Source organism: Methanobacterium spitsbergense (genome assembly GCF_019931065.1).
Taxonomy (GTDB): domain Archaea; phylum Methanobacteriota; class Methanobacteria; order Methanobacteriales; family Methanobacteriaceae; genus Methanobacterium_B; species Methanobacterium_B spitsbergense.
The window spans coordinates 57,672-149,423 of the sequence record NZ_JAIOUQ010000017.1; the positions used below are offsets into that span (position 1 = coordinate 57,672).

The window sequence follows — 91,752 nt, forward strand, 5'->3', positions numbered from 1 at the left end:
AATACGAAACATAATTTAATTGACAATTTAGTTATATTATATTTACCAGTAGTTTTGGGTAATTTTATTTTGAATTCTGTTTTAAATATCTTAAAATTATTAGATTAATAAAATTATTAAATAATTAAGTTCATAAATTAAAGGTAGGTTGTGATTAAAAATGGATCATAGCGATTCAAAACATGAAATGGAACGTATGGATCCTCCTTGAAATCCAATATGAAGGTTTAGTAATTGGGATGACTGGTGATGGTATCACTGATGCTTCTGGTCATGTACAGTCAGATGTGGGTATTTCTATTAGTGCAGGAATTAATATTGCAATTGAAGAAGGAAATGTTGTTCTTGTAAGAAGCAATCCTCTTGATGTTGTCTACATAATTAAACTTACATAATCCACCTATAAAATGGTCGAAAATTTAGTTTGCGGTGTAGGTTTAATATTTTTGTAATTTCCATAGCAGCAGGAATATTATTTGCATATGGAATTCTATTAACGCCTGCAGTAGGTCCTATTTTAATGTCTGCAAGCACGATTATATTTGCCTTTAATTCAAGGTTTTTAAGAATGAAAAATAAAAAATCCAGATTTAAAAAAAATTATCTGATCTAAAAAACATAAGTTAATTGGTGATTATATATGGATGTTTATTGGGTAAATATTGAATTTGAATTAGGCAAAGTAGAAGAGTATGATAGAAAATCTGATCAATCTATTGATAGAATATCAATTGGGTCTACCACAATTAAAATATTCTTTAATCAAATGTCTAAAAGGGAAGAAAATTATGTTAGGGTCATACTCATAGATAACTTACTTGGATATGAATATCCTGTTGTTAGGGGTGAATCAATATAAAAAATTAATGTTGAGACCAATTAAAATGTAATTTATTTTTTTTAATAAAAATATTGACTAGAAAACATCATGTAAATTTTTTTTAGCCCCTTAGATTTTTTTTTTATCTCCCCTTTTTTTATCAATAATACATTAAACATGAAAAAGTATGTAATAGCGTGCTTTAAAGTGCATAAGTATAAATTAAATTAAATAAATAAATAAAAAAATTATATTTTTTTAATGAACTCATAACATTCAGTGTAGACAATAATATTGTAGGTAGCGCATTTACTGATGCACTTGGAGTGGCAACACTTCCATATATAATAACCCAAAAGTGGTATTTATACTATCCTAGCTACATTCGCAGGAGATAGTACATATATGGCAAGTAGCAACACTAATAACCTAAATGTAGTAGTACCACCAACAGTTACAAGTACAAGCCCCGCAAATAATACTGTAAACATAGCTACAAACAGTATTGTCAAAATTAACTTCAATCAATCAATAAAATTAGCAACAAATTCATGGATAGAATTTAAAAATGCAAGTGGAACAACAAAACCATTTACAACAACAATAACAGGGAACACACTAAATATAACACCTACTACAGCACTACAAATGCCACCAAATATACAGTCATTATACATTCAAACGCCGTTACAGACTCAACAGGAACATCAGGACTAGCAGCACCATACACATTAAAATTCACAACTAAATAAAAATAAAAACACCTCTTATTTTATTTTTTTTTGAATTTATTTTTAAGTTTAAAATTAAATCAATTAATTATTAGTAATCATATGAACAAATTATTAACAAAATAGTATTAATTCTAAATTTGGGTAGTTGTACATCTTCTTAATTAAATAACTTGAGTAACATATTAACAGATATAAAAAGATGGATAAATAAAATGCCAATGAATAAATATCACTTAATTGTATTAACATTGATTTTTGGATTAATTCTATCATTGGTAATTCCAGATTCTGTTACAGCATCAGAAGTTAATAATAATACCCATTTAAATACTGTTAAAGAATCATTAACTGTTCATAATAATTTAACATCTGTAAAGAAGTCTAATTCTAATACAACAACTTATTCTAAATCAACTGTTTTACCTTCTTATTATGATCTTAGAAAGCTTGGAAAACTTACTCCTGTTAAGCAACAAGGTTTTTCAGGTACATGCTGGGCGTTTGCTGCTTTAGGTTCATTGGAATCCAGTCTTCTACCCAATGAGAAATGGGATTTCTCAGAAAATAACATGAAAAATCTGAATAGCTATAACTATGCATGGGGATTTGACAGAGGATACAATGATGCAGGATGTTGGGAACAGGCATTAGCTTACCTAACACGATACAGTGGTCCTGTTACATCTGCACAGGACTCTTTTAATGATTTCAGTGGCTATTCACCAATTGGATTGACAGCTGTAAAGCATGTACAAGATGCAATACTGATAAATGCTCGAAACAGTAATGGCAAAATGGATAATAATCCGATTAAAATAGCTATAATGAAATATGGTGCTGTGTACAGTTTGATGAGATATGATGATTTTTATTTTAATCCATGGACTAATGCATACTACTATAATGGTTCAAATGATGTTAATCATGCTATAGATATAGTGGGCTGGGATGATAATTACAGTAAAAACAATTTCGTTAATGGTGCACCGGGTAACGGTGCTTTTATAATAAGAAACAGTTGGGGTGCTGATTGGGGGGATAATGGATATTTTTATGTGTCCTATTATGATAAGTTACTAGGAAACAGCAACGACAATGTGGTGTTCATGGATGCAGAGCCAATTACCAATTATAATAATATATATCAGTATGATCCTCTTGGTTATGTGGGAAGTTTTGGATTTGAGAGTGATGTTGGCTGGTTCTCAAATGTTTTCACTGCCAGAAGTAACGAAAAATTGAGGGCTTCTAGTTTTTATGTTTTAACTCCAAATTCACTATACGATTTATATGTCTATTTAAATCCAAAGGGCAATAACCCAATAAGTGGCAAACTAGCATTCTTTAAAGAAGGAATTATCAGTACAGCAGGATACAAGACAATTGATTTCGGGAAGTATATTTCATTACTCAAAGGCCATAAATTTAGTATTGTTGTAAAATTGACAACCCCTAATTCCACTCTACCAATTACAATTGAATATCCTATGGAATATTATAGCAGCAAAGCAACTGCCAACCCTGGTGAAAGTTATGTGAGTATGAATGGTATTTTTTGGGAGGATATGACTAGTATCATATCAAATGCCAATGTATGTTTAAAAGCTTTTACATCAAGTATAGGTGCCGATCTTTCAGTTACAAAGGTAATGAGCAATAAAAATCCAAGTCTATATAGTAAAATTTTCTACACAATAACTGTAAAGAATAATGGCCCTGTGACAGCGGAGAATGTCTATATTTCAGATAAGTTACCTTTAGGTTTATCTTTCCTTTCATATGTTACAAAGTATGGGAAGTATAATCCAATAACTGGTGTATGGAATATAGGAACTCTTCCAAATGGTTCTGTTGCAACTATTATAATCAATTGTTTTGTTAAAAGAACAGGCAATCTTACAAATGAGGCCATTCTATTTTCATCTACATATGACCCAAACCTAACCAACAACTTTGCAATGATAAATGGAAAGGTTGTACAACAGATGAATGTAAAAAAAGTTGTTCAAAAAATAATTCCAATAAAAACATGTCAGAATCTGATTCCAATGCAAAAAACTGGCACTAATATTATCTCATTTGTGTTGGGATTAATTATGGTTTTTGGTGGAACTTCAATTTTTAGAAAAAAATAAAATTTCTGTTTCCATCTTTTTTTATTATCAATTTAAAATCTAATTTTATGAAAAATTTAAGATTGAATTTAATTTTATGAATAAAAAATTACCAATATATCATAAACTAATTTTATACAGCATGTTCAATGTTTTTGTAATAAAATGCATTAGTTTAAATTATATTAACACATTAATTTAAATAATAAATCTAATAATTAATTAAATATAAGAGGTGGTTTACAATGAATCAAAAAGCCTTAATATCGGTACTAGTTATTGCTGTTATATTTGGAGGGGTAGTTATTTCAGGATGTATAGGTAATAACAACAATTCAACCAACCTTACAAACAACAGTACAATAAATGGTAGTTCAACAACAACTGCTTCAAACAATTCAGCAGATACAAGTTCCAGTTCGCAACCATCCAGTCAAAGTTCATCTAAAAGTGACAAAAACAGTACTGGAACCAAAAACAATGGAAGCAGTAGCGGTAGCGGGCACTGGGAACCAGACCCAAACAGCCCTAATAAGGAAATCTGGGTATCAGATAAATAAATTATTTTTGAGGTGAAGTTCAGGATGCTTATAAAAAAAGTTTTACTAATAATGTTAGGAGTTCTTATGCTTTTAAGTATAGGAACATCTGCAGCAGTAACAACTCAATCAACAACTTATAATACAAGCCAAATCAGTCAAGCAGCTGTAACAGTTAAACATAATGTAGAAACCAACTATAGTCTGCAAAGTAAAGTTACTGTAGGCGGCAAAAATGTAACAAATTCACAATTTTTATATTTACTAACCTCTGCCACCAATAATGTGGCTAATGGTAAAGGAAAGAATTTAATAAACATTAAAAAGGTTTCATATCCAACAAATCCACAGGAAACTCTAACCAGTGGAACAATCAAAAAGACAGAATATGTTGGCATTGCAACTAGAATAAATTCATATATTAACAAATATGGTAAATTACCTAATTATGTGACAACAACTAAGGGAAAGATGAAGTATCAGTCAATGGTTTATATGTACAGTAAAATCATGACTTACTACAATGTGAATAAAGTGTTACCATCAACTGTTTCAGTAAAATCTTGGTATGCACAGACTCTTGGTCCAGCAGGGAAGTTGAATGCAACATTGAAAAATGGAAAAGTATTGGGCTCCAACAAATATGGATACGTTAAATTATACGGACCATATGGAAATGTTTCAAGTAAAAATAAAGTTGCAGTTATTGTAGGGGTTCATGCTCAAGAACAACAAACTCACATAGCAATGCTAAATGCCATATCAAATTTATCTTCCAGTTTAAAAAACGTGCAGATATGGGTTTACAGAGTAGTAGTGTACACTCAATACCAAAAGGATTACACTTTATCAAGAGTATACGGACAGGATTTAGCACATTACTATATTGTGCCAAATATAGGAACTTCCTATAAATTAGTTGTTGATACACATGGAAACAGGGGAACTAGTCAATATACGGGGTACCCTAACTTTGTATTCGCTCCTCTTGCCAACACAAAATCTGTGAGTTTTGCATATACATTAATTAATTCAGCATACACAAATGGAAAATTGAAGTATCATTACCTTGGTGACGGCACCAGCCCACCACGGGTGACTATACCTATAGCAAACAAAGGCATACCTACAATTGTTTATGAACAGTACGAGAATCAAGCTAACTATGCACAAGTATTGTACAAACATGCATTAGAAGTTGTTAAAGCAATAAACGGTGTATTCGCTTAAAACACAATAAAATGAGTCCCTTTATTTTTTTAGACTCAATTATATTTTTTTACTAATTTTTTTGGTGATTTGACTCCTTTTACGAATATTAATATTTGATATTTTTAGCTTTTAAATATCATATTATGATATATACAGCCCAAATTCTAAAAGAAATCATAATTTAACTGCAAAAAGGAAATATTATATACTATTAGATAAGATTATTATTCACTTTATATTCAGGGGGCGAATATTTTGAAGTGGATAAACTTGTTTTTAATAAGTATTATTTTGGTGGGAATTGTAGGACTTTCAGGATGTACTAGTTCTGGAAATGATACTAATACAACCGTTGCAAACAACACCTCTGTAAAACCAGCACCAGTTGATAGTCCTATCTTTAGTAATCAATATGTATCATTTAAGAAACCCACAGATTTAACAATAACAGATGATTCAAACAGTACACAAATTGATATAAAATTACGTAGTGGTGATAAACTTATTGTTGAAATAAATAGTGTAACTAATGACACAAAATTTGTTAATTCTGAAATAGCTCAAAGTAACAAAACAACTGTAGCAAACAGAACAGCTTATGAATTTTCAGATCCAACAACCATCCAATTGTATATTCCCTTTTCAAAAAGTAATGGAAAAACAACTGCAATTTGGATCCAAGGTACTACCGATAATTTGCCAGATTATAACTTAATAAAGGATAGTTTAATAATTAATAAAATTCCATCCTAAATAAAACTATTTTTTCTCTTTTTTAAACCTAAAACTATTGTTAGAATGGTAATGTTCTATAAATCCCATTTAATATAAAATTGGAAGTATTCCAACTTTTTATAACCCCAAAATTATTAATGTTATTACTTGCATCTGCTGCATACCAACTACCATTTGCATAAAGATTGGTCCAAACATGACTAATCCATTCATGACTTTTATAGAAGTAACATGTTCCATATTTGTATCGGGCAAAAACCCCTGAATACTTAGCCAATGAAACTATTAAACGTGAAAGATCTACACAGTTCCCCTTTAATATTTTCAATGTTCCTGATGCACCGTACCTTGTTCCATAATAATATGAGTATTCAACATAATCTCTTACCCAATTGAAAATATTCAATGCCTTATCATAATTAGATTTAGTATCAATTCTCAATGCATAAGCAAGTGATGATACGGTAGTAAAACTTGGAACAGTTAATACTATTCCTGCTCTATTGTTTTTTAGATTATAATCGTATGTATTTGGTTGATAGTTTATTATGTTCTTAAATTTCACTTTATAAGCCAATACCTTTACCTTAATTATATAACGTGTTTACAGCACCTATTTTTAATTTGTTTATGTCCAAATTCCGGTTTTCGGATTGTAATTACCATTTCCATAACATGAAATATATTTAAGTAAATCTGGGTTTAATCCAGAATTTATAGTTAAATTCTGTGCATCGTTATGTCCTTGGTTTTTGACTTTAATTTTTATATAAATATTATGGAAATTTTTTGGATTATAGTTTGATGCAGATTGAGTAATGCTAATATCTGCAGATGGAGGTATCTTTAATGTGGTTGAAGTCATATTGTTAGAGATATTTGGATCTATGTTTAATCCTGATTTGTAAATGGCATTACTGGTAATGTTGATGTTAGATGCAATTATCTGTGCAACAACATGTAGATTGATATTAGTACCATTTTCTATTGTTTGCACAGACCATATCCCAGTTATATGATTGTATGAGCCTTTACCCTCATCTGAAATCCATTTAAGATGATTGTGATTTAATAAATGACTTATAGTTACATTATTTGCAGTATTTGGTCCATTGTTATCCATTTTTAAAGTGAATATAACATATTTCAAATAATTTGGATTATAGTTTGATGCATATTGTGATAACTTAATATCTGCTGTATTTTTATCATCTGATTCGCTGGTTGAGGCTACATTATCATTTGAAGATGTTAAATATTAATCTAAAATAGGGAATATCTTGCTGAAAAGCTTGATATTTTAAGGAATGAATTTTATGAAATATGATATGTATTATGAAGTTTTAGAACAGCCTAAATCACTTGTAAATACTTTAACTGAAGAAGAATTTAATATGAAGGCGATTTCAGAGAAAATAGCAAGAAAGGATAAAATATATTTAGTTGGTAGTGGAAGTTCTCTTTCAACTTGTTACTCTGCTAGGGATGCAATTGGATTTTTATCAGATATGAATATTGAAGTCAATACAGGATATGAATTTGTGCATCATAAAAAACTCCATAAAACAAATTCAGCATTAATATTAACCTCACAATCAGGAGAAACAGCAGATACTTTAGCAGCCCTTCGAAAAGCAAAAGAAAATGGTATTTACACTATTTCAATTACAAACGAAGCTGAAAGCAGTATGATGAAGGAATCTAATGATGCAATACTTACACGATGTGGAAGAGAAACTGCAACATTAGGCACAAAAATTTACATAACACAATTATTATGTTTATACGAAATTCTGTTTTCAATTAAAGGATCTGAAGAAGCTAAAAAGATTTTGCAGGATCTGAAAGAAATTCCATTAATTATAGAACAATTGATCAAAAATACTAGAGAAGATAATAAAATTCTTGCGAAAGAATTCAAAGATGAAGACATATTTTAATGCATGGGTAGTGGCCCAAACTTTGGGTTAGCATATAAAATTGCTATGACAATGTTAATGGAAGGATCATTAAAACATGCTTGTCCACTTTACTCAGGAGAATTTAGACATGGACTAATCGAAAGAATCGAGGAGAACATTCCAATATTGTTCCTAGATGCAGGTTTTCCTGGTGATGAACTAACAAACAAATCAATAGACTTTTCCAATGAAATAGGTGCAAAAACCATAACATTCAAAATGAAAGACTACTTTAACATACATCCACTCTTAGCACCATTCATATTAGTAATACCTGTAGAATGGTTCATATACTATCTTTCCCACTACAACGGAGAAGATCCGGGAAGTACAAGACATATTGGAAAAGTAAGATACTGATTATCACTAATTAAAACATTTATTGGCAGTATTCCATTTTTATTATCTATTTATATTTTCTGGATTAACTTTTTTTCATAATCAAAGGATTATATATTTTTATGAAGTCATTTAACAATTAAAAATTTTTTTAATTAAAAAGAATTAACAGAGCATGTTGATTCATGTTTAAATTCAATAAGAATACTTAAATAACCGATATAAACATTCTAATTAGAATATCATACTCTTTAGTTAGGTAACAAAGTGATTAACTACATTCTTTCATTTTCTTCTTCCATCCCTATGTAAACCATATACTTGTAAATATATATCTGTAAAATAATTAAAAATTGAACATTTCCATCTTCTTGATTCTCATATTATTTACTCATTTCTTTTTACGATTTAAAAACTTAAATTTCTATAATAATTTAACTTATCAGAATTAATTACACTAAAAAAAAAATGTAAAAATTTTAAAAAATTATCAAGATAAATTTGATAAAATAATTATTGATATAGACTGTCTATGAAAAAAATCCTTTTAATAAAATAAGAAATTAAAACAAAAAAGAAAGAAATTAGAATAGTTTAAGCGTTACACGCTATAACTGTTCCATAACTTTGTGTGTTGTTGAACATATTTGTTGAGAAGTATGTTCTGTATGGTGCATTAACCCATGCGCCATTTGATGAATACTGTACTGATCTGTGTCTGCTTGACATGGAAGTTGAATACTGAATTATTCTGGCTTTCATACCTGCTGCAGTCATTTTCTTGTATAGGTAATCACTCATTGCCCAACAGTCACCGCTACCATGTGCAATCATACCTTCTGCTGTGTGTGCTGCACCACTGTATCGGTATTTTGAAGCTGCTTTCATTATAGAAGCCAAACTTGCAGTTGATGCAACAATTTTTGGTTTTTTAATGGTTAGTCCCTGAGTTGCTATGATCTTCTGAAATTGTGTTATTTGTATCAAAGTAGTACCGTAACGTATTGTTTTAGGTAATCTCCCGTTACTTGCATAGAATTTTTCAGCCCTGGAAATACCATCATTCATTTGAGCTACTGAAATTGGAGATACTGTAAAACTGGTTTTGTAAAGTGATACGCCGTTTCCTGACATGTCTGTTACACTGCCTGTGTGTATTATGAGGTTATATTTAACTCCTGTTGCTAGTGTTTTTGTAGGCGTGATACTGACTGTTTTGTCGCTTAAAGAATTTTTGGTAGAAATAACAGTTTTACCATTTTTAAGTTCTATCCACTTATTTCCTTCTTTGATTGCTTCATTGAATGTAACTTTAACAGTTTGACTTTTCGATATCACTGCGTGATTAGCTGGATCCACCGCTGTTACTTGGGGTGATGTATTTGCTGCTGCTGATGTACTCACATTTAAAAATAGTGCTAAACCAAATAATAGTAGCACTGATAATAATATTTTTCGCTTAATTCTATCGCCTCCGTACCCTAATAACATCACATTTGATTTCTTAATGATGTTTATTAGACTAATCACTAATCACTTGAATATCACTTATAAAGGTTTTGATATAATTTTGAAAAAAAGACGCTCTTACGGCTGTTTTATTAATTTAAGACGCGTTACACGTTTATTGAAACAAGGTATTATGGATAAGCCTACTCTGATGCTGTTTTTAACAAATAGTGTCTTCTAAAACAATATATCCCAAAAATAGGCGGATTAGTTCCTTTTATCAATTACTCACCTAGTTCATAATCATAAAAAAACCTCATAATTAGCATAAAATGATAAAAAAAGGTTTAATATAACTTATTTTAATGATTAAATGAATTTCAAGTAGTTTTAAAAAGAAATGAATATTATGAACCCAATTCAAATAATTGACTGTAATTGCTTTTTAAAAATAAAAATTATATTGAATAGTATATGTTTAACGAATCAACCGATATTTGAAACCAACGTACATTTTACACCTAATTAAGGATCTTTTTTCAACCTTAAAACTTAATAATAATATGAAATTACTGTAAAGATAGTTAATTTAAATAATAAAAGCTAAAAATAGTAAAAAGTAGATATAATGGATTATTACGGAATAAGGTACAATAAATATTAACTAAATAAAAAATTTTATTCATCAACAATACATCATATATTAAAGAAACTTTATTATAATAATTTAATAGTAAATTCAAATATTTACCAGATTATGATAATAAGTAAATAACTGGAGAAAATACATGAAACATCTATTATCCAAGGATTTGAAATTAATTTTTTTGTTATCATTAATTTATATTATTCTTATATCATTCCCAAATTTGCACTTCAATAAATCATTTTTAGAACTAGGATTTTTAGTATTATCATTCCTATTTGTAGGTTACTCTTTAATTTCATTGTTACGGCCTGAAGAAAATTATCATGAAATTCTCAATAAACCCCTCTTAATTTTAGAGTTCAGTGTCCTCATAATACTAGCAGTGAGTGTTATATTAAAATTTTCTTTAGGGCTTCATGTATTGATACTGGTCACTTTAATGTCCATAATAACAATGGTTTTATCATTGTCAGCATATATTCGTAGAATTGGATACTATAAACCAAATGGAAAAAGGATCGTATCTCATAGTCCAGATGAAACCCCGATCCAACCTGAAGATGCCACTAGTCCAACAGAACAAAAAACAAGCCAAACAATAGAGAAACCTACAACTAAACCCGGCCCAAAATCTAAATTCAGTTTATTCTATGACCTGATACTCATTGATCTGCTGTCCATATTTGCAATAACCACCTACTTTATCCCCCATATCAATATAAACCTGCTTCATGACGTTATAGGTATTATTTATATGGTTTTTATACCAGGATATATGTTTATGGCCATATTATTGCCTAAAAAAAGCAGTTTAGGAACTATCATACGTTTAGGCCTGAGTGTTGGTGTTACTTTACCCGTTACATCATTGATAGGAATGGTATTGTATTACACTAAGTATGGAATTAGTATAAATTCCTTACTAATTCCCCTTGCAATTTTAACCCTAATCTTAAGCGTATATGCAATAAAGAAAAGGATAAAGGCTTATAATCAATAAATATAGTTTATAATTTTATATTATCTTATTTATACTAACGATTCTCACAAAAAATCTGATGAAATGTATTTCCATATCAAATATTACTATATCTAACTTTTTTTAATTTTTTAAGAAATTTACTCTTGCTTTCTTAGGATATAAAAAAATTTTGATAATAATGCTTTATAAAATTAATTGAAAAAATTGAAAATAATTATTCCAACATATTAAAACTTCAAAGTGAATTCATGGGGTTAATATTATATAATATCACAAATAAAATTCTAAAATAGTATTAATACTTAAAATAGAAGTAGTTAATTAGGGGGATAACATGAATAAAGATTATAAATTGATGGGTATGTTGATACCAATAATTTTAGTTTTAAGCTTTGCTTTGTACATATTTCCCGGCTCTTCAGGTCTAATAACCGACATAGCAACTCCATTGTTAAATCAAACCAATAATTCATCTTCAAATCAGAGTTCAACCAATTCTTCATCTGTGGCAACTCCAGTGAACCCCTTAGTTAATCAAAGTTCACAAGGAACATCAGTTAGCAATTACAACAATAATTATAATTCTCCCACAAACAATGGTAATACCGGTTCAAACACAAGCACAGACACTAACAACCCAACAACCCCAACCGAGCCCACCAACACCACAGGATAAACTAATTTTTTTTAAACATCTATTCCATTCTTTTATTTTAAAAATCAGCAGGATGATAAACATCTAAATGCTCAATTGTTGAAATATTTTTTATCTTCTATTTTTCAATTACTAACTGGAAAAGTAAAAAAAATGCTTATTTACCTTTAAAATAGTTTCAAATAACCTTTAATAGCTTTATAAAACTATTTAATAACATAATATATAGAATTAAAAGTATAAACCTATAATTTTCCGTTAATTTAATAATCTAATATTTAATGGTTATGATAATGAATAAAATGTACTAATCCAAAATATTGAACATATTTAGAAGATAACATTTTTAATCAATTGATTCTATCATATTTTGAGTAAATAATATGGATAAACAAATAATAAATATGACATAAGTATAAAATAATCATAATATTAATAGAAAAGAAAAAAAGAATACAATGGGAAAATGAGTATAAAGAAAATATTATTAATAATTATATTAATATTGATAGGTTTAGTTGCCGCTTTTGTAATATATCAATATGAACAGCCAGCATCAACTAATATGATGAAAGGAAACCATACTCTTCTCTTGTTGACCGTGGATCCTTCAGAACAAAGACCTGGTATGGGAGGTGTTGACATGGCATTTGCAGTATATACTGTTGATGGTGATGTGAAAAATTTGACACCTATTTATCCTGGAGGGATGATGCATCCAACAGCAATGGAACCTGCTGGAGTGGGAACAGGTAGATTAATGCTTCATGATACATTATGGGATGCGGACCCTGCAGTTGGGGCTAAATTAGCACAAGAGACTGTTGTGGCTAATACTGGGATCAAAACAGATGGAGTTGTAATGGTAACACCTGATGCAATGATAGCTGCTGTTGGTCCAATCAATGTACCAGGTCAAGGAAAAGTTACAGGTAACTCAATTCAATTCCTAAGAGCAGAACAAAATAGTGGAGGAATGTCAAGGGGTAGTGCAGTGGAATCAATTATGAAACCAATAATGAATGCAACAAAAGATCCAAGTAAATATGCTACACTTGCACAAATAGCAGTTGATCAATATATGAAAGGGAATATTGCAGTTGTGCCTAGTTCGTTATTCACACAGTTCGCAATTTCTAAAGGAATAAATACAATAATTTGAATAAAATTTCATCTTTTTTTCTTTTTTAGAAAGTTCATTATTATCTCATAAATTGTTGTTTAATTTCTGTTTAATTTATTTTATTTAATAATATTCCAAATCTAAATACCAGTTATACTCAATGCATAAAAACTAAATATACTTCAGTTCCTGTTTCAGTTGTTACTGTGTTATAATCAAAATTCCAATCACTTTGCAAATTAAATATATTTTTTCAATAAGTATTCCATTTCAACAATTTCAATTATTACAGCTACTTTTTCATATCACCCTCTTAGTAAATTGCGGGTTATTAAAATTAATAAATTATTTCGAATATTAATAAATTTTATAAACAATTAGTGAAAATTGTCACGAAAAATTATTTTATATTATTATCATAGTGACCATATGAAAATATTTGTATGATACAAAAATGATTTTTATACTATAAAATTCACATATTGGGGAGGGTTTAAAAATTTTTTTATATAATCATAAATTGGGGAGATGGTTATGAAATCTTATAAAAATTATAAAAAATTTATATTATTTGGTATATTATTCCTGAGTTTCGCATTTACAATTTCAATAAATATTAACATTGCTGCTGCATCCCAATCAGGAATTTATGTAAATCCAACCGGACATGATACTTGGAATGGACAAAGTCCTGTTTGGAATGGTAAAGATGGGCCTAAAAGAACCATAAAAAATGCTGTTGGGACTGTGAGTAGTGGGGGAACTGTAACAGTAGCAAGTGGGATATACAAAGAAAACAACATCGTAGTTTCTAAGAGTATGAAAATTAAAGGTACAAGCCGGAAGAACACCATAATAAACGGGCGCTATTTAGGAAAGATATTAACCATTGGCAGTGGTTTAACAGTATCTATAACTAACATAAGATTCGATAGTGGAAAAAGTAAAACAGTTGGTGCGTTACACAACTCAGGAAGGACAACCTTAATCTATACTTCTTTTACCAATAATAGAGCTACCAGTAGTAGTGGAGCGATCTTCAATAAATACGGTTCACTAAACATTATCGGCTCATCATTTACAGCAAACATGGTAACTTCTGGTTTTGGAGGGGCCATCTACAATCAGGCCGCATTATCAGTTACAGGAACTAACTTCACAAGTAACACAGCAAACACTGGTGGTGGAAGTATTTTTAACACCGCTTATTTATCTGTTAACACCAGTAACTTCCTCAACAACCGTGTTACCGGTGGGGGAGGAGCTATCCGTAGCTCCAAAGGCTCAGCAAAGATAACTAATTCTAATTTTATAGGTAACAGTGCCATTGGTGGAGGAGGTGCAGTTTTCAACGAGAATGGAGTATCCTCAAATCCATACACAAGTACCATAAACATCGACAACTGTAGATTCTCAGGCAATACTGCTCATAGTGGTGGGGCAGTTGATAATAATCATGGAAAAACAACGTTATATAAATGTACATTCACAAATAACATAGGTACTAGCAAAGGAGGAGCTATAGTAAACTATCATGGTTCTTTAAATATTAATAGGTGTACTGGATCGGGTAATATTGCAACCAATCTTGGTGGAGTTCTTTACACTTATGGATTAGTCCAATTAGCAAACAGTAAATTCACGAGTAACAAGGTTTTGAATGGTAGTGGTGGAGTTATCTACAACTACGGCGATTATGTCACAATAAGTTATTGTGATTTTGAAAAGAATTCGGCAGGAGGAGCGTATGGTAATGGTTACAGTGGAGTTATCCACAGTTATTTAGGTAAAGTTAAATTGCTTAGTTGCTCATTTATCAATAACTGGGCAACCAATGGTGGTGGTGCCATAGTTAACGATGATGGTTCTAATTTAGCTATACAAAATAGTATTTTCACCAATAATCGAGCAATAGGTAACGGTCCTGGTAAGTATGGTAATGGTGGAGCAATCTTCACATTAAACGCGCTTCTCTCGGTTTATAATACAACCTTTACAAGTAACGCTGCAAATTATGGTGTTCGTGGTGGAGGGGCAATAGATGCACTTGAATATGTTAGACACAGTATTGTAAGCGTAAATCGCTGTAAATTCATTAACAACACATCTAGGGAAGGTGGTGCAATACACAATGCTTACGGATCTTTTACTTTAATAAACAGCTCAATAATCGGCAATTGTGCATCAGGAGATGGAGGAGCAATATACAATGGAAACGGTAAATTCACAGTAACAGGAACTACAATCAGTGACAATTCTGCATCTCACGATGGAGGAGCAATATACAATCCATTCGGTACTTTCAAAATAACCACATGTACAATAAACGACAATACCGCAGCACATGATGGTGGAGCTTTCTATAATCTGCGTAGTGTATTAACTGTTGAATATAACAATATCAGCAGAAACTCTGCAGATCATTATGGTGCAGCAATTTTCAACTCAGGATCTAACATAACTGTACATCACAATAACATCATAGCAAACCAGGGAATAAATGAGATTTACAGTCCAAATAACGATTACAATCCAGATTTCTATGTGTATGCTCAGGACAACTGGTGGGGATCAGATGATGATCCATCAGATAAAGTATCCATAGCAGGGAATTCTGTGTTCGTAAGTCCATGGCTACACAAACCACAGACCTAAAAAATAATAATATATTTTAAAGTGGGAATCATTAATTAAAATCCCATTTTATATCCTTTTTTTTGTTAAATTTTGAAATTATAAAAAAAATTTATTTACTAGTTGGGGAATAGTATTTCTAAACCATTTATTTTCATTTAATTATAAATCCCTGCTAAAGGGGTAACTATAAAAAAATTAATACGAATATATTTGATTTAGATTAATACTAAGAGGTGCGATTATGAAAATAATGATTATTGGTTCAGAAGGTATGTTAGGACACGACCTTGTGGATGTTTTAAGTGCTGAAAATGAAATTAGCACAACAACAATCGATACTTTGGACATTACCGATATTGATAAAACCATTAAAACCGTAAAAAACAATAATCCTGACGTGCTGGTACATGCCGCTGCTTTTACAGATGTTGACGGGGCTGAATCAAATCCAGACCTTGCATATAAAGTTAACGCTATTGGTACCAGAAATGTGGCTGTTGCCTGTAGAGAAGCAGATTGTGCAATGATTTACATCTGTACAGACTATGTTTTTGATGGAACAAACACCAAACCATATTATGAATATAACCAAACCAAACCATTAGGAGTTTATGGAAAAACTAAACATACTGGTGAGGTTTATATCCGCGATATACTTAACAAATTTTATATCGTTAGAACTTCTTGGTTGTACGGCTACCATGGACCTAACTTCGTTGCAACGATGTTAAATTTAGCAAAAACAAATGATACCATTTCAGTAGTCAACGATCAGATAGGATCTCCAACATACACTGTAGATCTTGCCAATGCAATTGCACATTTAATTAAAAGACCAGCTTACGGTATTTATCATGTAACCAACAGTGAACACTGCACATGGTACGATTTTGCAAAGGAAATATTCAAACAGTCTAATATAGAAGTTGATGTGAAACCAGTAAGTACTGAAGAATTTCCTCGTCCAGCTCCAAGACCGAAATATTCTGTGCTTGAAAACTATAACTGGAAGATGGAAGGATACCCAAAAATCAGGAGCTATAAAGAAGCCTTATCTGATTATCTAAAATTACTTTGAAATTATAAGTTTTAATTAAATTTATTACGATTATCTAAATCGAAAAACATTATTGGAGAGTAAAAAATGAAAGGAATAGTACTTGCAGGTGGATCAGGCACAAGACTTTACCCCATTACCAAAGCTGTGTCAAAGCAGCTGCTTCCTGTCTATGATAAACCTATGATTTATTACCCATTATCAGTTTTAATGCTAGCTGGAATAAAGGAAATACTCATCATTTCAACACCGCACGATCTTCCAAGATACAAAGAATTACTTGGAGACGGCAGTGATCTTGGTATATCATTTTCCTACTTAGTACAAGAAGAACCACGAGGACTTGCAGATGCATTCATTGTAGGAGAAGAATTTATTGGTGATGATAGCGTTGCTCTGGTACTGGGAGATAATATATTCCATGGACACAGGTTCAGTGAGATATTACAAAGGGCAGCATCATTAAAAGATGGTGCCATTATCTTTGGATACTATGTTAGAAATCCAAGACCATTTGGAGTGGTTGAATTTGATGATGAGGGTAATGTAATTTCTGTAGAGGAGAAACCAGATGATCCCAAATCAAACTATGTTGTGCCAGGTCTTTACTTCTACGATAACGATGTTATAGAAATAGCTAAAAAGGTTAAACCTTCTGATCGTGGTGAAATTGAAATTACAAGTGTTAATGATGCCTATTTAAAAGAAAAGAAATTAAAAGTTGAACTTTTAGGTAGAGGAATGGCATGGCTCGATACAGGGACCCATATAGGCCTTTTAGAAGCAAGTAATTACGTTGAAGCTATACAAAAAAGGCAGGGCTTCTATATAGCATGTCTTGAGGAAATTGCCTTCAATAATGGATGGATAGATGAATATAGGGTCTTAAAATCTTCTGAAACTCTTGAAAAAACTGAATACGGAAAATATCTTTTTGAAATTGTTAACCACAACGAATTAAAGAAATGATAATATAATCCCTGTTTAAATTGGCCATTTCAAGCCCCAATTTTTTTTATTGATTCAAAAATTGTTTAATGTTCCTATTATACTTTTTTTGGCTTCAATTACCCAAGGCCATTTATTAACATCGTTCTGACAGTGCAACTTGTTACTATATTGAAGTGTTTTCTCAATCTGATCCCAGTTATTTTTTATTCTTTTTTTAGGTCTGTGATGATAAAGATGGTACAATGTATCGTCTATTCTGTACCTTTTGAGCCGACAAATATCTGCTCTTATCACCATTTCATTATCTTCTCCACCCCAACCACTGAAATATTCATTTGCCATTCCCATAGAAATAAAAGAACATTTATTAAAAAAAACTATACCCCCATCAGCTTTCGTCCTTACTTCTGGCAATATCCCCGATTTAAAATCGTAACTTTTTCTAAATTTTTCTTTATCAACTATTTCTGTTATATATTTATCAAATGGATGAACTACATCAAAACCAATTTCCAATAAAACTAGAGCCATATTAATATTTTTCTTTTTGGCCAAACAATCTAGATCGTGTATTGTAATATATGGAGTTTTAGATTGGATTACAGCCGAATTTATTGCTTTCGCTTTATTAAACAATTGTCCGTTAGCATTAATATGAATAAATTCAAATGATTTAAATAGATGTGCATAGTTATCCATGAAAAACTTTCTATTTGATCCATCTGAATGTTCAGATACTATTATATTTTGTACCCCAACCGTTTTTAGATATCTTAAAGTTATATCCTCATTCATTTGACGGTCAGAATTATCTGTTTTTCGATATGGAATTATAATTGTTAACTTACTAAAATCCCCATCAGTATCAAACTTCTGTAATTGTATATATTTTTTAAGACTATCATTTTCAACTATCAACAGTTCATTTTCGGTCTTGTAGTTGTTAAAAGATTTTAATTTGTTTTTAAGAGCTTTGTTTTCTGTTTTTATTTGGGCTATTTCTTTTTGAACTGCTTCTCTTGATTTAAAAAAGTTCATAACACGATCATTAAGATTTTTATTTTGCCTAATCAAATCAGCTATCTCGATTTTAATTGTTTCTCTTGATTCTAAAAAATTGTTAACTTGACTTTTAAAGTTATTATTTTCTATTTGTAACTGATTAACTTTATTTGTAAGCTCTTTTTTTTCTTCTTCTAAACCTTTAACGATATCTGTTTTTTTAATCTGTTTTCTGATAAGGTTTTTGATCATAAAGATCCCCTGAAAATGTAATATGTATAATGTTGATTTTTGTACATAGATTAAAATATTTTTGTATTTTATATTGTAAAATAATAGTAAACATCTGAAAATATGATATTCTTTGTATGGTTGAATCCAATTTTTTTAAAATTTTGATAATTTATTTATCTTTAATCATTTTTTCAATATATATGAAATCACTATCATTCAAGATAAAATTTTAATTCAATTACTTAAAAATCCCATACAGGAGTATCATAACCAAGTTTAGCTGATAGTTGTGGATCCCATTGATTTTTGTGGAACATGATGTCAAAATTTGCGTCTCTGTCTTGTTTGCCCCGTAAATCATCAGTAGATTTTTGTAGTTTATGGAATACGACTGCTTTTTCAACATAATAAATCTTCAAATTCATCATGTGCCTTATGTAGTTGCAGAATATTCGATCTGAACGGTAATGACGGCCGTATTCAGGATCTAAACCAACTGATTTGTCCAATACCTCACGTTTAATATAAACACAGAAAAATGGGGCAAAACTTAGTTCTACTACTCTTCCCGAATGAAAAACAGGTACGTTGATAATATTTGCGTGGGCTGCAGATAGGTTTACATCGCATTCATATTGAGGATATGCAAAGGGAACGTGTTCATTTATTGTTTTAGTACATCCTGGTAAAACTTGTTGTGGAACGATAATCCCACAATCTGGTAATTCATATGCGGCATTATGCATGGCAGAAACAGCATTTAGTGTTAGGATTGCATCATTGTTCATTATTAAAATGTCGTTGTCATTTCCTGCAAGATCAATACCTTGGTTAACTGCATAAGTAAATCCGTAGTTAATATCATTTTTTAAAAGTTTGATTTGTCCGCTAGAGGCCATTTGGTCCAAATAATCTATAACTGGTCTGCTTGAAGAATTATCGACAACAATAATTTCCAGTTGATTATTAACATTTATCGTTAAGATAGAATCAATACACTCACGTAAATCGTCAAGTGCTTCGTAACTAGGAATAATAATGCTGATTTTACGATTATCATGGTCATTTAAGAATTTTAAATCATCGATTGATGATGCAGCATAATCCTTTAAACGCTCATTTCTTTTTTCACGTACAATTTCTAAATATTCAACATAACCGGAACTATTGGTAATTGTATTCTGTGCTTTGTCGTAATAGTAATGTGAAAGTAGCACAGGTATAGAGTACATTTGAGATGTTTCAGCCATTCTAATTATCAGATCATAGTCAACAAGTCTGATCAATGTTTCATCAAAGCATCCTATGCGTTTGTAAAGCTCATGTGTATGGCAGAGGGCATTGATATCGATATAGTTCCTATTGGTTAATAGGGATTTGTTGAAGCTTCCGAAACGTACCGCAAATGGTTTTTTTCCATTGCCTTTAAAGAGGAGTTGACCACTGTATACAACTTCAGCATTGGGTAATTGTATAAAAGCCCCGATCATTGCGGCTAAATATCTTGAATCCCAAATATTATCAGAATCAAGGTAAGCTATATATTTTCCATTTGCAGTTCTAAGTCCTTGGTTACGGGCATAAGAAACTCCTTTACATGTTTGGTTATATAGTATTATAACTCTTTCATCTTTAATTTTATCCAGTAACTCTTTGGTGCCATCATCACTACCATCGTCTATTATTATCAACTCTAGATTGGTGTAGGATTGGTGCAGAACTGAGTCAATAGCATATTTTACTGTGTCTATCCTGTTATAAACTGGCATTATCACAGACACCAAGCTCTTATTTTCTCTGTTTAATGAAAGGGATGTTAAATGTCGTGTTATATTTTCCATGGTAGCAAAACATCTTTTATCCTGTTCACGGAATGGTGCATATACCATTGGAGATATGAGTGAATTTGCAAGGAACCCCGAAAAATCCCTAAAACTTCGGTGTTGACGGTTTGATATTATCCCTTTTTCTTTAAGCTTTAGATTTATTTTATTTCTGATTTTCTTTGGATAATCCTTAAGGGGTGTTCGCCGGAGTTTTTTTATCATATGCTCATTATCTTTCATAAAATTTCACCTATCAAGGAAATTGTGAATTTAAGTTAATAGATATTAATATATCTCTTTTATTGAGGATTCAATGTTGATAAATATGTTACCAAATTTTTTTCAAGAGTCTCTGCCCTATTTGCATATGTATGTTTTTCGAGTACAAATTCTTGTAGTTCTTCAATTTTTGCTCTTCTTTCATCTTCATTGGATAAATAATATACTAATTGGTAATTTAATTCTTTATTAGAATTGAAAACTGGTAATTTTCCTTTAAAAGTTTCTAGTGCGCCTTTTTTTCCATTGGTAATTACTAATGCTCCACAAGCCAATGCATCGTATACCCGACTATTTACAGATCCATATTTTTTTGTTGCTCTGTTGGCATCGTCAATTACTATCTTGGTTGATGCATATACTTCTGGGAGTTTTGAGTATGGTATGAATCCATGGTAATATTTCTTGAATTTAGGGATCTTGTCCCAGTTTTTACCGTATAAATTGAATTTGTAAGGGATATTATCGGGTTCTAACATTTCAATGATATCTCTTGGATCGTTCCAGTAGCTACCTGTGAAACAGTAATCACACAAATATTCTTGGTTTTGAGGAATATTTTCATTAAATCTGTTTGGATTGGTAGCAAGTGGTAGTAATATTGGTTTTTTGTTACTGAATTTGTTTATATATTCCTGAGCAGTTTTGCTAGGTGCAAAAACCATATCATATTTTTTGAAACTTGGATGTGAAACCCATCTATCAAACCAATTTCTAGGCCATGCTATTTTAATCAATGATTGGTTTAAAGATTTGATTCTGTTTGGATCGTATCTGTCCAAGAGTGATATAACTACATCCACATCATCTGGAATATGGTACCAGTACCCTTGGCCATGATGTGGTATGAAGCTTATATGCCAACCTAATTTCTTTAAAAATTCCCCAAATTCAATTGCTGTGAAATAATCTCCTGCAGAGGCTATTTCTCCTTCTTCAGTAACAATGAAAGCAATTTTCAAGGGTTCATTTGAAAATAATGTATTATTATCTATTTTGTCCAATATAAACTTTGTATTTATCTGTTTTGTATCAATGGAGTGTTTTGATTTGTCATCGTATATGTTTACTGAACGATATTTTATTGAATCTATATCATCTTGAATGGAATTTTTAATCTGTCTCAAACGGGTTTTTGAAACTTTAAATTTTAATTTAGACCATATACTCATCTTACAGATCCCTCTTTAAAATTAATCTTTATAACATCCAGTAATATAAACCATGTTGGGCGAATTATTAAACGTAATTAATAGATTCTTTATTCTTTTTAATTTAAAGATTGTAAATCCTTATTTATTAAGTTTTTGGGAGGTATTACATCAAATAAGTCTTTTATCAATGGATTTTAATGTTTTAAGAAGATATGCTGGATAAAAAAATTCTAGATCGTTGTGTTCTACATAATTTTCAATATTTAATTGATATTTAATATGATTCTTATCTAATTCTTGTGTAAAAGGGGTGATATGTCTCTCAAAATGGAAATCTCCCTTGCCAACATGTATGTATATGTTAGGAAAATTTTCTGGTGAATCATATATTAGATTAAAAAGTAAACTATCTAAATATTTGATATCTTCTTTTTCATGTCCTCCCGCAATATAATCAGCTACTTTTACTTTACTGAAAAAATGGATTTCTTCGCCGGGTACTATTTCAACATCATGAATTAAAAAGTCTCCCATCTTTGTTTGTGGGCCTCCAGCAATTACATGTCCAAATCTATATTTAATTCCAAAGTACAATGCCATCCATCCTCCCTTAGAAGATCCTTGCATTATAACATTTTCAATTTTTATATCATATTTTTTAACAATCGTGTTTATTAAAGACATTACAGCTGTTTCTACAGAAAAATTTCGATTTTCACCCAGTAAATAACAACCTCTTGTACCAAATTCATCAAGTAAAAATAATCTGTGAGCATTCACATCCTTTAAAGTTCTAACATATCTATATCTGAATGCACCGGTTTCAGTATTAAACCCGGGGAAGGTTACAATAAGTTTATCAGATCCCTTTTTTTCACAAAATAAATATTTAAGATCTCTACCTGCTTTATGAACATCTTCCTTACTTTTAATTATTTCAACTAATCCCATATTATCACTCTTTATTAAAATTGAATTTAAATTAATATCATTTAAAGTTAAATTTAGATGTATAAGAATATTTATATTTCTAATATTAATCCGTATAATTGATTAAATAAAATAATATACATGTTTATTAAAAGCTAAAAAATATTTATAATATTCAATTAGAATGTTTCCATATAAAAATGTTTAAATCTCAATCTAAGATTTATAACTGATTTCTTTAATTAAATGTTTACCTACAATAATTTCAATCTAAAAATTGCATGTAAAAATTTAATCATTAAATTATAAATACTATTGGAGAATAGCATATGCACTTCATTTTAATTTCTAAAAAGAAAGGGTTTAATAATGGACAAATAAATGAAAAATTATTGAAATCATCACAAGCTCCTTCTTTAATATCAAGAGAAGTAATTAAATACGAAAATTCTAAATTCCTAATCTACTTGTATCCATATGATCATATTGATCATGAAATTTACGGCTATTCGTATAGTCTAGATAAAAATGAAATAGTTTTAATAAATGGTGTAGTGAACGTAAATAACAATCTTAGAAATCCTGATATTAAAGAATTTTTCAAATTTTTAAAAGATACTGATGAGCTATCGGGTGATTATCAACTTATTTCCATAGATAAAAATGGCAATGGATCTATTATAACACCTGCTTTAAGCATAAGACAACTCTTTAGTTATGAAGATGAAAACTGTTCTGTAATTTCTTCAGAAATTAAATTAATTGTGGATGGTATACAAAAATTCAGGAAAAAGAGCTTTATTAATCATTTTGATCCTGATTTCATAGAAGATGCTATCTTCAATGAATGGACACCAAGAAATTCACCAGATAAAACAATATTCAAAGAAATAAAAAGAATATTACCTTATGATATTAAATATTTTAATGAAGGTAAACTAGTAATCGAACAAAAACATACAATTCCAATACCTGATTGGTTTAGGGATAAATTCGAAAATGATAGAAACAAATTATTTGATGAATATTATCAATTTTTATTGGATTTTACTGAAACAAATCTTATACATCTTAAACCTAACATCGACAAAATATCTTTAGGATTGACAGGAGGGTTTGATTCCAGAATAACTGCATCGATCCTTTCTAAAATTTCAAAAAAACACCAAATACCCTTTGAATGTCGTACTTCTGGCCAAATAAGTCATCCTGATATTGTAATTGCAGAAAAGGTAGCAGAAATTCTTAAGGTTAAACATATTATTGAATCCGAAGTAATTCGACCTAATACAAAGAGGTATAATGATTATCTTTCAACATTCTACATGTCTCAAGGTGATTTTAATTCAAAAGATTTTATCCCAATTTATAAAAGAAAAGTTTTACAGTTGAATGTGTTAGAACAGTTAGGAATGAGCGGTCATAAAAAAGATGAATTACATAAAATTTATACTGCTAATAGATGGATTGGAAGGAGAATACTCTTTCAAAAGAATTTTTTCTTCCCTTTATTCTTTACATGTTACGAAATATGGTTTGCCCTTATGTATGCTGAAAAGGGAGAAACCGGTGCTGATGAAATGGTATATGAAATATTAAAACGTTCCAATCCAGATTTATTGGAAATTCCATTTGTAGGAAAATCATTACCACAAACAAATGTAAAACCATATTTAACGGTTTTTGACTCTAAACATCATGAAAAAGAGCCATTTTTATGGGATTATGATTACGTTAGAAAAAATTTGAAACCAGTTTTAATCAAAAAATTCAATAATTCTCTCGGTATAAAAAGTAAAATAATCTTTTTATTAGCCGGAGTAAACGAATTAGATTACTTCCTCAATCCCAAATTTGAACGTTACATTACTTCTTACAGGAAAAATAGAATTAATCTAAAATATTGCATTAATCTGATAATAAAGGAAGGAAAATCTAATGCATATCCAAAAACTAAAACCACTATAAAAATGACCAAAGAATCTCTTAAAGATCCTTTTATACCTAAGATGCAGATATTGATGGATATTGCAACATCTGCCAATAAATATTCATTCAATGAAATGGAAAGAAATCTGACATTTCATGTTTGAAGGATAAAAAATTTTTTTAAAAGTCCCATAATGGTTTTTTATAGCCGAACTCTTCTGCTAATTCATCATGCCACTGGTTCTTCTGGAACATGATTTCAAAGTCATCCTTTGACCTTTCACGCAGTTCATCAGTCGATTTCTGTACTTTATGATACACTACAGCATCAGTGACATGATATATTTTAAGTTTCATTACATGGCGTATATAATTGCAGAATATACGATCGGAACGATAGTGACGTCCAAATTCTGCATCTAATCCTACAGAATTGTCAAGCACATCTCTTTTAATGAATACACAGAAAAAAGGTGCAAAATTAAGTTCAACAAACTTGCCTGAATAAGAGATTGGTATGTTTATCATGTTGTCAAATAACCATGAAAGATTGACATCACATTCATATTGAGGATTTGCAAATGGAACATGTTCTGTGAGTGTTTTACTACCCTTTGGCAGAACCTGCTGTGGTACAATAATGCCACAATCTGGCAATTTGTATGCTGCATTTTGCATGATCTCAATTGCACCAGGTGTTAGCATTGCATCATTATTCATTAATAGTATATCATTTCCGGGTTCTGAACTCGCTATACCCTGATTCACTGCAAAGGTAAAGCCATAATTGGTATCATTTTCTATTAGTTTAATTTTACCCTCCAATGCAAGTCCTGACAGATAATCCAAAACCGGTCTGCTCGATGCATTATCAACCACTATTATCTCAATCCATTCACTTGCATTCAATTCAAGAATTGATTCAATACATTCCGATATGTCCTCTAAAGATTCATAACTGGGTATTATAATGCTTAAATTGTTTTCAACTGGTAATGGTGAGTTAATTCTATCCAATCTTGCCTGTTCTTTGCGTTTCGCCTGTTTTTCCCGGAACATTTTTAGATACTTTCCATCTTTATCGGTTTTATCATCTGTAATACCTTTACAATAGTACTGTGAAAGTATAACTGGAACAGAATACATCTGAGCATTATTAGATATCTGTAATATCCAATCCCAATCCGTATAATGACCCAAACTTTCATCAAACCCTCCTATGGACTTGTAAAGATCAGATGTATGACAAAGAGCATTTATATCCATATAATTCCTGTTTTCCAGTAATGATCTGTTTAAACTTCCAAAACGAACAGCAAATGGATTTTTTCCATTTTCCTTAAATAAAAGTTGTCCACTGTAGATTGCATCTGCATCCGGATGTTCTTTGAAGGCTCCCATCATGGCAGCCACATATCTGTTATCCCATATGTTGTTAGGATCTAGATATGCTATGTATTTCCCATGTACTGCTGTTAGTCCCAGATTCCTTGCTTGGGAGGGTTCCTTAAATTCTGGATTTCTTATTAAGATAACATTTTCATCTTGGAATTTTTCTGTAAGTTCATAAGAACCATCATCACTTCCACAATCTATAATAATTAATTCTATGTTCTTGTAAGTCTGGTTTAAAATAGAATTAACAGCTGCCTGCAGAGTTTCAATTGAATTGTAAACCGGCATTATAACTGAAACCAGTGGTAAATCCCCATAACTTTCAGATAGGTTTGTTAGATATCTTGTGATATTTTCCATACTTGCAAAAACTCTTTTATCCTGTTCAAGGAACGGAACGTATACAATTGGAGATACCAGTGAATTTCCAAGGTATCCTGATAGATCCCTGTAACGTCGAGGTTGTGAGAATGTCCTTTTTTCACTGGCAATTAATTTTCCTGTTGCCTTATCAAAAAGTCTAAGTGTATGTTTTTCACCATCTAACAATTGTGGTGGTACATTTAATGTATAAGAGTGGTATCCATTGTTAACACCATTTTTTTCAAGGTCTGCACGATATTCATCGCACATAACACTGAATTTTTTGTTATCTATTTCTATAAGAGCTTCCCGTGGAGAATATTCTCCAATTACTGCAAGGAATCCAATGATTAAAACATTTCTAGTGAAATGTATTTCTCCCTTTATTTCTGTGGTTTTTTTCTTTACTAATCCCATTTTTTCTTGATTTTTTCTTTTTTCTTTAATTCCATAGAGTGCATAATGTACAAGTGGGTTTAAATTGGAATTTTTAACATCTTTATGTTTATTGAGGTATTCTTCACCTTCAAATGTGGGATTAGGTTTTCTTCCTTCCCTGAATCCATTGTATATGTAATGGATTATTGGGTCTTTGCCTGTTAATTTTACGTCTTGATTATTTTTGAGGTAATAACCCGTGTCAACCAGGCATTTATTTTTAATTGCATGGTATCCTTTTCTGTTTATCAAGGTGTTTCTGAATCCTGTTTTCGGCAGGTACATTAGCATGTAAAGAAAAGGGAATTTTGAAACCATTCTCTGCCTGAATGATCTATACTTATTACTTCTGTATTCAAGTTCATTTTCATGTTCAGATAGAGTATCCTCTAATAAACCCACTTTTTTAATATATTTCCTACGTTCTTCACTAGCTTCTTCCTTAGCTTCTTCCAGCTGTTTTTCAAGCAATTTGTTTTGTGATTCAGATTCTATAAGATCTTTGTTTAACCTGTCAATTTCAATTTCCAGCTGATTCAAGCGTTTTGATAGTTGAGTTCTATCTTTACTAATCTTTTCTACTTTTTTACTAAACTTGTCTACTTTGCTAAATAGTTTAGATTTTTCATCATTTAGATGCTGTATTTGTGTTCTTTGATCCGAACGTTTGATCACCATTTTGACCCTTTCTTTTTCAAGGAAATCCACCAGATCAACACTTTGAATGGTATTCTTAACAATTTTATCAATTATTTTATCCTTGGGATATAGAATTCCCAGTCCAAAAAGGGCTTTTATATTCACAAAAGAATAATTAAGATCTGATTCTTCTATAAAATCTTCAATAGCAGTTAAAACTCCATTTTTCGGAGTGTTTTCGGAAACAGCATTATTGAGGTCCGAATTTAAACCTCCTTCTTCTTGAAGGTCCGGTTTTCCCTGAAGAATACCCAACTTCTTGTAGGGCTGTCTGTAAGTTTCAGGTATATTCTCAGAATTGTAATAAAGGTCTCTTCTAGCGTAAGGCCATCCAATATCATGCAAAAATACTATTGGAAACTTTTTATTAAAAAAATTCCTTTCTATTGTCTTTAATTCGTTGTAGACTGTGTACCAGTTATGATCACCATCAACTAAAATGACATCATAGTCCTTAAGTTGTGATAATTTGTTTAAACTCAAATCCTTGAAAATTTCAAATTTTTCACCATATTCTGCTTTATATCCATTGACATCAAAACGGGGGGACGGATCTACAGCAGTCATGTGGGCATCGTGGTCTTTACAATATTCCAGGATGTTTTTCGTGTTAATACCCGTATCAGAACCTATTTCAACGATATATTTGGCATCTACCTTTTCGATAATTGGATGCATTATAATATCCCAAAAACGATTCATATTAGTCACCCTCATTGAACATTTCTTTTCATTTATTTTGCACCTTATGTGATATATATTTTGACGATTAATAGGCCTTTTTACGTTATAAAATTTGATTAAATCAAAAACTAATACTAGATATGAATTTATTAAATATAATACTTTTTTTAATAAATCATTTAATTATTTAAACTAACAAATATAATAAAACCCTTTTTAACCATCTTAAAACTGATTTAATAGTTGGTCGGTGTTTCTTTTAAGGTTTTCCAATTTTCATCCTTTTCTGACAGGACTATCTCTTCTGAACCTATCGGCCATACAATACCTATATCCGGGTCATTCCAGAGTATTCCTCCTTCATCTTCTGGGTCGTAAAAATCTGTACATTTGTAGGTAAATTCTGCTTCATCTGATAGTACCACAAATCCGTGTGCAAATCCTTCGGGTACATAGAACTGTAATTTATTGGATTCTGAAAGTCTAACCCCAACATATTTTCCATATGTGGTAGAGTTCTTTCTAAGATCGACAGCAACATCGTATACCTCTCCTTTGATAACCCTTACAAGTTTGCCCTGTGGTTTGGTGTGCTGGAAATGAAGTCCCCTTAAAACACCCTTAACTGATCTTGACTGGTTATCCTGAACAAATTCCATATCAAGGCCTGCTTCTTTAAATTCGTCCTTATGATAGGTTTCCATGAAATAACCACGTTCATCTCCAAAGACTGTTGGTTCAATGACATAAACATCTGCTATGGATGTTTCCCTAAATTTAAATTTTCCCATGCTCACCTCTCTCATTAATACTAAACATTATTTTATAGTATCATCAATTTTGATATGTGTTATAGTTCTATTATTTAAATTCCATTAAAATTCATATAGTGACTAAATTAATTTAATTATAAACATAGTACAATAAATGAAGAAACTTATATATACATTTTAGTTTAATTATAGCTTATCAAATTTTAGTATTTAAGAATTTTATGTGATAATTATGAAAATTACAATTGTTGGAACAGGTTACGTTGGATTGGTGACTGGTGCATGTTTTTCTGAGATGGGAAATACTGTTTACTGTATTGATATTGATGATGGTAAGGTTGAGGATCTGAAAAATGGTAAGATCCCAATTTTTGAACCTGGTTTGGAAGAGCTTGTATCAAAAAATATTGAATCTGGTAACCTTTTCTTTTCAACTGAACTAAGCATAGGACTTAACAATTCCAATATCTGTTTTATTGCTGTTGGAACTCCAATGGGTGAAGATGGAAGTGCAGATATGCAGTATGTGCTGGAAGCCGCCAGGGAAATTGGACAATTAATTTCACACGACCTCATAGTTGTTAATAAATCAACAGTACCTGTTGGAACTGCGGATATGGTTAAAGAGGTGATTAAAAGTGAAATGGCTGTTAGGAGTGTTGAATTTAAAGTTGAAGTGGTTTCAAATCCTGAATTTTTAAAGGAAGGAGCAGCTGTTTCTGACTTTATGAGGCCTGACAGGGTTGTTATTGGTTCAGATGATGAGGATGTTATTGAAACCATGAAGGAGCTTTACAGTCCATTCACCATCAATCATGAAAGATTTATTACCATGGACGTTAGAAGTGCTGAAATGACCAAGTACGCATCCAATGCCATGCTTGCAACCCGTATCTCATTCATGAATGAGATGGCCAATATTTGTGAGAGAGTTGGTGCTGATGTTAACTTTGTCAGGGAAGGTATTGGAAGCGACAGAAGAATAGGTTACAGTTTTTTATATCCAGGATGTGGATATGGTGGCAGCTGTTTTCCAAAGGATGTTAAAGCCCTGATTAAAACAGCCCAGGATAATGGTTATGAATCCACAATTTTAAAGGGGGTTGAATCTGTTAATGAAAAGCAAAAATTTTCCATTGTAACCAAAATAATCAAAAGGTTTGGTGAGGATCTCCAAGGAAAAACCTTTGCTCTATGGGGCCTGGCATTTAAACCAGAAACAGATGATATGAGAGAAGCTGCATCTGTTGTTATAATAAAAAGTTTAATTGAACTAGGTGCTAAAATCAAATCCTACGATCCCAAGGCCATGGATGCAGCCAAGGAATATTACTTCGCAGATAACCCCAATATCAGCTTTTATAATAACAAGTACGATGTTGTGGAGGATGTTGATGCCCTAATTCTTGTGACTGAATGGAAGGAATTCAGAAGTCCTGATTTTGATAAGATAAAGGAAATGATTGGGAAAAGAATAATTTTTGATGGAAGAAATCAGTACAACAAGAACATCCTGGAAAAAATGGGCTTTGAATATTATCAGATAGGTAACTATGGATAAAAAATTTATTATTCAAATGATTTATACAATGGGATCAAAGATTTTATTTATTTGTAATTTAGATTTAATCATGAAATGGAGATTATAATGATAAATGAACATAGATTTTTCGCTAATTTTGGAAAGTACAGATATTTACTTATCCAGCTTGTAAAAAAAGATATCCAGGTAAGATATAGAAATTCTATGTTAGGAATTTTCTGGAGTTTTTTAGAGCCATTACTAACCATGATTATAATGACAATTATATTTGCGTTCATTTTTAAACGTTCCATACCCAACTTTCCAGTTTATTATTTGATAGGAAGGGTTACATTTGGGTTATTCCAGATGGGAACCATGGGATCAATGACGTCAATAATAAGTAACGTACACATATTAAAATCAGTTTATGTTCCTAAATATCTGTATTCATTGGCAGCAGTGTTGTCCAATTTTTTTACCTTCCTCCTGTCTTTGATCATTCTCTTCGCTGTTATGATAGCAACCAATGTACAGTTCACAATTTATATAATATTCGCAAGCCTTCCAGTTATAGTTCTTTTGATAATGACATTAGGCGTTGGACTTATACTTGCAACTGTAACAGTATTTTTCAGAGATATAGAACATTTATATGGAGTTTTTGTTATGTTATTGATGTATGCATCTGCAGTCTTTTACCCTGCAAACATTATACCTCCACAATATCAGATAATCTTGACACTAAACCCTGTATATGCAATAATAGATTGTCTTAGAACTGTTTTATTGAATGGTACATTGTACAACCCTCTGACATTGTTATATGCCACTGTATTTGCACTTGTTTCACTTGTGGTTGGAATGGCTTTATTTTATAAGTATCAGAATAAATTTTTACTACATCTCTAAAATTAAATTATTATAAAGGTGAAAATATTGGGAGAAATAGCAATTAAGGTCGAAGATGTTGGAATGGAATTCACTCTTAACAAAGAAAAGGTAGACAACCTTAAAGAGTATGTTATTAAATTTTTAAAAAGGGATCTCAAATACACAAAATTTTGGGCGGTTAGACATATTTCATTTGAAGTTGAAAAGGGAGATAAATTAGGTATAATAGGGTTGAATGGAGCTGGAAAAAGTACATTACTAAAAATAATATCTGGAGTTATTAAACCTACTGAAGGCAGTATAAAAATGAAAGGAAACATTGTACCTTTATTAGAACTTGGATCAGGATTTGATCAGGAATATACTGGCCGTGAAAATATCTTTCTCAAAGGTGCATTGTTAGGATATTCAAAGAAATATTTAGAGGAAAGAATAGATGAAATAATAGACTTTTCTGAACTGGGTGACTTCATAGATGTACCCTTAAAAAATTATTCAACTGGAATGAGTGCCAGATTGGCATTTTCAATTGCTACTGTTGTTGAACCACAGATTATGATACTTGATGAAGTATTAGCAGTTGGTGATGCAAAATTCAGAGAAAAAAGCCAGGAAAGGATGAAAAATCTATTGAATGAAGATGTATCAGTATTGTTTGTTTCCCATACATTAGCCCAAGTTAGAGAATTATGTAATAAAGCAATATGGCTTGAAAATGGGGAAATGGTTATGCAAGGTTCTGTTGATGAGGTTTGTGACAGTTATGAACGCTTTACACTTTCGGATGAAGATATTATAGTTACCAGAACTGAGCCAGGAAATAATGAAGTCAATGTACCAGTTGACAATACCATCAAACTGACTTTCAGCGAAACCATTAAACAGGGCAGCAACTGGATAGAACTTTTAAGCAGTAATGGAGAACAGGTTCCCATTACGAAAACTATTGACGGTAACACCCTCCTAATAAAACCTCATATACAGTTAACCAGAGGAACTTTATATTCATTATATTTGCACACAGGCTGTGTAACAGATATGGAAGATCATAAAATAAGTACATTTTCTACAAGCTTTACAACAACAACAGGATAATTCCTTAAATTTGTATAACTTTTAATATTATATTTTGATTCATTAAAAAAAATTTAATATTTGGAAAATTTAAGTTTCCAATATTTTATTTAATAATTATCTTAGCTTTTTTGCGATAGCCTTTATTTTTCTAAGTGGTGATGTTATTTTCCAAGAAATACTGTTTTCATATCCCTTGATTTTATTTTCCAGGCGAATATTCTCTTTTTTTGCATTTACACAACTTTGAGATAACCATTCACATGCCTCCAAAAGGTTAGACATTGGATTAATCTTTTCTTTTGTATATTTCAGTTCAATATTAGTACTAAATGATAAATCCATTGGATCCTCTGAAATTATTTTTTCGGTGTTATCATTTTCACATGAAAATTCAGTTGCTATTGCCACAATATCTTCATCTTCTATATCCTCTTGTGCCTTTAACTGATTGAAAATCTTTTTCCAGTGAAAACTATCATTGGGTTTTTTCTCTACGCTACTTATTGCATTAAGCCAACCTACGGCAACTTTTGAGATTGTTTGTTCCTTAGAGCGTATAGGAAAATGTGCAATATTTAGATCTGGATTAATTACACGATTTAATACATTTTTATATATTGGATTAAAAACTAGGCTATGACTCCCCCTTGTTAACTGAACACCATAATCTATCACAAGTTCCTTGGGTATTATAACTTTATAAAGAGTATGCCCTGTTCTAGAGCTGTCATCACGTGCCATTGTAATTTTACTGGGAATAAATTTTTCATCACCATTAATATCGAAATCAGGAACATAAACTTTCCATTTAGCAACAAAGTAATCTGGAGATTTAAGCTTCTCCAAGAATTCCCTTGGACTTCCTCCCTTGGATGATAACATGAATTCATCTGCATCTAATGGAACAATTATATCTGCATTAAACTCCTCAACAGCTTTATGTAATAGTTGATTCATTTTCAATATTTTATCAAAATCTCGGGTATCATCTTCTAACACGAAAATGGGTAAACCTTCATTTTTTAGTGATTCCAGTATTTTAAGAGTACTATCGGTACTGCCATTGTCAAGGATAATCATTCCATCAAGATAATTAACATTGTATCTTACAAAAGATTCTATAATATCCATTTCATTTTTTACCATACTGATGGAAAATATTATTTTATTATACACCAAATTTAAGTCCTCCTCTAAATATCTAATGATATCATCTTGTTAAATCAAAAACATCATTTAAAAAGTTAATTCTATTTATTTGTAAATTCTATATTAGTTTCCTCTCAATAAGAATCTTAATATTTTATAACATAATAAATATGATATACTATGTATTTTAATTTTTTGAAAATATAAATTAAATATACATTTAGACATAAAATTGTAATTTGATAACTATTACACGTTAATCCAATATATTATTGGATTTTCTTTCAGGATTACATTAAAATAAATCGTTATTATGTTGTAAAACGTTTAAATATTGAAATTATAATATTAGAATAAAGATTATTTTTCAAGAATATTTATGTTATTTAATTTAAATGGTGAAACCAGATGCCTGATTTGACTATAATAATACCAAACTTCAATGGAAAAAGTTTTTTAAAGGAATGTTTTAACTCGCTGAAAAATCAAAATTATCCTTTTGAAGTAATTATCATAGACAATGCATCTACAGATGGAAGTGCGGATTATATATCAAACAATTATCCAGAATTTACATTAATAAGAAATAACACAAATAGGGGCTTTGCTGTAGCAGTTAATCAGGGAATAAAATCTACAGACACAGAATATGTTTTTTCAATGAACAATGATGTTGTACTTGAAATGAACTGTATCTCTAATCTTATTGAATGTTTAAAGAAAAATTCAAATTATTTTGCTGCAAGTTCCAAAATGATACAGTACCACAATAAAACCAAGATCGATGATGCTGGTGATGAATATACCATTTTAGGCTACACCCAAAAGGTGGGTAACGGTAAATCAACTGACTTATATCAAAGTGCAAGGGAAATATTCAGTGCATGTGCAGGAGCAGCCCTTTACAGAAGAGATATTTTTGATGTTATCGGACTCTTCGATGAAAACTTCTTTGCATATATGGAAGATGTTGATATCAGTTACCGTGCAAAAATCTATGGATACAAATGCATCTACTGCCCCAAAGCAGTTGTTTATCATGTTGGCAGTGCTACTACTGGAAGCAAATATAATAGATTTAAAATTAGGTTAGCAGCAAGAAATAACGTGTACGTACCATACAAAAACATGCCATGGCCTCAACTGGCATTTAACTTCCTATTTTTGATATTTGGATTCCTTATAAAATACCTATTTTTCCTAAAAAATGGACATGGAAACGATTACATTACAGGATTAAAGGAAGGATTAAATTCTTTAAATAAAATAGATAAAATAGAATACAAAAGAGAAAGATTAAATAATTATATTTACATAGAATGGCTTTTAATAAAGAATACTGTGAAAAATATATTTTTATAATCTATCTTTAAATTGGTTAGTAGTAAAGCTTATTCCTAAGCAAATCAAATATATTTTATCTACATATAACTTTCAATTTACAATCTTGTAATATTTATAAAACTGCTATCCCACTTTAATTTATGTTAGTCATCTACTTTGGATCTAATCCAAAATATGATATAAACATTTCCAAAGGAGAAATAAAATGGACCTATCCATCATAATAGTGAATTATGAAACTTACGATCTAACAAAACAGACTATAGAATCTGTTATTAACCATGACCAACCATTTGAATATGACATTTATTTGGTTGACAACGGATCGAAGGATGGAAGCATCGACAAATTAAAGAAACGGTTTTTAAAAGAATCTGAAGATGGCCTTATTAAATTCATCATAAACATTGAAAATAGGGGTTTTGCATTTGCAAACAATCTAGCGCTCCAAGAAATAAAATCTAAATACATTCTTTTACTCAATTCAGACACCGTTGTTGTTAACAACTGTCTTGAAGATTCTCTCAACTACATGAATTACCACAAAGACGTTGGTGCATTGGGATGTAAAGTAGTTTTACCAGATAGTACACTCGACAAAGCCTGTAGAAGAAGTTTTCCAGATTTCAATGTTTCATTCTATAGAATGACAGGGTTATCAAGGCTTTTTCCTAAAAGTGAACGTTTTGGAAGGTATAATCTCACTTATCTAAACGAAGATGAGACCTACGAAGTAGATTGTATTGTGGGTGCATTCATGCTTGTTAGATCACAAACCATCCAAGAAGTTGGTTTTTTAGATGAATCATTCTTTATGTATGGGGAAGATATTGACTGGTGCTATCGTATCAAGGCTGCAAACTGGAAAATAATCTATTACAGTGATGCAAAAATTATTCATTATAAAGGTGCAAGTAACAGTAAAAAACAAAATAAAAGACTGACATATGAATTTTATAGAGCAATGTATCTCTTCTACAATAAACATTATAAAGATGGATACCCGTGGATAACAACTGCAGCAACATATCTAGGAATTTGGGGCATTTGCAGTTTGAAAATGTTTAAAAATTACATTACAAGATAAATTATAATGATGAGTTTATAGATACAATTTTAGACAATGATATAATAGGGTGTAACAGTGATCAGAGAAAATCAAAGACTACTAAATATTCTGCAAATTATTCTTGATGCTGTTGTACTAACCATTGCATTGTACTTTGCATGGTACATGCGTGTTAAAACAGATCTTTTAGGTCCTGGTTTTGATGTTTGGGGAATATCTCAATATGCAACCTCCCTTTTATTTATTGTAGTCTCGTATACCATTTTAAATTACTTCTTAGGTTTGTATAATCCCCAGAGAACGAATAAACTCGGTTCTGAAATAAAGCAGATACTCAAAGTGAATGTTATAGGACTGTTACTCCTCATTACAGCCTTGTATATAATCGAGGTTAGTGACTATTCAAGATATTTACTTGCAATGTTTGCAGTATTCAGTACAATCCTAATGTCCATTGAAAGGGGTATTCTTAGGGGCGTGTTAAGATACATACGTGGAAAAGGGTATAATGTGCAGTTCATACTTGTAATAGGAGCCGGTGATCTTGGTGAAAAATTTGTAAACAAGATCAAGGAGAACTATTACATAGGATACAATGTAATTGGATTTTTAGACGATAACATCCCCCAAGGTCAAAAAATTGCTGATTCAAATATACTTGGCCAAATTAAAGATTTAGAACGAATAATTCTTACACATACTGTGGATATGGCAATAATAACCATATCTTCCAGACATTACATGTTAATAGAAGATATAGTAAATACACTGGAGAAATTTGGTGTGAAAGCCGAGATTGTACCTGATTTTTACAGGTACTTCCAAGCAAAACCATATATAGATATGATAGATGATATTCCAGTTATAAACATAAGATATGTTCCTCTTGATAACAATTTAAACAAGATCCTGAAGAGGATATCTGATATAATACTTGCAATCCTGGGTATAATAGCAACATCTCCTATACTTTTTATCACTGCTATTCTTGTGAAATACAGTTCACCCGGACCAGTGATATACAAACAGAAAAGGGTTGGATGTAACAGGAAAGAATTTGATATATATAAATTCCGTAGTATGATGGTACAAGATAACGAGGAGTATAAGTGGACCAAAGAAGATGACCCCCGGAAGACAAAATTCGGTTCTTTTATACGTAGAACTAATATTGATGAATTACCACAATTTTTTAATATATTAAAAGGGGATATGAGTTTAATAGGTCCCAGACCAGAACGTCCTTATTTTGTTGATAAATTCAGGGATGAAATTCCAAAGTACATGATAAAACACCATGTACGTCCCGGTATGACGGGTTATGCACAGATAAATGGTTACAGAGGCAATACATCAATTAAAAAAAGAATTGATCATGATATCTTCTATGTTGAAAACTGGAATTTCCTACTGGACGTGAAAATATTCTTCATGACATTTAAAAGCTTCTTTAAAAATGCCTATTAAATCCACTTTAAACCCTAATATCCAATAGATATTGATTTAAAAAATTGGTTAATTATCAAAACCATTTATTTTTCTTAAAGCTTATCATAGAACATTTAAATTTAAAAATAATGTAAAAATTAACCTTTTTTTTGATTATTATCAATTTATCATTGGTTTTTGTGAATACAAAGTATTTAACACGTTCATAAAAAAGAATCAATGCATCTAATTTATGATTATCTAGTTCTATATGATATTTATTGTTAAAAATAGTAAAAGAATGAGTTTATCTATTCCTTCGGCATCAATAACCCCCGCAATGGATGCTAGATCATTAAAACAGCCTCATACTCATCTTTTTTTCGAAATTATAACGAAGTCTTTATTAGTGACGTTTAAGTGATTCAGTTATAGTCATGTATGGGTTCAGTTATATTTAAATGGTAAATGGGTTAATGCCCAATGGAACCAAATTCTAGAAAATCACTTGGTGTTATAAAAATTGGAACACTTCAACTATAAATTAACAGTATATACACAACACTACCATTTTAGATAAAAATCATATCTTTTCTTCTATTTTTAAAATACCGTCTAAAATTGGAGTATTGTCTCAACTATCTACATCTTAAATAATAAAGGATTTATTTTGTTTTAATTAAGAATTAACTCGAATTATAGATTTTATTTTAATTTAAAGTCCATTATATTGGTTTTTTTTATGATGTATGTATAATTAGTATTTGTAAACGGATTAAATAAATGTGATTAAAGGATATACTGATTCAAATGACCCCATTTGTTAAAAATACCAACTGAGTAAGCTTATCCATAATTTGTTGGTTAAATAAGAATTTAGAGGGTCTTAAATTAAAAAAATAGCCCTATAACGGCCTTTTTTTGGAAAAAAAATCAAAACATTTATAAGTGATGGTCAAGTGATCCAGTTTTATGTTTGATTTAATCAAATATTTAGTTATTTGATGTTTATCAAACATGGAGGCGGTATAATTAATAGAAAATTGTTATTATCAGTGCTATTATTATTTGGATTAGCACTAATTTTAAATGTGAATACATCAGCAGCAGCAAATGCTACAACCAACTTAGCACCTCAAGTAACATCAGTAAATCCAGCAGACCATTCAATTGTATTGAAAAGTCAAACAATTAAAGTAAAATTTAACGAAGCAATAAAAACTGGATCTAACTCAATAACACTCAAAAACAGTGCAGGAAAAGTTATAAAAACTAAAAACGTTATTAGTTTCAAAACACTAAGCATTGTTCCATCAACTGCATTACCAACTGGGGTTAAATATAATCTTATATTAAATTCAGGCAGTATAAAGGACTCTGCAGGAAAGGGTAATTCCTACTACACAACCAGTTTTACAGTATCCCCAATAACATTAGCTCAAATGAAAGATGGGGTTTCAAGAGCACAGAAGTTCTATAATAGTAACTATAGACTTCCTAATTATGTGACTTATGGTTCTAAAAAGATTGATATAACCACTTTTAAGAAGATCATAGGAACACAGGGGTTAAAAATAAAAACAACTACTGCAAATGGAGTAAGTGCAAGTCAAGGTAGACCAGTTTATATTACAAGCGATAATATAATAAGCAAAACCAGTGACATTGCCAGGATAAACAGTATTGTTAAAGGATTAAGAGCTATGGGAATAAAGGCTTATAATATGGGTGTAGGACCCAATTATCATATAAGTGTTCTTCAATCAAGTAAGGTTCCTAAAAATGCATTAGTAATTGACATATATGGCGGGGCTTGTGCCGGTACATTAAAAGAAATGGGTAGTTCATGGTACAAAAGTATAAAAAGTACTAGAGAGGTCTTCTCAGTCTTCTGGCCACCATCTACAGATATAACTAATTTAACATATTTACCACGGGCACATGATGATAACTTCAGCTCAGCATCATTCAAAGGCATAGCACATCCTGATGATTACTTGAAAGCAAATGGTTACAGTTACATCTACTCGGGAAGTATTACAAGTGTTGTAAGTGCAATATTCTACGAATCAACACATTAAATCCAGTTTAAGAAATAAAAGAACCATAAATAATGGATTCTTTAATTTTTTATATTTTTTTAATTAAATTTAAATCCATAAAACTGGAAACTGACATATTTATTTTAACAATTACTCGAATATTTGAACTATTTTACAGATTACTAATTCTATAATTCACATGAAATTATATGAACAATAATTAAAGTCTTTTTTATTTTTTTAAAAGTTGTTAATCATTATAATAACATTATTTAAACTTTAGAAATTAAGGATTTTAAAACTTGAACATTAAATATTTTTGATGGTAGAAATCAGTACGATTAAGAACTACTAATAAAAATGGGCTTTGAATATTAACAAATTGATGTATCAGACCAGTTTCAATCTAAAAAAATTGAATTTTATCAAATATGATCTGAGATGATGTTTATTCTACATCGATATTCAGGCTAATAAAAAAAAATATATTTAGTAAATGAAATTATTGATAATAAAAGTTTCAATAAACTATTTTAATAAAGTCTGATATGAAATTCATATTAATAGTGTACATTTTTTATGAAACTCTTTAATTTAACATATAGCATATTGTTTACAATATATGAATTAAATTATTATCACAGTGATTAAATGATAGAAGAAAAACCTAAACAGCCACTGAAAAATATTTTTAAAAGCAGAAAGTTTATTTTAATTGGCTTAGTACTGGCATTGATTTTACTTTGTATTTACTATGAATCTAATTACCAGCAACACCAAGAATATCCCAATACAAGTATTATATTAAAAAATTATCCAATTGGACAAACAGTTTCTGTTTCAGGTGTTGTTACTGAGGTAAATAATGATAATTTTATCCTTCTAGATAAATATCAAGGTATTGAAGTGAAGTACACGGTTTATTCAACTCAAAAGATAAGTAACAGAGATCAAGTTGAGGTATTAGGAGTTCTAGGTAATTCATATCAAATATCCCCCTCGAAAATACTTGTTATATCCAGTTTTGATTATAATTTTATGCTTCTACGTTCGGGTATAGCTTTATTAATCTTTTTGTTCTTTTTCAGACGTTACTGGCGTTTCGACTTTAAGAAAATGGAATTCAAGAGGTTGAAGTAATGCCTGACTGGATCACACACATTGCAGTAGCATGGACATTATGCCGTATTTTAAGCTTTAAATTTAAGGAGTTTGACGCTTCAAACACCATGATCGTTATAGCTGGCGCGTTAATACCCGACCTTGTCAAGGTAGTGTTGGGTTTGAAACTCATTGGTGTAGATGCCTATGAATATCTGTCCCCAATACACCTACCAATGGGTTCGATCATAGTAGCGGGGATAATATCACTTTTTTTCCAAGAAAAGAAAAAGACCTTCATGTTTTTAGGACTTGGAGTTTTAACTCACTACAGTCTTGATCTAATTTTAGAACATGTTTCTGGAGGGATATACCTGTTTTATCCATTCAGCTGGTGGCAATGGCAGCTTGAAATTACAAACAGTTCAGATTATTTGATTACAACACTTGCCCTATGTATTGCAGGGTTTGTTTATTTAATAGGAAGAGAAATAGATAGAATTCCTAAAAAATCTTGCTAAAAAAAATTAAAGGATGCTTAACTCTAACAATTTCACATTATTTATCTTAATGTTGGAGAATACCCCATCCATGAGGGTGGGGATGAATCCAACCACAACATATAAATAATAATTAATACCTATTACTAATATAGTATGCGATAGCCAAGTAAACTAAACTTAATCTAATCAGTACCGTAGGAACTACGGGAATTAAAGCTTCTCTGAGAAAACCACAAAAGTGGATTCCATGAAGGAAGAAGCCCATTCCGAAAGGGAGGGGTAGTTCACCTGTTTCAAAGATGAAGAAATATTAAAATTTTGATAAATAAGTGAAATTAAATAATTCAAATTCTATATTTTCTTTGAAATGATAGGATATTTTCACACCAAAGAAATTTGACAAATCCTCAGGAAGAATTGCGTAACGATCGATATCCTGTTTTAAATAATTCAATTAATTTATTCTTAAAAATTGATTGATATCTATATCCTGGCTTAATGATTGATTTCAATGAAGTTGTGAACTTTTTTTTACAGGATTTACATAAATATATTCTCAAATATACCTTAATTGGTTCTTGATTTTCGATAATCAACTTTCTTTCTCTATATTCTTGTTTATTTACCTTTTTTGATTGACAATGGGGACAAATAGGGTTTATATAATCCATATGATAATGGTGTAAAATTATCGTCGTGTGCCCTTCGTAAAAATGAGATATCAGCAACATTTACGTTTTGTATCTATCCTGACAGTGAATACTTTCCTAGTACCCTTATAATATTTGTAAGAGTTCTGGGTCATTTCCCATATTGTACCTGCACAAACCACACCATATATATCCACTACTAAAGCGTTCTGTGGTATTGTGATATTCTTAAGAATCTGATAATGAGAATTTGGACCCCAACCATAATTAACTGCTTTTAATCCCATAGCTCTTAATTTAGAAACTATACCATCCATTCTAGCATTGTCAACTGTGCTACCATATCACCACCAAGGAATAACATCAATCCTAGGGCTTCTCCTTACCTAGTTGCTCAATCCATAACGGAATAGTCCTATCCCTTTTACATTTCCACATGCTTTGATTTCAACTTGTAATGCACTGTTAGCTTTTGGTTTTACGGTTTTATCTGACATGTAGGTTTCTAATGCTGGGTAAATCTTGTTAGGGTAGAGGGTATTGTACTTCTTGATATATGAAGCTAAATCACTTGTTGATTTCTCATAATCTCCCAAATAGCACATAGGCATAATTGCATCTACTAATGGAGCTAACAAATCCCATCTCTGGTTTCCGTCCCAGCCATCGGCTTTTGTGCATAGTATAAGGGTTTTACCTTTCGTGTCCTGTCTTAACTGTTTAACTTCTGAAATAAAATCAGCCATCTTATAAGTTTCCAAATCCATCACAGTATTATATCCCATAGCTGTTACTTCTTTTGCGTGAGTGAAACCTTGCCAAACCCAACAAAATGGACGTAATCCACTATTAACAATCTTAGAATAATATGGTTTTAAGTTTAGATAATCGGCGTTCTTAGCATGGATATAAACTTCAGTTATCCCGTCAGATTTGAGTTTATTAAAATCAATATTAGCTAACGGCGTACTCTCATGATTGATAAAGTATCCAATATTCATTGGTCGTGCATTTCTAATTTGAATCTTAGTAGTACTGTATCTAAAGTTGTTATACTCCTTAGATTCACTTACAATTTTGGTGCTGTCGGCATATACATCTATATAATAGCTTGAGCTGGTTATGTTTAAGGGTATTTTTAATTTGGTGTTATGACTGTTACTTGCTCCTGCAGCGAGCGAACTTATGTATCTTTTTCCAAGATAAATATGTGAATTACTTATTAGATAATAGCTTACGTAAAATCCACCAATAGCTGTATTACCTTGGTTTTTAACTGTGTTTGGTACGATTATTGTATCCCCTTTTACTCCTCTTATAGGGGCTGTGACTTTAGTTACTGTTAAATCCTTTATTTTGGTGTTAATTTTTAATCCCTGAGTTGCTATGATCCTCTGAAATTCTCTTATGGGTATAGTCTTTGTACTGAAACTCACGTAGCGGGGTAACCGTAAATTTGTGTTGTAGAAGTTCTGTACTCGGTAAATACCATATTTCATTTGAGCCAATGTTATAGGGGATACTGTAAAACTGGTTGAATAATAGGAATTACCCTTTCCTGCCAAGTCCTTTATACTGCCTGAATTTAGTATGATATAATATTTAACCCCTGTTGGTAATCTTGTTGATGGAACAATGCTGAGTGTTCGGTAATTAATACTTTTTTTTGTACTTATTGTAGTTCCAGCAGCATTTTTTATTCTTATTGATAGAGTTCCTGCTTTTATAGGTTCGTTAAAATAAACTTTAACTGTTTGACTTTTTAATATAATTGAATTATTGACTGGATTTACAGATGTTACTTTAGGTGCTGTGTTAGAAGTTACATTTGCAGCTGAAAGTGTACTTAAATTTAAAATTAATATTAATCCAACTAGTAATAGCAATGAAAATAATAATTTTCTATTCAATTTTTTATTAATAATACCCCCCACCCCACTTTTCTTTACGAAAAATATTATTTTAATAATTTTAAGTTTAATATACCATGAATTCTTGAATAAGATCAGTATAAATTTTGTTAATTTAATCCTTTATGGTTTAATATATGTAATACATTAACAAGAATTTATGGAATAATAAAATAATATTGAGAGTAATTTATGTTTAACTGATTTTTATTCTACTAATTTTGTATTTTGAGTCATATTGGTTTTATTGGAGTATTTCAGCCTAAAAATGACCCAAATTTTATGATGACATCTTTAAAAAAAATATAACTAGCATTTATTAAATTATTTTTTTAGATTAGAAATTTGATGTTGCCTCATTATATATACTGCTCACTATGGCTGCTATATCCCCATTTTGCTGATATAAATAGTGATATCCATTCGATAACAATAAATCCGCAGGGTAATATATTCCATCTAATTCTTGTAACTTAGTAGGATCTATTATTCCATTTACATATCCTGCTCCTGGATCAAAGTTTCCATCATTATTAGAATCATTATAAGAAGGGAATGATGATTTATCTATGGTTGTACCATATAGGGGTGTAAATTTATCGTCGTATGCTCTTCGTAAAAATGTAACATTGGCAATATCTATGTTTGTATATGTCCAAATAGAAAATACACTCCTGTTCCCTTTATAATACTTGTAAGAATCTTGTGTCATCTCCCATATTGTACCTGCACAAACTCCACCGTATATATCGACAACTAGAGCATTCTGTGGTATTGTAATATCTTTAAGAATTTGGTAATGAGAATTTGCTCCCCAACCATAATTCATGGCATATAATCCCATAGCTTTTAAACCAGAAACTATTCTATCCATTTTAGCATTATCAACATCTTCATCATAGATCCAATCACTTGTAAGGTAAATTGGTCTGCTATTTATGCTATTTATTATTTGAATTTTAGTAGTGCTGTATTTGTAATTGTTGGATTCATTGGATTCACTTACAATTTTGGAGCTGTCTGCGTATACATCTATATAATAGCTGGAGCTGGTTATATTAAGGGGTATTGATAATTTGGTGTTCTGGCTGTTGCTTGCTCCTGCAGCTAGTGAACTTATGTATCTTTGTCCAATATAGATAGATGAATTATTTATTAGATAATAGTTTATGTAAAATCCACCAGTAGCTGTATTACCTTGGTTTTTAACTGTGTTTGGCACTATTATTGTATTCCCTTTTACTCCTGTTGTAGGGGCTGTGACTTGGGTGACTGTTAAATCCTTTATTTTGGTGTTAATTTTTAATCCTTGTGTTGCTATGATCTTCTGAAATTCTGCTATGAGTATTCTTTTTGTACCGAAACTCACGTAGCTCGGTAACCGTAAATTGGTGTTGAAGAAGGTCTGTGCTCTTGAAAGCCCATCTTTCATTTGAGCTAATGTAATAGGGGATATTGTAAAACTGGTTGTGTAGTAGGAATTACCCTTTCCTGCAGAGTCCTTTATACTGCCTGAATTTAATATAAGATTATATTTAACCCCAGTTGGTAATGCAGTTGATGGAACAATGCTGAGTGTTCGGTAATTTATACTTTTTTTTGTAGAAATTGTTGTTCCTGCACTGTTTTTAAGTGTTATTGACAGAGTTCCAGCTTTTATAGGCTCGTTAAAATAAACATTAATTGTTTGACTTTTTAATATAACTGAATTATTCACAGGATTTACAGATGTTACCTTAGGTGCTGTGTTAGAAGTAACATTTATAGTAGTTGTTTTTATTTTTAAACCCTGTGTTGCTATGATCTTCTTAAAAGTGGTTATAGCTATCTTTTTAGAACCATAACTCACATAGGTTGGAAGTCTATGGTTAATATTATAGAAGGTCTGTGCTCTTGAAACCCCATCTTTCATTTGAGCTAATGTTATTGGGGATACTGTAAAACTGGTTGTGTAGTAGGAATTACCCTTTCCTGCAGAGTCCTTTATACTGCCTGAATTTAATATAAGATTATATTTAACCCCAGTTGGTAATGCAGTTGATGGAACAATGCTGAGTGTTCGGTAATTTATACTTTTTTTTGTAGAAATTGTTGTTCCTGCACTGTTTTTAAGTGTTATTGACAGAGTTCCAGCTTTTATAGGCTCGTTAAAATAAACATTAATTGTTTGACTTTTTAATATAACTGAATTATTCACAGGATTTACTGATGTTACCTTAGGTGCTGTGTTAGAAGTAACATTTGCAGCTGTAATTGTACTTAAATTTAAAACCACTACTAATCCAACTAGTAGTAATAATGATAATGCCAATTTTCTATTTAATTTTTTATTAATAATACTCGCCCCATATTTCTTAACGATAAATATTATTTTCATAATTTTTAAGTTTAAATATACGATAAATTCAGTTAAATTCATGAATATATATGAGTGTATACATTTTTTTGATTTTAATCTTTATGGTTTAATATATGTAGTTCATAAAAAAGAACATATGTGATAATATCAATTTGTTGAGGGTTCGTCAATTAATATGGAATAAATATTAATGAGCCAAAAAATTGTGTATATGAATATAAAAAAACCAAAATTTTCTATTAATATTTGTCACATTAAAGTGGGTTATGAGTTTTAAAGTTATTTTATCTATCATTATCCTATTAAAAAAAACTGAATTCTAATTATTTTTAAATTTTATCTTATATTTTGTACCATTATTATTTTTTAATTCTATTTTACCATTCATTTCATAAACCAATGTTTTTACAAGCTGTAAACCAAGGGTATATGTATTTTGAAAGTCTAATATTTCAGGTAGTCCAATTCCATCATCTGTAATGATCATTTCAATACATTCATCTTTAGGATACATCTCAATTTGTATCATACCATCTTTTCCATTAGGAAAAGCGTGTTTTAGACTGTTTAAAATCAGTTCATTTATAATGAGGCCGCATGACGTTGCTGTATCTATATCAAGGAAAACATTTTTAATTTGAATATTTTTAGATATTCTATTTAGATCAACTTCATGGGAGATGAATAGATCATCAATTAAACTTTTAACATATTCTGAAAAGTTTATTTTATCTTGACCATATGATTCCAGGAGTTTTTCATGGATTAATGTAACGGATTTTATATGGTTTTGGCTCTCTCCAAAACTTTTAACCATCTGATCCCTGATGTAATCCGATTGAAGGCTGGTTAAACTAGATATTCTTTGCATATTCTTAGTAGTATGTATGTGAACATCTTTCAATATCAATTCTTTTTCTTTTAATAGATTGCTTATTTCATTATTTTTAAATTTGAGTTCAGTTATTCCTGATTCCAATTTTTTAATAGATTTAAGATGTTTAGCTTGTTTTTCATTTAGTTGTTTTTGTAGTGTGTCCTTTGTTATACTGAATTGGTTTTCTAATTCTGTTCTCTTGGCAATTTCTTTATCCATATCTAGATTAACCCTTTTTAATGTTGATTTTTTAGTTTCAAGTTTTTTTTGAAGTTCTTCCTTCTGTTGATTAATGGATTCTTCAGTTTTGATGTGTTTGTTTATCTCCAATCTCATGTCTTTACGTGTACTTGTAAGTTCACTGGTAACTTCATCGAAGTTTATCTCGAGTATATGATATTTCTTGTTAAGATCTTCTTCTATTTTCATACGTGCTGTTAATTCGTTTTGCAGTTTTTCGATTTCTGTCTCAAATTTAATTCTTGTATCTTCAAGTTCATTTTCAAGTTTTTCTATTGTTTGATCTAGTTGATATTCTGTGATTTGGTGTTCTTCTGTAATAGTTTTCAGATCTTTTTGGGTCTTTGAAAGTTCTAAGGATGTTTCCTTAACCTTTTCTTCAAGCTCATTAGATAAATCCTTTAAATCCTTTTCATTGTTCTTTATCTTAGTTAATTCATCTTTTAAAGATTTTTCTGTCTTCATATAAAGTTGTTTTTTGTCTTTGATTTCATTTTCAAGCAGTTTTATATTTCTGTATAATTCATCTTCCAGATTCTTCTGATCTGTGATTTCATGGCTAACTGATTGGAGTTCTTTTATATTTTCTTTATCAAATATTGCTTTTGTAACAAATCTCCACCAATGTATATTTCCATCTGACATTTTAATTGGACTTTCAAGAATTTTTATGGGATTAATCTTATCAAAAGAGGTTATATATTCCTTCATTTTTTCTTGTTCTTCTTCTGGAGTTGAATATATAAAACTACCAACATCATCATTTGCAAAGTATGATTTGTAGGATTTGTTGGCATATGTCAATGTTCCTTCGGGATCAAAACGACATACCGGTTCTGTTAGATCTTCAACTACTATTCGGTATTGTTCTTCTCGTTTCTTAAGTTCATCTTCATTAAATCTACTTTCTGTAACATCTTTTAGAATAATTGAAAGCCCATTATCCATGGAATTGATATTTAATTCGAAAAAACGGTTTTGATCATCATTATGGAGTTCAAATACAGATATTGCCGATTTTTTGTTATTTATGGAATTTTTAACAGATCCCTCAATATCTTTAAGATTTTTAAAATTGGGCAGAATTTCCCATACAGATTTTTCATAAGTTTCATTAAGAGGTATGCCTATTAATTTTTCATATTCCTTGTTGGAGTATATACATTTTAAATTTTCATCTAATGCAATAAATGGATATTTTATACTGCCAAGAATGCCTTTATACAGTTCTTTACTTATTTCAAGAGATTCTTCTATGGTTTTATGTTTAGTGATATCTTGGAATTGGAGAAGATATGAGTCTATAGTGATGTTATCATAGAACTTGAGTGGTTTAAAAATAATCTCTAAATTAAGATTATCAGATTTAGTTGTTTTATAGGATTTAAATGATTTAAAATCTTTAAAATTAAATTCTATTTCAGATTTAACAGTTTTTCCTTCTTGAAGTAATTTTTTTTCATTTTTGTTAAGTCTGAAGTCTTTGAATAGGTTGAAATCGATTAGTTGGGAGATGGTTTCTACACCGAATAGTTCAAGTGCTGCAATATTTGCATCTATTATCTGCCCTTCAATATTGTATATCTCAATTCCTAATGGAAAATGTGAATAAACAGTTTTAAACCGATGTTCACTTTCAAAGAGGGATTTTTCTTCTAGAACTCGTTCACTTATGTCATTAAAAACTAATGTCAATCCTAAGAATTCTCCCTCATTTAGGATTGGTGATGCATTATATTCTATAGGAATTACCATTCCTTCACTGTGCGATAAATAAACTTCTTCCTTTATTCCATTAAATATTCCTTCATTTATAATATCTTTAATTAGATTTGAATCAGACAATTCAGTTTTCTTTCCATTAGGAATTTCTTGATTTCCATATTTGAAGTCTTTAAACTCCATATATGAGTTTCCTTTTTTGATCCTAAAAACATCATTGAGTTTCTTGTAGTTTGCTTCTTCAGTTTTGAGCCTTATAATTTTTTGAGCAGCTTCATTCAGGAACCTTACACAACCATCTTTGTCTGTTACTATTACTCCAAAAGCTCCATTCATCTTTTTGTCTATCCATTCCCCAGATTCAATTATTTTATTTTCTAATTTCTTATTCTTTATAGCTTTTTCAATACTTTCGCGGAGTAATTTTTCTTGGAATGGTTTCAAAATGTATTTAAAGGGTTTTGTAATATTAGCGCGTTTAATTGTTTCTTTATCATTGTAAGATGTGAGATAAATTATTGGTATGTCCAAATATTTCTTTATTTCTGTGACAGCGTCTACTCCATCACCATCACCTTTTAAAACTATGTCCATTAAAATAAGATCGGGTTTAATTTCCTTAGCCTTTTGTACAGCCTCTTTTTTGGAAAAAGCAAATGTAGGGACGTCATATCCCCAGAACCTTAGTTGTCGCTGTAGTCCCATAGCTGTAATGCCCTCATCCTCAACAACTAAAATCGTTTCGGCAGACAAAAAAACTCAACTCCAATGTAAATTTTGTTTCGAGTTTATTATTACAAATGTATCTACTCAGCCCCAATTTGAAGATAAAAATTTTATAAATTCACAATACTAACTGTTATATCACAATATATTTTTAATTAGATATATAATTGTTCATATATTCCCAACATAATAGTAAATTTGTGAATTATATAACAATGAATGGAAAAATAAATTAACTTCAGAAAATTGTACAATTCCATTGTTAAAAATTTTTTTTAAGACTCTATAAATTAATAAACTATACTTGTATTCCAAAAATTTAATAAACTATGAACTGCTTTCGGTAAAAATAAATGTATTCATGAGATTAATCTTAATTTCAGGTAGCTAATCTAAATTAAAATTCACTACAACAAAAAAATGAATTAATACAATGAAAAAAAATATCTACTTTAAACCATAATCGTACAAAAAAATAGAATTATCTCATTTAGAAACAAATGTAATTTAATCAAATAATTTGTATAGGTATTAAAAATATTGTGAAATTATATATACTGTGAAATTACAATATATTATGAGGGATATGATGGTCACAGAAACAAAAATTTCAAAAGGATTCCAAACAGTAGTACCTTCGAAAATAAGAAAAATGTTTAATGTAGATCCTGGGGATATCGTAGAATGGAAAACTGATAAAAATAATAGAGTTGAAGTATTTTTCCGTAAAAAAATAACAATAAACGATGTTTTAGGTATGATCGATGGTCCTAAGACTGATTCTGTAGAAATGAAGAAAAGGATTCAAAGGGGTGAAAAAATTTGATATTTGCAGATTCATCTTTTTTATAGCAACTATTGCATCTTTATAATAATTAAAAAATCGCAATGGACTAACGTTAACTGATTCTATTCAATCTATTGCTCAGTTTATTAAGTAATTAATTATAAAATTGTGGGTTAGCTTCATATCTAAACTTGTTGCTATAGATTATTGATGTCTTATAACGTTTTTATTTAATGGATAGTGTTTATTCATAATTACCTTTATTTATTTGATATTAATCGTTACATCATATCATTTAATTGAAGCATCTCTTGATTTAGATGATGGAAATTAATTAATGGCAGTTCCATTTTTATATTTACATTTGTTTATTTCAGAAGTAAAATCTGATAGTTTTAGACACCTTATCCTGTGCAGATATATAATTAAAATTTAGTATAATTAATAATTTCAAATTTCCCAAAGTTTATTTAATGTGAGTGACATAATTTATTTTATAGAACTAGTGAAAGATATACCATTTAATTGATTAATTTTAATGCATTATACCCGATTGATGTGAAGAATTATTCTTTAGATGATTATTTTCTTAAAATAGGCATTATTTGAATTTTTAAATTTTTCTGATGGAGAATATTTATATTCAAAAAAAATCTTGTTTTTTAAGTAAATCAAATATAACTTCATTAGTCAACTATAAATGTTAATACAAATGAATTGTCTCAAAAAAATTGGAAGTGTAATATATGAGTATGTTTGGAAATTACGGAAATGATAATAGAAATGATGGAGGAAATGATGCGCCTATCAAAGAAGGTGGGGAATATGATGTTAAAATTGACGATACGGGTAGGGATGGAGACGGAATTGCTCGTGTAGATGGATTTGTAGTTTTTGTTTCAGGTGCCAAACTCGGTGACGAAGTAAAAATAAGGGTCAACTCCGTAAGAAGAAACTTTGGCTTTGCGGATATAGTAGAATAAATATCTAAAAATCTTTTTTCTATTTCATCAACAGATTTTAATTGCAAAATTAATTATTAATACATTAATATTTTTTTTGAAACATTAAAACTTGTATCCCATTTTATTAGAGTAATTAATGAATTGTCTTGATGCTTCACCTATTAAATACTTTAAAGATTTAGCTAAAAGATTTCCATAATATGAAGCTACATATCAGTTTAATTCTATTTTCTATCACAATTATTAGAGAGACGATACTGTGATCAATTGGATCAGGACGCTAATGACTTTATAGGATTTGCAGTGGATGGGGCAAAACAATTTAATCTAATCAAATAATTTGTATAGGTATTAAAAATATTGTGAAATTATATATACTGTGAAATTACAATATATTATGAGGGATATGATGGTCACAGAAACAAAAATTTCAAAAGGATTCCAAACAGTAGTACCTTCGAAAATAAGAAAAATGTTTAAAGTAGGTCCTGGGGATATCGTAGAATGGAAAACTGATAAAAATAATAGAGTTGAAGTTTTTTTCCGTAAAAAAATAACTATAAACGATGTTTTAGGTATGATCGATGGTCCTAAAACTGATGCTGTAGAAATGAAGAAAAGAATTCAAAGGGGTGAAAAAATTTGATATTTGCAGATTCATCTTTTTTTATAGCCCTTATAAATAAAAAAGACCAATGGCATAAGGATATTCCTAAAGTATTATCTAAAATTGATAAAGTGAAAAAAATAACATCTATTCTTGTACTTTCTGAAACAGTAACCCTGGTAGGAAGTTTAAGCGGAGGCAAAGCAGGTGTTTTGATATATGAATACATCATAGATAACTACGAAGTTGTTTATATAGATAAAACCTTAAGTAACAATGCTATGGAAAAATTCCTTCAATATGATGGTACATTGTCTTTAGCTGATTGTGTGTCCCTAGAAATCATTGAAATGCATCAAGTTAATAGTATAGTTTCTTTTGATTCTGATTTCGATAAAGTTAAAAATCTCAACCGAATCCATTAATTTTCAATTATATTGTGTTCAACACGGCCTTATAACTAAATCTTGGAGTACAACCACATTCATTATGTAATGGGAGAATTATAAACTTCTTGTTCCATATCAAAAACAACAAACGCATCCCTATACATGCCGATAAATGCAATACACCCTAGTAACTATTTATTTAATTACTCGTTCTGTTCATTTAAGTGAATATTATCATCTTGAATGTTTTTTTATACTTGATCATACCCATCGAGTTGTTCATTTATAGTCTTCTTTTCATTTTCTAAAGTTTCAAACATACGTGAGTACCTGTTCAAAATCTTTTGATACAATATAACAACAGGTTTTAGGATTTTCATTCTCAGGACAACTTCAAGGATCCATCACTTTTTAATACTATTTTCCTTTGGAAACCTGGGATATATTCCATTTTTTTTAGGGCCGAGAATAACGCTTAATAAATCACCGTTTCATTTTGTGGTACTGTGATAGATACAATTTTCACCAGTAACAATGCAACTCAAGATGGTGGTGCTATCTGGAATGGTGATACTGATAATGTGCATTTCAACCGAATCGTTGGAAACACTGCAACTAATAATGGTGGAGCTATCTGGAATAATCAAGCAATAATAAACGCTACTTGTAACTGGTGGGGTTTTAACAGAGGACCTACAATTGGAAGTCTGTATGGCGTTCAAACTGAGGAGTACACTCCATGGCTGTATTTGACTTTCAAAGCAGTCCATTAAGTATTCCTGATGGATCGACTTCCACATTGACAGCTAGTTTCAATCAAGTCTTTGATAAATACTGTTTTTATCGAGTAATTCATAGATTAAGCATGTGATTAGTATACTAATCAAAAACGGGAAAATATTAAAGTTGAATGAAGAATGGAAGTTGTAAGTGAATATTGGTCAGAAGATATGGAAATATTAATATTATCATAGTTGAATCTGAAGTTCCCAATCTTCCAAGGAGCAGTATTATACCAAGTTTTCCAAGAATTCCTGTTTTACCTAAACTCCCCAAATTACCTAAAGAGTTCATTCATCCCTTTTTTCCAACTCATAAAGCCATCATAGTTGTTGGTATACTTCCCATAATTATTCAATCTTCCTAAGAATTTATTATTAATATTAATCACTGATTTTTCATCCTAAATTTAATATAAATACTTTTTACAATTTTTTAGAATAAATTAATTATCGAAAACAAATAAATAAATCGGTATTATAAAAAGAAGAATTTTATTTTTTTTAGTACAATTGATCATTAAATTTCTCCTATTTTACCTAGTATAATTTTTATGTTTTTAACTGATTCATAAAATTTTTCTAGATCATCATCAGAAAGGGTTGATAGGTTCATTTTAATCTCATTATTTGAATGTTTCCGCCATTCTCTTAAAAGATCGTTTCCTCTCTCAGTTAGAGCTATGTTAATAACTCTTCGATCGTTTTTATCGGGTAAACGTTCGGCTAATCCATTTTCTACGAGTTTGTCTATTAAAGAGGTCATATTTGATTTTGATATGTAAACCATTCTTCCAATTTCAGACATTGGCAGTTCGCCGCGCTTCTTAAGCACTTTTAATATATGATAATATGAATGTGGCATACTGTTCTGTTTTAACTTTTTTTTATGTTTAAACAACTTTTTTTTAAACAATGGAAAAAACAGATACAGTTCATCCACCATTTTGTTTAATCTTTCCTCGTCCATAACTTTCACCAGTTAAGTCAATATTATTTAACTATACTATAAAGAACATTTCTAATAAATAAACATACCAAAATTATGATAATATCCAAACAACTGATAAACTAAACCTATTATAAACATTAATTTTATACTTTTAAAGAATAAAAGCTTCCCAGTAATATTTCTATTACCTGTATTAGACTTATAAATCCAATAAAATAGCTAAAAAGGAGGAATATAAACTAATAAATTTTAATAATTTATCAGTCCCTCTGAATTTAGTAGATCTTATCTAAAAAAAATGAGTTATTCTTCTTTTAGCATATCACGGACCATTTTAATCATTTCAACCTTTTGTTCCGCCATGGATGCTTTCATATCTAATTTTGCAGCTACAAGTTTCTTCTTCTCTTTCATAATTTCAGCTTTCTGTTCTGCCATAGATATTTTCATATCCATTTTTTTAACTAATATTTTCTTCTTATCTGCTTCTGAAAGATGTTCCATGATTTTTTTAATGAAGATCTTCTTCATTATCAATCCTTTTTTCATATCATGGTGCATCATATGCCCATCTTTCATATGATCATGCATTTTATAGCCCATTTCTTTATTTTCAGGTCCACATTTATTTTCTTCACACATCTTATCACCAAATTTTTTTTTATAGAAGGGTGCTAAATTTTATAAAAATTCAATTCCAACACCTTTGTTATATTATATAACTATTCTTATATAAACATTTCCATGAATAACAGTTCTATATAATATTTGTTATAATACATAACTAATTTATATGGTAAATTAACTGTAATCGTGCTGGTTTTGTGTTCATGCAATTCTTATTCATTGTTTTGAAAACATAATACTTTTGATGTTCAAGATCATAAAATTTAATTATATGTATTCCAATATATTGTATTAAGGTAAAATGAGGTGCATAAGGAAAATTATTTTTTATAGAGATCTAGTTAAAAAAAAGGTTTAGACTAGAACTTCGCTTGGATCATTCAAAATATCCAATGGAAATTCTTCGTATAATCGAGTACTAAGAATATATGAAGGTGATTGAAGAGGATTAAGGTGTTTGAAATGAAAGTTTTTATTGATAAAATCAAAAACAATTCAGATTATGATGATGAAAGTAAATGGGTTGATTATGATTTATTAATGTTTTTAAAGGACCATTTAACAATAAAGAAGTAAATAAGGTGTTATTATTAAAGAAATAGCACTACTATCCCTTAAACCAAGAAAAAATAAAAATATAATTTATATCCAACGCCATCGATTCCCAAATCTAATAACTTTTTATTGTACTTTTTAGTGCTAAACATAAAATTATTCCCCCTAACCAAGAAAAACATTTAGCTAACTTCGTACAGGCCATGAGTAGGATACTTCAATTAACCAAAACAAAAAGTTCCTCCTAAACTTTAAAGTGTTTCGTTTTATTGTTTTATTCGATTTAGTTTAAAAAGAATTTTCAATAATTCATAAAAAACTGACAGGCGTATATCATAATATTTTAAAAGTTAAATTTTGTTAAATATTGTACATCATTTCATATGCCATGATCTACATATTAATATACAGAGGTGGTTTAATGACTAATATGAAGTTTGGTATTGAATTTGTTCCGAATGAACCAATAAGCAAGATTGTAAAGCTTGTAAAACTAGCAGAAGACGTAGGATTTGAATACACATGGATTACAGACCACTACAACAACAAAAACGTGTACGAAACACTAGCATTAATTGCAGATGGTACTGAAACCATTAAAATGGGTCCTGGTGTAACCAACCCCTATGTAAGAAGCCCAGCAATAACATCAGCAGCTGTTGCAACTTTAGATGAATTATCCAATGGAAGGGCTACCTTAGGTATTGGCCCTGGTGACAAAGCAACCTTCGATGCATTAGGTATCGAATGGACAAAACCAGTCAGCACAATTAAAGATGCCATCGCAATGATGACAACCCTTATGGCTGGCGAAAAAACAGAAACCGGAGCTCAGCTCGGTGGAGTTAAAGCAGTCCAGGAAAAAATACCTATCTATATGGGTGCTCAGGGACCAATGATGCTCAAAACCGCTGGTGGATTCTCAGACGGTGCATTAATTAACGCATCAAACCCAAAAGACTTTGAAGCAGCTGTACCTCTCATAAAAGAAGGAGCAGAAGAAGCAGGCAAATCATTATCTGATGTAGATGTAGCAGCATACACATGTTGTTCCATAGACGACGACGCAGGCAAAGCACTGGGTGCAGCCAAAATAGTTGTCGCATTTATCGCAGCAGGATCACCACCACCTGTATTCGCAAGACACGGCCTACCAACCGACACCGGCGCTAAATTCGGTGCAATGCTCGCTAAAGGAGACTTCGGCGGAGCAATCGGAGCCGTAACCGACGAATTAATGGAAGCATTCTCAGTAGTGGGAACACCAGCAGAATTCGTTCCAAAGATCGAAGCTCTCGGAAAAATGGGTGTAACACAGTACGTCGCAGGTTCACCAATTGGACCAGACAAAGAGAAATCCATAAAATTACTCGGAGAAGTTATAGACAGCTTCTAAACTCTCCATCTTTTTTTCTTTAATATTGATAAGATATCATTAATTTAAGTCCATTGGATATTCTTAACTAGTATATAAAGAGGTTGTTAAATGGAAACGTATTATTACTTGTTTTTTATGAGTTTATCCTTAGCAACTATTTGTTGGTGGTTTGTTACTGCTAATTTATCTGTCAAGTTATTATCACCAAGTATGTGTATTAAATCAGAAGTTAATTGTAAATCAGCCGTATAATTTCTAATGTAAAAACCTCTAAAAAAAACAGAATGATTGGGGTTCATATGATCTTCAAATAAATATTAAACAGGACGGGGATGTTACCACCTACTTGATTTTTCACCAATTTTGATCAGAAATCATTGGTCATAAAAAAAGGATGTAAACCTAAATCCCTGTCCTTCTCATCCCCCCCCCCCCCAAAAAAAAAATCAAATTGCAGATAGAACATCCACTAAATATTAAACATTGGAAGGGAAATATCAATTCTGAGTTTTTACCAAATTGATCTTAAAAATTCACCTATTGAAATGATTACTAATGCAAAAAAATTCAAAATAAACCATGATAAATCTTAAATTTTCTTCTTTTTTAAAATTTTTTTGAATCATTAAAATGTTTTTTACCAGATCTATGTATAAACCTTTAAAAGTCTGTTTTTATTATTTCCACGTTGAAATAGAATTTTTCAAAGTTCACATATGCCTGATTTACTACGTTTAGCCCAAACTAACAAATAATTTATAGTATGTATTATAGAAATATTGTGAAATTACAACATATGAGGGATATACTGGATAACAGAAACAAAAATTTCAAAAGGATTCCAAACACTCAAACAGATAAATAATTATTAAATAGTATATTTCCAATTCATGTTATCTACTACTAGTCTAACCTGGAAGATATGCAGGTAACACACCTTCATAATCTGGTTAGTATCCACTTTATTATCAATTATTATTTTTTATTTTTTAACGAGAAATTATTAGAACACGAAGCATCATCCGAGTATATTACAACAGGTATTAAACTTTAGATACTATGCTAGATGGTAAAGGATCCTATAAAGGAAGCATCACATAGTTACTGCAGCCGGAACAGGGAAAAATAGCATATCAGCACAGTTTGCACAATACTTGTAAAAATGGAGAAAATGTTTTATTTTCGCCTTTGAAGAATCTCCAATACAAATTATGCGAAATATGAAATCTATTGGAATATATCTTCAATTATGGTTAGACAAGGAGTATTAAATAAAATTAGCAATACTATTTCAAATAGTTTGGAAAATCTTCATTTTTTTGAATTGAGAATATAATAGTGAAAATGGTTACAAAAACTTTTTTTTACTTAAAAAGCTTTCTATTTGATTGTAATAATAAAACATATATTGTCATTAAACAAAAAATAAATAAATAAATAGCCTGTTAATATTTTAGGGGGAGGATAATATTAATAAGTATATAATATTTTTTACTATACTTTTTGTATCCGCATTCTTTTTATGTGGAGCTTCATCAGCCTCAACTGTGAAAACTAGTCAGATCAGTAATTCTAACACCAAAGTCGTGGGTTATACGCCTGTTGCTGTCCAGGACGAGGCAGATATAAGTGGTAACATAGTGGTCTACAGGAAAACAGTTTGGAAAAATAATTCAATCGATATCCTGATTAGTTCTCAAATATGCTGGAAACACCTTAAGACACATAAAAGTGGAATTGTATCCGGTTCTAGCTATAAACAACATGATCCTGCTATTTCAGGTACCCGGGTGGTCTGGCAGGAATACAGATCAACTAACTCATATGTTTATGTGAAAAATCTTGCAACAGGGGCAATTGGAAGAGTAGGCGGATCCAGTTCTTATAATCCTGATATTTCAGGTACCAGAGTGGTCTGGGAACAGACCATTGGAAGCCATTCTTATATTTACTATAAAAACCTTGCAACAGGATATAGTGGCAAAGTACAATCATCAAACTATGATCAAAATAATCCTGCTATTTCAGGTACCCGGGTGGTCTGGCAGGAATACAGATCAGCTAACTCCTATGTTTATGTGAAAAATATTGCAACAGGGGCAATTGGAAGGTTAGGGAGCAATCATGCAGGCCAGCCTGACATTTCTGGAAATAAAGTTGTCTGGCAAGATAATAACAGCATATACTGGAGGGACCTTGTAACACGTGCTGGAGGTAAACTATACAGAGGTAACGAGCAGTATGTGCCTAAAATCTCAGGGAGCAAAGTGGTCTGGCAAGATTACTATGGTGGAATATTAGCAGTCTATGTTAAAAATTTAGTCACTGGATCGGTTTTCAGGGTGATCTGGCAGAATGGTGATAGTCAATTTGGATATTATCCTGCTATTTCAGGCACTACAGTTGTATTTCAGAATTGGAAAACACACTATTTAGTTCCCAATCCCTTCTTAGTATACTGGAAAGAGGTATTAACCGGAGCTGGAGGTAGGGTACAAGTCTAAAACCAATAAATTATGGAAAATCATCATTTACTAAATTAAAAATGAATAAGTAAAATATAATGAGAATAGGGCTAAAAATTTCCTATTCCCCTCTTTTTTTTTGGAATATAAAATAACCAAATTTAAATCTAAAGATTTCAAGAAAAAATCGAGCGTTATTCACATTAGATGGATGATAGATATTACTAAAACAATATTTTACATTTTTTTAATTGGATATCTAACATTTAGATGGAAGTTTGACAATATTCAGCAACGATCTCAATCAATTGTTTGTATTACCTGTTGGTTATCATGATTAATGAAGTTTATACAACAATACAGGCGGGAAAATCTTGGCCGAATCTGAACTTGGAAAAGGAACAACATTCTATTTTACAATACCTATCAAATGAATTCTAGATTAATTTTTTATTTTTAAATTATTATTTTTATTGAGGGATTCTTATTGAGGGGTACTTTGATAACTCAAATTAACAGCACCTATGAGTGAATGACATAGTAATATTCTCGATGTATGAATGTATCTATGTGTAAACGAATAGCTTTATATGTTAATGCACTTATGAGATCTTTGATTTATAGGAACCTTTACGAATGTGGCCAAAACCATTAGTTTAACTTTTTTTTACTATTCTGATTGATTAAATCAAATTGTATATAGATCTAAAAATTTATCAATTGTTAAACTTAATATTAAAGGCTATGATTTGACTATATATTTATACAGTTGGGGTAGGTGTATACACAGTTTTAGAGTACTTTAGAAGTTTTTAATATCAAATTTACGTTATAATCAGTCCAATCTATCATAGTCAATTGTTTAGATTTTTTGGCAATCCCTTCATACTTAGAGAATACCATCAGAAAACAAGCTGTATTTTTAGAACTTAATCCTAAATATCCGGTTATTACATGAAAAAAATATGTGAGGATTTTTAAATCCTCTATAGATATTCGTTTATTTTATTTGTTTTTTTATGTTGTGGTTGTTGTGAATTTTGTTGTGTATGGTGTTGTTAGTCCTGCTCCGCCTGTGCTTGTAACGCTGTTTGAATGTAGTATGACTGTGTAGGTTGTTCCTCTTGCAAATGCTGCGTTGGCCGTTATATTCAGTGTACTACCATTTATGGATGTGGTGTATGGTTTTATTTGTCCGTATTGATTTTTGAGTTCTATCCAGGGGTTGGTTCCAAGTTGGATGGCTTTGCTGAAGTTGATTTGCACTACTTTGTTCACTGCTACGTTAACTGCGTTGTTCACTGGACTTGTGCTTGTAACGACTGGTGGTGCTGATGTTGTGAATCTGGTTGTGTATGGTGCTGTTAATCCATTTCCTGCCAGGTCAGTTATACTGTTTGAATGTAAAATAACAGTATATTTTCTTCCGGCATCTAAAAGACTGTTTGGTGTTATTGAGAGTATATTACCAACTATGCTACTTGTGAATGGTATTGCTGCTCCAGTTCCACTTGAAAATTTAAGTTCTATCCATGGGTTGGCTCCGAATTTAATTGCTTCATTGAAAGTTATCTGTATAACCTTATTTAAAGCCACATTAAATGAATTATTCACCGGATTTGAACTAGTAACCACTGGCGGTGTGTTATCAAGCACATCTAAGGTATTTGTGTTGCTGCTTGCTGCGTATGTATTGTCTTGTAGGAATTCTGCGAGTATTGTGTAGATTCCTTGTGTTTGTGTTATAGTGTATTGTAGGGTTGCTATTCCAAGTGCGTTGGTTGTTGCTGTTCCCACAGGGTTACCGTCTACATTGAATTGTATAGTTTGTCCTGCTAGGGGTATGTTGTTGTATGTGTCTGTTAGTGTTGCAATCAAATCAACTATGTCTCCTTTAAATCCAGTTGCAGGGTTTACAGTTATTGTTGTTGGTGTTAATGGCACATTTAGTGTTGTTGTGGTGTTTATGGTATTGAATCCTGGTTGGTTTATAGGTGGATTGTCTGTGTTATCTCCGTCGGGGTTGAATGTTCTTTGTGTTTCTGTTGCGTTGTTGGTTATGGTGGTGTTGCTTACATTGACTTGGGCAGGTATTCTGAATAATGCCATACCGTTTAGTGCTATGTCATTTGGGAACCATTCTAATTCCGAGTATGTTCCGAAATCAAGCCAGTAGGCGTTCGGGTCTGTGCCCCATGTTAATCCACCGTCGTAACTGGTTTCCATTAATGCACTGTTGTAGATTAAATTGCCTGTGAAGTCGTCGATTATTGTTATGTATTTAGCTGTGTCGGGTCCGTTGTTATAGAGTTTTATGAATGCATATAGGTTGTCTAAGTAGTATGCTGTTGTTGTGTGTGGTGATCCGTATGTGCTGTTGTTTTGGTACCATTTGGTAAGCTGTGTCTGAGCTGTTGGGACATAAGTTTCGGCAAAGCCTACGTTGTTGGTTGTATTCGGGTCGTATTGATCTGCTGTTGCTGGATCAAAGGTTGCGGTGTTGTTTACGGTTCCTGTGGTGTTTGCTATTGTAAAGAAATCTAAAACCCAGACATCTCCATTGTTCATGGTTGGTATTGTCCAGATCATGGTTAGAGGATCGAATGATGGATTGTTCTCTGGTGGGTCAAGGTCGGGATTCTGTCCAGTGTAAGTTACAAACCAGCTTCCAAATATGTCGAATGGTGCTAATTCCATGCCTGTTCCCAGTAGATCTGTTATTTTCACGTTGGTTGCTGTATCAGGACCGTTGTTGGTTACTATTACCTCGCTGAAGAACTTCCAGTAACGGTCTAATGGATTATCAGGGAATATTATTGGCCCTAAATCTTCGTAGTAGAAGTTTTTAGTCACATCAATATCTGCAGTTGGCGTGTTGATTGTAACATCTGTGTTCACCGTTTGTGCATCAACTGTGGCTGATACTGTTGAAATTCCAGGAGAATTGCCTGTAAAAGTAGTAGTTGCTTTACCGTTTAAGGTATTGGCAATTAATGGGTTTACAGTTCCTAATGCATCACTTGCGAAGTTTACAACAATTCCATCAGGAACATGACCACCTGCAGGGTCTTGGTAAACACCATTTTGATCATGTAACAGATCAGCTGTGATATTTGAGGTTTCACCAGTATTAATGGTGTCCGGATCTGATGTAGTAGTTAAAACTAACCACTTAGAAACCGTGGCCCCTACTACTCTTCCTGCAGTAACTGGATCGGATCCAACAAAATTAGACCCCCACCAATTATAATCAACATCACAAGAACTTCCATCAGAATATATATCTTGTGGAGTGTTTCCTACAATCCGACAGAAACTCACATTCACAGTACCAACATAAGAATTGTAGATAGCACCACCATAATATTGTGCGGTGTTACTGGTGAAAGTACTGTTGTTTACTGTCAAAGTACCACTATAATTGAGGATAGCACCACCAACATCTGCGGTGTTACTGGTGAAAGTACTATTGTTTACAGTCACAGTACCATAATTGAGGATAGCACCACCACCAGAATTTGCAGAGTTACTGGTGAAGGTACTGTTGTTCACTGTCACAGTACCACCACCATTGTAGATAGCACCACCATTACCATAATTTGCTGTGTTACTGGTGAGATTACAGTCTGTTACAGTCAAAGTACCACCATTGTAGATAGCACCGCCATATTCTGCGGTGTTACTGGTGAGATTACTGTCTGTTATAATCAAAGTACCACCATTATTGTAGATAGCACCACCATAATATTGTGCAGAGTTACTGGTGAAAGTACTGTTGTTTACAGTCAAAGTACCACCATAATTATTGTAGATAGCACCACCATAAGTTGTGTTTCCGTTGGTTAGTGTTAGGTTGTTGATTGTAACATATATTCCACTGTTTATTTTGAATATCCAGTTGGTGCCTGTTCCGTTTATTATTGTATCCGTTTGACTTTCTCCATTAATAGTCATGTTTTTATTAATGGTGATTTGTGTGTTGTTTATTCCTTTGTATTGTTCATGGGCTATGTATATTTGTCCGTTGGTGTTTACTGTTCCTGTTGCGTTTTTTATTGAATATTTAGGGCCGATTATGCCTGATTGATATGTTGCAGATTCACCATTCCAATCATCATTTCCCAAAGTACTATTACCATTAACATAAATAGTATCTCCCGGTGCAGCTGAAACATTACCCATACCCAAAGCAAAAATAACAGCTAATAGGGTTATTAAAACTACTAAAACCATTAAATTATGATCATTTATTGAAAATTTACATTGTCCTATAAATCTTTCCACCCCCATTACAAAAAAGGTTTTTTTTATAAAAAAAATTATTTACCATCCTTTGATATTTTTACAATATGGACTATTAATATATATTGTTAAATAACAACCAAATGAAAGACTTTTAAATAAAAAACAAAGAAGTATATGGTCCTGTTTGAATTTGTAGTTTGCCTGTATGATTTCTATTTTTGCCCCTACCCCCTCATTAATAGTCCAATTGTAACCATAGTAACAAGTTTAATAAATGTCTTCATGACCAAAGTTTAGCCTCTTGTTGACCCATACCAGATAAACTCATTAAATAAATCAAAGTACGTTCACGTGATGATGCAGCATTAGCTAAACTTCGTATATCACTCTTAGATAATAGAAAATGATTTATAAAATGATTTAATTGCTGAAATATAAAGCTTTGCTGTAGTAGGAGCTTTCCCACTTTTTTTGAGATAATCCTTATATTCTAATAAATATTCCATAACCTTCTTTTTAATTGGTCTTATTCCTTCTTCTTCTATATCCGCTTCTTTATATAATTCAGTGGGAGTCTTTCCGATTAAAGCACAATATTAGTCAAATGAGGTTTTATGAGATTCCTGGGTTCCATCATCAATATTTCGTAAAAAAACCATTTTCTACTTAACCTTTCATCATCCCACATCATCTCATAATATAATGATTAAACGACCTAAGATCTAAAATATACGAACTTCCATATACCGAATTTAACGAAATAATAATGAGTTATTTGATAATAAGATACCTTATGTCCTATTAAATGGGAGATACAATTATATTAGGGTTAAAATGATTGTTTGGCCGGATACTTGGACTTCTATCTTGTTTAGTAATATGTTTTTAGGAGTTAAATTTTATGGCATATAATAAATTTTAGGTTAAATTCCTTAATATAGCAGATTACTGGCAGATAAAAAAATTTCAAATATTTGGTATTAACATGTTGTAATAAATATAATATTGAGTGTCCTTTTTACCTAATAATCAATTCTTCCTGAATCATCTACATCCTAGCCAGTATTATCCTAGATGTTATTCTTTAATTCTTGTAAGTGCTTCAGGAGGATATATGGGGTTAAATATATACAATTTAATACGGGGATCTACATAAAGCTCTCATTCATTGTAATTTAAGGGATAAAGCTATTATTCTTTTACAATTTTCTAGTGGATTACGTGCCTCTGAAATACGGCAATTAACATATGGTCAATTTTTCATTGCAGTAAAAGAATATATCACTTTTAATAATAATGAAATATTTAATATTAATAAAATATACCATCAACTTAAAAATAAAGATAATATTATAGGAATTTGGAATTCAATAGAGTCAGAAACTGATATTGATTATTTAACATTTAATTCATCTGAGAGTAACAAAGCAATTATAGATTATCTATCAGAACGTAACAATAAAAAACCTATCACATCATTTGATGAGCCGTTATTTATTGGTAATGGAAAACAAATTGGAGAACATACATTATCAGCTATATATAGAAGAATTAATACGAGAGCAGGTTTAGGATCACGTAATGAAAAACGGAATTTTTTAACATCCAATATCCCACGTAAAATGTTCGAAAGAGCATTACTAAATAGTGATGTTGAATATTTAGTTATCAAATTAATGTTAGGCTATAAAATAGATAATATAAAATTAGCCTACTATAAAAATAACCCTGAAATACTTAAAAAGGAATATCTTAAAGGTCTCAGAAATATTACATTTGAAGAAATAAAAATAGTAACAACAGACAGATATGATAACATAATCAATGAATTAAAGATAGAAAAAGAGGAAAGAATAAAACTAGAAAATCGAATAAAAAAATTAGAAAATAATAATCTCTGAAAATTCTCTAACTTAAGTTCAACAAAAAGTGTAAAAAAAATAAATATTTAACTTTAATTGACACCATAACCTATGAAAAATTTTATCAAATTGATATTGTTACTTTCATTTCCTAGAAAATATTTTAAATAAAATTTTTTCTAGAAATTGGGATACAACAGCAGTATTCTACTGTAGATCACTAGTAATATGTCTGTTGGGATGATATTCTTGATGAATACCTAATTAGACTGTTAATGGTTACTATTAAAACCTAAAGGTTTTTGAAATTTCTTTTATTGCATTAATATGTCCTCTTGCATTTACATCACCCTCAGGCTGTATAGCTTCTTGTAATGGGTTTAAATGTACTGCAAGGGCATCTGCATTTATCATATCAACTGATTTTTGTGCCAATTCAATTTGTTGACAACCAATGTTTATCCTTTTCTTTTAAAGTAAACTTATGAACTTCAATAAAAGCTTAGTTTCAAACTCTAAGAAGGAATTAATGTATAAATCTGTTTTAGGAATAAATCTAGTATTATTCTTAAAGTATCCAGATATGACCCCCATGGCAACATTTTTAATTGTATTTTATCGATATAGGTATTTATCCAGTCAATAAGAGTCATCAATAGATTTTTAACATTGAATGAACCAGTATTCAATATTCCCTCATTAATTCCAATATTTAATATTATTCTATTTAGAGCCGCTGATAAATCATTAATAGTTGATAAATCATTAATAGACATATCAGATGCAGAATAAGATTGACCATTTAAATCTATAATATAATTACTCACCTTGTAGTTACTCACTCTGGTAGTGTCCACAATAAGATGAGTGATCATTTTAACTCCGTCTACTGTTGCTGAAATTTCCACCAGATTAGGGAATGGCAAATTACCATTAGCATGATAAGTGACAATTGCCTCACTACCAATCATTATAGTTGGTACAATACCTTCATAACTTCCCCAACTTGGATCTGCAAAAATTATAGGCACATTTGATACAAAACTAAAACTTGATCCGGTGGTTAATTTCATTATTATCCGAATAGTCTCATATTCCCCATTTCTTATTTGTTTTACTTTATCAGAAGGATCAATTGTAAGGATAAACCAAGGATCATAATATGCACTTTTTACTTTGTTTTCTTTATCTGGGTTTCCATTAGAGCCCCACCAATTATACCTTGCATCTGCAGCTCGACCAGAACAATAAATCTCAAATTGACTATTTCCTATTATTCTATTAAATAATATATCCGCATCACCATAATTTGTATATATGGCTCCCCCTTTCCCTGTGGAACCGCCAGTTCCAAATTTGTTATTAATTAATTGACTATTTGATATAATCATTGTGCCATTTTGGTGACAAATAGCACCACCTGTTCCTCCATTTCCATCATAACCACGAGAACCGTCGGATCCTCCTTTACCCGGCCAAACTCCAGATCCACCATCTCCTCCATTTCCGCCTTTACTACCGTTTCCAGCAGAATTACTGGTGAAATCATTTTGTCGTGCAGTTAATATTCTTTCATTATAAATGGCTCCCCCTGATCCGCCCTGACCACCAGCAGCTCCGGAACCTCCATTTCCTCCATATTTACCAATAAACTTTGCGTCACCTCCATCTCCACCAGAACCGCCAAACCCGCCGTTACCTGCAATATTATGGGTGAATTTAGAAGATCGTACAGTTAATGTTCCTTCATTATAAATGGCACCGCCAAGGCCACCTTCACCTCCTCGTCCGCCAGAACCAGCACCTCTGGGGTTTGCGCCACTGCCTCCACTGCCCCCATTACCCCCATTTCCACCGTTACCATCAAAATTATAGTTCAATTCACTGCTTCCCATAGTTAGCGTGCCATTGTTATATATGGCTCCTCCTAAGCCTCCTTGGCCACCATTTCCACCATCACCACCACTACCTGCATCCAAACCATTACCACCATGTCCACCAAACCCACCATAACCCCCGTTTCCGTTATGATTGCTGTTAATTTTTGAAGATTGAATTTTTAAAATACCTTGATTATAAATAACTCCTCCTGAACCACCTTGGCCACCGGGACCTCCATTTCCAGCAGTTTTTGCATTAGCACCATCACCTCCGCGGCCTGCGTTACCTCCTTTACCACCGTAACCAGCATAATTACTGTTTAATGTAGAATCCACTAAGTCTATAGTGCCAGTTAAGCTAAAAGTATCATTTTTAATAATACCATTGTATATAGCTCCTCCTAAACCACCTTGGCCTCCAGGACCTCCATTTCCACCATAACCTGAACGAGCACCATCGCCTCCACGAGCACCATCTCCACCATTGCCGCCTTTGCCAGTATAATTATTACTGATGATGGAAGATTTTATTGTTACTGTATCCTGATTATAAATGGCTCCCCCTGATCCGCCCTGACCACCAGAACCTCCAGAACCACCGCCACGGGCGTCAATACCATCACCACCATGACCTCCATTTCCTCCGTAACCTCCATTTCCAGCATTATTACCGATAAAAGAACTCATAGTCACGTCAAGGACTCCAAAATTAAAAATAGCTCCACCAGAACCACCAGCAGCTCCAGATCCTCCCTCCCCACCTATAGTGCTTATTACAATGAATAGACCACCCTTTCCATCTTTACCATCGCCACCATGTCCTGCCTGATTACTAGCAAAATTAGAGTTAGATATTGTTAGAGTTCCAAAATTATAAATAGCTCCTCCAGAACCACCTAAACCACCGTAACCACCAAAATATCCATCAATTCCTCCAGGACCTCCATGTCCTGCCTGATTCCCAGTAAAATTAGAGTTAATTATGATGAGGGCGCCATAATTGCAAATAGCCCCACCTGAACCACCGAAACCACCAAAACCTGCTAAATCTCCACTATCTCCACCGTTGCCACCCGATCCTGCATAATTATTCGTAAAGTTAGTGTTTGTTATTATAAGAGTTCCTGAATTATAAATAGCTCCACCAGAACCACCAGAACCACCCGTACCTCCAATTGTTTCTGTGCCCGTAATTTTGTTTGAGCCTCCTTTACCTCCATTTCCTGCTGTGTTATTCTGGATTATACAATTTATGATACTAAGTGTTCCTTGGTTGTAAATAGCTCCACCATCATCACCAGGCCCTCCTGCCCCACCAGGATCTGTACCTAACAATCCATCAGATACTTTTCCATTTGTAATGGTCATATTAGATATAATAATGTTCAAATCATCTATTATATTGAATATTCTATCATTATTTGTCCCATTAATTATGGTAGAAATATGACCTGATCCATTTATGGTCATATTTTTGTCAATAGTTATGTCATGCTCATTATACGTTCCATGAGCAATGTTAACAATTCCCCCATTAAGAACCGTCCCTATACCATTTTTTATAGTTGCTTTGGGTCCGCTTGTACCATCCCATACTGCAAGTTGACCATCCCAATTGTCGTTTCCATGAGTGTTAACATAAATCTTGGAATTGTTCGCAGCGGATGCAGTGTTAATTCCTAAAGAAAAGATTACAATAATTCCTAGTAAGACTAAACTAATTTTAAAAACTTTTTCATTATTTCTATAGAAAGTCATTTTTTTTCACATTCTTTTATAAATATAATATCTGTAAAATTACAAAAAATTACTATAAACTATAATTTTATTTACAATCTGATCGATTAAATATAATTTATTATTAACCTCCAAATAGCAAAGTTTTTATATAAAAACAAGGATTTTGTGACAGTTTCACTAACATTCATTATTTTAGTATAATTTTAGAGCAACTAATTAATTGTGCGATTATGCAAGCAATACTCAAACTTTTAAGGTAATAACAAATTAGTATTAAAATGATAATGAAGTTTAAATTTTGGATAGAAAGGAGGTTAATTTAATGCCTGAAAACAAAAATTTATCTTATTTAATGTGATATATCACAGTAATAAATTTCAATGAAATTATATTTTCTATTAAAGCTTTTAAAACAATTTAGCCTCATAGATTTTTTTCTTTTTTGAAGGTATTTCATCTAGTATTTTGAGTGTTTGAATAATATTTGTTTTGTAATTCTAAAAATACATTTTAATTTTTATTATATTATTGTAATAGGCCTTAATAACCGTTGAATTTAAATATTAATGCTTATTAATATTTATTTGAATTGGTTTTTGGGCATTGAATCTTGCACACATCAACAAGGCTTCTAGGAAGATGGATGATACAACAAAAAATATAATACAAATACGACATATAATAATAACTATGTAAATTGAAGATAAATATCTATTAGAACAATGGTTCAATATTTAAAATATTTTCTTCAGGCACACAAAGAAATTATAGAAAGTTTTGCCATTCCTTTCATTAAACCAAGCAAAAATAAAGGAGTTGAAAACAATGAATAAAAGACAAAATCCAAAAGAAGAAGAGATATCTGTTTTAACTAAAGAACTAGCTGAGATTAAGGAAAAAAATAAAGAAAGAGACAAATTATTAGATGAACTATTGAATAACCCAACCATTTTAAAAGAATTGTATGAAAAAAAGGATTTATGAAGAATTAATAAAAAAAAACTAATGCAAAATCTTTGTTGGAGGACTTATAAAAGCGCTTTACCATAAACATTCTTTTGACCTACCTGAGTTAAATTTAAGTCCTTATTTTTTTTATAATTATAAACAAACATTTAAAACTACCATAATGTATGCATCTCGTGCTATAAAGAAGTAAGATAATTAATTTCGTTATTCCCGAATATGGTTTACCACAAGTTCGCTATAATTTTTTAAGCCACATATCCCGTAGATTGGTGGTATCCCGGTAAAATACTTAATAAAAGTCAATAGTTTATATAATTTTGTTAGTGATTATTGATTAGGTCACCGCCTTCTCTATAAATCAAGTGAAAATACATTGTTAGTATCAATTGAATATCTTATTTTTATTTATAAGTTTATTAAAGGAGTTAGGTGAATATTTATATTCTAGAACTTCAAGCTTTTATCCGTTATCCGCCCCATACTGCTCCGCCCCGAAGAACTCCACTCCATTTTAATCCAGACATATTTCAAATCATGTAATATGACTGGTTCACCACACTTATCAAAACATACACGAAAAAAAGGGATAAAGTAGTAAAAATATGGATAAATAACCAAAAAGATATAAGAAATATAATTAATAGACAATCTCTATCTTTAGTGGTGGTTAAAATGGATTTAATAATTTTAAAAGATATTGTTATCATATTTGCTTTATCAGTTCTGGTACTGATTTTGTTTAATAAAATCAGAATTCCTACTGTTTTAGGTTTTTTTATAACAGGTATTGTAGCAGGGCCTCAAGGTTTAAGTCTCATCAGTGAAGTGCAACAGGTAGAAATTCTGGCTGAGATTGGAATTATTTTCTTACTTTTTACTATTGCCCTTGAGTTTTCTTTAGAGAAATTTTCCCAGATTAAGAGACAAGCTTTGATTGGAGGGTCTCTACAACTAATCTTCACATTTATAATAGTGTTTTTAATTACATTGAGTCTGGGGTTAGGTGTGGGTGCATCTATTTTCATCGGATTTTTAATTTCATTCAGCAGTACAGCTATTGTTTTAAGACTTTTGCAGGATAAAAATGAGCTTGACACCCCCCATGGCAGAACTTCGTTGGGCATACTTATTTTCCAGGACTTAGCTGTAATTCCCATAATTTTGTTAACTCCTATACTTGCAGGGGTTAGTGTTTCGAGTGAATCTGTACTAATTTTATTGTTAGAAGGTGGAGTATTATTAATTTTCACTATTATTGCAGCTAAATGGTTGGTACCACACTTGTTAAACCATGTTGCTCAGCTAAAAAATCGTGAGCTTTTTTTATTAACTATTATCTTAATTTGTTTTGGTATAACCTGGTTAACCACATTAATAGGTCTTTCACCAGCTTTAGGGGCATTTCTAGCAGGTCTTATAATATCCAACACTAAATACGCCCATCAGGCACTGGGTAATGTGCTCTCATTCCATGATATTTTTATGAGCTTTTTTTTCGTATCCATAGGCATGTTACTTAACATTAACTTCTTTTTCCAGAATATTGGAATTATTCTACTTTTAACATTGGGAGTTTTACTAATCAAAACGTTCACAGCAGGATTAGCTACTAGGTTTCTGGGTTTTCCACTGCGTATAATGGTAATTGTAGGTTTGATACTCAGCCAGATTGGAGAATTTTCCTTCATTTTATCTAAAGTTGGTATTCAATATGGATTGATCAGTTTAACCATCTTCCAAATATTTTTAAGCGTATCGATAATTACTATGGGTTTAACCCCTTTTTTAATGACCATATCACATAGAACATCTTTATTATTCAATAAATTTCCATTAAAATCTATTTTAGAGCCTAATATTGTCCAGACAAACAGTTCTGAATTTGAATTGGATGATCATTTAATAATCATTGGCTATGGTGTTAATGGTAAAAATGTTTCCATGGCTGCTCATAACTCATCCATACCTTATGTGGTGGTTGAAATTGACCCGGGAATGGTTAAAACTGATAAAGAAGGTGAAATTTTTATATATGGTGATGCTGCGCAGGAAACTATTTTAAAAAAAGCTAAGATTGAAAAAGCCAGAATAATGGTTGTTGCTATTTCTGATCCGGTTAATACACGTAGAATAATTGAATTGAGTAAAAGAATCAACCCCGATTTATATATTATCGTCAGAACAAGATATATTGATGAAATTAAAATTTTAAAAAGTTTAGGGGCTGATGAAGTTATTCCTGAGGAGTTTGAAACATCAGTGGAAATTTTCAGCCGGGTTTTGGATGAATATAATGTTCCTCATGATAGAATTAACCGTTTTATAAATGAAGTTAGAGAAGAGAATTATGGAATGTTTCAGCGGATTATGCAGGATAAAGAAGTGACTTGCAATATAGAAACCCTTAGTCCTCCTTCTGAAACAGCTCTTATTAAAGTAGGTGAAAAATTTTTAATAGAGGGGGAAATATTAAAATCTGATATAGAAAAGAAGTTTGGTATTATAATTCAAAATATTATTATAAACCAAAAAATAATTAAAAATCCACTTGAAAATCAGCCTATAACTAAAGGGTACATAATAACCATTTCCGATTCTCGAGAAAAAATATCAGAGATAAGGAATTATCTTGAATAAACAGTAATGTTCAATGTTCTGTATATGAGGAGATGAGAGAAATTTCGAATAAAAAAAAAACTGAATGTTTATCCGAATAAATTTTTAAAGAATTGTTATTGAGAATGTCCAAAAATTTTAAAATAAAACATTTTAGAAATATGGATTAATATGTTTTAAGTAGGGAGGGTGTTATAAAATGTTAAAAATAAGGGAAATATGTTTATTAATAGTTTTTATTTGTTTTATAGTAGCAGTATCGGGATGTACTTCATTTGATCCGGTTAAGGTCGTTGTAAATTATCCTGGTAGCTGGAATGGTACAATATCTGATGAAACTGGGACTCATACAATAGAAGGCACTGGTGATAAAACAATCGATTTAGGTAGTATCAGTGGTAGTGTGGATGTTAGGGTTGATAAAAAAGATAATAGCTCAGACACACTAACTGCATCAATATTAAGAGGGAATAAAACTGTTAACTCAATGAATACTACTTCAGATTATGTGAGAACAGGTATTTATTTAACTCGTTAAAAAGTAAGGAATATTAAACAATTGATTACTAGTGGGTACTCCGCGGAGGAGCTATAAGAAGAATAATAATTGCGTTAATGAAATTCAACAATTACAAAAGCAACCTTGAACAAGAACAACCTGAAATTTCTTTTCAACCTCTTAGCTCGGATAAGATAGAAAAATTAACCGAACTCTTAAAGGATAATAGAGTAATCACAGAATCAGAGTATGATCTAATATTTGTATAAGAATAAAATCAAGAAATCGGCCATTACATTGGATGTCAAATGAGATTGGGTTGAAGAAAAGGCAAACAAAATTCTGTTCGGAATAGATCAGTAAAGGAGAATTTATCAAAATGTTCGAATCGATCGGCACCGCACTGCATGGTGAACCTGTTAATAAAGAAGAAGTAAAGCGATTGCGGGAATTGATAGTGTATGAAGGATCTGATCTAAAAAAAAGTTTGATAAGATTCTTCACCCTGCTAATTCTTGCTACAGGTATTGCTACGTATGGACTATTAGGGAATAATGTGGCAACAATTATAGGGGCTATGATTGTAGCACCACTCATGCTGCCGATTATGGGACTTGCTTTCGGTATCAGCATTGGTGATAGCAAAGCCATTAAAAGTACACTTACTTATCAGCTTGGCAGGAATCGCCACAGCGATCGTAATTGGTTACATTTTGACCTTACCTATAAGTAACATTGTCCAGCCCCTAAACATCGACCAAATAATGAGTCGTACTTCACCACGTATTTTGGACCTCCTTGCGGCCCTAGTTACCGGGCTTGAGGTGCTTTTGCCATGTCGCGCAGCGATGTTTCTGACACCCTTCCAGGGGTGGCAATCGCAATATCTCTTGTTCCTCCTTTAGCAAATACGGGCATTCTATTGGCAACATCTAATTATACCTTGGCCATTGGGAGTTTTCTGCTCTTTATAACAAACTACTTTGCAATATTGCTGACAGGAGCTGCCCTTTTTGCACTAATAGGCTTTTCCAGGGCAGCTCGCCTAAATCAATCTGTGCACACAAGGCGGAAAAGTATTGCTATTGTCTTAGTCATGATTTCTTTGATTGCTATACCACTGGCCTATAACGGCTACAACATCAATATCAATAACGCTATCACACAAAATGTTCAAGATGCATCAACCACCTGGTTGAATGGAACTTCATACAAGGTAGCATCCGTAAATGCAGAAAATGCCAACAATACAGTGATTCTCGTTGTTGTAGGAAACGGTCAGTTACCTCCTGTGCAAGACCTCGAGCAGCAGCTTGATGGAAAGCTTTATAGTAGAACACTCCAAGTTGAAGTAATCCCTTCCAATACATACTATTTAAAATAATTAAACACTAATAGGGCCAGTGTTATTATGAATAGACAGTTTTTGAATTGTTCTGGAAAGACAGAAACTTGAAGGAAGAATGCCTATAAAAAGAACATTTTTCATATAACAATTTAAAAAAACTAATATAATCATCCTAAACTCTTCTCAACAATCATAATTTCATCTTCTGTCAAACTACTGGAGAACAAACAAATGATGCTATGACGAACTAAAATATCCAATTTCGTTATTACCAGAATTTAACGAAATAAAAATGGCTATTTACTGTAAATAAGTCCATAATCCTACTAAATTGGAGATATGATTATATTATGGTAATATTATTGTATGGTCAGATATCTGGACTTGTATCTTCTTTAGTAACTATGTTTTAGGGTTTAAATTTTTTTGTTTATAATAAATTTTAGGTTAATTTTAATGTTGCAGATTATTGACTATAAAGAATTTCAAATATAGGTATTAACTTGTTGAAATTAATAACATTGAATGTCTTTTTTACCTAATATTCAATTAAATCCGCTCCATACATCTGTAATGGATAATTTTTTTTAAACGTTAAAAAAGAGCAAATATTTCATTTAATAAATTTATATTTTTTAGCAATCCTACACATTGCATTATCTCTTAAAATAACTCTTTGTGCTTTATGTCTTCCAGATTTAACTATAACTTGGATATCGGATATCTTTCTTGCCTCGCCTACTATCCGATCTCCTTTTATTGTTGTTCCTTCTTTAGTATATGTGTCAGTCATGTTTTTATCCCTTGTAAGCGTCCTTCTTGTTCTAATTCTTCTGTTATCTGGCATACTAATTCATAATCTAATTCTAGGTTTTCGGATACTTCATAGTCATAAGCTTCGTTGTAATTCCTGTAATATCCTAAAATTTCTTTTTTAGCATCTTCATAAATAATATCACGTAGTTTTATAACTTTGGTAGCTTTCAGTTTATCTCTTACGGATTCTCTTAAAAAATCGGATACACTTAAATATAATCCATTGTTTACTAGATTTACTATTTCTTCATATTCCCTTAGAGTTAATTTTGTCCCTACTGTTTTAGCTTGTTTTATTTCTTTATGATCTGCAAAAGTCATATTTTGTTATATATGGTTAACTATATATAAACTTGTTAAAATTACAAAGATAAAAATGAATTTTGGAAAAAATATAACACATTCATTTATTGCCATTTTAAACTATTCAATTTTTATCCAAAAATGCCCGCTAATCTATTAGTTTAATGGCCGAGTAAAAAACTCGAATCCAAAAAATTATACTCATTAATAATTAAAATTTGACTTCGTTAAATCGTTGGGTATATAGCGAATACTTCGATAGCGTTCGTGAACCGGCTCCAAAAAATCGCATCAGAAATCAGGGACCCTCCAAGAATTTTTGTGGACGGCATCCTGCGAAGCGGAAGGATTCCAAAAGTAAAAAAATAAAATAGTATTGTATTATTTTAATTCTACGATTTCTTAGGTCTCTTGTGATTCTATACTGTTCAGGAATTCGTCTCATGAAATATCCAAATACACCACCAATTATAGCCAAATGATCATTTCCACGAGGATGAAGTTACTATTGGAATCACTGTAAGCAGTACAGCTATTACACCAGAATAAGTGCATTAAGTACGCCGTCTTTTATGTTCTCCGTCAATCAAAACACTTACTACAAGTCATACCAGAAAGAAACCAAGGACCATTACACTTTGGGCCTAGATACAAAGACATAGCCACAAGAGCCAGAGTGAACAATATACCTATTTATCATTGGTCTCCGTTCAAACATAAATTCTAACTTCCTAAAATTTTTATGAAAATCCTCAAATACATTATTCTATGATGGAATGAAAGATGGGCCTTCAAAATCATTTGGAAAGTTATAATGGATAATGGTTAAATCATCTATATAAACCACGGGTCCACGAAAATATGCGGTAAGGATTCCTCCACCACCAATTGGCGCCCAATTAGTGGTGATTGTTGACCCATAAACGTACAATGTGCCTGTATTATAGATGCCCCCACCTAAGCCAGCAGTATTGTTTTTAATTGTTGAATCTTCAATAGTTAAGAAACCATGATTCCCAATTCCTCCACCGGTACCGAGATCATTATCACACTGCCTTGAAGTATTGTTTGTAATATTGGAATCTTCTATAGTTAATGACCCTCCCTCAATATAGATTCCTCCACCGTCAGTAGATGCGCTGTTGTTTTCGATTATTGCCCTGCTTATAGTCATTGTACCGAAATCAGTTGAGATGCCGCCGCCGTAGCTTTGTGATGCGCAGTTGGTGATTGTTGAGTTTTCTAGGGTTACTGACTGCCCGTCATTACGTATTCCTCCACCACCCCAGTTTTTGGGTGTTATCCCATTTTTTAAGGTGAAGTTGATGATTGTAACTGCAACTGATCGGGTGTATATATGTCCATCTGCTGATTGGATGATTATACATGGATATGCTTGTTGTCCATCGATGATGGTGTTGTTTTGGTTATCCCCGATTAGAGTGATATTTTTATTGATCTGAAGATTATTATAATATGTTCCGGGTCCTACTCTTATAGTGTCACCCGGATTTGCAACTCCAAGTGCGATTTCAATATTCCGTTTAGGCCTTTCCGGTGTTAATCCATCATTCCTATCCGTACCATTTTTAGCAACATATATCGTCTTAGCACCGACCGGATCAACATTTACTCCACCAACACTCACATTATTATCGTTTGGCGCCACGCTGATAGCATAAATTCCAGGAACACTTCCCATAATCATTAAAACTACCAGGAATAGCGGCATTTTAAAATCTTTCATCATATGAACCTCCTATCTAAATAATACTTTGTTGATCTTTAATATCCACTAGGGGCTATGTTTACAGGGGCATTTCCAGGTCCAATGAGAACGTATGGTATGTCCAACATCACCGAAATACTGTGAATTATATCCTTCATAGTCCCAGGATTACCATCTGTTGTCTATGTTGATTTTAATTAAAGTATAATGTAAAAGTTTTAATATATAAGTATTCTGATTATTGATGTCTATAAACGATTAGGATGCCCAGACTGAGAATTAATTTGAAAAAGTTTAAAAAATAAAATTTTGCCCATAGCTTGGGCAAAAAAATTGGAGATCCCTTTTTCGAATTTATACTCATACTATATCTTAATGCCAGATGTCTATGAAATTTTTATGTTTATCCAGGCGATATTTGACATCGTCCCATCTGGCAGTTGTAGTCTGTAGGCTAATGAATCAGTTCCCATGTAGTCCTTAAATGGAATATACTGTATGGTGGTATGACCGAATACGGAGTCGGCCAATGTAGAGTTTCCATGTAATGGTGATTGAACCCGAAGAATTTTGCCATTAGAGCTAATATTCAAGTTTAAGGCCTTGTCTTTGGCGATGGTGTAAGTTAAATTTTGCGCAGTGTCATTTAAAGTAATATTAATTGAATTATCATTAACTACTTGGATATTAACCGTAGCAACTTTGGATATGAAGCCTTTACTGTCCTTTACTTTGTAGGTTAAGGTATCATTACCTAGATACCCATCAGCAGGTGTGTACACAAATCTAGTACCATTAACAGTTATATTCCCGTGTTTAGGTGCAGATACTATGATGGCATTTACCAAATCACCATCTTCATCTGTGGCATTACAAACACCCACCCAATCCTTATTCATGGCGGTGATCACTGACATATTTCCAGCTACAGGAACATGCCCAGAAGATGAAAGTGACAGGAAATTGTTTAAATCCTCCTCAGAATTGTCCGCTTTGTCCTTATTGTCATTAGCCATAACCTTGATTGGTGCAATGGACACAGCTAATGCGGCTGCTGCTATTGTAAGAGTTACCCCTAGAACTTCTAATCGTCTCTTAGTTTTTTCAAGCTTTCTTATCTCTGCTGAGATGCCTGCGCGCAGTAGTACATATGTCGCTTTTTTTGTTATCTTTAGTGCCTTGATCTTGTAGTGCAATCTCAATACATACAGACCTATTGATCCTGCCAACATACCGAGGGCACCGGCAGAGATCTCGAGTCCAAGAGCAGATTTTCTTGCGTCTTTGCCTTATCCTGTAGTGCCTGTATATCCTTATCTTGTAAATTGTATGCTTGATGAACTACCGTATAACTGTCAATATACGTACTTGGTACTAAAACGTATGAAATTCTATCGTCTGCCGATTGTTTTGAGATATTAGCGGTTTGGTGATTTTCTCCCTGTATGGTCACAGAATTATCTGTGATGTTATAGATTTTTACATATCTGTAATAATTATCATTAGTGCGGTAATTAACTACATCACCCACATGCAAACCCCCGCTGTCAAGGGTCGACTTCACCGTAAAATTTTTGGGAGCAAATGCTATCGAAAGCTTGTTCGCCATGTCCACGGCTTGGTCATACGCCGGAGAATTATCGTTCGTTGCATTGACTTCAATGTTATTTAACTCATTTTGTGTCCAATTAAGATCGGTTGCGGTTGTGTTTAAGCTTTGACTATGATCCAGGAGGTCCTTGCTTATTTTCAGAATTTGGATCGTTTTTAAGGTCAGCAGGTGGATCCTTTTTTTCATGATCCTTTTTTTGACTATGTCTAGTGGAATCTTATCAAGCTCGTCTAGAGTTTGATTCAAAAGTTCTGTATCATTTGTTATTCCTTCAGTTTCCTGATCTATTTGATTTGTATCGTCTGCTATCTTTAGGTTTAAGAATTCCTCATAGGTCATATTAGGGATGGGATTGTGTCCTGTTGCATTATATATTATATCTACCAGAGGAAGATCGGAAAGATTAGTTTCTGATACTTCTCCTGGGAGAACTATTTTATCTGATTGGGTTTGTCCATTTCCAGAACTATTTGTTACCGTCTGTAGCCTGGCGGCCTTATCTTTAATGCTAAAATATAAATCTTTAATTTCAAACACTGTTGTAAGAATCCTGTCGATTCTGTACCATGGAGTATGTAAAAGTTCTTCGACTTTTGTATTGAATTTATCCATGTCAGCTTGCATTACTTCAGCCAGTGGTCCCATTTGGGTCCCATAATTTTGCAGTGCTTCAAGCTGCCCTTGATCAACAGGATATGAATTATTATCGCTTCCGAATACTTCTCCCATCTCTGCCGCGCTTGCCGGAGTCATACTTATTATTAAAATAACAATAAACAGACTTAAAAGTTTAATCTTCATCTTTATCATTACAATAAACCCTCCTTCTATAAGCGTAATTATTAGGAAAACCTTTGCATTTCCCTTCAACATCTATTAGAAAATCCTGCGTATGCTCCGTTTTAACTGATTAAACAGAGTATACTCTCTTTAAAATGGAAATTACTTGATGTTTATATGGTAAATAACGTACTTTGGAACAACCCATTCATATTCATGATTATATGTGTTTTGCGCCGGGTTTGAATGTCTTAAAAAAAGAACACTTGCTGTTTAAGTAAACTATACTAAGGCTGCGAAATGGTAGAATTCAGTTTATCATGAAAAAGAAGTTTTTTCGTACGTCTATTTGATGTTCTTCTATATTTAATAAATTATCTACTGCGAATACTCCTGAAAAACCCTGCTTAAAGAGAAAATAGTAAGGATTAGCATGTGATTATTTTTCAAGATCTGAGCATTTCACCTCCCATGTCCTTACAACTAAAGTATAATGTAAAAGTTCAAATATATAAGTATTACGATTATTATTACTCAGCTACATAAATCAACAGATAATAAAATTAATAATCAACATCCCTAGACTAACACTTATAATTAGAGAATATTCCAAATTAAAAAATTTAATTAACGAATTAAAATCTCTAGATGGGGAGGAATTAGTAGATAAATTATTCCCCAAGATAAAACATGGTCAAATATGTTCAGATCAAATTTAGGAGATATTGATACTAATGCTACACCTTTGAAATATTTGAAGAATTAAGAAAAAATATAACTCAACCAGAAGTACCTACGAATGTTATACTCCGTTTCAACTCCGAATAACAATTGTTAAATTTCCATAAAAATATTTAGTATGAAAATTATGCTATATTTAGGGGATAATTTTATGGTTGAATATGTCCGTAAGGTTGGTGATGATTGTTGGCATTTCTGTACAAATTGCTCAAAATATCCGCAGTTTAGTACTTACAGAAGAGTATCTAATCCAAGTTCAGATGATATATGTAGAGAATGTTTAAGAAATGAAAAGAATAACAATTGCAACAAAAAGTATTAATATGTTAGGATTATATAATAATTATTATGGGCGGATTCATACTGGGGTTCCAGGGGGGTTCCCTAAATTAGTTAATTCTTTATTACTTATCTTATAACCTCAAAACAAAGACTAAAATTTAGAAGGGATACTTATGAAAAGAATGTTTAAATGAAAAAGTAGCATTTTAATTATTCATAATAATAGGAATTTTAGTAAGTGGTTTCATAGGATATTTTTTAATTTCTTTATCAAATATCCAGGCCATCTCAGTAAAACTATCAAGGCCATCTCAGTATCTGTCTTTGACTGTATATAATCTGAAATTAATTGATTTGTATAATATAAATATATTCAACTTCGTTAAATCGTGCTATAACGAAGTAGAATTGCATATTTTTTTAATTAAATTAATATAAACTATTAAAATTAACGATACAGGTATATTAAAGGTTAATAATTTAATTGACTGATCCTGGGACTTCTATCTATTTTAATATAGAGTTTTTGGGTTATATTATTATCATATCCAATTACTATTTGCTAGAGTGCAGATAAAGAACATTATAGACTAATAAATACTTAATAATAACCTGTTTTAATAAATTTAAAGACTTATGAACTTCTTTTATTGAATATTTTTTTTATCAGATTTTGGATTATATTCTTAAATATTCTTCTTAAGATCATTAACTGTTTCTTTATGAATCTTTTCATATACCTGAAAATCAGGATCTTCTTTTATCATTTCTTCAAATTCTGTAAGTGCGTCCTGAAAAATTTCTAAGTTTAATATTTTTATTTTAATTCTTTTTAATTCATTTAAGTTATCTATGGCCATTCTAAGATCCGATTCATTTTTATCTTTTTTGTAGATATTAAAAGAGTCTATAATAAGATTATAAAACATCAAATCCATTACCATTACAAATTGCATTAAATTTTTCAGATTCTGATAGGATTTTACAGTATCTTCCAAACTTTTTGATAGAATGTCAAATAAATGATTATTGATTCTTTTCGATGCCCTGTTGTAAATATTGGGATTAGTATGTTGATGATCTTGAAAAAATTTAACGGTGGTATTCATCTTATTTAATCCATCATTCTTATTTTCATTCATGAATACATCATCTATAGCTTTGTTAGTATACATAACTAATTGGTCTTCCAATTCTTGGGGATCAGAGTTTTCTACAATCCTATTAAATTTATTCTCAATATTTTTTGTCATCTTTTACTCATCTTTTGGGCTTTTTCTAGAATTTCAATCTTCTTCTCAAGCTCTTCAACTTTCTGAGCTTCTTTGATTCTAGCATAGGTCTTCGATAAATAGGCAAGAGTTCTGATCATCTTTATCCTAACTTCTTCCTTTTTAGGATCCTTAATTCTTCCATTCCTAATTTTTTCAGATAAATTCTGGATTTCTTTTTCCAAAATTTCAGAAACACCATCTAATCCTAAAATTTCCTTATCTTCCAAGTTATCTAAATCCTTATCCATATTCGTCATCTCTAATTTTTCTGTAAGAAAATGGTAAATATCCTATTACATTAATGTCAGGATATTCAATACAAACATACTCCTTTTTTATGTAATTCTACTCAATGGCTCGTTGCTATACTCTATGACATTACTAACCTATAAATATTATGAATTTTGGATTTTATCCCATATTAAATAAAAATAACTAAAAAAATAGGATAAAAAGTTAAAATAGGTTTTTAAAAATTTTTTATTGCCTATTTAAAGGTTTTAATCTATACAAAACCTTTAAAATAAGAAATAATGTTAAAAATTTGAAGAAAAAAAATAATTTAATTAATTTATAACACCTACGCCTTTATAGTGAATCCAATACCCCGTAATTCATCAGGATCATATATTCTTCTTCCATCAACCACTATTGGCAGATTCATCAAATCTTTAATCTTTTTAAAATCTATGGATTTGAATTCATCATGTAGTGTAATTAAAACAAGTGCATCTGCACCATTTAAAGCAGTATATAAATCATTGTTCAATACTCCAAATTTTTCATTGATTTCTTCGATGTACGGATCTACTACAATGACATTTGCTCCTTTCCATTTTAAATTTTTAGTCAATGTTTTAGCTGGTGATTCGCATGGATCGCCTACATTTCTTTATATGAGAAACCTAAAACAACTATATTTGAATTTTTTATTGATTTTTCCTTTTCATTTAGAGCATCTTGTACCAGATTAAACATGTGTAATGGCATGTTATCACTAATGGATCTTTCAGCAGCAATAAATTTAGAGTGATAACCCAATTCCTTGGGCTTTTTTAACTAGATAGTATGGGATCTACCTCCGGGATAATAAACATTAAAATTCCATTTACTACTTAAGTGCTTCAGGAAATATTTCATTGTCTAAAATTGCTATTTTCATTCTTTTTAATTCATTAATTTGATCCTGAGCATTCTTAAGATACGATTCATCTTTTTTTCTTGGTAACCAATAATTAATTCGGTAATATAATTAAGAGTCATTAAATCAATAATACCAATAAGATCAATAAAAAGTTTCAGTTCATGATTGTATAAAACAGCATCCTCTAAAGTTTTAGAGAGCATTTTCAGTAAATGAGCTATAATTTTATTTGATGCATTGCTGAAACTTATGGGATTACGATGTTCATGATCTTGAAAAAATTTAACAGTGGTGAGCATCTTTTCTAACCCCTCAGGTTAAATGTGTTTACTTTTGACTCCTGTTACCAATATATCATCAGCTTTTCACTATAATTATTCCCATATTAATAATAGTAATAATCCATATACCCCTAGATCCATATTATTTTAATATCAGAGGTGATAATAATGAATATACTTATATATTTAAATTTATTTACTTAACACTTATCGACGGACAGAAAAAAGCCAAATGGTATAAAAAACATCATATATTTTACCACCAGGGCGATAATTGTTATATTAGTCCAAACATTAACGAAGCTGATGGTTACATGATTAGCCTTGGAAACAACTCTGGCTAACTGGTGGGGTTGTGCTTCTAGCTCATGATGCAAGTGTAATAATGCTTCGTAATTCTGGTTTAGATATTCCTTGGCTTGATAAAGTTGGTAAAATAGATATCAAAGACAATGTTTTTATTGGTAATAGTGCTATCATCCTTCCAAATATAACTATCGGCCCAAATGCCATCATCGGTGCTGGCTCTATTGTCACTAAGAACGTACCATCCAATACTGTCGTTGCTGGAAACCCTGCAAAAGTAATTTGTAGCCTTGATGAATATATCAAGAAGATAGATGCAAAGAGTAATCTCTATACTTGGAACGCCAATACACCTCAAAATCAATTAATCCAAGCACGAATTAAGCATTTTTGGAAGTATTTTCGGGGTTAAAAGTTTCAAAAAATTAATTTCCTGCTCCAACTGCTACTACTACGAAAATTCGGGGGCATTTTAAGTAGTTTTACTTTTAGCTGGAATTTTACTTGCCATATATGTCAAATTTGATAATGAAGAAATTTTAATAATAAAAAGCATTTTTAGAAGGGGGAATTAAATTCAAGTGTAAAATATGTGGTAATAAAAAAGACAATAAAATTTTAAAGATTAAAGAAATGATGTTTGGATCAGGAGAATCTTTTGATTATGTAGAATGCTCTAAATGTGGATGTCTACAAATAATAGAAATTCCGGATAATATGGGAAGATATTATCCTAATAAAAACTACTACTCATTTGAAAATAAGCAAAATAATTATAACGCTTTAATGAAGATATTAATCAATAAAAGGGATGAATATTGTTTATTGAAAAACAATCTTTTTGGAAAGTTAATAAATATTAAGTATCCCAACCAATTTTTTTCTATTTTAGGAGATTTGAAGATAAATAATAATTCAAAAATATTGGATGTTGGCTGTGGTTCGGGAAAATTCCTTTTTCGATTAAAAGAGCTAAATTTTAATCAACTCAGTGGAATCGATCTTTATGTGGAAAAAGAAGTTTTGTCTGAGAAATTGGAAATTACAAGAAAAAACATCCATCAGTTACACAATGAACAAAAATTTGATCTGATACTTTTCCAACACTCATTGGAACACATGTATGACCCATTTGAAACCTTTAAAAAAGTTGGGAGTATCTTATCAAAAAATGGGATTTGTATAGTAAGAATGCCCGTTAAAACAAACTATATATGGAAACTTTATGGAGTTAATTGGGTACAAATAGATGCCCCACGACATTTTTTGATCAATACTTTAGAAAGCTTTAATTTTCTTTTAGAAAAAACGAATTTTAAGCTTCAGAATGTCATTTTTGATTCTAATGATTTTGTATTTAGAGGAAGTGAACAGTATAAGTTAGGTATTCCTTTAAACGCATTAAACTCATATTCTATAAATCCCAAAAAAAGTATTTTTACGCCCGAAGATATTAAAAAGTTTCAGGAAAAAGCTAAAGAATTAAATAAAGAAAAATTAGGAGATCAAGCAATGTTTGTAATAACAAAGTCATGAATAAATTCAAAAAAGAGATTATGAACCAAATAGTTGGATGAATTTGAAGGATTTCATAATTCTTCTAATTCATTTATATAACTTCCTCTTGATACCTTTTTCAACAAGTTTTTGTAAAAATAAGCATAATGGTAAATTTAATAATATATCATCTATTATAGATGTTTATGAAAGGTGAAAATGTTGTTCAATCATGCTCAATTATAATTCCATTGCTGACACCAAAGACTAGTTCAAAATTTAAAAAAAATAAATGAAATTGATGAAGTAGTTATAGGAAAATCTTTCGGATACAATCCTAAAGACAAATTTAAAGAAGAATTTGAAGAAACCATTGAATTTTTAGATGATTTATAATGAACACAATCCAAAGAATAACCAAAAATGTCGGAGTACTTTTCATATCTCAGTTGATGAGCTACGTTTTAGGGTTCTTCACTTTGGTCTACACCGCCAGATATTTGGGTGTTGAAGGATTCGGCACATTATCACTTGCACTTGCATTTACAGGTATTTTTAGTGTTTGTATGGATCTAGGATTGAGCACTCTCACTATAAGAGAAGTCGCAAGGAATAAATCACTTGCAAAAAAGTTTGTTGCTAATATAACATTTATTAAGATAATTCTGGCCATATTCACTCTTTTCGTTATATTTATTGTTGTCCAAATTTTAGGATATAACCCTCAAACAATGCAGGTTATTTATGTAATTGCATTATACACTGTTTTTACTACTTTTTCCCAACTATTTTATGCTGTTTTCCAGGCAAATGAAAAAATGGAATATCAATCTGTAGGGGTTATTTTAAGCAGTGTTTTGCTACTGGCAGGAGTTTTTCTAGCCATATACCTAAAATTCAATATTATACAATTCTCTTTAATTTATTTATTCAGTGGAGCATCCATTTTGTGTTATGCACTCCTTGCATACTCTAGAAATTATTCTTTGCCAAACCCAACGTTAAATATTGTCTATTGGAAAGATTTGATTAAAGAATCATGGCCTTTTGCAATTACAACTATTTCTATTAATATATACATATGGATAGATACGATATTATTATCAATTATCATTGGAACTGCTGCTGTCGGCGTATATAACGCATCTTACAAACTCGTATTAATTTTAATTGTTATTCCTGTAGTTTTCAACAACGCTGTTTATCCATTGATGTCCCAATATTACATTTCATCAAGACAATCCCTTAACTTAATGTTTGAAAAACTATTCAAAATCATGATACTAATAGCCTTGCCCCTTGGTGTTGGAACTGTTCTAATAGCTAAAAAGGTTATAATGTTAATTTACGGTGCACAATTCCTTGGGGCTGTAATTGCTATGCAGATTTTGATTTGGTCAATCGTTCTGATTTTTACACGAAGTCCATTCGAAAGACTTTTGGAATCATCAAACAGACAACTCACCGTTACCAAAATATTTGCAATAGGAGTTATATTTAATGTGATTATGAATATCATTGTAATTCCAAAATACAGCTATGTTGGTGCAAGTATAATAACAGTCCTAACTGATACAATAGTTTTAGCATTACTTATTGTAGCTACAAAGGATATGGGACTTTCAATCACTAAAAACAGCAAAATAAGTTTGATCAAAATAATAATGGCTAGTTTGATTATGGGAATAATATTAAAATACTTGTTAAACCTAAATGTTTTCTTAGAAATTATTATTGGGGCAATAATTTACATTTCAATTCTTTTAATACTAAAAATATTTGATGACGAAGAAATAAGGATAATAAAATCAGTATTAAGGTGAGAGGAATAGATTCATTTAATCATTTATCAAAATTCATAATGTCTCTTGGGGACTTATTTAATAACTCTTTCCATTTCTATGCTATTTTAATCAGACAACAAAAAAGAATATACAAAAAACAAATCAAACCCAACTATATAAATACATAAAAACAAACTAATTTCTAAAAAAATAACTAAAATTTATGAAACATCCTCTTAATTAGCGAATTCTTTAACACAATTTATAAATTCAAAAATAGAATATGATCAAAATAAAATAAAAAAACTTTTTCAAATAATTTTTATATCGTTATGGCTTAGTAAATATTCATATTTTATAGGAGAGAATAGATTAGCTGAAGGATGTGATAAAATGAATAATTCTAAAACTAGAGATAATAATACAATTTTAGAAGTATTAAAAGATAATCTTTGTACTGGATGTGGAACTTGTGTTTCATTATGTCCTGAAAATGCTATTAATATGAAGATGCGAGACCCAGAAAAAAATTTCATACCATCAATTGATAATAAAAGTTGTATTAACTGTGGTTTATGCTTAAAAGCATGTCCTGGACAAGAAGTAGATTTTAAAAAGTTAAATATTGATGTCTTCAAAGAGGAACCTAAAGATTGTTTGATAGGTAATTATACTAATTGTTATATGGGTTACTCAAAAATTCATAAAATTAGATGTGATAGTTCTTCAGGAGGTCTAGTAACACAAATTTTAATTTTTGCTTTAGAAAATGGCTTAATTGATGGTGCTCTAGTAACTAAGATGAAAAATGATAGTACATTAAAGCCAATACCTTTTATTGCAAGAAGTAAAAAAGAGATTATTGATGCATCTAAATCCAAATATTGTCCTGTACCAGCCAACGTGGCTTTAAAAGAAATTTTAGATGCCCCAGACCATGAGAAGTTTGCAGTTGTGGGTTTACCTTGTCATATTCATGCTATAAGGAAAGCAGAGATGTTAAACAAAAAACTTTTAAATAAAATTAGTTTACATTTAGGATTATTTTGTCATCATGGCGTAAGTTTTGAGGGGACTGATTTTTTTATAAATCGGATGAAAATAAATAAAAAAGATATTGTTGATCTTAGTTATCGAGGAGATGGTTGGCCTGGAAAATTTAAGGTTGTTTTAAATGATGAAAAAATTGAAAAATATCGTTTTTGGGAATTTTTTGTTTATCCTAGTTTCTATTTTTTTACCCCAAAAAGATGTTTTATGTGTAGTGATGCACTTAATGAATTAGCTGATATCTCTTTCGGTGATGCTTGGCTACCTGAACTTGTAGTAGAGAAAAAGGGTATTTCAGTCATGATTTCCAGAAATAAAAAAGCAGATAACTTAATTCAAAAATTAGAACATGCAAATATGGTAGAATTAAAGATGTGTGGATCTAATGATGTTATTAAATCTCAAATGCCTGCTTTATATTTTAAGAAAAGAAGCTTAAATGCCCGGAAAAGAATTTCAAAATTATTAAACACTCCATTTACTTCTGATAATACATATCTGATTGAATCAAATATTTTTGACTATTTATTTGTAATCTTAATTTATATAAACAATTATTTATCATCATTTAAATTTATTCAAACATTAGCTAATTTAATGCCGATGATTTTTATTAGAGGTTATCGTTACATTTTATATAAGTTCATTAACTCAAGAAACCTAAATAAGTAGGATTATAAATCTAATAATTTTTTCACTTGAACAACATTATAAAAAGATTTCTTTTTTAGAGGTTGTATATTTTCTTTTAATTCTTTACTTATCGTTTCTTTTTCTTTCCATATTTCATCAATTTTTTTTATGATAACGTCTAAGTTTAATTCCTTAAAATTAAAAATAAATTCTTTCTGACCGGCCATTTCCATTATTCCATTAGTTTTATGACTGTATCCTATTGCTAAAGTTGGAACGTACATTGAAATTGCAGCAATGTTTGCATGCATCCGGGATCCTATGAATAATTTACAAGTTCCGATAATTCCTTTTAATTCATCTGGAGTAAGTTCTTCGGATATATTAACGACATGTGTTTTATTAGTCAATTTTTCAATTATTTTATTTGCAATTATTCTATCATCATTTATTTCACCAGGGCCAGTCACATGGGGGACAAGAACCACTTTTAAATTAAATTGATTAGTTATGTATTTTATCACTTCCAACATTATTTGTTCATACTGATTGATCTTCATAGAGCCAGTATTAGAATCAAAATATTGTAATCTACTGATTGAATTACTTAAAGAAATCCCAATTATTTCTTCTTTATCATTTATTCCGTATTTAGATAAAATGTCAAAGGTATCTTTTTTAGAAATAGGTCTCAATAAAAATGCAGAATCTGCAGTTATATAAATTGGAACTTTTGAAACTTTCATATTTTTCAACAATTCAGCACTAATAACCTCTCTAACGGTGATCAAACTAACCCTATTTAATAAAAATTTAGCATAAAATTTACATATAAAAGACAGAAATGATGAGTGAATTTTAGTTTGAGGCCATTTAATGTTAAAAGGCCCAATAGATTGTGCATAAATAAAGACCTTCTTATCCAATAAAATCCCTATGTGGATTCTAATTAGAGAATGTAAAGTTGATAAAATTCCATAATCTCCACTAAGTCCATCTCCACTGATTTCTATAATCAAATCAGCATCTAAATAAGTTTTGATAATTGTTTCTTTTACCAGTTTTCTATTTAAATCTAATTTTATATATTTCAAATAAATTGCTAAAAATAGATAATAACCCCATGATATAATACGACTTAAAGGAAAATTCTTTTTTAATTCGGGTAATATTTCAATTTCAGGATACCTTTTTTCCATCTGTATGTCTTCTATAAAATAGGATACTACTATAAACTCTGTATCCGGAATAATACTTTTAATAGATTCATAAGCACTCAATATTAATGCCGCACCTCCCTTATTTACAGATAAATTACCCCCAATGAAAACTATTTTAGCCATTTAACGATCTCCTGTGATAAAATTTTAACAGATAATATAATCAATTTTTCAATCATACCCAATAAAATTGATAATAAATGTATGGGCGATAATATCTTACCAAATTTGGTATAATTAAAGGTGTAATAAAATCTAGATTTACTCAACAATAAATAAAGTTTAATTTCATCATTTATACTCCTTTTTTCAAAGTGTTTGTGAATGAAAAAATCATTAAAAGACAAACCATTAGTAAGACCTAATTGTTCGATTTTTTTTGCTAATACCACTTCTTCACAATATAAAAATAAATTTTCATCAAAAAATCCTACTTTCCTTAAAATTTCTGATCTTATAACAAAACATGATCCTGGTAAACATTCAACATAGCTTAATCCTTCATTTACGCCAATAAAATCTAAATATTTATATTTAATGGGATTATACATTTTTCTCACCAAATCTGAACTCATAAAAATATAATTAAAAAAACTCGGTATTCTCCAAGCAATTTGGGAAAAAATAAGGTTTTCATTGTAATTTAGCATTAAACCAGTTACAGCAGCTAACTTAGGATCACGTTCTAAATATTTAACAATATTCTTAACAAAATTTTTATTTGGGATAGTTACATCAGGGTTAGTAATTAATATATACTTAGATTCAAAATTATTTAAAATAAATTTTGCTCCATAATTATTTCCATAAGAATATCCCCTATTCTTATCTGTTTTAACAACATATACATCAGTAAAACCTCTAAAAAATTCTTTAAGTTTAATAAAAGAGTGATCAGGGGAATCATTATCAACAATAACTATTTCATCAAGATTGTCAAGTATTTGTAGATTAAAAACTAGTTCCTTTGTATCATCAATTGAATTATAGTTTAAAACAATTGCACAGCATTTATTATTCTCCATAGGTTATTTAAACAATGACATAATATTAAAGTTTATTGTTTTTTTATTTAATTATAACAAAATTTATATAACTTGTTACTTAATTTTGCTTTTTTCATAGAGTTTTTTGTTGATGAGTAAAAGGAGGCTGTCAAGTTAATGGGTGTTGGGGTTTGTGAAAAAAAAATTCGATTAACCTATAATTTTAGTTATCGTGTCTTATAATTAAATTTGAAGACCGTTAAGAATAAATATGAGTGAAGGCAGATTTATTAGTATGACAAGTACAATAATATCTGCCTTCGGTTCTTCTATAGGTTTTATACAACTTAAACTTTCCGATTATGATCAAAGAGA

Annotated in this window: 76 protein-coding genes and 2 pseudogenes; 45 read left to right on the forward strand and 33 right to left on the reverse strand. The window is 30.9% G+C overall.

Annotation, left to right across the window (positions count from 1 at the left end):
* The first annotated feature begins 182 nt into the window (after positions 1-182).
* The 8 genes from K8N75_RS13615 (at position 183) to K8N75_RS13650 (ending at position 6,172) form a co-directional block, all read left to right on the forward strand.
* Positions 183-395, forward strand: coding sequence for a hypothetical protein (locus K8N75_RS13615; RefSeq protein WP_223792600.1), 213 nt, complete (start codon positions 183-185; stop codon positions 393-395).
* 29 nt (positions 396-424) lie between these two features.
* Positions 425-613: a hypothetical protein gene (locus K8N75_RS13620; RefSeq protein ID WP_223792601.1), complete on the forward strand. Its 189-nt coding sequence runs from the start codon at positions 425-427 to the stop codon at positions 611-613.
* 27 nt (positions 614-640) lie between these two features.
* Positions 641-859: a hypothetical protein gene (locus K8N75_RS13625; protein WP_223792602.1), complete on the forward strand. Its 219-nt coding sequence runs from the start codon at positions 641-643 to the stop codon at positions 857-859.
* Positions 860-1,225: 366 nt separating this feature from the next.
* Entirely contained in the window at positions 1,226-1,537 is a 312-nt protein-coding gene (locus tag K8N75_RS13630) for an Ig-like domain-containing domain (protein ID WP_223792603.1), read from the forward strand.
* Positions 1,538-1,766: 229 nt separating this feature from the next.
* Complete coding sequence (locus K8N75_RS13635; RefSeq protein WP_223792604.1) at positions 1,767-3,689, forward strand: lectin like domain-containing protein; 1,923 nt, start codon at positions 1,767-1,769, stop codon at positions 3,687-3,689.
* Positions 3,690-3,913: 224 nt separating this feature from the next.
* Complete coding sequence (locus tag K8N75_RS13640) at positions 3,914-4,228, forward strand: hypothetical protein (protein WP_223792605.1); 315 nt, start codon at positions 3,914-3,916, stop codon at positions 4,226-4,228.
* A 24-nt stretch (positions 4,229-4,252) separates the two neighbouring features.
* A complete protein-coding gene (locus K8N75_RS13645) occupies positions 4,253-5,437 on the forward strand; it encodes a pseudomurein-binding repeat-containing protein (protein ID WP_223792606.1) in 1,185 nt (394 codons plus the stop codon).
* A 237-nt stretch (positions 5,438-5,674) separates the two neighbouring features.
* Positions 5,675-6,172 carry a hypothetical protein gene (locus tag K8N75_RS13650; protein ID WP_223792607.1) on the forward strand — a complete coding sequence of 166 codons (498 nt, stop codon included), beginning with the start codon at positions 5,675-5,677 and terminating at the stop codon, positions 6,170-6,172.
* Between the two features lie 40 nt (positions 6,173-6,212).
* On the opposite strand, the gene K8N75_RS13655 is transcribed toward K8N75_RS13650, so the two are convergent.
* Together K8N75_RS13655 and K8N75_RS14260 are read right to left on the reverse strand one after the other, a co-directional pair.
* Entirely contained in the window at positions 6,213-6,731 is a 519-nt protein-coding gene (locus K8N75_RS13655; RefSeq protein ID WP_223792608.1) for a transglutaminase-like domain-containing protein, read from the reverse strand.
* A 51-nt stretch (positions 6,732-6,782) separates the two neighbouring features.
* Complete coding sequence (locus K8N75_RS14260; RefSeq protein WP_223792667.1) at positions 6,783-7,346, reverse strand: DUF11 domain-containing protein; 564 nt, start codon at positions 7,344-7,346, stop codon at positions 6,783-6,785.
* 124 nt (positions 7,347-7,470) lie between these two features.
* On the opposite strand from K8N75_RS14260, the pseudogene K8N75_RS13665 reads away from it, so the two are divergent.
* Positions 7,471-8,475, forward strand: a pseudogene (locus tag K8N75_RS13665) (SIS domain-containing protein).
* Positions 8,476-9,048: 573 nt separating this feature from the next.
* On the opposite strand, the gene K8N75_RS13670 reads toward K8N75_RS13665, so the two are convergent.
* Entirely contained in the window at positions 9,049-9,945 is an 897-nt protein-coding gene (locus K8N75_RS13670; protein ID WP_223792609.1) for an Ig-like domain-containing domain, read from the reverse strand.
* Positions 9,946-10,691: 746 nt separating this feature from the next.
* On the opposite strand from K8N75_RS13670, the gene K8N75_RS13675 reads away from it, so the two are divergent.
* The 6 genes from K8N75_RS13675 to rfbA all read left to right on the forward strand — a co-directional run bounded on the left by K8N75_RS13675 (position 10,692) and on the right by rfbA (position 17,975).
* Positions 10,692-11,552, forward strand: coding sequence for a DUF1616 domain-containing protein (locus K8N75_RS13675; RefSeq protein ID WP_223792610.1), 861 nt, complete (start codon positions 10,692-10,694; stop codon positions 11,550-11,552).
* Between the two features lie 316 nt (positions 11,553-11,868).
* Entirely contained in the window at positions 11,869-12,210 is a 342-nt protein-coding gene (locus tag K8N75_RS13680) for a hypothetical protein (RefSeq protein WP_223792611.1), read from the forward strand.
* A 445-nt stretch (positions 12,211-12,655) separates the two neighbouring features.
* Positions 12,656-13,351, forward strand: coding sequence for a DUF4012 domain-containing protein (locus tag K8N75_RS13685; protein WP_223792612.1), 696 nt, complete (start codon positions 12,656-12,658; stop codon positions 13,349-13,351).
* Between the two features lie 495 nt (positions 13,352-13,846).
* Positions 13,847-15,967, forward strand: a complete 2,121-nt coding sequence (locus K8N75_RS13690; RefSeq protein ID WP_223792613.1) for a beta strand repeat-containing protein — start codon at positions 13,847-13,849, stop codon at positions 15,965-15,967.
* A 205-nt stretch (positions 15,968-16,172) separates the two neighbouring features.
* On the forward strand, positions 16,173-17,027 hold the full coding sequence (gene rfbD / locus K8N75_RS13695) for a dTDP-4-dehydrorhamnose reductase (protein ID WP_338038054.1): 855 nt from the start codon (positions 16,173-16,175) through the stop codon (positions 17,025-17,027).
* Positions 17,028-17,093: 66 nt separating this feature from the next.
* The gene (gene rfbA, locus K8N75_RS13700; RefSeq protein ID WP_223792615.1) at positions 17,094-17,975 is read left to right on the forward strand and encodes a glucose-1-phosphate thymidylyltransferase RfbA; all 882 of its coding nucleotides are present in this window, start codon (positions 17,094-17,096) and stop codon (positions 17,973-17,975) included.
* 54 nt (positions 17,976-18,029) lie between these two features.
* On the opposite strand, the gene K8N75_RS13705 is transcribed toward rfbA, so the two are convergent.
* The 4 genes from K8N75_RS13705 to K8N75_RS13720 all read right to left on the reverse strand — a co-directional run bounded on the left by K8N75_RS13705 (position 18,030) and on the right by K8N75_RS13720 (position 23,403).
* Positions 18,030-19,211: a galactosyltransferase-related protein gene (locus K8N75_RS13705; RefSeq protein WP_223792616.1), complete on the reverse strand. Its 1,182-nt coding sequence runs from the start codon at positions 19,209-19,211 to the stop codon at positions 18,030-18,032.
* A 224-nt stretch (positions 19,212-19,435) separates the two neighbouring features.
* Complete coding sequence (locus K8N75_RS13710) at positions 19,436-21,259, reverse strand: glycosyltransferase family 2 protein (RefSeq protein ID WP_223792617.1); 1,824 nt, start codon at positions 21,257-21,259, stop codon at positions 19,436-19,438.
* A 59-nt stretch (positions 21,260-21,318) separates the two neighbouring features.
* On the reverse strand, positions 21,319-22,470 hold the full coding sequence (locus K8N75_RS13715) for a CgeB family protein (RefSeq protein WP_223792618.1): 1,152 nt from the start codon (positions 22,468-22,470) through the stop codon (positions 21,319-21,321).
* Between the two features lie 150 nt (positions 22,471-22,620).
* Entirely contained in the window at positions 22,621-23,403 is a 783-nt protein-coding gene (locus tag K8N75_RS13720) for an accessory Sec system protein Asp2 (RefSeq protein ID WP_223792619.1), read from the reverse strand.
* Between the two features lie 308 nt (positions 23,404-23,711).
* On the opposite strand from K8N75_RS13720, the gene K8N75_RS13725 reads away from it, so the two are divergent.
* The gene (locus K8N75_RS13725; protein ID WP_223792620.1) at positions 23,712-25,475 is read left to right on the forward strand and encodes an asparagine synthetase B family protein; all 1,764 of its coding nucleotides are present in this window, start codon (positions 23,712-23,714) and stop codon (positions 25,473-25,475) included.
* 16 nt (positions 25,476-25,491) lie between these two features.
* Here the strand turns inward: K8N75_RS13725 and K8N75_RS13730 are convergent, their stop codons facing one another.
* Together K8N75_RS13730 and rfbC are read right to left on the reverse strand one after the other, a co-directional pair.
* Entirely contained in the window at positions 25,492-28,908 is a 3,417-nt protein-coding gene (locus K8N75_RS13730) for a glycosyltransferase (protein WP_223792621.1), read from the reverse strand.
* Between the two features lie 218 nt (positions 28,909-29,126).
* Positions 29,127-29,681, reverse strand: a complete 555-nt coding sequence (rfbC, locus tag K8N75_RS13735; protein WP_223792622.1) for a dTDP-4-dehydrorhamnose 3,5-epimerase — start codon at positions 29,679-29,681, stop codon at positions 29,127-29,129.
* Between the two features lie 214 nt (positions 29,682-29,895).
* On the opposite strand from rfbC, the gene K8N75_RS13740 reads away from it, so the two are divergent.
* The 3 genes from K8N75_RS13740 (at position 29,896) to K8N75_RS13750 (ending at position 33,174) form a co-directional block, all read left to right on the forward strand.
* Positions 29,896-31,224, forward strand: coding sequence for a UDP-glucose dehydrogenase family protein (locus K8N75_RS13740; RefSeq protein WP_223792623.1), 1,329 nt, complete (start codon positions 29,896-29,898; stop codon positions 31,222-31,224).
* Between the two features lie 87 nt (positions 31,225-31,311).
* Positions 31,312-32,097, forward strand: coding sequence for an ABC transporter permease (locus K8N75_RS13745; RefSeq protein WP_223792624.1), 786 nt, complete (start codon positions 31,312-31,314; stop codon positions 32,095-32,097).
* Positions 32,098-32,124: 27 nt separating this feature from the next.
* Positions 32,125-33,174: an ATP-binding cassette domain-containing protein gene (locus K8N75_RS13750; RefSeq protein ID WP_223792625.1), complete on the forward strand. Its 1,050-nt coding sequence runs from the start codon at positions 32,125-32,127 to the stop codon at positions 33,172-33,174.
* A gap of 96 nt (positions 33,175-33,270) precedes the next feature.
* Here the strand turns inward: K8N75_RS13750 and K8N75_RS13755 are convergent, their stop codons facing one another.
* Entirely contained in the window at positions 33,271-34,332 is a 1,062-nt protein-coding gene (locus K8N75_RS13755; RefSeq protein ID WP_223792668.1) for a glycosyltransferase family 2 protein, read from the reverse strand.
* A 381-nt stretch (positions 34,333-34,713) separates the two neighbouring features.
* Here K8N75_RS13755 and K8N75_RS13760 point away from each other — a divergent pair, with 381 nt between their 5' ends.
* The 6 genes from K8N75_RS13760 to K8N75_RS13785 all read left to right on the forward strand — a co-directional run bounded on the left by K8N75_RS13760 (position 34,714) and on the right by K8N75_RS13785 (position 41,810).
* Complete coding sequence (locus tag K8N75_RS13760; RefSeq protein WP_223792626.1) at positions 34,714-35,667, forward strand: glycosyltransferase family 2 protein; 954 nt, start codon at positions 34,714-34,716, stop codon at positions 35,665-35,667.
* A 187-nt stretch (positions 35,668-35,854) separates the two neighbouring features.
* Positions 35,855-36,736 carry a glycosyltransferase family 2 protein gene (locus K8N75_RS13765; protein ID WP_223792627.1) on the forward strand — a complete coding sequence of 294 codons (882 nt, stop codon included), beginning with the start codon at positions 35,855-35,857 and terminating at the stop codon, positions 36,734-36,736.
* A gap of 57 nt (positions 36,737-36,793) precedes the next feature.
* Positions 36,794-38,185: an undecaprenyl-phosphate glucose phosphotransferase gene (locus tag K8N75_RS13770; RefSeq protein WP_223792628.1), complete on the forward strand. Its 1,392-nt coding sequence runs from the start codon at positions 36,794-36,796 to the stop codon at positions 38,183-38,185.
* Between the two features lie 965 nt (positions 38,186-39,150).
* A complete protein-coding gene (locus tag K8N75_RS13775; RefSeq protein ID WP_223792629.1) occupies positions 39,151-40,227 on the forward strand; it encodes an Ig-like domain-containing protein in 1,077 nt (358 codons plus the stop codon).
* A 612-nt stretch (positions 40,228-40,839) separates the two neighbouring features.
* On the forward strand, positions 40,840-41,328 hold the full coding sequence (locus tag K8N75_RS13780) for an OB-like fold-containing membrane protein (RefSeq protein ID WP_223792630.1): 489 nt from the start codon (positions 40,840-40,842) through the stop codon (positions 41,326-41,328).
* The gene (locus K8N75_RS13785; RefSeq protein WP_223792631.1) at positions 41,328-41,810 is read left to right on the forward strand and encodes a metal-dependent hydrolase; all 483 of its coding nucleotides are present in this window, start codon (positions 41,328-41,330) and stop codon (positions 41,808-41,810) included. Before K8N75_RS13780 ends, K8N75_RS13785 begins: the two co-directional genes overlap by 1 nt.
* A 703-nt stretch (positions 41,811-42,513) precedes the next feature.
* On the opposite strand, the gene K8N75_RS13790 is transcribed toward K8N75_RS13785, so the two are convergent.
* From K8N75_RS13790 to K8N75_RS13805, 4 genes are all read right to left on the reverse strand, one after another.
* Positions 42,514-42,759 carry a hypothetical protein gene (locus K8N75_RS13790; protein ID WP_223792632.1) on the reverse strand — a complete coding sequence of 82 codons (246 nt, stop codon included), beginning with the start codon at positions 42,757-42,759 and terminating at the stop codon, positions 42,514-42,516.
* A gap of 69 nt (positions 42,760-42,828) precedes the next feature.
* A complete protein-coding gene (locus K8N75_RS13795) occupies positions 42,829-44,352 on the reverse strand; it encodes a CARDB domain-containing protein (RefSeq protein ID WP_223792633.1) in 1,524 nt (507 codons plus the stop codon).
* 337 nt (positions 44,353-44,689) lie between these two features.
* Positions 44,690-46,627: an Ig-like domain-containing protein gene (locus tag K8N75_RS13800; RefSeq protein ID WP_223792634.1), complete on the reverse strand. Its 1,938-nt coding sequence runs from the start codon at positions 46,625-46,627 to the stop codon at positions 44,690-44,692.
* 403 nt (positions 46,628-47,030) lie between these two features.
* A complete protein-coding gene (locus K8N75_RS13805) occupies positions 47,031-50,303 on the reverse strand; it encodes a PAS domain S-box protein (protein ID WP_223792635.1) in 3,273 nt (1,090 codons plus the stop codon).
* 562 nt (positions 50,304-50,865) lie between these two features.
* On the opposite strand from K8N75_RS13805, the gene K8N75_RS13810 reads away from it, so the two are divergent.
* The 4 genes from K8N75_RS13810 (at position 50,866) to K8N75_RS13825 (ending at position 53,060) form a co-directional block, all read left to right on the forward strand.
* The gene (locus K8N75_RS13810) at positions 50,866-51,102 is read left to right on the forward strand and encodes an AbrB/MazE/SpoVT family DNA-binding domain-containing protein (protein ID WP_223792636.1); all 237 of its coding nucleotides are present in this window, start codon (positions 50,866-50,868) and stop codon (positions 51,100-51,102) included.
* Positions 51,103-51,815: 713 nt separating this feature from the next.
* Positions 51,816-52,046 (forward strand): TRAM domain-containing RNA chaperone, encoded by a 231-nt coding sequence (locus K8N75_RS13815; protein WP_048192616.1) that lies wholly within the window; start codon positions 51,816-51,818, stop codon positions 52,044-52,046.
* A 391-nt stretch (positions 52,047-52,437) separates the two neighbouring features.
* Positions 52,438-52,674: an AbrB/MazE/SpoVT family DNA-binding domain-containing protein gene (locus K8N75_RS13820; protein ID WP_223792637.1), complete on the forward strand. Its 237-nt coding sequence runs from the start codon at positions 52,438-52,440 to the stop codon at positions 52,672-52,674.
* Positions 52,671-53,060, forward strand: coding sequence for a type II toxin-antitoxin system VapC family toxin (locus K8N75_RS13825; protein WP_223792638.1), 390 nt, complete (start codon positions 52,671-52,673; stop codon positions 53,058-53,060). The genes K8N75_RS13820 and K8N75_RS13825 overlap by 4 nt, the downstream gene beginning before the upstream one ends.
* Positions 53,061-53,275: 215 nt before the next feature.
* Here K8N75_RS13825 and K8N75_RS14185 read toward each other — a convergent pair whose 3' ends face one another.
* Positions 53,276-53,404: a hypothetical protein gene (locus K8N75_RS14185; RefSeq protein WP_255591018.1), complete on the reverse strand. Its 129-nt coding sequence runs from the start codon at positions 53,402-53,404 to the stop codon at positions 53,276-53,278.
* Positions 53,405-53,530: 126 nt separating this feature from the next.
* Here K8N75_RS14185 and K8N75_RS13830 point away from each other — a divergent pair, with 126 nt between their 5' ends.
* Positions 53,531-53,797, forward strand: coding sequence for a hypothetical protein (locus tag K8N75_RS13830; protein ID WP_223792639.1), 267 nt, complete (start codon positions 53,531-53,533; stop codon positions 53,795-53,797).
* Positions 53,798-53,924: 127 nt separating this feature from the next.
* Here the strand turns inward: K8N75_RS13830 and K8N75_RS13835 are convergent, their stop codons facing one another.
* The 3 genes from K8N75_RS13835 to K8N75_RS13845 all read right to left on the reverse strand — a co-directional run bounded on the left by K8N75_RS13835 (position 53,925) and on the right by K8N75_RS13845 (position 55,397).
* Positions 53,925-54,098 (reverse strand): hypothetical protein, encoded by a 174-nt coding sequence (locus K8N75_RS13835; protein WP_223792640.1) that lies wholly within the window; start codon positions 54,096-54,098, stop codon positions 53,925-53,927.
* A gap of 225 nt (positions 54,099-54,323) precedes the next feature.
* Entirely contained in the window at positions 54,324-54,773 is a 450-nt protein-coding gene (locus K8N75_RS13840) for a MarR family winged helix-turn-helix transcriptional regulator (protein WP_223792641.1), read from the reverse strand.
* A 285-nt stretch (positions 54,774-55,058) separates the two neighbouring features.
* Positions 55,059-55,397, reverse strand: a complete 339-nt coding sequence (locus K8N75_RS13845) for a hypothetical protein (protein ID WP_223792642.1) — start codon at positions 55,395-55,397, stop codon at positions 55,059-55,061.
* 970 nt (positions 55,398-56,367) lie between these two features.
* Between K8N75_RS13845 and mer the strand changes: the two genes are divergently transcribed.
* Complete coding sequence (gene mer / locus K8N75_RS13850; protein WP_223790321.1) at positions 56,368-57,333, forward strand: 5,10-methylenetetrahydromethanopterin reductase; 966 nt, start codon at positions 56,368-56,370, stop codon at positions 57,331-57,333.
* Positions 57,334-57,437: 104 nt separating this feature from the next.
* On the opposite strand, the gene K8N75_RS13855 is transcribed toward mer, so the two are convergent.
* The gene (locus tag K8N75_RS13855) at positions 57,438-57,614 is read right to left on the reverse strand and encodes a hypothetical protein (protein ID WP_223792643.1); all 177 of its coding nucleotides are present in this window, start codon (positions 57,612-57,614) and stop codon (positions 57,438-57,440) included.
* Between the two features lie 1,248 nt (positions 57,615-58,862).
* On the opposite strand from K8N75_RS13855, the gene K8N75_RS13860 reads away from it, so the two are divergent.
* Positions 58,863-59,819 (forward strand): TolB family protein, encoded by a 957-nt coding sequence (locus K8N75_RS13860; protein ID WP_223792644.1) that lies wholly within the window; start codon positions 58,863-58,865, stop codon positions 59,817-59,819.
* A 978-nt stretch (positions 59,820-60,797) separates the two neighbouring features.
* Here the strand turns inward: K8N75_RS13860 and K8N75_RS13865 are convergent.
* The gene (locus K8N75_RS13865; RefSeq protein WP_223792645.1) at positions 60,798-64,013 is read right to left on the reverse strand and encodes an Ig-like domain-containing protein; all 3,216 of its coding nucleotides are present in this window, start codon (positions 64,011-64,013) and stop codon (positions 60,798-60,800) included.
* A gap of 1,175 nt (positions 64,014-65,188) precedes the next feature.
* Here K8N75_RS13865 and K8N75_RS13870 point away from each other — a divergent pair.
* Positions 65,189-65,926: a tyrosine-type recombinase/integrase gene (locus K8N75_RS13870; protein WP_223792669.1), complete on the forward strand. Its 738-nt coding sequence runs from the start codon at positions 65,189-65,191 to the stop codon at positions 65,924-65,926.
* A gap of 246 nt (positions 65,927-66,172) precedes the next feature.
* Here the strand turns inward: K8N75_RS13870 and K8N75_RS13875 are convergent, their stop codons facing one another.
* Both K8N75_RS13875 and K8N75_RS14190 read right to left on the reverse strand, forming a co-directional pair.
* Entirely contained in the window at positions 66,173-66,322 is a 150-nt protein-coding gene (locus K8N75_RS13875) for a hypothetical protein (RefSeq protein ID WP_223792646.1), read from the reverse strand.
* 80 nt (positions 66,323-66,402) lie between these two features.
* On the reverse strand, positions 66,403-69,525 hold the full coding sequence (locus K8N75_RS14190) for a hypothetical protein (RefSeq protein WP_255591019.1): 3,123 nt from the start codon (positions 69,523-69,525) through the stop codon (positions 66,403-66,405).
* Between the two features lie 807 nt (positions 69,526-70,332).
* On the opposite strand from K8N75_RS14190, the gene K8N75_RS13885 reads away from it, so the two are divergent.
* The 7 genes and pseudogenes from K8N75_RS13885 to K8N75_RS13910 all read left to right on the forward strand — a co-directional run bounded on the left by K8N75_RS13885 (position 70,333) and on the right by K8N75_RS13910 (position 74,975).
* The gene (locus K8N75_RS13885) at positions 70,333-70,491 is read left to right on the forward strand and encodes a hypothetical protein (protein ID WP_223792647.1); all 159 of its coding nucleotides are present in this window, start codon (positions 70,333-70,335) and stop codon (positions 70,489-70,491) included.
* 657 nt (positions 70,492-71,148) lie between these two features.
* The gene (locus K8N75_RS13890) at positions 71,149-73,113 is read left to right on the forward strand and encodes a cation:proton antiporter (protein ID WP_223792648.1); all 1,965 of its coding nucleotides are present in this window, start codon (positions 71,149-71,151) and stop codon (positions 73,111-73,113) included.
* Between the two features lie 178 nt (positions 73,114-73,291).
* Positions 73,292-73,630 (forward strand): hypothetical protein, encoded by a 339-nt coding sequence (locus tag K8N75_RS13895; RefSeq protein WP_223792649.1) that lies wholly within the window; start codon positions 73,292-73,294, stop codon positions 73,628-73,630.
* Between the two features lie 77 nt (positions 73,631-73,707).
* Positions 73,708-73,860, forward strand: coding sequence for a hypothetical protein (locus K8N75_RS13900; RefSeq protein ID WP_223792650.1), 153 nt, complete (start codon positions 73,708-73,710; stop codon positions 73,858-73,860).
* Between the two features lie 110 nt (positions 73,861-73,970).
* The gene (locus tag K8N75_RS14195) at positions 73,971-74,324 is read left to right on the forward strand and encodes a DUF389 domain-containing protein (RefSeq protein WP_255591021.1); all 354 of its coding nucleotides are present in this window, start codon (positions 73,971-73,973) and stop codon (positions 74,322-74,324) included.
* Positions 74,227-74,528: pseudogene (locus K8N75_RS14325) on the forward strand (DUF389 domain-containing protein); the annotation flags it as partial. The gene K8N75_RS14195 and the pseudogene K8N75_RS14325, both read left to right, overlap by 98 nt.
* Before the next feature lie 168 nt (positions 74,529-74,696).
* Positions 74,697-74,975 (forward strand): hypothetical protein, encoded by a 279-nt coding sequence (locus K8N75_RS13910; RefSeq protein WP_223792670.1) that lies wholly within the window; start codon positions 74,697-74,699, stop codon positions 74,973-74,975.
* Positions 74,976-75,552: 577 nt separating this feature from the next.
* Here the strand turns inward: K8N75_RS13910 and K8N75_RS13915 are convergent.
* From K8N75_RS13915 to K8N75_RS13935, 5 genes are all read right to left on the reverse strand, one after another.
* Complete coding sequence (locus tag K8N75_RS13915; protein WP_223792651.1) at positions 75,553-75,732, reverse strand: hypothetical protein; 180 nt, start codon at positions 75,730-75,732, stop codon at positions 75,553-75,555.
* Positions 75,729-76,076 (reverse strand): hypothetical protein, encoded by a 348-nt coding sequence (locus K8N75_RS13920; protein ID WP_223792652.1) that lies wholly within the window; start codon positions 76,074-76,076, stop codon positions 75,729-75,731. Before K8N75_RS13920 ends, K8N75_RS13915 begins: the two co-directional genes overlap by 4 nt.
* A 748-nt stretch (positions 76,077-76,824) precedes the next feature.
* Positions 76,825-77,805: a right-handed parallel beta-helix repeat-containing protein gene (locus K8N75_RS13925; protein ID WP_223792653.1), complete on the reverse strand. Its 981-nt coding sequence runs from the start codon at positions 77,803-77,805 to the stop codon at positions 76,825-76,827.
* Between the two features lie 368 nt (positions 77,806-78,173).
* A complete protein-coding gene (locus K8N75_RS13930; RefSeq protein WP_223792654.1) occupies positions 78,174-79,019 on the reverse strand; it encodes an Ig-like domain-containing protein in 846 nt (281 codons plus the stop codon).
* A complete protein-coding gene (locus K8N75_RS13935) occupies positions 79,001-80,269 on the reverse strand; it encodes a hypothetical protein (RefSeq protein ID WP_223792655.1) in 1,269 nt (422 codons plus the stop codon). Before K8N75_RS13935 ends, K8N75_RS13930 begins: the two co-directional genes overlap by 19 nt.
* A gap of 802 nt (positions 80,270-81,071) precedes the next feature.
* Here K8N75_RS13935 and K8N75_RS13940 point away from each other — a divergent pair.
* Entirely contained in the window at positions 81,072-81,242 is a 171-nt protein-coding gene (locus K8N75_RS13940; protein ID WP_223792656.1) for a hypothetical protein, read from the forward strand.
* A gap of 646 nt (positions 81,243-81,888) precedes the next feature.
* Here K8N75_RS13940 and K8N75_RS13945 read toward each other — a convergent pair.
* The 4 genes from K8N75_RS13945 to K8N75_RS13960 form a co-directional block, all read right to left on the reverse strand.
* Positions 81,889-82,455 carry a hypothetical protein gene (locus tag K8N75_RS13945; RefSeq protein WP_223792657.1) on the reverse strand — a complete coding sequence of 189 codons (567 nt, stop codon included), beginning with the start codon at positions 82,453-82,455 and terminating at the stop codon, positions 81,889-81,891.
* Positions 82,452-82,724: a DUF8136 domain-containing protein gene (locus K8N75_RS13950; RefSeq protein ID WP_223792658.1), complete on the reverse strand. Its 273-nt coding sequence runs from the start codon at positions 82,722-82,724 to the stop codon at positions 82,452-82,454. The genes K8N75_RS13945 and K8N75_RS13950 overlap by 4 nt, the downstream gene beginning before the upstream one ends.
* A 332-nt stretch (positions 82,725-83,056) precedes the next feature.
* Positions 83,057-83,329 (reverse strand): UDP binding domain-containing protein, encoded by a 273-nt coding sequence (locus K8N75_RS13955; RefSeq protein WP_223792659.1) that lies wholly within the window; start codon positions 83,327-83,329, stop codon positions 83,057-83,059.
* A gap of 314 nt (positions 83,330-83,643) precedes the next feature.
* Positions 83,644-83,919: a hypothetical protein gene (locus K8N75_RS13960; protein ID WP_223792660.1), complete on the reverse strand. Its 276-nt coding sequence runs from the start codon at positions 83,917-83,919 to the stop codon at positions 83,644-83,646.
* Positions 83,920-84,256: 337 nt separating this feature from the next.
* Between K8N75_RS13960 and K8N75_RS13965 the strand changes: the two genes are divergently transcribed.
* From K8N75_RS13965 to K8N75_RS13980, 4 genes are all read left to right on the forward strand, one after another.
* The gene (locus K8N75_RS13965; protein ID WP_223792661.1) at positions 84,257-84,619 is read left to right on the forward strand and encodes an LbetaH domain-containing protein; all 363 of its coding nucleotides are present in this window, start codon (positions 84,257-84,259) and stop codon (positions 84,617-84,619) included.
* Between the two features lie 221 nt (positions 84,620-84,840).
* A complete protein-coding gene (locus tag K8N75_RS13970; RefSeq protein WP_223792662.1) occupies positions 84,841-85,743 on the forward strand; it encodes a class I SAM-dependent methyltransferase in 903 nt (300 codons plus the stop codon).
* Positions 85,744-86,099: 356 nt separating this feature from the next.
* Positions 86,100-87,527 (forward strand): flippase, encoded by a 1,428-nt coding sequence (locus tag K8N75_RS13975; protein ID WP_223792663.1) that lies wholly within the window; start codon positions 86,100-86,102, stop codon positions 87,525-87,527.
* Between the two features lie 354 nt (positions 87,528-87,881).
* The gene (locus tag K8N75_RS13980) at positions 87,882-89,210 is read left to right on the forward strand and encodes a Coenzyme F420 hydrogenase/dehydrogenase, beta subunit C-terminal domain (RefSeq protein WP_223792664.1); all 1,329 of its coding nucleotides are present in this window, start codon (positions 87,882-87,884) and stop codon (positions 89,208-89,210) included.
* A gap of 2 nt (positions 89,211-89,212) precedes the next feature.
* Here K8N75_RS13980 and K8N75_RS13985 read toward each other — a convergent pair whose 3' ends face one another.
* On the reverse strand, positions 89,213-90,514 hold the full coding sequence (locus K8N75_RS13985; protein ID WP_223792665.1) for a polysaccharide pyruvyl transferase family protein: 1,302 nt from the start codon (positions 90,512-90,514) through the stop codon (positions 89,213-89,215).
* Positions 90,502-91,416, reverse strand: a complete 915-nt coding sequence (locus K8N75_RS13990; RefSeq protein WP_223792666.1) for a glycosyltransferase — start codon at positions 91,414-91,416, stop codon at positions 90,502-90,504. Before K8N75_RS13990 ends, K8N75_RS13985 begins: the two co-directional genes overlap by 13 nt.
* Positions 91,417-91,752: the final 336 nt, after the last annotated feature.

Excerpts from the sequence above, each read along its gene's own strand:
- K8N75_RS13845 (WP_223792642.1), bottom strand. The coding sequence starts at position 55,397 with ATGTGTGAAGAAAATAAATGTGGACCTGAAAATAAAGAAATGGGCTAT.
- K8N75_RS13710 (WP_223792617.1), bottom strand. The coding sequence starts at position 21,259 with ATGAAAGATAATGAGCATATGATAAAAAAACTCCGGCGAACACCCCTT.
- K8N75_RS13990 (WP_223792666.1), bottom strand. The coding sequence starts at position 91,416 with ATGGAGAATAATAAATGCTGTGCAATTGTTTTAAACTATAATTCAATT.
- K8N75_RS13895 (WP_223792649.1), top strand. The coding sequence starts at position 73,292 with ATGTTAAAAATAAGGGAAATATGTTTATTAATAGTTTTTATTTGTTTT.
- K8N75_RS14190 (WP_255591019.1), bottom strand. The coding sequence starts at position 69,525 with ATGACTTTCTATAGAAATAATGAAAAAGTTTTTAAAATTAGTTTAGTC.
- K8N75_RS13835 (WP_223792640.1), bottom strand. The coding sequence starts at position 54,098 with ATGAACTCTTTAGGTAATTTGGGGAGTTTAGGTAAAACAGGAATTCTT.
- K8N75_RS13890 (WP_223792648.1), top strand. The coding sequence starts at position 71,149 with ATGGATTTAATAATTTTAAAAGATATTGTTATCATATTTGCTTTATCA.
- K8N75_RS13970 (WP_223792662.1), top strand. The coding sequence starts at position 84,841 with ATGATGTTTGGATCAGGAGAATCTTTTGATTATGTAGAATGCTCTAAA.
- K8N75_RS13815 (WP_048192616.1), top strand. The coding sequence starts at position 51,816 with ATGTTTGGAAATTACGGAAATGATAATAGAAATGATGGAGGAAATGAT.
- K8N75_RS13975 (WP_223792663.1), top strand. The coding sequence starts at position 86,100 with ATGAACACAATCCAAAGAATAACCAAAAATGTCGGAGTACTTTTCATA.
- K8N75_RS13630 (WP_223792603.1), top strand. The coding sequence starts at position 1,226 with ATGGCAAGTAGCAACACTAATAACCTAAATGTAGTAGTACCACCAACA.
- rfbC (WP_223792622.1), bottom strand. The coding sequence starts at position 29,681 with ATGGGAAAATTTAAATTTAGGGAAACATCCATAGCAGATGTTTATGTC.
- K8N75_RS13670 (WP_223792609.1), bottom strand. The coding sequence starts at position 9,945 with ATGTTATTAGGGTACGGAGGCGATAGAATTAAGCGAAAAATATTATTA.
- K8N75_RS13640 (WP_223792605.1), top strand. The coding sequence starts at position 3,914 with ATGAATCAAAAAGCCTTAATATCGGTACTAGTTATTGCTGTTATATTT.
- K8N75_RS13715 (WP_223792618.1), bottom strand. The coding sequence starts at position 22,470 with ATGAGTATATGGTCTAAATTAAAATTTAAAGTTTCAAAAACCCGTTTG.
- K8N75_RS13855 (WP_223792643.1), bottom strand. The coding sequence starts at position 57,614 with ATGAACCCCAATCATTCTGTTTTTTTTAGAGGTTTTTACATTAGAAAT.
- K8N75_RS13915 (WP_223792651.1), bottom strand. The coding sequence starts at position 75,732 with ATGACTGACACATATACTAAAGAAGGAACAACAATAAAAGGAGATCGG.
- K8N75_RS13920 (WP_223792652.1), bottom strand. The coding sequence starts at position 76,076 with ATGACTTTTGCAGATCATAAAGAAATAAAACAAGCTAAAACAGTAGGG.
- K8N75_RS13720 (WP_223792619.1), bottom strand. The coding sequence starts at position 23,403 with ATGGGATTAGTTGAAATAATTAAAAGTAAGGAAGATGTTCATAAAGCA.
- K8N75_RS13810 (WP_223792636.1), top strand. The coding sequence starts at position 50,866 with ATGGTCACAGAAACAAAAATTTCAAAAGGATTCCAAACAGTAGTACCT.
- K8N75_RS13740 (WP_223792623.1), top strand. The coding sequence starts at position 29,896 with ATGAAAATTACAATTGTTGGAACAGGTTACGTTGGATTGGTGACTGGT.
- K8N75_RS13780 (WP_223792630.1), top strand. The coding sequence starts at position 40,840 with ATGATAGAAGAAAAACCTAAACAGCCACTGAAAAATATTTTTAAAAGC.
- K8N75_RS13865 (WP_223792645.1), bottom strand. The coding sequence starts at position 64,013 with ATGGTTTTAGTAGTTTTAATAACCCTATTAGCTGTTATTTTTGCTTTG.
- K8N75_RS13985 (WP_223792665.1), bottom strand. The coding sequence starts at position 90,514 with ATGGCTAAAATAGTTTTCATTGGGGGTAATTTATCTGTAAATAAGGGA.
- K8N75_RS13885 (WP_223792647.1), top strand. The coding sequence starts at position 70,333 with ATGAATAAAAGACAAAATCCAAAAGAAGAAGAGATATCTGTTTTAACT.
- K8N75_RS13980 (WP_223792664.1), top strand. The coding sequence starts at position 87,882 with ATGAATAATTCTAAAACTAGAGATAATAATACAATTTTAGAAGTATTA.
- mer (WP_223790321.1), top strand. The coding sequence starts at position 56,368 with ATGAAGTTTGGTATTGAATTTGTTCCGAATGAACCAATAAGCAAGATT.
- K8N75_RS13785 (WP_223792631.1), top strand. The coding sequence starts at position 41,328 with ATGCCTGACTGGATCACACACATTGCAGTAGCATGGACATTATGCCGT.
- K8N75_RS13730 (WP_223792621.1), bottom strand. The coding sequence starts at position 28,908 with ATGAATCGTTTTTGGGATATTATAATGCATCCAATTATCGAAAAGGTA.
- K8N75_RS13820 (WP_223792637.1), top strand. The coding sequence starts at position 52,438 with ATGGTCACAGAAACAAAAATTTCAAAAGGATTCCAAACAGTAGTACCT.
- K8N75_RS13645 (WP_223792606.1), top strand. The coding sequence starts at position 4,253 with ATGCTTATAAAAAAAGTTTTACTAATAATGTTAGGAGTTCTTATGCTT.
- K8N75_RS13760 (WP_223792626.1), top strand. The coding sequence starts at position 34,714 with ATGCCTGATTTGACTATAATAATACCAAACTTCAATGGAAAAAGTTTT.
- K8N75_RS13790 (WP_223792632.1), bottom strand. The coding sequence starts at position 42,759 with ATGGATGGTATAGTTTCTAAATTAAGAGCTATGGGATTAAAAGCAGTT.
- K8N75_RS13950 (WP_223792658.1), bottom strand. The coding sequence starts at position 82,724 with ATGGATAAGGATTTAGATAACTTGGAAGATAAGGAAATTTTAGGATTA.
- K8N75_RS13940 (WP_223792656.1), top strand. The coding sequence starts at position 81,072 with ATGGTTGAATATGTCCGTAAGGTTGGTGATGATTGTTGGCATTTCTGT.
- K8N75_RS13675 (WP_223792610.1), top strand. The coding sequence starts at position 10,692 with ATGAAACATCTATTATCCAAGGATTTGAAATTAATTTTTTTGTTATCA.
- K8N75_RS13775 (WP_223792629.1), top strand. The coding sequence starts at position 39,151 with ATGTTTATCAAACATGGAGGCGGTATAATTAATAGAAAATTGTTATTA.
- K8N75_RS13705 (WP_223792616.1), bottom strand. The coding sequence starts at position 19,211 with ATGATCAAAAACCTTATCAGAAAACAGATTAAAAAAACAGATATCGTT.
- rfbA (WP_223792615.1), top strand. The coding sequence starts at position 17,094 with ATGAAAGGAATAGTACTTGCAGGTGGATCAGGCACAAGACTTTACCCC.
- K8N75_RS13840 (WP_223792641.1), bottom strand. The coding sequence starts at position 54,773 with ATGGACGAGGAAAGATTAAACAAAATGGTGGATGAACTGTATCTGTTT.
- K8N75_RS13615 (WP_223792600.1), top strand. The coding sequence starts at position 183 with ATGAAATGGAACGTATGGATCCTCCTTGAAATCCAATATGAAGGTTTA.
- K8N75_RS13765 (WP_223792627.1), top strand. The coding sequence starts at position 35,855 with ATGGACCTATCCATCATAATAGTGAATTATGAAACTTACGATCTAACA.
- K8N75_RS13745 (WP_223792624.1), top strand. The coding sequence starts at position 31,312 with ATGATAAATGAACATAGATTTTTCGCTAATTTTGGAAAGTACAGATAT.
- K8N75_RS13925 (WP_223792653.1), bottom strand. The coding sequence starts at position 77,805 with ATGAAAGATTTTAAAATGCCGCTATTCCTGGTAGTTTTAATGATTATG.
- K8N75_RS13680 (WP_223792611.1), top strand. The coding sequence starts at position 11,869 with ATGAATAAAGATTATAAATTGATGGGTATGTTGATACCAATAATTTTA.
- K8N75_RS13690 (WP_223792613.1), top strand. The coding sequence starts at position 13,847 with ATGAAATCTTATAAAAATTATAAAAAATTTATATTATTTGGTATATTA.
- K8N75_RS13725 (WP_223792620.1), top strand. The coding sequence starts at position 23,712 with ATGCACTTCATTTTAATTTCTAAAAAGAAAGGGTTTAATAATGGACAA.
- K8N75_RS13930 (WP_223792654.1), bottom strand. The coding sequence starts at position 79,019 with ATGTTGGCAGGATCAATAGGTCTGTATGTATTGAGATTGCACTACAAG.
- K8N75_RS14195 (WP_255591021.1), top strand. The coding sequence starts at position 73,971 with ATGTTCGAATCGATCGGCACCGCACTGCATGGTGAACCTGTTAATAAA.
- K8N75_RS13960 (WP_223792660.1), bottom strand. The coding sequence starts at position 83,919 with ATGCTCACCACTGTTAAATTTTTTCAAGATCATGAACATCGTAATCCC.
- K8N75_RS14185 (WP_255591018.1), bottom strand. The coding sequence starts at position 53,404 with ATGAAAATCCTAAAACCTGTTGTTATATTGTATCAAAAGATTTTGAAC.
- K8N75_RS13625 (WP_223792602.1), top strand. The coding sequence starts at position 641 with ATGGATGTTTATTGGGTAAATATTGAATTTGAATTAGGCAAAGTAGAA.
- K8N75_RS13685 (WP_223792612.1), top strand. The coding sequence starts at position 12,656 with ATGAGTATAAAGAAAATATTATTAATAATTATATTAATATTGATAGGT.
- K8N75_RS13945 (WP_223792657.1), bottom strand. The coding sequence starts at position 82,455 with ATGACAAAAAATATTGAGAATAAATTTAATAGGATTGTAGAAAACTCT.
- K8N75_RS13635 (WP_223792604.1), top strand. The coding sequence starts at position 1,767 with ATGCCAATGAATAAATATCACTTAATTGTATTAACATTGATTTTTGGA.
- K8N75_RS13900 (WP_223792650.1), top strand. The coding sequence starts at position 73,708 with ATGAAATTCAACAATTACAAAAGCAACCTTGAACAAGAACAACCTGAA.